The organism is Povalibacter sp. (assembly GCF_036520495.1).
Lineage (GTDB): Bacteria > Pseudomonadota > Gammaproteobacteria > Steroidobacterales > Steroidobacteraceae > Steroidobacter.
The window spans coordinates 1-103,161 of record NZ_DATDJO010000034.1 but is presented as its reverse complement, the minus strand read 5'-3'; the positions used below and the strand labels follow the sequence as shown (position 1 = coordinate 103,161).

The 103,161-nt window shown below is 62.1% G+C and carries 83 protein-coding genes, 2 tRNA genes and 1 pseudogene; 69 read left to right on the top strand and 17 right to left on the bottom strand.

Annotation, left to right across the window (positions count from 1 at the left end; all coding sequences use genetic code 11):
• Positions 1–94: 94 nt before the first annotated feature.
• The 7 genes from dnaK (at position 95) to VIZ63_RS12580 (ending at position 9,689) form a co-directional block, all read left to right on the top strand.
• Complete coding sequence (dnaK, locus tag VIZ63_RS12610; protein WP_331609992.1) at positions 95–2,026, top strand: molecular chaperone DnaK; 1,932 nt, start codon at positions 95–97, stop codon at positions 2,024–2,026.
• 174 nt (positions 2,027–2,200) lie between these two features.
• Positions 2,201–3,334 (top strand): molecular chaperone DnaJ, encoded by a 1,134-nt coding sequence (gene dnaJ, locus VIZ63_RS12605; protein WP_331609991.1) that lies wholly within the window; start codon positions 2,201–2,203, stop codon positions 3,332–3,334.
• 4 nt (positions 3,335–3,338) lie between these two features.
• A complete protein-coding gene (gene dapB, locus VIZ63_RS12600; RefSeq protein WP_331609989.1) occupies positions 3,339–4,154 on the top strand; it encodes a 4-hydroxy-tetrahydrodipicolinate reductase in 816 nt (271 codons plus the stop codon).
• 205 nt (positions 4,155–4,359) lie between these two features.
• Positions 4,360–5,550, top strand: coding sequence for a glutamine-hydrolyzing carbamoyl-phosphate synthase small subunit (carA, locus tag VIZ63_RS12595; protein WP_331609988.1), 1,191 nt, complete (start codon positions 4,360–4,362; stop codon positions 5,548–5,550).
• A 26-nt stretch (positions 5,551–5,576) separates the two neighbouring features.
• Positions 5,577–8,801 (top strand): carbamoyl-phosphate synthase large subunit, encoded by a 3,225-nt coding sequence (carB, locus tag VIZ63_RS12590; protein WP_331609987.1) that lies wholly within the window; start codon positions 5,577–5,579, stop codon positions 8,799–8,801.
• A complete protein-coding gene (greA, locus tag VIZ63_RS12585) occupies positions 8,798–9,274 on the top strand; it encodes a transcription elongation factor GreA (protein WP_331609986.1) in 477 nt (158 codons plus the stop codon). The genes carB and greA overlap by 4 nt, the downstream gene beginning before the upstream one ends.
• A gap of 4 nt (positions 9,275–9,278) precedes the next feature.
• The gene (locus VIZ63_RS12580; protein ID WP_331609985.1) at positions 9,279–9,689 is read left to right on the top strand and encodes a DUF4149 domain-containing protein; all 411 of its coding nucleotides are present in this window, start codon (positions 9,279–9,281) and stop codon (positions 9,687–9,689) included.
• Here VIZ63_RS12580 and VIZ63_RS12575 read toward each other — a convergent pair.
• Positions 9,670–9,978, bottom strand: coding sequence for a YhbY family RNA-binding protein (locus VIZ63_RS12575; protein ID WP_331609983.1), 309 nt, complete (start codon positions 9,976–9,978; stop codon positions 9,670–9,672). The two genes, VIZ63_RS12580 and VIZ63_RS12575, sit on opposite strands and share 20 nt — an antisense overlap.
• Before the next feature lie 525 nt (positions 9,979–10,503).
• Here VIZ63_RS12575 and ftsH point away from each other — a divergent pair.
• The 28 genes from ftsH to pnp all read left to right on the top strand — a co-directional run bounded on the left by ftsH (position 10,504) and on the right by pnp (position 39,969).
• Positions 10,504–12,420, top strand: a complete 1,917-nt coding sequence (gene ftsH / locus VIZ63_RS12570) for an ATP-dependent zinc metalloprotease FtsH (RefSeq protein ID WP_331609982.1) — start codon at positions 10,504–10,506, stop codon at positions 12,418–12,420.
• A gap of 147 nt (positions 12,421–12,567) precedes the next feature.
• Positions 12,568–13,383: a dihydropteroate synthase gene (gene folP / locus VIZ63_RS12565; RefSeq protein ID WP_331609981.1), complete on the top strand. Its 816-nt coding sequence runs from the start codon at positions 12,568–12,570 to the stop codon at positions 13,381–13,383.
• Positions 13,380–14,717, top strand: coding sequence for a phosphoglucosamine mutase (gene glmM, locus VIZ63_RS12560; protein ID WP_331609979.1), 1,338 nt, complete (start codon positions 13,380–13,382; stop codon positions 14,715–14,717). Before folP ends, glmM begins: the two co-directional genes overlap by 4 nt.
• A gap of 126 nt (positions 14,718–14,843) precedes the next feature.
• Positions 14,844–15,614 (top strand): triose-phosphate isomerase, encoded by a 771-nt coding sequence (tpiA, locus tag VIZ63_RS12555; protein ID WP_331609978.1) that lies wholly within the window; start codon positions 14,844–14,846, stop codon positions 15,612–15,614.
• A gap of 42 nt (positions 15,615–15,656) precedes the next feature.
• Positions 15,657–16,040 carry a preprotein translocase subunit SecG gene (gene secG / locus VIZ63_RS12550; protein ID WP_331609977.1) on the top strand — a complete coding sequence of 128 codons (384 nt, stop codon included), beginning with the start codon at positions 15,657–15,659 and terminating at the stop codon, positions 16,038–16,040.
• A gap of 46 nt (positions 16,041–16,086) precedes the next feature.
• Positions 16,087–16,171 (top strand) — tRNA-Leu (locus VIZ63_RS12545).
• A gap of 224 nt (positions 16,172–16,395) precedes the next feature.
• Positions 16,396–16,752: an NADH-quinone oxidoreductase subunit A gene (locus tag VIZ63_RS12540; protein ID WP_331609975.1), complete on the top strand. Its 357-nt coding sequence runs from the start codon at positions 16,396–16,398 to the stop codon at positions 16,750–16,752.
• Complete coding sequence (locus VIZ63_RS12535; RefSeq protein WP_349261181.1) at positions 16,743–17,246, top strand: NADH-quinone oxidoreductase subunit B family protein; 504 nt, start codon at positions 16,743–16,745, stop codon at positions 17,244–17,246. The genes VIZ63_RS12540 and VIZ63_RS12535 overlap by 10 nt, the downstream gene beginning before the upstream one ends.
• 5 nt (positions 17,247–17,251) lie before the next feature.
• Positions 17,252–17,971 (top strand): NADH-quinone oxidoreductase subunit C, encoded by a 720-nt coding sequence (locus VIZ63_RS12530; protein ID WP_331609974.1) that lies wholly within the window; start codon positions 17,252–17,254, stop codon positions 17,969–17,971.
• Positions 17,964–19,217: an NADH-quinone oxidoreductase subunit D gene (locus tag VIZ63_RS12525; protein ID WP_331609973.1), complete on the top strand. Its 1,254-nt coding sequence runs from the start codon at positions 17,964–17,966 to the stop codon at positions 19,215–19,217. Before VIZ63_RS12530 ends, VIZ63_RS12525 begins: the two co-directional genes overlap by 8 nt.
• Positions 19,214–19,726, top strand: a complete 513-nt coding sequence (nuoE, locus tag VIZ63_RS12520; RefSeq protein ID WP_331609972.1) for an NADH-quinone oxidoreductase subunit NuoE — start codon at positions 19,214–19,216, stop codon at positions 19,724–19,726. Before VIZ63_RS12525 ends, nuoE begins: the two co-directional genes overlap by 4 nt.
• Before the next feature lie 5 nt (positions 19,727–19,731).
• Positions 19,732–21,039, top strand: a complete 1,308-nt coding sequence (gene nuoF / locus VIZ63_RS12515; protein ID WP_331609971.1) for an NADH-quinone oxidoreductase subunit NuoF — start codon at positions 19,732–19,734, stop codon at positions 21,037–21,039.
• A 15-nt stretch (positions 21,040–21,054) separates the two neighbouring features.
• On the top strand, positions 21,055–23,253 hold the full coding sequence (gene nuoG, locus VIZ63_RS12510; protein WP_331609970.1) for an NADH-quinone oxidoreductase subunit NuoG: 2,199 nt from the start codon (positions 21,055–21,057) through the stop codon (positions 23,251–23,253).
• Entirely contained in the window at positions 23,250–24,323 is a 1,074-nt protein-coding gene (nuoH, locus tag VIZ63_RS12505; RefSeq protein WP_331609969.1) for an NADH-quinone oxidoreductase subunit NuoH, read from the top strand. The genes nuoG and nuoH overlap by 4 nt, the downstream gene beginning before the upstream one ends.
• 11 nt (positions 24,324–24,334) lie before the next feature.
• Entirely contained in the window at positions 24,335–24,826 is a 492-nt protein-coding gene (gene nuoI, locus VIZ63_RS12500; protein ID WP_331609968.1) for an NADH-quinone oxidoreductase subunit NuoI, read from the top strand.
• Between the two features lie 12 nt (positions 24,827–24,838).
• Positions 24,839–25,471 (top strand): NADH-quinone oxidoreductase subunit J, encoded by a 633-nt coding sequence (locus tag VIZ63_RS12495; RefSeq protein WP_331609967.1) that lies wholly within the window; start codon positions 24,839–24,841, stop codon positions 25,469–25,471.
• A complete protein-coding gene (gene nuoK, locus VIZ63_RS12490) occupies positions 25,468–25,773 on the top strand; it encodes an NADH-quinone oxidoreductase subunit NuoK (protein WP_331609966.1) in 306 nt (101 codons plus the stop codon). Before VIZ63_RS12495 ends, nuoK begins: the two co-directional genes overlap by 4 nt.
• A gap of 50 nt (positions 25,774–25,823) precedes the next feature.
• Positions 25,824–27,848 (top strand): NADH-quinone oxidoreductase subunit L, encoded by a 2,025-nt coding sequence (nuoL, locus tag VIZ63_RS12485; protein ID WP_331609965.1) that lies wholly within the window; start codon positions 25,824–25,826, stop codon positions 27,846–27,848.
• 23 nt (positions 27,849–27,871) lie between these two features.
• Positions 27,872–29,401: an NADH-quinone oxidoreductase subunit M gene (locus tag VIZ63_RS12480; protein ID WP_331609963.1), complete on the top strand. Its 1,530-nt coding sequence runs from the start codon at positions 27,872–27,874 to the stop codon at positions 29,399–29,401.
• Between the two features lie 17 nt (positions 29,402–29,418).
• Positions 29,419–30,864 (top strand): NADH-quinone oxidoreductase subunit NuoN, encoded by a 1,446-nt coding sequence (gene nuoN / locus VIZ63_RS12475; RefSeq protein ID WP_331609962.1) that lies wholly within the window; start codon positions 29,419–29,421, stop codon positions 30,862–30,864.
• A gap of 115 nt (positions 30,865–30,979) precedes the next feature.
• Positions 30,980–31,056: transfer RNA gene (locus VIZ63_RS12470), tRNA-Met, on the top strand.
• 178 nt (positions 31,057–31,234) lie between these two features.
• Positions 31,235–31,684, top strand: a complete 450-nt coding sequence (gene rimP, locus VIZ63_RS12465) for a ribosome maturation factor RimP (protein WP_331609961.1) — start codon at positions 31,235–31,237, stop codon at positions 31,682–31,684.
• Positions 31,685–31,709: 25 nt separating this feature from the next.
• On the top strand, positions 31,710–33,215 hold the full coding sequence (gene nusA, locus VIZ63_RS12460) for a transcription termination factor NusA (RefSeq protein WP_331609960.1): 1,506 nt from the start codon (positions 31,710–31,712) through the stop codon (positions 33,213–33,215).
• Positions 33,216–33,351: 136 nt separating this feature from the next.
• Positions 33,352–35,922: a translation initiation factor IF-2 gene (gene infB, locus VIZ63_RS12455; protein WP_331609959.1), complete on the top strand. Its 2,571-nt coding sequence runs from the start codon at positions 33,352–33,354 to the stop codon at positions 35,920–35,922.
• Between the two features lie 22 nt (positions 35,923–35,944).
• Positions 35,945–36,427: a 30S ribosome-binding factor RbfA gene (gene rbfA, locus VIZ63_RS12450; protein WP_331609957.1), complete on the top strand. Its 483-nt coding sequence runs from the start codon at positions 35,945–35,947 to the stop codon at positions 36,425–36,427.
• A 4-nt stretch (positions 36,428–36,431) separates the two neighbouring features.
• Positions 36,432–37,382, top strand: a complete 951-nt coding sequence (truB, locus tag VIZ63_RS12445) for a tRNA pseudouridine(55) synthase TruB (protein ID WP_331609956.1) — start codon at positions 36,432–36,434, stop codon at positions 37,380–37,382.
• Between the two features lie 143 nt (positions 37,383–37,525).
• Positions 37,526–37,795, top strand: coding sequence for a 30S ribosomal protein S15 (gene rpsO / locus VIZ63_RS12440; protein WP_331609955.1), 270 nt, complete (start codon positions 37,526–37,528; stop codon positions 37,793–37,795).
• Positions 37,796–37,944: 149 nt separating this feature from the next.
• Positions 37,945–39,969, top strand: coding sequence for a polyribonucleotide nucleotidyltransferase (gene pnp / locus VIZ63_RS12435; RefSeq protein WP_414703796.1), 2,025 nt, complete (start codon positions 37,945–37,947; stop codon positions 39,967–39,969).
• A 197-nt stretch (positions 39,970–40,166) separates the two neighbouring features.
• Here pnp and phaR read toward each other — a convergent pair whose 3' ends face one another.
• The 3 genes from phaR to dksA all read right to left on the bottom strand — a co-directional run bounded on the left by phaR (position 40,167) and on the right by dksA (position 42,577).
• Entirely contained in the window at positions 40,167–40,688 is a 522-nt protein-coding gene (gene phaR, locus VIZ63_RS12430; protein ID WP_331609954.1) for a polyhydroxyalkanoate synthesis repressor PhaR, read from the bottom strand.
• Between the two features lie 96 nt (positions 40,689–40,784).
• Entirely contained in the window at positions 40,785–41,693 is a 909-nt protein-coding gene (gluQRS, locus tag VIZ63_RS12425; RefSeq protein ID WP_331609952.1) for a tRNA glutamyl-Q(34) synthetase GluQRS, read from the bottom strand.
• Between the two features lie 68 nt (positions 41,694–41,761).
• Positions 41,762–42,577, bottom strand: coding sequence for an RNA polymerase-binding protein DksA (gene dksA / locus VIZ63_RS12420; RefSeq protein ID WP_331609951.1), 816 nt, complete (start codon positions 42,575–42,577; stop codon positions 41,762–41,764).
• Between the two features lie 445 nt (positions 42,578–43,022).
• Here dksA and smc point away from each other — a divergent pair, with 445 nt between their 5' ends.
• From smc to ligA, 3 genes are read left to right on the top strand one after another with little or no spacing between them, the layout of a single operon-like run.
• Positions 43,023–46,526: a chromosome segregation protein SMC gene (gene smc / locus VIZ63_RS12415; protein WP_331609950.1), complete on the top strand. Its 3,504-nt coding sequence runs from the start codon at positions 43,023–43,025 to the stop codon at positions 46,524–46,526.
• A 40-nt stretch (positions 46,527–46,566) separates the two neighbouring features.
• Positions 46,567–47,493, top strand: coding sequence for a cell division protein ZipA C-terminal FtsZ-binding domain-containing protein (locus VIZ63_RS12410; RefSeq protein WP_331609949.1), 927 nt, complete (start codon positions 46,567–46,569; stop codon positions 47,491–47,493).
• Between the two features lie 5 nt (positions 47,494–47,498).
• Positions 47,499–49,523 (top strand): NAD-dependent DNA ligase LigA, encoded by a 2,025-nt coding sequence (gene ligA / locus VIZ63_RS12405; RefSeq protein WP_331609948.1) that lies wholly within the window; start codon positions 47,499–47,501, stop codon positions 49,521–49,523.
• A 35-nt stretch (positions 49,524–49,558) separates the two neighbouring features.
• On the opposite strand, the gene VIZ63_RS12400 is transcribed toward ligA, so the two are convergent.
• From VIZ63_RS12400 to VIZ63_RS12390, 3 genes are read right to left on the bottom strand one after another with little or no spacing between them, the layout of a single operon-like run.
• Complete coding sequence (locus VIZ63_RS12400; protein ID WP_331609947.1) at positions 49,559–50,362, bottom strand: peptidylprolyl isomerase; 804 nt, start codon at positions 50,360–50,362, stop codon at positions 49,559–49,561.
• Positions 50,363–50,382: 20 nt separating this feature from the next.
• Entirely contained in the window at positions 50,383–50,661 is a 279-nt protein-coding gene (locus tag VIZ63_RS12395; RefSeq protein WP_331609946.1) for a BolA family protein, read from the bottom strand.
• Positions 50,662–50,677: 16 nt separating this feature from the next.
• Complete coding sequence (locus VIZ63_RS12390) at positions 50,678–51,223, bottom strand: septation protein A (protein WP_331609945.1); 546 nt, start codon at positions 51,221–51,223, stop codon at positions 50,678–50,680.
• Positions 51,224–51,367: 144 nt separating this feature from the next.
• Between VIZ63_RS12390 and VIZ63_RS12385 the strand changes: the two genes are divergently transcribed.
• The 5 genes and pseudogenes from VIZ63_RS12385 (at position 51,368) to VIZ63_RS12365 (ending at position 57,298) form a co-directional block, all read left to right on the top strand.
• A complete protein-coding gene (locus tag VIZ63_RS12385) occupies positions 51,368–51,991 on the top strand; it encodes an L-threonylcarbamoyladenylate synthase (RefSeq protein ID WP_331609944.1) in 624 nt (207 codons plus the stop codon).
• 161 nt (positions 51,992–52,152) lie between these two features.
• The gene (locus tag VIZ63_RS12380; RefSeq protein WP_331609942.1) at positions 52,153–53,370 is read left to right on the top strand and encodes a tryptophan--tRNA ligase; all 1,218 of its coding nucleotides are present in this window, start codon (positions 52,153–52,155) and stop codon (positions 53,368–53,370) included.
• A gap of 231 nt (positions 53,371–53,601) precedes the next feature.
• Positions 53,602–54,438 (top strand): annotated as a pseudogene (locus VIZ63_RS25405) (segregation and condensation protein A); the annotation flags it as partial.
• Positions 54,439–55,331: 893 nt separating this feature from the next.
• Complete coding sequence (scpB, locus tag VIZ63_RS12370) at positions 55,332–56,339, top strand: SMC-Scp complex subunit ScpB (protein WP_331609939.1); 1,008 nt, start codon at positions 55,332–55,334, stop codon at positions 56,337–56,339.
• Positions 56,336–57,298, top strand: a complete 963-nt coding sequence (locus VIZ63_RS12365) for a S4 domain-containing protein (RefSeq protein ID WP_331609938.1) — start codon at positions 56,336–56,338, stop codon at positions 57,296–57,298. The genes scpB and VIZ63_RS12365 overlap by 4 nt, the downstream gene beginning before the upstream one ends.
• Here the strand turns inward: VIZ63_RS12365 and VIZ63_RS12360 are convergent.
• From VIZ63_RS12360 to VIZ63_RS12340, 5 genes are all read right to left on the bottom strand, one after another.
• Entirely contained in the window at positions 57,270–58,016 is a 747-nt protein-coding gene (locus VIZ63_RS12360; RefSeq protein ID WP_331609937.1) for a YciK family oxidoreductase, read from the bottom strand. The genes VIZ63_RS12365 and VIZ63_RS12360 overlap by 29 nt on opposite strands.
• Before the next feature lie 31 nt (positions 58,017–58,047).
• Positions 58,048–58,896 carry a squalene/phytoene synthase family protein gene (locus tag VIZ63_RS12355; protein WP_331609936.1) on the bottom strand — a complete coding sequence of 283 codons (849 nt, stop codon included), beginning with the start codon at positions 58,894–58,896 and terminating at the stop codon, positions 58,048–58,050.
• 168 nt (positions 58,897–59,064) lie between these two features.
• Positions 59,065–60,381, bottom strand: coding sequence for a DNA recombination protein RmuC (locus tag VIZ63_RS12350; protein WP_331609935.1), 1,317 nt, complete (start codon positions 60,379–60,381; stop codon positions 59,065–59,067).
• A gap of 15 nt (positions 60,382–60,396) precedes the next feature.
• Entirely contained in the window at positions 60,397–61,104 is a 708-nt protein-coding gene (gene ubiG, locus VIZ63_RS12345; protein WP_331609934.1) for a bifunctional 2-polyprenyl-6-hydroxyphenol methylase/3-demethylubiquinol 3-O-methyltransferase UbiG, read from the bottom strand.
• Positions 61,105–61,113: 9 nt separating this feature from the next.
• Positions 61,114–62,457 (bottom strand): TRZ/ATZ family hydrolase, encoded by a 1,344-nt coding sequence (locus VIZ63_RS12340; protein ID WP_331609933.1) that lies wholly within the window; start codon positions 62,455–62,457, stop codon positions 61,114–61,116.
• A gap of 271 nt (positions 62,458–62,728) precedes the next feature.
• Here VIZ63_RS12340 and gyrA point away from each other — a divergent pair, with 271 nt between their 5' ends.
• The 12 genes from gyrA (at position 62,729) to galU (ending at position 76,222) form a co-directional block, all read left to right on the top strand.
• Positions 62,729–65,311, top strand: coding sequence for a DNA gyrase subunit A (gene gyrA / locus VIZ63_RS12335; protein WP_331609932.1), 2,583 nt, complete (start codon positions 62,729–62,731; stop codon positions 65,309–65,311).
• Between the two features lie 39 nt (positions 65,312–65,350).
• Entirely contained in the window at positions 65,351–66,430 is a 1,080-nt protein-coding gene (gene serC, locus VIZ63_RS12330) for a 3-phosphoserine/phosphohydroxythreonine transaminase (protein WP_349261184.1), read from the top strand.
• A complete protein-coding gene (locus VIZ63_RS12325; protein WP_331609930.1) occupies positions 66,427–67,596 on the top strand; it encodes a phosphoglycerate dehydrogenase in 1,170 nt (389 codons plus the stop codon). The genes serC and VIZ63_RS12325 overlap by 4 nt, the downstream gene beginning before the upstream one ends.
• Positions 67,597–67,599: 3 nt before the next feature.
• Positions 67,600–68,766 (top strand): prephenate dehydratase, encoded by a 1,167-nt coding sequence (pheA, locus tag VIZ63_RS12320; protein WP_349261179.1) that lies wholly within the window; start codon positions 67,600–67,602, stop codon positions 68,764–68,766.
• A gap of 192 nt (positions 68,767–68,958) precedes the next feature.
• Entirely contained in the window at positions 68,959–70,071 is a 1,113-nt protein-coding gene (gene hisC / locus VIZ63_RS12315; protein WP_331609929.1) for a histidinol-phosphate transaminase, read from the top strand.
• A gap of 19 nt (positions 70,072–70,090) precedes the next feature.
• A complete protein-coding gene (aroA, locus tag VIZ63_RS12310) occupies positions 70,091–71,404 on the top strand; it encodes a 3-phosphoshikimate 1-carboxyvinyltransferase (protein WP_331609928.1) in 1,314 nt (437 codons plus the stop codon).
• Positions 71,405–71,418: 14 nt separating this feature from the next.
• A complete protein-coding gene (gene cmk, locus VIZ63_RS12305; RefSeq protein WP_331609927.1) occupies positions 71,419–72,114 on the top strand; it encodes a (d)CMP kinase in 696 nt (231 codons plus the stop codon).
• A 178-nt stretch (positions 72,115–72,292) separates the two neighbouring features.
• Entirely contained in the window at positions 72,293–73,972 is a 1,680-nt protein-coding gene (gene rpsA, locus VIZ63_RS12300) for a 30S ribosomal protein S1 (RefSeq protein ID WP_331609926.1), read from the top strand.
• Positions 73,973–73,996: 24 nt separating this feature from the next.
• The gene (locus VIZ63_RS12295; protein WP_331609993.1) at positions 73,997–74,377 is read left to right on the top strand and encodes an integration host factor subunit beta; all 381 of its coding nucleotides are present in this window, start codon (positions 73,997–73,999) and stop codon (positions 74,375–74,377) included.
• A gap of 15 nt (positions 74,378–74,392) precedes the next feature.
• The gene (locus tag VIZ63_RS12290; RefSeq protein WP_331609925.1) at positions 74,393–74,683 is read left to right on the top strand and encodes a hypothetical protein; all 291 of its coding nucleotides are present in this window, start codon (positions 74,393–74,395) and stop codon (positions 74,681–74,683) included.
• A gap of 179 nt (positions 74,684–74,862) precedes the next feature.
• Positions 74,863–75,171: a helix-hairpin-helix domain-containing protein gene (locus tag VIZ63_RS12285; protein WP_331609924.1), complete on the top strand. Its 309-nt coding sequence runs from the start codon at positions 74,863–74,865 to the stop codon at positions 75,169–75,171.
• Positions 75,172–75,325: 154 nt separating this feature from the next.
• Positions 75,326–76,222: a UTP--glucose-1-phosphate uridylyltransferase GalU gene (galU, locus tag VIZ63_RS12280; protein WP_331609923.1), complete on the top strand. Its 897-nt coding sequence runs from the start codon at positions 75,326–75,328 to the stop codon at positions 76,220–76,222.
• Positions 76,223–76,340: 118 nt separating this feature from the next.
• Here galU and VIZ63_RS12275 read toward each other — a convergent pair whose 3' ends face one another.
• A complete protein-coding gene (locus VIZ63_RS12275) occupies positions 76,341–78,215 on the bottom strand; it encodes a S8 family peptidase (protein ID WP_331609922.1) in 1,875 nt (624 codons plus the stop codon).
• A gap of 169 nt (positions 78,216–78,384) precedes the next feature.
• Here VIZ63_RS12275 and VIZ63_RS12270 point away from each other — a divergent pair, with 169 nt between their 5' ends.
• The 14 genes from VIZ63_RS12270 to VIZ63_RS12205 all read left to right on the top strand — a co-directional run bounded on the left by VIZ63_RS12270 (position 78,385) and on the right by VIZ63_RS12205 (position 99,541).
• Positions 78,385–79,191: an enoyl-CoA hydratase gene (locus VIZ63_RS12270; protein ID WP_331609921.1), complete on the top strand. Its 807-nt coding sequence runs from the start codon at positions 78,385–78,387 to the stop codon at positions 79,189–79,191.
• Positions 79,192–79,393: 202 nt separating this feature from the next.
• Positions 79,394–81,937: a cyclic nucleotide-binding domain-containing protein gene (locus VIZ63_RS12265; protein ID WP_331609920.1), complete on the top strand. Its 2,544-nt coding sequence runs from the start codon at positions 79,394–79,396 to the stop codon at positions 81,935–81,937.
• Complete coding sequence (locus tag VIZ63_RS12260; RefSeq protein ID WP_331609919.1) at positions 81,934–82,818, top strand: hypothetical protein; 885 nt, start codon at positions 81,934–81,936, stop codon at positions 82,816–82,818. Before VIZ63_RS12265 ends, VIZ63_RS12260 begins: the two co-directional genes overlap by 4 nt.
• A 4-nt stretch (positions 82,819–82,822) precedes the next feature.
• On the top strand, positions 82,823–84,526 hold the full coding sequence (locus tag VIZ63_RS12255) for an FHA domain-containing protein (protein WP_331609918.1): 1,704 nt from the start codon (positions 82,823–82,825) through the stop codon (positions 84,524–84,526).
• On the top strand, positions 84,526–86,568 hold the full coding sequence (locus tag VIZ63_RS12250) for a heme-binding protein (RefSeq protein WP_331609917.1): 2,043 nt from the start codon (positions 84,526–84,528) through the stop codon (positions 86,566–86,568). The genes VIZ63_RS12255 and VIZ63_RS12250 overlap by 1 nt, the downstream gene beginning before the upstream one ends.
• A gap of 1 nt (position 86,569) precedes the next feature.
• A complete protein-coding gene (locus tag VIZ63_RS12245; protein WP_331609916.1) occupies positions 86,570–88,417 on the top strand; it encodes a hypothetical protein in 1,848 nt (615 codons plus the stop codon).
• A gap of 104 nt (positions 88,418–88,521) precedes the next feature.
• Positions 88,522–92,262: a hypothetical protein gene (locus VIZ63_RS12240; protein WP_349261183.1), complete on the top strand. Its 3,741-nt coding sequence runs from the start codon at positions 88,522–88,524 to the stop codon at positions 92,260–92,262.
• Positions 92,259–93,554: a multiheme c-type cytochrome gene (locus VIZ63_RS12235; protein WP_331609914.1), complete on the top strand. Its 1,296-nt coding sequence runs from the start codon at positions 92,259–92,261 to the stop codon at positions 93,552–93,554. Before VIZ63_RS12240 ends, VIZ63_RS12235 begins: the two co-directional genes overlap by 4 nt.
• 62 nt (positions 93,555–93,616) lie before the next feature.
• Complete coding sequence (locus tag VIZ63_RS12230; RefSeq protein ID WP_331609913.1) at positions 93,617–94,417, top strand: PP2C family protein-serine/threonine phosphatase; 801 nt, start codon at positions 93,617–93,619, stop codon at positions 94,415–94,417.
• Between the two features lie 117 nt (positions 94,418–94,534).
• A complete protein-coding gene (locus VIZ63_RS12225; protein WP_331609912.1) occupies positions 94,535–95,470 on the top strand; it encodes an FHA domain-containing protein in 936 nt (311 codons plus the stop codon).
• A gap of 12 nt (positions 95,471–95,482) precedes the next feature.
• Positions 95,483–95,776 carry a hypothetical protein gene (locus VIZ63_RS12220; RefSeq protein WP_331609911.1) on the top strand — a complete coding sequence of 98 codons (294 nt, stop codon included), beginning with the start codon at positions 95,483–95,485 and terminating at the stop codon, positions 95,774–95,776.
• A gap of 105 nt (positions 95,777–95,881) precedes the next feature.
• Positions 95,882–98,023, top strand: coding sequence for a type VI secretion system Vgr family protein (locus VIZ63_RS12215; RefSeq protein ID WP_331609910.1), 2,142 nt, complete (start codon positions 95,882–95,884; stop codon positions 98,021–98,023).
• Between the two features lie 7 nt (positions 98,024–98,030).
• On the top strand, positions 98,031–98,975 hold the full coding sequence (locus VIZ63_RS12210) for an AHH domain-containing protein (RefSeq protein WP_331609909.1): 945 nt from the start codon (positions 98,031–98,033) through the stop codon (positions 98,973–98,975).
• 92 nt (positions 98,976–99,067) lie between these two features.
• Positions 99,068–99,541 (top strand): imm11 family protein, encoded by a 474-nt coding sequence (locus tag VIZ63_RS12205; RefSeq protein WP_331609908.1) that lies wholly within the window; start codon positions 99,068–99,070, stop codon positions 99,539–99,541.
• Positions 99,542–99,548: 7 nt separating this feature from the next.
• Here the strand turns inward: VIZ63_RS12205 and VIZ63_RS12200 are convergent, their stop codons facing one another.
• From VIZ63_RS12200 to VIZ63_RS12185, 4 genes are all read right to left on the bottom strand, one after another.
• A complete protein-coding gene (locus VIZ63_RS12200) occupies positions 99,549–100,046 on the bottom strand; it encodes a hypothetical protein (RefSeq protein ID WP_331609907.1) in 498 nt (165 codons plus the stop codon).
• 140 nt (positions 100,047–100,186) lie between these two features.
• A complete protein-coding gene (locus VIZ63_RS12195; protein WP_331609906.1) occupies positions 100,187–101,614 on the bottom strand; it encodes a hypothetical protein in 1,428 nt (475 codons plus the stop codon).
• A gap of 7 nt (positions 101,615–101,621) precedes the next feature.
• Entirely contained in the window at positions 101,622–102,002 is a 381-nt protein-coding gene (locus VIZ63_RS12190; protein WP_331609904.1) for a DUF4150 domain-containing protein, read from the bottom strand.
• Positions 102,003–102,016: 14 nt separating this feature from the next.
• On the bottom strand, positions 102,017–103,048 hold the full coding sequence (locus VIZ63_RS12185) for a hypothetical protein (protein ID WP_331609903.1): 1,032 nt from the start codon (positions 103,046–103,048) through the stop codon (positions 102,017–102,019).
• Positions 103,049–103,161: the final 113 nt, after the last annotated feature.

Sequence of the window (103,161 nt, the reverse complement as noted above, 5' to 3'; positions counted from 1 at the left end):
ATCCGGCCCCCAGCGACTCGTACTGACTTGAATCCTGCCCGGCCGGCCCCCAACTAACCGGCCATCGAATTCCTGATTCCACGGAGCCTGTTCCATGGCAAAAGTCATCGGCATCGACCTCGGCACCACCAACTCCTGCGTCGCGATCATGGACGGCGGCAAGCCCCGCGTGATCGAGAACAGCGAAGGCGACCGCACCACGCCGTCCATCGTGGCCTTCACCAAGGACGGGGAGGCACTGGTCGGCCAGTCGGCCAAGCGCCAGGCCGTGACCAACCCCCAGAACACCCTCTACGCGATCAAGCGCCTGATCGGGCGCAAGTACGAAGACTCGGTCGTGCAGAAGGACGTGGGCATGGTCCCTTACCACATCGTCAAGGCCGACAACGGCGACGCGTGGGTCGAAGTCCACGGCAAGAAAATGGCGCCGCCGGAGATTTCCGCGCGCGTGCTCATGAAGATGAAGAAGACGGCCGAGGACTACCTGGGCGAGCCGGTCACGGAAGCCGTGATCACGGTGCCCGCGTATTTCAACGACCAGCAGCGCCAGGCGACCAAGGACGCTGGCCGCATCGCGGGCCTCACCGTCAAGCGCATCATCAACGAGCCGACGGCGGCCGCGCTGGCCTATGGCCTCGACAAGTCGGGCGGTGATCGCAAGGTGGCCGTGTACGACCTCGGCGGCGGCACCTTCGACGTCTCGATCATCGAGTTCGCCGACGTCGATGGCGAGCGCCAGTTCGAAGTGCTCGCGACCAACGGCGACACGTTCCTCGGCGGCGAGGACTTCGACAAGATCCTCATCGATTACCTCGGCGAGGAGTTCAAGAAGGAAAGCGGCGTCGATGTACGTCGTGACGCGCTCGCGCTGCAGCGCCTGAAGGAAGCTGCCGAGAAGGCGAAGATCGAGCTGTCGTCGAGCCAGCAGACCGAAATCAACCTGCCGTACATCACGGCCGATGCATCGGGTCCGAAGCACCTCAGCATCAAGCTCACGCGTTCCAAGCTGGAATCGCTGGTCGAGTCGCTGGTTCAGCGCACGATCGAGCCGTGCAAGGTCGCTGTGAAGGATGCGGGCCTGGCGTTGAAGGACATCTCCGAGGTCATCCTCGTCGGTGGCCAGACGCGCATGCCGCTCGTGCAGAAGGCCGTGAAGGACTACTTCGGCCAGGAGCCGCGCAAGGACGTCAACCCGGATGAAGCCGTGGCCGTCGGTGCCGCGATTCAGGGCGGCGTTCTCTCCGGCGAAGTGAAGGACGTGTTGCTCCTCGACGTGACCCCGCTGTCTCTGGGCATCGAAACCCTGGGCGGCGTCATGACCAAGCTCATCGAGAAGAACACCACGATTCCGACCAAGGCGAATCAGACGTTCTCGACGGCGGACGACAACCAGGGTGCCGTGACCATTCACGTGCTCCAGGGCGAGCGCCAGCGTTCGAGCGATAACAAGTCGCTCGGCCAGTTCAATCTGGAAGGTATTCCGCCGGCACCGCGCGGCATGCCGCAGATCGAAGTCACGTTCGATATCGATGCCAACGGCATCCTCAACGTGTCGGCGAAGGACAAGGCCACGAGCAAGGAACAGAAGATCGTCATCAAGGCCTCGAGCGGTCTGTCGGAAGATGACATCAAGCGCATGGTGTCGGATGCCGAATCGCACGCGGAAGAAGACAAGCGCTTCCGCGAACTGGTCGAGTCGCGCAACAAGGCTGATGCACTGATCCATCAGTCCGAGAAGGCGCTGAAGGATCTCGGCGACAAGGTCCAGGGTGCGGATCGCGCCAAGATCGAGTCGGCCGTGTCCGATCTGAAGAAGGCCATTACCGACGACGACAAGGACATCATCGACAAGAAGGCTGCGGCGCTGTCCGAGGCTGCGGCTGCGCTGGCTCAGCAGGCGTATGCCCAGACCGACGATAGTGCAGCGCCTGAAGGCGCGGCCGGGGCAGGCTCCAGCGGCGCCAAGCAGGATGATGTGCTCGACGCGGAGTTCGAAGAGGTCAAGGACAAGAAGACCGGCAACTGAGCCGCATTCGGGGCAAAGTGCACCCGAATCGATTTGCATGCCGCAGAGAGCGCGGCATGATAGATGGCACAGTGGCCGCCGCGGGACGTGATTCCGCGGCGGCCAGCTTGCATCTAGTGATGCCCATTTCACAGCGACCAATGACTACGAAACCTGGCAGCCGATAGCTACGACATGTCCAAGCGCGATTACTACACAGTGCTGGAGGTTTCCCGCACAGCCACCGAGGCCGAACTCAAGAAGTCGTATCGACGTCTGGCCATGAAATATCACCCGGATCGCAATCCGGACGATCACGAGGCCGAGGACAAGTTCAAGGAGGCCAAGGAAGCCTACGAGGTGCTGACGGACGAGCAGAAGCGCGCCATCTATGATCAGAGCGGTCATGAAGGCCTGGCGGCACGCGGCGGTAGCGGCAACGGGTTCGGCGCTGGCGATGCGTTCAGCGATATTTTCGGTGATGTCTTCGGTGACATCTTTGGCGCCAGCAGACGCGGTGGACGTCAGCAGGTGTTTCGTGGCGCCGACCTGCGCTACGACCTGGAGCTGGATCTGGAGCAGGCCGTGTTCGGCCACGAGGCCAGCGTCGAGTTCACGACACTCGGCGAATGCGAGCCCTGCAAGGGCAGCGGCGCAGCGCCCGGCTCGAAAGTTACGAGTTGCGAAACCTGTCATGGCTCAGGCCAGGTCCGCATGCAGCAGGGGTTCTTTGCAGTTCAGCAGGCGTGCCCGCGCTGCAAAGGCCGCGGCCAGGTGATTACTCAGCCCTGCGACAGCTGTCTCGGTCAGGGGCGCATCCGTCGCAAGAAGACGCTCTCGGTCAAAGTGCCGCAAGGCGTCGACAATGGCGATCGGATCCGGCTCTCGGGCGAGGGCGAAGCGGGCCGCAACGGCGGACCGGCTGGCGATCTGTACGTTGAGATCCGGGTACGTGAGCACCCGATTTTCGAGCGCGATGGCAGTCATCTCTCGTGCGAAGTCCCGGTGAGCTTCGCGACAGCGGCGCTGGGCGGTACGGTCGAAGTACCCACCCTGGGCGGCAACGTCGAATTGAAGGTCCCGAGCGAGACACAGTCAGGACGCGTGTTCCGGTTGCGCGAGAAGGGCGTCAAGCCCGTTCGCGGTGGCGCCACGGGCGATCTGTTCTGTCGCATCGTCGTCGAGACTCCCGTCAATCTCACGGACGAGCAGCGCGATCTGCTGCGACAGTTCGACGCGACCATGCGTACCAGCGCGCACAATCACAGTCCGCGCGAGCGCACCTGGCTCGACGGCGTGAAGCGTTTCTTCGAAACCATCAGAAGCTGACGCCATGACGAATCCGATGCTGCGCGTGGCGATCTTTGGTGTATCGGGCCGAATGGGCCGCGCATTGCTGAGCGCGCTGGATGAAGTGCCGGATGCGCGACTGACCGGTGCCAGTGCCTCGGTGCAAAGCCGCTGGAACGGCAAGGATGCCGGCGAACCCTCTGGCTCGGCGTTACGCAACGTGCTCATCAGCGCCGATGCGGGTCACGCCATCCGCGATGCGAATGTGGCCATCGATTTCGCACTGCCCGAAGGCACGCCGGCAAACCTGCGCGCATGCGTCGCTGCTGGTTGTCCGCTGGTCATCGGTACGACCGGCCACGACGCCGCTGCGCGCGCTGAGATCGAAGCGGCCGCGCAGAAAATTGCGATCGTGAGCGCACCCAACATGAGTCTCGGTGTCACTTTGCTGCTCAAGGTGGTCGAGCTGACCGCGGCAACGCTCGACGCTGGTTACGACATCGAAGTCTTCGAGGCCCATCACCGCAACAAGAAGGATGCACCATCGGGAACGGCGCTGGCGCTCGGGCGAGCAGCGGCTGAGGGCCGCAAGGTCACGCTGGATGCGATAGCTGAGTACGCGCGGCACGGCAACACCGGGGCTCGCGAACGCGGTGCAATAGGATTCTCGGTATTTCGCGGTGGCGACGTCGTCGGTGATCACACCGTGACGTTCGCGGGAATTGGCGAGCGCATTGAATTGACGCATCGCGCCAGCGATCGCATGGCGTTTGCACGCGGTGCCGTTGCTGCAGCTCGCTGGATCCATGGCCGCAAGCCGGGCCTCTACTCGATGCAGGATGTACTGGGACTTTCGTAAGCCGCAGGTCCTCACGTCGTGTGAGGATTTCACCGCGCTCATCGTGGTTTTCCTCAGTGTCATTCCAGAAGTTTCCGCTTCCCTCACTTGGGTCACTCGCGTAGACTGCCGCCTTCAGCACGTGGCGATATTTCTAGTGCGCGGGACCGGCAAAAGCCTCTCCCGCTATTCGTGCGCGCGCCGGAAATGATAGACAGGAGCTGAAGTGACTCAAGGCGACAGAACGACCGCTGTACTTGCGCTTGAAGACGGTACGGTTTTTTCTGGCCGCTCGATCGGTGCCAAGGGCAATACGACGGGTGAGGTGGTGTTCAACACCGCAATGACGGGTTATCAGGAAATCCTGACCGACCCGTCCTACTGCCGTCAGATCGTGACCCTCACGTATCCGCACATCGGCAACACGGGAGCCAATCCGGAAGATCTGGAGTCTGCGTCCGTCTGCGCCGCTGGCCTGATCATCCGCGACCTGCCCGCGACCTACGCGAGCTGGCGTGCGTCGGAATCCCTGGAAAGCTTTCTCGAACGCGGCAAGGTCGTGGCCATTGCCGACATCGATACCCGCAAACTGACGCGCATTCTGCGCGAGAAGGGCGCGCTCGCCGGTTGCATCATGACGGGCGAGAAGGCGACCGCGACGGCTGCGGTTCACGCCGCACGCAAGTTTCCCGGCCTGAAGGGCATGGATCTCGCGAAAGTCGTGTCGACCAAGCGTACGTACCAGTGGAACGAAGGCACGAACTGGGCGCTGGAGCAGGGGCCCAAGCAACGTCCCGGTCAGCGTCTGCACGTCGTTGCCTACGATTTCGGCATCAAGCGCAACATCCTGCGCCTGCTGGCGGATTACGGCTGTCGCGTCACGGTGGTGCCGGCGCAGACACCGGCCGACAAGGTGCTGGCAATGAACCCCGACGGTATCTTCCTGTCGAACGGCCCCGGCGATCCGGAGCCTTGCACGTACGCGATCGATGCGATCCGCAAATTCCTTGAAACCGATATCCCGGTGTTCGGCATCTGTCTCGGCCACCAGTTGTTGGGTCTCGCGAGCGATGCGAAGACGATCAAGATGAAGTTCGGCCATCACGGCGCGAACCATCCGGTGCAGGAGCTGGCGAGCGGCCGCGTGCTGATCACGAGCCAGAATCACGGTTTCGCCGTCGACGAGACCACGCTTGGCGCGAACGTGAAAGTGACACACAAGTCGCTCTTCGATGGCTCGTTGCAGGGCATCGAGCGTACGGATCGGCCGGCTTTCAGTTTCCAGGGCCATCCGGAAGCGAGTCCCGGTCCGCACGAGGTGCGCGACCTTTTCGGCCGCTTCGTGGCCATGATCAATGAGCGTCTCAATGCACAGACCGCGGCCAAAGACGGCGCGCGTCGTGTGGCAGAGCGCTAGGCCGAAAGTTACAGACAAGAGTTGAGATGCCAAAACGTACTGACCTGCAGAGCATCCTGATCATTGGCGCCGGCCCGATCGTCATCGGGCAGGCGTGCGAGTTCGACTACTCAGGCGCACAGGCCTGCAAGGCTCTCAAGGAGGAGGGCTATCGCGTCATTCTCGTGAACTCCAATCCCGCCACCATCATGACGGACCCGGAGACCGCCGATGCCATCTACATCGAGCCGGTCAACTGGCGGGCGGTCGAACGCATCATCGAGAAGGAAAAGCCCAGCGCGCTGCTGCCCACCATGGGTGGTCAGACGGCGCTGAACTGCGCCCTCGATCTGGTTCGCGAAGGCGTGCTGGAGAAGCATGGCGTCGAGCTGATTGCCGCCTCGCGCGAGGCCATCGACATGGCCGAGGATCGCGAACGCTTCCGCAATGCCATGCGCGAGATCGGTCTGGAGTCGCCGCGTTCGCGCATTGCGCACAGCATGGAAGAGGCGCTGGCGGTGCAGTCGGAGATCGGCTATCCGACGGTCATTCGTCCGTCCTTCACGATGGGCGGTTCGGGCGGCGGCATCGCTTACAACCGCGAAGAATTCGAACAGATTGTCGAGGGCGGCCTCGAGGCTTCGCCCACCAGCGAAGTGCTGCTCGAAGAATCCGTGATCGGCTGGAAAGAGTTCGAGATGGAAGTCGTCCGCGATCGCAAGGACAACTGCATCATCATCTGCTCGATCGAGAATTTCGATCCGATGGGCGTGCACACGGGCGACTCCATCACCGTGGCGCCGGCGCAGACGCTCACGGACAAGGAATACCAGCTCATGCGCAATGCGTCGATCGCGGTGCTGCGCAAGATCGGCGTCGAGTGCGGTGGTTCGAACGTTCAGTTCGCCCTGAATCCCGACGACGGCCGGCTGCTGGTCATCGAAATGAATCCGCGCGTGTCGCGTTCGTCAGCGCTCGCGTCCAAGGCGACGGGTTTTCCGATCGCCAAGGTCGCGGCCAAACTGGCAGTGGGCTACACACTCGACGAACTCAAGAACGACATCACGGGCGGCGCGACCCCGGCGTCGTTCGAGCCGACGATCGACTACGTCGTCACGAAAGTGCCGCGATTCACGTTCGAAAAATTTCCCGGCGCCAACGATCGACTGACGACGCAGATGAAGTCCGTCGGCGAAGCGATGGCCATGGGCCGCACGTTCCAGGAATCGCTGCAGAAAGCGCTGCGCAGTATGGAGACTGGTGCCGATGGCATCGATCCGATCCTGAAGCTGCCGCTCAGTGCCGAAGATGCACAGCGCGTGCGTGAAGAATTGCGCATGCCAGGACCGAATCGAATCCGTTACGCCGCCGATGCGCTGCGTGCGGGCTGGACCGTGGAAGAGGTCTACTCGCTGTCGAAGATCGACCGCTGGTTCCTCGCCCAGATCGCCGACCTCATGGTTGAGGAGCAGGCTGTGCAGGCACAGGGACTGGAAGCGTTCGACCGCGATCGCGTGCGGGCGCTGAAGCGCAAGGGCTTCTCCGATCGCCGTCTTGCCACGCTGCTCGGTCTCGACGAGGCGAGCGTTCGCCGTCGCCGCACGACCATGGGTATCCGTCCGGTCTACAAGCGCGTCGACACCTGTGCTGCGGAGTTCGCGACGTCCACGGCGTACATGTATTCGACGTACGACGAGGAGTGCGAGTCGCAGCCAACCGACCGCAAGAAGATCATGATCCTCGGCGGTGGCCCGAACCGGATCGGGCAGGGTATCGAGTTCGATTACTGCTGCGTACACGCGGCGCTCGCTCTGCGTGAGGCCGGCTTCGAGACCATCATGGTCAACTGCAATCCGGAGACGGTGTCGACCGACTACGACACGTCCGATCGCCTGTATTTCGAACCGCTGACGTTCGAAGACGTCATGGAAATCATCGACAAGGAAAAGCCGGCGGGTGTGATCGTGCAGTACGGCGGTCAGACGCCGCTGAAGCTGTGCCGGGCGCTCGAAGCCGCGGGTGCGCCGATCATCGGCACGACGCCGGATGCCATCGACGTTGCGGAAGACCGCGAACGCTTCCAGCAGCTCGTGCAGAAGCTGAACCTGAAACAGCCTCCGAACTGCACTGCGCGCACCGAAGACCAGGCGATCGCGATGTCCAAGACGATCGGCTTTCCGCTGGTGGTGCGTCCGTCGTACGTGCTGGGCGGTCGGGCGATGGAAGTCGTCTTCAACGAAGAAGATCTGCGCATCTACATGACCGATGCGGTCAAGGTGTCCAACGACAGCCCGGTGCTGCTCGATCGGTTCCTCGATCTGGCGATCGAGGTGGATGTCGATGCCATCTGCGACGGTGAAGACGTCTATATCGGCGGCATCATGGAGCACGTCGAACAGGCGGGTGTGCATTCAGGCGACTCCGCCTGCTCATTGCCGCCGAACAGTCTGAGCGCTGAATTGCAGGCCGAGCTGCGCGAGCAGACGCGCAAACTGGCGCGTGGCCTGAACGTGGTCGGGCTGATGAATATCCAGTTCGCGATTCAGAACGGCATCATCTACATCCTGGAAGTGAATCCGCGCGCGTCGCGAACGGTTCCGTTCGTCTCCAAGGCGACCGGTGTGCAGATCGCCAAGATGGCTGCGCGTGTGATGACGGGCAGCAAGCTCAAGGATCTGGGTCTCACGACCGAACGCATTCCGAAGTTCTTCTCGGTGAAGGAAGCGGTCTTCCCGTTCGCGAAATTCCCGGAATCGGATCCGATTCTCGGTCCGGAAATGAAGTCGACGGGCGAGGTGATGGGCACCGGACGTTCGTTTGGCGAAGCGTATGCCAAGGCTCAGCTGGCATCCGGAGTCACGCTGCCGACGCGCGGTGTCTGCCTGATCAGCGTGCGCGAACGCGACAAGCCATCGGCCGTCACACTCGCTCGCCGTCTGGTGGCGGAGGGCTTCGAGATCGTGGCGACCGAAGGGACTGCCAAGGCGATCACTGATGCCGGCATTCCGTGCCGACGCGCCAACAAGGTACGTGACGGGCGCCCGCACATTGTCGACATGATCAAGAACGATGAGATCTCACTCATCGTCAACACGACGGAAGGCAAGCAGGCGATTTTCGAATCGCGCTCCATCCGTCGCGAGGCCGTGCACAAGCGTGTGACTTACTACACGACAGTGACCGCCGGTCTCGCTACCTGCGATGCCATCGCGCATATCAATGAGACTGACGTGAACCGTTTACAGGATCTGCATGAGGAGGCCGCATCGTGAAGCGCCTGCCATTGACGCTTAGGGGCGCGGAGCGTTTGCGCGTCGAACTCAAGAAGTTGAAGACAGAAGATCGTCCGCGCGTGATCCAGGCCATTGCCGAGGCCCGCAGTCACGGCGATTTGAGTGAGAACGCCGAGTATCACGCCGCGCGCGAGCAGCAGAGCTTCATCGAAGGCCGCATCAAGGACCTGGAAAGCCATCTGTCGAACTCGGAGATCATCGACATTACCCGCGTCTCGGTGGGCAGCAAGGTCGTGTTCGGCGCCACCGTCAATCTCGAAGATCAGGATGACGGCAACAAAGTCGTCTATCAGATCGTGGGTGACGCCGAAGCGGACATACGCAATGGCTGGATTTCCGTGTCATCGCCAATCGCGCGCGCGTTGGTAGGCAAGCAGGAAGGGGACGTCGTGGACGTGGTGGCCCCCAACGGCACGCGGTCGTACGAAATCGTCTCGGTGAAGTACGTCTGAACGGATGTCGCGCGTCGCGTCTGTCCTGATCGCGTTCTGGGCCGGCAGTCTCTGGACGATCTGCGGCGTCGTCGCGCCGTCACTGTTCGGGGTGCTCGACGACCGCCGGGTGGCGGGTCAGCTCGCCGCGCGATTCTTTTTCATCGAGACCTGGATCGGCGTCGTCATCGGCGCTGTCCTGCTGGGGCTCGGCTTCAGCGGCAGGCTGGTGCTGCCCGGCCGCTCATGGATCTTCATCGCGGCTCTCTTGCCGCTGGCCAGTCACGTACTGCTCGGGCCGTTGATGGAGCGGGCCCGTGCCGCTGGCGACATGGCCCGCTTCGGTGTGCTGCACGGAATCGCGGGGGTCTGCTTCCTGTTCGCGTGCATTGCGATGCTGGTCGTCGTCTGGAAGTTCAATCGGCCGGCAAGATGATCTTCGGCTTTTCCTTGTGGCGGCGATAAAGCAGAGCCACGTTGCCAATCCGCTGCACCATCGAGCTGCCGGTCTGAGCGGTGAGCTGCGCGAAAATCGCATCGCGTTGCTCGCGGTCGCCGACCCGGGCCCGAACTTTCACCAGCTCATGCGTGTCCAGTGCGAGATCCAGTTCCCTGGTCACGCCGGCCGACAGGCCCGACTGTCCGATCATTACGATGGGATCGCGCCCATGACCCAGCCCGCGCAGGTATTTACGTTGCTTCTCGGAGAGTGTCGCCGTTGTCATTCGGGTATCGCTGCTGATTCAGAGGCCGCAACCGTATCAAATCGACGGCGTGTCCGGCTCGATCAGGTGATGCGCAGGCACTAGTTCGCTTCCGGTCCGTGATGGTCTTGCCCGGTCTTCTTTGCTTGTAATGTGGGCGCCAGCCCCCACCTTGAACGGAACGTCCCGCGGTCTTCCAGAACGGAAGACGCATCTGATTGAACTATCACGGTATTTTCCGTGCGGGTTGGGCGGAATGCACGCAATCGACGTGGGTGTTGGGACGAGCCGGGTCGGGCGCTGCAGTTTCCGCCACGTTCGACCCCATTCAGCTCATCTGCAGCGTCGACGGGTTCTGGCAATGGCCGAGGCGGATGGTGTAGTGTCAAATGCATACACCATTCTTGCGGATGCTTTCTGCGTTCGGCCCGGCCCTCCCAGGTCAGGCAGCGCCGGCGAGAAGTCGCCCGCTGCCATCATGCCCCGGCAGTGTTATTGAGCAAACATGTGGACAGGCACCGGTAAGGGCTTTTTGAGGATTCGACCTTGAACGATCTCGCAAAGAATATCGTCCTGTGGATTGTCATCGCTGTGGTCGTGGCCACCGTGGTGAGCAACTTCAGCACGAGGGCCGGCGCGGAGCCCGAAATCCCCTACTCGACATTCCTGGACGAAGTCCGTTCAGGCACTGTCGATGAGGTCGTCTTCAAGGGCGACCAACTGCGAGGGCAGCGCCGCAACGGCGAGCGCTTCGTGGTCAACAATCCCGAGACCGACTATTCCGATCTGATCGGCGCGCTGGTCAAGGCCAACATCAAGTTCAGCAAAGCACCGGCCGAACGTCAGTCGTTGCTGACGCAGCTCCTCATTTCGTCCTTCCCGATCCTGCTGCTGATAGCGGTCTGGGTTTACTTCATGCGCCAGATGCAGGGCGGTGCGGGCGGTCGTGGGGCCATGTCATTCGGCAAGAGTCGAGCGCGACTCCTCAATGAGGATCAGGTTCAGGTCACGTTCGCGGATGTGGCCGGTGTCGATGAGGCCAAGGAAGAAGTCGTCGAGATCGTCGAGTTCCTCAAGGACCCGGCGAAGTTCCAGCGCCTCGGCGGCAAGATTCCGCGCGGCGTACTGATGGTCGGTTCGCCCGGCACGGGCAAGACGCTGCTGGCACGCGCCATTGCCGGCGAAGCCAAGGTGCCGTTCTTCACGATTTCCGGTTCCGACTTCGTCGAAATGTTCGTCGGCGTGGGTGCTTCCCGCGTGCGTGACATGTTCGAGCAGGCAAAGAAGCATGCGCCCTGCATCATCTTCATCGACGAGATCGACGCAGTCGGCCGCCATCGCGGCGCTGGCCTGGGCGGCGGTCATGACGAGCGCGAACAGACCCTGAACCAGCTGCTGGTGGAGATGGACGGCTTCGAAGGCACGGAAGGCGTGATCGTCATCGCGGCGACCAACCGCCCTGACGTGCTGGATCCGGCGCTGCTGCGTCCGGGCCGTTTCGACCGCCAGGTCGTCGTGCCGCTGCCGGACGTGCGCGGTCGCGAACAGATCCTCAAGGTCCACATGCGCAAGCTGCCGCTGGCCGAAGATGTTCGTCCGCAGATCATCGCGCGCGGTACGCCTGGATTCTCCGGTGCCGATCTCGCGAACCTGGTGAACGAGGCGGCGCTGTTCGCAGCGCGCGCGAACCGTCGCACCGTGTCCATGGACGAATTCGAGCGCGCCAAGGACAAGATCATGATGGGCGCCGAGCGGCGTTCCATGGTGATGGACGATCAGGAGAAGAAGCTCACGGCCTATCACGAAGCGGGACACGCGATCGTTGGTCTGTCCGTGCCGGAACACGATCCGGTCTACAAGGTGACGATCATCCCGCGCGGCCGCGCACTGGGCGTCACGATGTTCCTGCCTGAGCAGGATCGTTACAGCATCAGCAAGCGCCGCCTGGAGAGCAAGATCGCCACGCTGTTCGGCGGGCGCCTTGCCGAGGAAATCATTTTCGGACCCGAGTCGGTGACGACCGGCGCCTCGAATGACATCGAGCGTGCGACCGATATCGCCCGCAACATGGTCACGCGTTGGGGTCTTTCGGATCGGCTCGGACCGCTGACGTACAGCGAAGAATCCGGCGAGGTGTTCCTCGGCCGCTCAGTGACCCAGCACAAGCAGGTGTCGGATGTCACGGCGCATGCGATCGACGAAGAAGTCCGCAGCCTGATCGATTCGAACTACCAGCGCGCCAAAAACGTCCTGGACACGCACCTGGACAAGCTGCACAAGATGGCCGAAGCGCTGATCAAGTACGAGACCATCGACGAGACGCAGATCAGGGACATCATGCAGGGCCGCGAACCGCAGCCCCCCGCGGGATGGGACGACAATGCGCCCCCGATGGGCGGCAAGAATCCCGATCGCGACGAGACGCCCGAGTCGCCGATCGGTAAACCGGCCAGCCAGCACTGAACGGCCGGACAGGCTACAGAAAGACGCGATGCCGGCCTCTGTGCCGGCATCGTTTTTTCTGGCTGAAGCCGGTCGTATGCGCCAGTAATCATCCTCATGTTTCTCAAGTGCGGTAAACAACAGCTCGATCTGTCGACGCCCGTGGTCATGGGCATCCTCAACGTCACGCCCGATTCCTTTTTCGACGCCGGCCGCTTCTCGAGCTTTGACGATGCGCTGGCTCGCGGGCTGGCGATGGTGGAGGAGGGGGCTGGCATCATCGATATCGGTGGTGAATCGACCCGACCCGGTGCGCGCGCCGTCACGGAAGAGGAAGAGGTCCGGCGTGTTGTCCCGCTCGTGGAGGCGTTGGCCGCAAGAACCGGGGTGCCGATCTCGGTCGATACGAGCAAGGCCGCAGTCATGCGTGCCGCATTGCGCGCTGGTGCGACGTTCATCAACGATGTCCGTGCTCTGCGGGAGGCCGGTGCGCTCGACGCGGCCGCCGCCAGCGATGCGGGGATCTGCCTGATGCACATGCAGGGCGAGCCCCGCACGATGCAGGTTGAGCCGGTCTACGACGATGTAGTGGTTGATGTGCAGCGTTTTTTACTGGAGCGGATCACTGCCTGTGAGTCGGCGGGCATTGCCAGCGACCGGATCGTGGTGGATCCAGGGATAGGCTTCGGCAAGCGGATCGAACACAACATGCAGTTGCTTGCCGCGCTGCCACAGTTGCTCGAACTGCGACGTCCGCTCTTGATTGGCGTCTCCAGGAAGTCGATGTTCGCTACTCTGCTGGGCAGGCCAGTGGGTGAAAGGCTGGCGGGTGGTCTCGCGGTAGCGGTGACATCCGTCCTGGCAGGTGCGCATATCGTGCGAACGCACGATGTGGCAGCGACGATCGATGCCGTGAAAATTGTCACGGCACTCAGAACGTCGGGTTATCGAATTGCAGAAACAGACGAGGGAGAACGATTGTGAGCCGCAAGTACTTCGGCACGGATGGGGTCCGTGGTCACGTGGGTCATCATCCAATGACCGTCGATTTCGCCCTGCACCTTGCCAGTGCTGCGGCCCGAGTGCTGGCGCCCAATGGGGGAACGGTGCTCGTCGGCAAGGACACGCGATTGTCGGGCTACATGTTCGAAGCGGCCCTGGAAGCCGGCTTCGTCGCGGCGGGTGTCAACGTCATCCTGATGGGTCCATTGCCCACTCCGGGCGTCGCTTACCTGACGAAGCGGTTCGAGTGCGATTTCGGCGTCGTGATCAGCGCGTCGCACAATCTTTTCGAAGACAACGGCATCAAGTTCTTCGATGGCACGGGCGGCAAGCTGTCGGATGACATCGAAGCGGAAATCGAGAGGCATCTCGCAGAGCCGCCGGTCACGCGCGAATCGAGCCAGCTCGGCCGAGCGACGCGCATGGACAAGTCCCGCGTCCGTTACCAGGAGTTCTGCGCCTCGACGGTGCCCGGTCTGGATCTCGGCGATTTCAAGATCGTCATCGATTGCGCGAATGGCGCGGGTTACAAAGTTGGCCCACGCATCCTGACCGACCTCGGCGCCGAGATCGTGCCCGTGGGATGCTCCCCCAACGGCCGCAACATCAATCTGAATTGCGGGTCGACTTCGCCGGAGCTGCTGCAGCTGACCGTGCCGGGCGTGCGCGCGCAAGTCGGTATTGCACTCGATGGCGATGGCGATCGGCTCGTCATGGTCGATCATCTGGGGCGCATCGTCGACGGCGATCAGTTGCTGTACATCATTGCCCGGGCGCGCCACGAGCAGAATCAGCTCAACGGCCCTGTGGTGGGTACGGTCATGAGCAATCTGGGCCTCGAACACGCGCTGGCCAAGGTCGGTATCCCGTTCAAGCGCGCCAGGGTGGGCGACCGCTACGTAATGGAAATGCTCAAGGCCACCGGCGGCACGCTGGGTGGGGAAACCTCGGGGCACTTGCTGTGTCTCGACCGCACCACGACTGGCGATGCCATCATCAGCGCGCTGCAGGTGCTGGCGATCATGAAGCAGACCGGTTGCAGCCTGGCCGAACTGGCAGCGCCGATGCCCAAGTACCCGCAGGTCCTGGAGAACGTGCGGATGGTGCGCAAGTTCGACGTCACCGCATCGCCCCTGGTCCAGGAAGCCGTTTCCCACGCCGAGCGGCGTCTCGGAGACACCGGAAGGATCGTGCTGCGGCCATCCGGTACCGAGCCGGTCATTCGCGTGATGGTCGAAGGCAGCGATGAGAAACTGGTCCGCGAACTTGCGGGCAGCATCGCGGCATCGGTGGTCGCTGCCGCGCAGGTGGCTTGAGTAAAGTGCTGACGCCGGTTTGATTTCCCGGCGAACGACCGTTAAGCTGCCGCGCCTTTTTTGGGCAAGCCCGCTCAGCGTATTCCTCGCTGGACGATTTTCTACCTCGGACTCAAAGGACTAACGATGCGTCGGCCCTTCGTCGCCGGGAACTGGAAAATGCACGGGTCGCGCGCCGAAAACGCCGATCTGATCGAGGCGTTGCTGCTCGGTCTGCCGGCGCAGCCGGTGTGTGACATCGCTGTGTGCCCGCCCGCGGTTTATCTGTGGGAGACAGGGCGGCTGCTCAAAGAATCGAGTGTCGTGCTCGGAGCGCAGTCGGTCTGTGCCGAATCGATCGGAGCATTCACGGGCGAAGTGTCGGCCGCGATGCTCAAGGACGTCGGTTGCAAGTACGTGATCGTCGGTCATTCGGAACGCCGTCATCACTACAAGGAAGACGACTCGCTGGTGGCGCGGAAATTTCTCGCGGCCCAGGCGCAGAGCCTGATTCCGATTCTGTGCGTCGGCGAGCTGCTGGAGGAGCGCGAGCGCGGACAGACGATGGCGGTCATCTCGCGACAGCTCGCGACGGTGCTCGACCTCGCTGGCGTCGATGCGATGCGCAACGCGGTGCTTGCCTACGAACCGGTGTGGGCTATCGGCACCGGCAAGAATGCAACGGCTGCGCAGGCACAGGAAGTTCATGCGCATATCCGGGCCACCGTGGCCGCACGGGAAAGTGCCAGTGGTGGTAAGATCGCCGCCGCTTTACGGATCCTGTACGGCGGCAGCGTCAAGGCAGGCAATGCGGCCGAGATTTTTTCGATGCCCGATGTCGATGGTGGATTGATCGGCGGCGCATCGTTGAAGGCGGATGAGTTTCTGAAAATCTGCGCCGCGGCGCAGGCTCATTGAGAGCAACCTGATCGGACACCGAGAATTGAGCGCGGAAGCGACATGAACTGGTTACATACAGCATCTATCGTAGTACACGTCCTGATCGCATCGGCGATCGTCGGACTGGTGCTGCTCCAGCGCGGCAAGGGTGCCGACGCCGGTGCTGGATTCGGCGCGGGCGCATCGGGCACAGTGTTCGGTTCGAGAGGATCGGCATCGTTCCTGTCACGTACGACAGCTACGCTGGCCGCATTGTTTTTTGCGACGAGCCTGGCACTGGCTTACATGGGCGGTCGCAAACCCGACGACGCGAAGAGCGTGGTCGATCGCGCGCAGACGACGCAGTCGAGCGAAGCACCGGCATTGCCGGACTTGCCGTCCGATGCGACACAGCAGGTTGAACCTCCGGCAACGAAACCGGCGCAGGAACAGAACAGGCAATAATCAAGACCGTCGGCAGGCGGTAGCACCGAATTGATTTGACCTCGGTGCGGATGTGGTGGAACTGGTAGACACGCTACTTTGAGGTGGTAGTGGAGCAATCCGTGGAGGTTCGAGTCCTCTCATCCGCACCAATTTCCTTCTCTTTTGCTGCTTTTCTCTTGGGATCCAAAGAGACAAAGCAGATTTTCCTGCAGCAATTCCATTCGCGCATTCCGTCGCCGGTATCAGCACGGCAGTCATGCGTGCATGTTTATCACTGTGTAATGACTCGTGTATGCAATGCGGGGTTACTGCGCCGCAACGTCCCTGATACAATTCGCGCCCGGTGCCGGGCCCGGCACCGAGAGTCCGTGTGATGCTGCAAAACTACGTACCCATTCTGATCTTTCTGGGCGTCGCCGCCGCGCTTGGCTCGGTGCTTATCGCACTGGGCTTTCTGTTCGGACCGCGACGTCCCGACAGCGAGAAGCTCTCCGCCTATGAATGCGGATTCGAGCCGTTCTCCGACGCGCGCATGAAGTTCGACGTGCGTTACTACCTGGTTGCGATTCTCTTCATCGTCTTCGATCTGGAAATCGCATTCCTGTTTCCATGGGCGGTGTCGCTCGATGCCGTTGGTACGGTCGGGCTGGTCGCGATGGGATTCTTCCTGCTGATCCTGGTCGTGGGTTTCGTGTACGAGTGGAAGAAGGGCGCGCTCGAATGGGACTGATTGCTCCAACCGCTGAGACGCCGGATGCGGTGTCGCCGCAACGCGGCTTCGCCACCACCTCGGTCGACAAGCTCGTCAACTGGGCACGCACCGGTTCGATGTGGCCGATGACGTTCGGTCTCGCGTGCTGTGCGGTCGAGATGATGCACGCCGGTGCGGCGCGCTACGATCTGGATCGTTTCGGCGTCGTGTTCCGCCCCAGCCCGCGTCAGTCGGATGTGATGATCGTGGCCGGTACGCTCGTCAACAAGATGGCGCCCGCCTTGCGCAAGGTCTACGACCAGATGCCCGAACCGCGTTGGGTCATCTCGATGGGTTCGTGCGCCAACGGCGGCGGCTACTATCACTATTCATATGCAGTCGTACGCGGCTGTGATCGCATCGTTCCCGTCGATGTCTATGTGCCTGGATGTCCGCCAACGGCGGAAGCACTGCTGTACGGTATTCTGCAGCTCCAGAACAAGATTCGTCGCACCAGCACCATCGCCCGCTAATCATCATGCCTTCACGCAGCGAGACACTGGCCTCGATACTGACTGCGCGACTCGGCGAGCGCCTGCGCCCGCTGCCTGCGATCGCAGGGGATGTCGCCGTTGAAGTAGCCGCCGATCAGCTACTGAACGTCTGCCGCGAACTGCGCGACGATCCGGAGCTGCGCTTCGAGCAGCTCATCGACCTGAGCGGCGTCGACTATCTGGAGTTCGGCAAGGAAGAGTGGAGCACCTACGGCTCGACCTCCACCGGCTTCAGCCGCGGCGTCAATCGTGAGCGTTCCGTGGTCGATGAGCCGCGCAGCGGCCGCTTCGCCGTCAGCTACCAGCTGCTCTCGGTGACACACAACTGGCGCCTGCGCCTGCGAGCGTTCGCGATCGATGGCGAGCCGCCCCTGATCGATTCCGTCGTCGATATCTGGGCGTGCGCCAACTGGTACGAGCGCGAGGCGTTCGATCTTTACGGCCTGATGTTCCAGGGTCACCCGGACTTGCGCCGCATCCTCACGGATTACGGTTTCATCGGTCACCCGTTCCGCAAGGATTTCCCGCTGATCGGCAATGTCGAAGTGAAGTACGACACGGCGAAGGGCCGCGTTGTCTATCAGCCCGTAAGTATCGAACCGCGCACACTGGTTCCGCGCGTGATTCGCGAAGACAACCGCTACGATCAGGCGCTGCACGATGTGCCGGTCGGTGCGCAGGTGGAGTCCGGTTCCCGTGGCTGAGATTCGCAATTTCACTTTGAACTTTGGTCCGCAGCATCCTGCGGCGCACGGTGTGCTGCGCCTGGTGCTCGAGATGGACGGCGAGGTCATCCAGAAAGCTGACCCGCATGTGGGTCTGCTGCATCGGGGTACCGAAAAGCTCGCAGAGTCCAAGCCGTTCAACCAGTCGATCGGTTACATGGATCGTCTCGACTACGTGTCGATGATGTGCAACGAGCACGCCTATGTGATGGCGATCGAGAAGCTGCTGGGTCTCGAGCCGCCGCTGCGCGCGCAGTACATCCGCGTGATGTTCGACGAGATCACGCGCATCCTGAATCACCTCATGTGGCTCGGCGCGCACGGGCTCGACATCGGCGCGATGACGGTGTTCCTGTATGCGTTCCGTGAGCGCGAAGACCTGATGGATTGCTACGAGGCAGTCTCGGGCACGCGCATGCACGCGACGTACTATCGTCCCGGCGGCGTCTATCGCGATCTGCCGGATTCGATGCCGAAGTATCAGGCGTCGAAGTGGCGTAACCAGAAGGACGTCGACCGTCTGAACCAGAATCGCTCGGGCAGCATGCTGGACTTCATCCAGGATTTTACTGAGCGCTTTCCGGCGTGCGTCGATGAGTATGAAACGCTGCTGACGGACAATCGCATCTGGAAACAGCGCACCGTCAACATCGGTGTAGTGACGCCTGAGCGCGCACTGCAGCTCGGTTTCACCGGGCCGATGATTCGCGGCTCCGGTATCGCCTGGGATCTGCGCAAGAAGCAGCCCTACGAAGTTTATGACCGCATGGACTTCGACATTCCTGTCGGAGTGAATGGCGATTGCTATGATCGCTACCTGGTGCGTATCGAAGAAATGCGCCAGTCGAACCGCATCGTTCGCCAGTGTGTCGACTGGCTGCGACAGAATCCCGGTCCGGTCATGACGTCCGATCACAAGATCGCGCCGCCGAAACGCGAAGAGATGAAGGACGACATGGAATCGCTGATTCACCACTTCAAGCTCTTCACTGAGGGCTATTGCGTCCCGGCAGGCGAGACGTATGCAGCCGTCGAGGCGCCGAAAGGTGAATTCGGCATCTACCTGGTCTCGGACGGAGCCAACAAGCCTTATCGATTGAAGTGCCGCGCGCCCGGATTCCCGCACCTCGCCTCGCTGGAGGAAATGGTGAAGGGACATCTGCTGGCGGACGTGGTGGCTGTCATCGGTACGCAGGACATCGTATTCGGGGAAATCGACCGTTGAGCGACTCGACCCACAATCCACCAGCTGGCGGCGGTCTTTCCGAACACGCCAGGCACGAAATCGATCACTGGCTGAGCAAGTTTCCGCCGGATCGCAAACGTTCCGCTGTCATCGCGGCCTTGCGCACCGTGCAGCACGAGAACAACGGTTACCTGACGAAGGAATCGATGGATGCCGTGGCCGAGTATCTCGGCCTGCCGCCGATCCAGGTGTACGAGGTCGCGACCTTCTACTCGATGTTCGAGACCAAGCCTGTCGGCCGCCACAATATTTCCGTCTGCACCAACATCTCCTGCATGTTGTGTGGCGGCGATGAAATCCTGGCGCATGTCGAAAAGCGCCTCGGCATCAAGGTCGGCGAGAGCACGGTCGATGGGCGCTTCTATCTCAAGAAAGAAGAAGAGTGCCTGGCTGCGTGCAACAACGCGCCGATGATGATGGTGGATCACGTTTACTACGAGAATCTGACGACCGAAAAAGTCGACGAGATTCTGGATCGGCACAAGTAAGCAACATGACGTCGAAGTACGCATCCAATCAGGTGTGCTTTGAGCCGCTGAGTCTGCCGCGGTCGTGGGAACTCCCGACCTATCGCAGCATCGGCGGCTATGAAGTATGGGAACGCATTCTTCGCGAGAAGACACCGCGCGAGCAGATCATCGAGGAAGTGAAAGCGTCAGGGCTGCGTGGCCGCGGCGGCGCCGGCTTCCCGACCGGTCTGAAGTGGAGCTTCATGCCGCGTACCGCACCCGGCCAGAAGTACGCTGTCTGCAATTCGGACGAGAGCGAACCTGGCACCTGCCACGATCGCGACATCCTGCGTTACAACCCGCATTCGCTGATCGAAGGCATGGCCATCGGTGGCTACGCGATGGGTGCGACGGTTGGCTACAACTACATTCGCGGCGAGTTCCTGGAAGAACCCGTGCCTCGTTTCGAGGAGGCATTGAAAGAAGCCTATGCCGCGGGCCTGCTGGGCAAGAACCTGCTGGGCTCTGGCATCGATTTCGATCTGCACACGTTTGTGGGTGCAGGCGCCTACATCTGCGGTGAAGAGACGGCTCTGCTCGAATCGCTGGAAGGCAAGCAGGGCAGGCCGCGCTTCAAGCCGCCGTTCCCGGCGAACTTCGGCCTGTACGGCAAGCCGACGACGATCAACAACACGCAGAGCTACGCATCGGTCCCGACCATTCTGCGCAAGGGCGCCAAGTGGTTCGTCGACCTGGGCGTGGCGAATTCCGCCGGCACGATGATCTTTTCCGTCTCGGGACACGTGAACAAACCGCAGAACATCGAGCTGCCGCTCGGCGTCCCATTCAAGGATCTGCTCGAGATCTGTGGCGGCGTACGCGATGGCCGCAAGCTCAAAGCGGTGATTCCCGGCGGTGTATCGGTGCCAGTCGTGCCCGGCGACGTCATGATGGAAGCGACCCTCGACTACGACTCGGTCAAGAAGGCGGGGTCGGCGCTCGGTACCGGTTCGCTGATCGTGATGGATGAAACGACCTGCATGGTCAAGACGCTCGAGCGCATCACGCGTTTCTACTACGCAGAGTCCTGCGGCCAGTGCACGCCGTGCCGCGAGGGCACCGGCTGGATGAACCGCGTCGTCAAGCGGATCCTGGCAGGGCAGGGCAAGAAGGCCGATCTCGACATGCTGGTCGACGTCGCCAACAAGATCGAAGGTCATACGATCTGCGCATTCGGCGACGCATCCGCGTGGCCCGTGCAGAGCTTCATGAAGCACTACCGGCACGAATTCGAGTACATGATCGAGCACGGCCATAGCATCGTCGAGCGCGACAAGCGCCGCGCCGCCTGACGAATACAGATGAGCATGAGTACTCCCGCACCAATCGACGAAGTCAACATCGAGGTCAATGGCGTGCCGATGAAGGCGCGCAAAGGCCAGATGCTGATTCAGGTCACCGACGCGAACGAAGTCTACGTTCCGCGGTTCTGCTATCACGAAAAACTGCCGATCGCGGCCAACTGCCGCATGTGTCTGGTGGAAGTCGAGAAGGCACCGAAGCCGATGCCTGCATGTGCGACGCCAGTCGCCGAAGGCATGAAGGTGTTCACCAAATCGCCGAAAGCCATCGCTGCACAGAAGGCCGTGATGGAATTCCTGCTGATCAATCATCCGCTCGATTGCCCGATCTGCGATCAGGGCGGCGAGTGCGAACTGCAGGATCTGGCGATGGGATTCGGTCGCGATATCTCGCGCTACAACGAGCGCAAGCGTGTCGTGAAGGACAAGAACCTCGGTCCGCTGGTGTCGACGGACATGACGCGTTGCATTCACTGCACGCGCTGCGTGCGTTTCACGCAGGACATCCAGGGCTTCCAGGAACTCGGCACCATCGGCCGCGGCGAGAGCACGGAGATCGGTACGTTCATCGAGAAGAGCGTCGATCACGAACTGTCGGCCAATATCATCGATCTGTGCCCGGTCGGCGCATTGAACAACAAGCCGTATCGCTATCGCGCGCGTGCCTGGGAAATGACCGAGCACCCGCTGATCTCGCCGCACGACAGCGTCGGCGCGAACATGTACGCGCACGTGCTGCGTGGCAAGGTCATGCGCATCGTGCCGCGTGCGAACGAAGAGGTGAATGAAACCTGGATCGCGGATCGCGATCGTTTCAGTTTCCAGGGCGTGTACAGCGACGATCGTCTGCAGAAGCCGCTGATCCGCGAGAACGGCCTGTGGCAGGAGACGGATTGGGAAACGGCATTGGCCATCACGGCCGATCGCCTGGGCCGGATTGCGAAGCAGCATGGCGGCGCGCAACTCGGCGCGCTGGCGTCGCCGAACTCGACGCTCGAGGAACTGTATCTGCTTGCCAAGGTGGCACGCGGTCTCGGCACGTCCAACCTCGATCACCGTCTGCGTCGCACGGATTTCCGCGACGAAGCCAGCGATCCGCTGTTCCCGGCGCTCGGCTGTTCGATCAGTGAACTGGAGCAGGCCAATGCCGTGCTCATCGTCGGAGCGAATCTGCGCAAGGATGTGCCGCTGATTGCACATCGCATCCGCAAGGCCGCCATCAGCAAGGGCGCGAAGATTTCGTTCGTGAACCCGCAGCGCTATGAATATCTGTTTCCGGTCGCGAACCATTTCGCGTCGAATGGCCTGCACATGTTCGAGCATCTGGTGGCGATTGCCGCTGCTGCTGGCAGCAACGCAGGCAAGAGCGTTCCGGAATCGATTGCAGCGCTGGCTGCAACGGCGCAGCCGACTGATGCCCACAAGGCTGTCGCCCAGCAGCTAGCCGACGGTCCGCGCCGGCTGATTCTGTTGGGTGCAATCGCCCAGCGTGATCCTGTCTTCGCAGACCTCAAGCTGGTCGCAGCCGCAATTGCAGAACTTACAGGCGCCACGCTCGGGTTCCTGCCCGACGGCGGCAATGCCGTTGGCGCGCACCTCGCGGGCGTTCTGCCGGGTCGGTCCGTCGGCGGCCGTGCTGTCCAATCGGCTGGCCTGAACATTGCGGAGATGTTCGCTGCGCGACTCAAGAGCTACGTCGTTCTGGGCGCCATCGAACCGCAGTTCGACATTGCTTCGCCGGCTGCAGTGGAGGCACTGAAGGCCGCGGAGTTCGTCGTCGCGCTGTCGCCGTATGCGACCGCGAAGGAATACGCACACGTGGTGCTGCCGATCGGGACGTTCCTCGAGACGTCCGGCACGTACGTGAATCTCGAAGGCCGCTGGCAGAGCGCGCCGGGCGCTGCGAAGCCGGTGGGCGAGTCGCGACCGGGATGGAAGGTATTGCGTGTGCTGGGCAATCTGTTGAACCTGCCTGGCTTCGATTACATCAGCAGCGACCAGGTGGCCGACGAAGTTCGCACTCAGGTTGCCGAGGCCGGTGCAGCGTCACCGACGGCTGCGTCGCGTACTTTGCAGGGCAGGCCCGCGTTGGCTGCGCCATCGGCCAGTAGCGATGTGCCGCTGTATCAGGTCGATGCCATCGTGCGGCGTGCGCCCGCACTCCAGGACACCCGCGAAGCGCAGCGCGCACAGGGTGAAGCATGATTCCTGAAATCGCTGCCGATCTGCTGTCGTTCCTGCCGCAATGGATCCAGGCCGTCGTCTGGTATGGCGTGGTCGCGGTCATCCTGTTCATCAGCGTCATCCTGATCATGGCGTTCCTGACGCTCGCCGAACGCCGCGTCATCGGTTCCATCCAGGCGCGTATCGGTCCGAATCGCGTCGGTCCGTTCGGCATTCTGCAGCCGTTCGCCGACGTGCTGAAGCTGATGCTGAAGGAAATCGTCATCCCGGAGAAGTCGAACAAGTTCCTGTTCCTCGTCGCACCGTTGCTGGCGCTGGTGCCGGCGTTGTGCGCGTGGGCTGTCGTGCCGCTGTGGCCGGGCTTCACCGTTTCGAACATCGATGCGGCTTTGCTCTATATCCTGGCGCTCACATCGGCTGGCGTTTACGGCGTGATTCTTGCGGGTTGGGCGTCCAACTCGAAGTATGCGTTCCTGGGTGCCATGCGCGCGGCTGCGCAGATGGTTGCCTACGAAATCGCCATGGGATTCGCTCTGGTCGGCGTCGTGATGGCCGCGGGCTCGTTGAATCTCACCGACATCATCGAAGCTCAGCGTGGCTTCGGCGGATTCTTCTTCTGGTGGATGATTCCTCTTTTCGTCGTCTACTTCATTTCGGGATTGGCAGAGACGAACCGTGCGCCGTTCGACGTCGTCGAAGGCGAATCCGAGATCGTTGCGGGCTTCCACGTCGAGTATTCGGGCATGGCGTTCGCCGTGTTCTTCGTCGCCGAATACGTGAACATGATCCTGATCTCGGCGCTGACCTCCATCTTCTTCTTCGGCGGCTGGTTGTCGCCGTTCGAAGGCTGGAACCTGCCGGGATGGCTGGCCTGGATCAACACACCGCATCCGCTCATCGGCTTCCTGTGGCTGTTCAGCAAGATTGCGTTCTTTCTGTTCTGCTTCCTGTGGTTCCGCGCGACGTTCCCACGTTACCGCTATGACCAGATCATGCGTCTCGGCTGGAAGGTATTCATTCCCGTCACGCTGGTGTGGATCGCGGTCCTGATGGTATTGGCGTACCTCAAGATCGGACCGTGGGCCGGGTAGGAGTCACAGCAATGAAATCACCCGCCAGTTTTCTCAAGACGTTCTTCCTGACCGAGCTGTTCATCGGCCTCGGTGTGACGATGCGGCAGCTCGTCTTCCGGCCGCACGTCACGGTGCAGTACCCGGAAGAAAAGACGCCGCAGTCGCCGCGCTTCCGCGGCCTGCATGCGCAGCGCCGCTATCCGAACGGACAGGAACGCTGCATTGCCTGCAAGCTTTGCGAGGCGGTCTGTCCGGCGCTCGCGATCACGATCGAATCGGATGTTGCTGCGGACGGCACACGCCGTACCACGCGCTACGATATCGATCTGTTCAAGTGCATTTATTGCGGCTTCTGTGAAGAGGCCTGCCCGGTCGATGCCATCGTCGAAACACGCATCCATGAGTACCACATGGAGAATCGCGGCGAGAACATCATGACCAAGGACAAACTGCTCGCGATCGGCGAGCGCTACGAAGCCATGATTGCCGCAGACAAAGCGGCCGATGCGCGCTATCGCTGAACGTTTCGCAACATGACAATCACCGAGATTCTCTTCTACGCATTCTCCGCCGTGCTGACCGTCGCGGCGCTGGGTGTGATCACCGCACGCAACCCCGTGCATGCGGCGCTGTTCCTGGTGCTCGCCTTCGTCAACAGCGCAGTCATCTGGATGCTGCTGGAAGCGGAGTTCCTGGCGATCGTGCTGGTGCTCGTCTATGTCGGCGCTGTGATGGTGCTGTTCCTGTTCGTCGTGATGATGCTCGACGTCGATCTGCAGCAGGTGAAGGAAGGCTTCACCCGGTATGCGCCGCTCGGCATCATCATCGCCGTGCTGGTGGTCGTCGAGATCGGCAGCGTCGTCTGGGTGAAGCACCTCGGCACCGGTCCGCACAATGCGGCAGCGACGGCCGTGGAGGGCTACAGCAATACGCGGGCTCTGGGTGAGTTGCTCTATACGAAGTATCTGTATCCGTTCGAGCTCGCGGCGATGGTGCTGTTGCTCGCGATCGTCGCGGCCATCGTCCTGACGATGCGCCAGCGTGCCGGACTCAAGCACCAGGACATTGCTGCGCAGGTGGCCGTCCGCGCCAGGGACCGCATCCGCATCGTCAAGATGGATGCCGTGAAGGATTCAGACTCATCATCGTCGGAGAAGCAGTCGTGATTCCGCTCGAGAGCGTACTGATGCTGGCCGGCCTGCTGTTCGCACTCAGCGTGGCTGGTATCTTCATCAACCGGAAGAACGTCATCCTGCTGCTGATGTGCATCGAGCTGATGTTGCTTTCCGTGAATTTCAATTTCGTGGCATTCGCGCGGCACCTGGGCGATCTGAATGGTCAGGTGTTCGTGTTCTTCATCATGACGGTGGCCGCCGCAGAGGCTGCCATTGGTCTGGCTATCCTCGTTGTGCTGTTCCGTGAACGCCGGAACATCAACATCGAACAGCTCGACACGATGAAAGGTTAGAACTCACCGGTTCTCCTGCCCAACACCACACTGACGCAAACCGCTGCCGCATGATTTCTGAATCCACATTACTGACGATCGTCCTGGCGCCCCTGTTCGCGGCGATCGCGGCTGGCCTTGCGGGACGCGTCATTGGTCGCGTCGGCGCGCATTGCGTCACCATCGCCGGTGTTGCGCTTTCATGCGCGCTGTCCGTCCACGTGCTGAAGCTGCTGCTGGACGGCGCGCCCGCGTACAACGACAGCGTCTACACCTGGCTCGTTAGTGACAGCATGCGTATGGAAGTCGGCTTCCTGGTCGACAAGCTGTCAGCGTTGATGATGGTGGTGGTGTCGTTCGTGTCGCTGTGCGTGCACGTGTACACCATCGGCTACATGCACGACGATCCCGGCTACCAGCGCTTCTTCTCGTACATCTCGTTGTTCACGTTCTCGATGCTGATGCTGGTGATGTCGAACAACTTCCTGCAGCTGTTCTTCGGCTGGGAGGCGGTGGGCCTCGTGTCGTACCTGCTGATCGGCTTCTGGTATACGCGACCATCGGCCATTTTCGCCAATATGAAGGCGTTCCTGGTCAACCGTGTCGGCGATTTTGGCTTCGTACTCGGCATCGCCGGCGTCGCGTACTACACCGGCTCGCTGGACTACGCGACTGCCTTCGACATGAGCGACGCCATTACCGCGAACACGATGGAGATCATTCCGGGCCTGGAATGGCAGGCGATCACGGTGGTCTGCATCTGTCTGTTCATCGGTGCGATGGGCAAGTCGGCCCAGGTACCGCTGCATGTCTGGCTGCCCGATTCGATGGAAGGTCCGACGCCGATCTCGGCGCTGATCCATGCCGCGACGATGGTCACTGCCGGCATCTTCATGGTGGCGCGTATGTCGCCGCTGTTCGAGCTGTCCGAGACCGCGCTGTCCACCGTGCTGATCATTGGCGCGACGACTGCATTCTTCATGGGCCTGCTGGGTCTCGTGAACAACGACATCAAGCGGGTCGTCGCTTATTCGACGCTGTCACAGCTGGGCTACATGACGGTAGCGCTGGGCGTGTCGGCGTATGCAGGCGCGATCTTCCACTTGATGACGCATGCGTTCTTCAAGGCGCTGCTGTTCCTGGCAGCGGGCTCCGTGATCATCGCGATGCATCACGAGCAGGACATGCGCAAGATGGGCGGACTGAAGAAATACCTGCCCATCACCTACTGGACGAGCCTGATCGGCTCACTGGCATTGATCGGCTTTCCGGGGACGTCGGGCTTCTTCTCGAAGGATGCGCTGATCGAAGCCGTGCACGCATCGCAGATTCCGGGCGCGACCTATGCCTACTGGTGTGTCTTCATCGGCGTGTTCATCACTGCGTTCTACAGCTTCCGTCTCATATTCATGACCTTCCATGGACCGGAGCGCTTTGGTCATCACGATCAGCACGCGGATCATGGGCATGAATCACATGGACACGATGCGCACGGTCATGACGGCCATGGTCACGGCGATCACAAACCTCACGAAAGCCCGTGGGTCGTGACGGTGCCGTTGATCCTTCTCGCCATTCCGTCGCTTATCATCGGCTGGTTCACTATTGGTCCGGTGCTGTTCGGCGGCTATTTCGGCGATGCGATTTTCGTGTCCGAACAGCGCGACGTTCTGGCGCAGCTTGGCGAAGAGTTCCATGGCCCGTGGGCGTTCATGTTGCATGGACTGATGCAACCGCCGGTGTATCTGGCATTTGCCGGCGTGGCAGCGGCCTGGTTCCTCTACATCAAGCGTCCGGACCTGCCGGGCAGAATCGCCGACAAGTTCTCGGCGCTCTATACGCTGCTCGCCAACAAGTTCTATTTCGACGAGATCTACCAGGCGGTATTCGCGACAGGCAGCCGTAATCTTGGCGCGGCCCTATGGCGTGTCGGTGACATTGCCATCATCGATGGCGCCTTCGTAAACGGTTCGGCACGGATGGTCGGCTGGGTGTCGGGTATTCTCCGCCGCCTGCAGACCGGCTACCTGTACCACTACGCATTCGCGATGATCATCGGCCTGTCGGCACTGCTCGCCTGGTATGTGCTGCGCTGACCTGCAAGTAACAAGAATCTGACATGCAACTGACCTGGCCCATTCTTAGCGTATTGATCTGGCTGCCCATCGCTGCCGGCGTGGCGCTGCTGCTTCTCGGTGATCGCGGTATTGCGCTCGGCCGCTGGGTGGCGCTTGGCGCCACCGTCGCGACCTTCGCGATCTCGACGCTGCTGTACACGCACTTCGACCTGACGACCGCGGAGATGCAGTTCGTCGAGAAACTCGCCTGGATCCCCGCGCTCAGTTCCTGGTACGCGCTCGGCGTCGACGGCATCGCGATGCCGCTGATCATTCTCACGACGTTCATCACCCCGCTGGTGATCATCGCGGCCTGGAGCGTGATCGAGAAGCGGCCGGCACAGTACTTCTCGGCCTTCCTGATTCTGGAAGGGCTGATGGTCGGTGTGTTCGCGGCGACCGATGCCTTGCTGTTCTACGTGCTGTGGGAAGCAATGCTGATTCCGATGTTCATCATCATCGGCGTCTGGGGTGGCGCACGGCGCGTGTATGCGACGCTGAAGTTCTTCCTGTACACGTTCCTCGGTTCGGTGCTGATGCTCGTGTCGCTGATCTACATGTACATGCAGACCTGCGACGCAGGGCAGTGCAGCTACTCGATCGCGGACTTCCAGGAACTGCCGTTGGCCCTGAATGCGCAGCTGCTGATTTTCATGTCGTTCATGCTGGCGTTCGCCGTGAAGGTGCCGATGTGGCCGGTGCATACCTGGCTGCCGGACGCGCACGTCGAGGCACCGACCGGCGGATCGGTCATCCTGGCAGCGATCATGCTGAAGATGGGTGGTTACGGCTTCCTGCGCTTCGCGCTGCCGATCACGCCCGACGCCAGCGCGCAGCTCGACTGGCTGGTCATTTCACTGTCGCTGATTGCCGTGGTGTACATCGGCTTCGTGGCGCTGGTGCAGCAGGACATGAAGAAGCTGATCGCGTATTCGTCCATCGCACACATGGGCTTCGTCACGCTCGGGTCATTCCTCGCGTTCGATCTGCTGCAGGTCAACGGCGACGTGCGTGGCGCGGCAATGGGCATCGACGGTGCGATGGTGCAGATGATTTCGCACGGTCTGATCTCCGGTGCGATGTTCTTCTGCGTCGGCGTCCTCTACGACCGGGTTCACAGCCGTGAAATCAGCGCGTACGGCGGTGTGGCCAACACGATGCCGGTGTTCGCAGCGTTTGCAGTGCTGTTCTCGATGGCCAATGCCGGCTTGCCGGGAACGTCGGGATTCGTAGGCGAATTCCTGGTCATCCTCGCCAGCTTCCGCGCCGACTTCTGGTATGCGTTCCTGGCGGGCATGACGCTCATCCTGGGTGCGGCGTACACGTTGTGGCTGGTGAAGCGCGTGATTTTCGGCGCCGTGGCCAACGAAAATGTGGCAGCGTTGAAGGATCTGAATGGACGTGAATTCATTGTCCTCGGAATCCTGGCGGCGGCCGTGCTGCTGCTCGGGCTCTGGCCGGCGCCGCTGCTGGATGTGATGCGTCCGACGGTCGAGCACCTGGTCCAGCAGATCACCGAATCGAAACTTTAAAGCGCGATCAGCCAGTCATGCCGGAATCCTTGCTTGCCAGCCTCAATCTGTCGGTCGCGTCGGCCGAGATCTTCATGGTCAGTGCCATTTGCGTGGTGCTGCTGGTGGATGTCTTTCTCAGCGACCGCTCCCGCTGGATCACCTATGCGCTGACGTTGCTGTCGCTCGTCGGCGTTGCAATAGTGACGGTGAAGACCGGCGTCTCCGCCCGGGTGTCTGCGCTCGAGGGTGCTTATGTCGCCGACCCGATGGGAGACGTACTCAAGTTGTTCGCCTACGGCACCGTTGCCGTCGCGTTCATGTACTCGCACGACTACCTGCGACGTCGCGGCCTCTTCAAGGGTGAGTACTTCATTCTCGGTCTGAGCGCGTTGCTCGGCATGATGGTCATGATCTCGGCGGGCAGCCTCGTGACCGTCTATCTCGGCGTCGAACTGCTGTCGCTCTCGCTGTACGCGATGGTGGCCTTCGATCGCGATTCGGGCGTGGCCGCGGAATCGGCCATGAAGTACTTCGTCCTGGGTGCCATTGCGTCCGGAACGTTGCTCTACGGCTTCTCCATCCTTTACGGACTGACTGGCACGCTGCAGCTCGACGAACTGGCTCTGGCCGTGCGCGAAGTAGGCCCCGACAAGCTGGGACTGATCTTCGGGCTCGTCTTCATCATTGCGGGCATCGCCTTCAAGTTCGGCGCCGTGCCGTTCCATATGTGGATACCGGACGTCTACCACGGTGCGCCTACGCCGGTGACGATGTTCATCGGGTCGGCGCCGAAGATCGCCTCCTTCGTGCTGGCCATCCGGGTGCTGGCCGAAGGCCTCGATTCGATGGTGGCGAGCTGGCAGGGCATGCTCATCGTGCTTTCCGTGCTGTCGATGATCATCGGCAACGTGGTGGCGATCGCGCAGACCAACCTGAAGCGCATGCTGGCCTATTCGACCATCTCGCACGTCGGCTTCATCCTGCTGGGAATTCTTGCGGGGACGGGCATCGGGTACCGGGCGGCGATGTTCTACACGCTCACGTACGTGATCATGGCGATCGGCTCGTTCGGCATGATTCTGCTGCTGTCGCGTGAAGGCTTCGAGGCCGATCGGATCGAAGACTTCCGTGGCCTCAATCGCAAGAGCCCATGGTTTGCGGCAGTCATGATGATGCTGATGTTCAGTACGGCCGGCGTGCCGCCGTTCGTCGGCTTCTGGGCCAAGATTGCGGTACTTGGCGCCGTCGTCGACGCTGGTCTGGTCTGGCTGGCCGCAGTCGCGGTCCTGCTGTCGGTGGTGGCGGCGTTCTACTACCTGCGCGTGGTGAAGGTCATGTACTTCGACGAGCCGAGCGATTCGGTGGCCGTCGAGGGCGGAGGGGTGGTCCGTGCACTGCTGACGGTCAACGGACTTGCAGTGCTGATACTTGGAATTTTTCCAGGTGCCCTCATTGATCTGTGTGCGCGGGTCCTTCCCTGACGTATTCGGATCGTTTTCCGGGCGCGGTTAGTACCTGAATTGCGAAAGAATCCGAACCTCTTCGGATTTCGTCTTGTAATACTCAATTCAGGCCCTTACAATCCGCGCCCTCTGTTGCGGGGTGGAGCAGTCTGGCAGCTCGTCGGGCTCATAACCCGAAGGTCGCAGGTTCAAATCCTGCCCCCGCTACCAATCCTCCGAGTGGATCACCGGTCGATTGCTACAGAGGCCCTCTGCAGGGCTTAAGGACGCCGGGACGGGCCCGATGAGGGCACGCCGGCACTGAAGGGATGATCACGAGAATGGGCCTTGGGCCCATTTTTCGTTTCTGGGGCTGAATAAACGGGCCATTGAGACCGGAGGTGACCGAATGCTGCGAGATCAGCTTGTCGAGCTGTTGCAGCCCGTCGTTGTCGACCTCGGATACGAGTTGTGGGAACTCGAGTACGCGGCCCGTTCGGGCGGCGGTCTGTTGCGTCTGTATATCGATTCGCCGCAGGGGATCACGGTAGAGGACTGCGAGCGCGTCAGCCGCGCCGTGAGTGAGGCGATGGATGCCAACGATCCCATTTCCGCGCATTACACGCTGGAGGTCTCGTCGCCAGGTCTGGACCGCGTGCTGCGGACGGCCGACCATTTCGCCCGTTTCAGCGGCGAGAGGGTGAAAGTCGAAATGTCAGCGCTGGTGAACGGCCGCAAGCGATTTGCGGGGCTGTTGACCGGTGTGAGCGGGGGCGAGATCGTACTGGAAGTGGATGGCGGCATCGTCAAGCTGCCGATCGATGGAATACACAAGGCGCGGGTAGCGCCAGAAACCTGACCGGACCAATGCCGGAGTTCGCACGATGAACAAAGAAATCCTGATGGTGGTGGACGCAGTCTCCAACGAGAAAGGCGTCGACAAGGAGATCATCTTCGAGGCGCTTGAAGCTGCGCTTGCGTCCGCAACGCGTCGCCGTCATGGCGAAGGCATTGACGTGCGCGTGTCCATCAATCGTAAATCCGGTGATTACGACACATGGCGTCGCTGGAAAGTATTCGCGGACGATTCCACCGAGCTTGAAGTTCCGGACAGCGAGCTGCGTCTCGAGGACGCACTCGATATCTCCAAGGACGCCGAAGTCGGCGGCTACGTCGAAGTGCCGATGGAGTCGGTCGCATTCGGCCGCATCGCGGCGCAGACGGCGAAGCAGGTCATCGTGCAGAAAGTGCGTGAGGCCGAGCGCGCGCAGGTCGTCGAGGAATACCAGAGCCGTGCCGGCACGCTAGTGTCCGGCCTCGTCAAGCGCGTCGATCGCAATGGCGTGTTCGTGGATCTGGGCGCCAATGCCGAAGGCTTCATTCCGCGCGACCAGATGATTCCGCGCGAACCCATCCGCGCCCAGGATCGCGTCAAGGCGTTCCTCAAGGAAGTCCGTTCCGAGCCGCGCGGCCCGCAGCTGTTCCTGTCGCGCACCGCTCCGGAGTTCCTCATCGAGCTCTTCAAGCTCGAGGTGCCGGAAGTGGGCCAGGGCATGATCAATATTCTCGGTGCTGCCCGCGATGCGGGTGTGCGCGCCAAGATCGCGGTCAAGAGCAATGACAGCCGCATCGATCCGGTCGGCGCCTGCGTCGGCATGCGCGGTTCGCGTGTGCAGGCAGTCTCCAACGAGATCGCCGGCGAGCGCGTCGACATCATCCCGTTCGACGAGAACCCCGCGCAGTTCGTCATCAACGCGATGGCGCCTGCAGAGGTCGTGTCGATCGTGGTCGACGAAGATTCGCATTCGATGGACATCGCGGTGACGGAAGAAAAGCTGTCGCAGGCCATCGGCCGCGGCGGTCAGAACATCCGTCTCGCCAGCGAACTGACGGGTTGGGAACTGAACGTCATGACGGAGCAGGCCGCCGTCGAGAAGAGCGAGGGCGAGTCGCGCAAGCTGGTGGAAATGTTCCAGAAGCAGCTCGCGGTCGACGAGGAAGTCGCGCAGATTCTCGTCAGCGAAGGATTCTCGACGGTCGAAGAGATCGCCTACGTGCCGGCGTCCGAACTGGTCGGCATCGAAGAATTCGACGAGGAGATCATCAAGGAACTGCGCAATCGTGCGCGCGATGTGCTGCTCACGCAGGCGATTGCCAGCGAAGAGGAGATCGACAGCGCGGAGCCGTCACAGGACCTGCTGGAGGTCGACGGCATGGACAAGGAGCTGGCATTGGTGCTGGCAAGCAAGGGCATCGTGACCCGAGAAGATCTCGCCGAGCAGGCGATCGACGATCTGACCGAGATCGATGGTATTGATTCCGATCGCGCGGGTGCCCTGATCATGGCGGCGCGCAAGCATTGGTTCGACTCCACAGGGCAGCAGGCCTGAGGCAGCAGCCGGATATGTCGACTGTCCTGACGTCAGCAAAGCACACGCAACCGCACGCGGTCAGTAATGACCGCGCAGCGACGATGGTGTGCGGACGCGGGCATGTGACCTGGAGTTTGGAGCGGGAGGGTGGTTCATGGCGGATGTAACGGTTACCCAGTTTGCCGAGGTACTGAAGGTACCGGTCGAGCGGCTGCTTGCGCAGTTGGGCGAGGCGGGCATTCCCGTGTCCGGCGCCGAGTCGACCATCAGCGACGAGGCGAAGATGGAACTGCTGACGTTCCTGCGCCGCTCGCATGGCCGCACTTTGCCTGGCGCCTCGCCGCCCAAGATCACGCTGCAGCGCAAGTCGCAGGGCGAGATCAAGGTTGCGTCCGCCCAGGGTCGCGCCCGCACGGTTAACGTGGAAGTCCGCACCAAGAAGACCTATCTGAATCGCAATGCCCTGCAGCAGCAGGTGCGCACGCAGAACGAAGAAGTCGATCGCCAGAAGCAGCAGCCCGAGCCGGAACCGATTCCGGTGGTCGAGGAAGTGCCGCTGACTCCGGAGGAAATGGAAGCCCGTGAAGCGCAGCGTCGCGAAGAGCAGCAGCGCGAGGCGGAGCAGCGCGAAGCGGCTATGCGCCAGATGGTTGAGAACGAAGCGCGTAACATGGCTGAGGCGGAAGCACGCGAGGCCGCCGAGACCGAGGCGCGACGCCAGATCGATGCGCGTCTTGCCGAAGAGCGCAAGCTGGCTCAGGCGGCGCGCCCGGAGGCCCCCAAGGCCGTGCGCACCGACGCCCCGCGTACGGACCGCGATGCGAAGAGCTTCCAGCGTACGGAGCTGCACGTTTCGAGCGATGCCAGCGCGCGCTTCAAGAAGAAGAAGCAGTACCAGCAGCAGTCGCGATCGCGACGACCCGTGCACGTCAATGTCGGCGGTCAGCACGGATTCGAGCGGCCTGCTGCGCCAGTCAAGCGCGATGTCCAGGTTGGCGAGACCGTCACGGTCGCCGAACTGGCACAGCGCATGGCCGTCAAGGCCAACGAAGTCATCAAGGTCATGATGAACATGGGTGTGATGGCCACCATCAACCAGCCCATCGATCAGGACACGGCAATCCTGGTGATCGAGGAACTCGGTCACACCGCGGTCGTGCTGAAGGAAAACGCGCTCGAAGACGAACTGCTGGTTACCGATTCGTCCCACGAGTTGATGTCGCGTCCACCAGTCGTGACCGTCATGGGCCACGTCGATCACGGCAAGACCTCGCTGCTGGACTACATCCGGCGTACCAAAGTCGCCTCCGGCGAAGCTGGCGGTATCACGCAGCACGTTGGCGCGTACCACGTCGAGACGCCGAAGGGTGTCATCACATTCCTCGATACGCCGGGACACGCAGCCTTTACGGCCATGCGTGCACGCGGCGCACAGGTTACGGACATCGTCATTCTGGTGGTTGCAGCCGATGACGGCGTGATGCCGCAGACCATTGAAGCCATCGAACATGCGCGCGCCGCCGAAGTGCCGGTGGTCGTAGCGGTCAACAAGATCGACAAGCACGACAAGGATCTCGATCGCATCAAGAACGATCTGGCGAAATACAACATCATTCCCGAAGAGTGGGGCGGCGATACGCAGTTCGCGTACGTGTCCGCCAAGACCGGCGAAGGCATCGACAAGCTGCTCGAATCCATACTGCTGCAGGCAGACGTGCTCGAACTCAAGGCGACGCGCGATGGCCTCGCTGCCGGCGTCGTCATCGAGTCCACCATGGAGAAGGGTCGCGGTGCCGTGGCTACGGTGCTGGTGAAGCGTGGCGTGCTGAGGCCGGGCGATCCGATCATTGCGGGCCAGGAATTCGGCCGCGTCCGTGCCATGTTCGATGAGACAGGCAAGTCCGTTGACGAAGCCGGTCCGTCGCTTCCCGTCGTGGTGCTCGGCCTGTCGGGCGCACCGAACGCCGGCGACGACCTGCTGGTCGTGGAAAGCGAACGCAAGGCTCGCGAAGTCGCGCTGTATCGTCAGGGCAAGTACCGCGACACCAAGCTCGCGAAGCAGGGTCCGGCGAAGTTCGAGGACATGATGTCCCAGATGGGCGATGGCAAGACCGCCACCATCCAGGTCGTACTGAAGGCGGACGTGCAGGGCAGCGCGGAAGCATTACGCGATGCGTTGTCGAAGCTGAGCACCGACGAAGTTGCCGTGAAGGTCATTTCGAGCGGCATCGGCGGCATTACCGAGTCGGACGTCACGATGGCTCAGGCGGCGAACGCGCGCATCATCGGTTTCAATGTTCGCGCCGACAGTTCGGCCCGCAACATGATCAAGGAATCCGGTATCGACGTGCGCTACTACAGCGTCATCTACGAGGCGATCGACGACATACGTGCAGCGCTCTCGGGCATGCTAGCGCCGGAGGTCAAGGAGCAGATCGTCGGTCTCGCGGAAGTGCGCGACGTATTCCGTTCCAGCAAGTTCGGCACTGTGGCGGGCAGCATCGTGGTCGACGGCTATTTGCGTCGCAACAATCCGATCCGCGTGCTGCGGGATAACGTGGTGATCTTCGAGGGTGAGCTCGAATCGCTGCGCCGCTTCAAGGACGACGTCAATGAAGTGCGTGCGGGCACCGAGTGCGGTATCGCAGTTCAGAACTACAACGACGTTCGGGTCGGCGATCAGATCGAATGCTTCTCCCGTTTCGAGGTGGCGCGCTCGGTTTGAGCGCGTCGTCAGGCCGATCAGCATGACCACCCGCTCCAGAAGCAACCGGGCTTTTCCCAGGCACCGCCGCGTCGGACAGCAGATTCAGCGCGCGCTGAGCGATCTCATTCGTCGCGAGATTCGCGATCCGCGGCTGGGCATGGTGACGCTCACGGAAGTGCGTGTGACCAGCGACCTCAGCTACGCGACGATCTACTACTCGGTGCTGAATGCGAAACCCGAGGAAGCGCATGAAGTGCTGCAGTCGGTTGCCGAGATTTTGCGCGGGCCGCTGGGCCGTGCATTGCAGCTGCGGCACGCGCCGGAGTTGCGTTTCGTTCCGGATGAACTGATCGAAGGCGGCGCCCGGCTGTCGGCGCTGATCAACAAGGCCGTGAGCCAGGATGTCTCGCGCCACATCGACGAACCCCCGGAAGATTCCCCGGAAGATTCTCGAGACGATTCCCCGGACGATCCTCAAGACGATTCCGTCGACCAATCCGACAACGACGACCCGAAGCGCTGACGCCATGTCGAAGCCGCGACGCTTCTATCGCGATGTCGACGGCATTCTGCTGCTCGACAAACCTCTCGGACTGTCATCGAACGCTGCTTTGCAGCAGGCCCGGGCAATCTTCGCGGCCAATAAAGCGGGACATGCCGGAAGCCTCGACCCGCTGGCCTCGGGATTGCTCCCCATCTGCTTCGGGCAGGCCACCAAGGTGTGCGGACGCCTGCTCGATGCGGGCAAGACCTACCTGGTCGACGTCCAGCTGGGGGCGCGTACGGAGTCGCTGGATCTCGAGACGGAGATCATCGAGCGCGCACCGGTTCCGCCGCTGACGGAGGAAGGGGTCGATACGGTACTGGCCGGATTCATGGGTGAGCAGGAACAGATTCCCCCGATGCACTCGGCACTCAAGCACCAAGGGCAACGCCTGTACGAACTCGCGCGTCGCGGAGAGTCAGTGGAGAGGCCTCCGCGCCGGATCCATATCTACCGGATACAGCGTCGGCATTTTTCCGGCGACCGTCTGGAGTTCGAGGTCAGCTGCTCGAAGGGCACCTACATTCGCTCGCTTGCCGCCGATATCGCCGCCCGACTCGGGACGCTGGGCTATCTCGCCGGTCTCAGGCGCCTGTTCGTCGAGCCCTTCGAGCGGTTCCCGATGCAGGACCTGCAGAGCCTTGAATCGGTATGCAAAGAGGGTGGGGCGGCGGCGCTTGACCAGCTCCTGTTGCCCTGCGACGTCGCCTTCGACGATCTCGATCGCGTATCGCTGGGAGACGCGGCGATGAACGTTCTGCTGCTCGGGCAGCTCGCCCAGGGCGAGTCCCAGGCCCGCAATGGTGCGTCCCTGCGGGCGTACGACGACACCGGGCGATTCCTCGGCCTGGTTGAGGGACAGCCTGATGGCCGGGTCAGGCCTGTACGCCTTTTTGTATCCACGGGCGCCTCCGGCAGTATGGTCGCGCGCTAGGCCACGGCCAGATCGGCCTGGATGGTTGCCCGCGTAGGCCCCGGATTTCAGGCTGGTTTTGCTTGTGATCGCCGCTAGGGCGCGAGTAGAATGCGCGGCTCTCAAAACGGCCCCAAATTTAAGTAATTTCAGGATTGAGCAAGATGTCACTGTCGACCGAGCAGAAAGACGGAATCGTCCAGCAGTACCGCCGCAACGCGAACGACACGGGTTCGCCGGAAGTGCAGATCGCACTGCTGTCGGCTCGCATCAACGAACTCGGCGAACACTTCGGCTCGCACAAGCGCGACCATGCGTCGCGTCGTGGCCTGCTGAAGATGGTGAATCAGCGCCGCAAGCTCCTCGACTATCTCAAGAACAACGCTCCTGATCGCTACCAGACGATCGTCGCCAGCCTCGGCCTGCGTCGCTGATCGTTGACTGCGGATGACGCCATGAAGCGTACGTCCGATCCATTGCATCAAACGTCCATTCATTCCGCCATCTGGTAGGAAGTATCGTGAGCGCCATCAAGAAAACTTTTGCCTACGGTCAGCATCAAGTCACCATCGAAACAGGCGAGATGGCTCGCCAGGCCGACGGTGCTGTCCTCGTTTCCATGGGCGATTCCGTCGTGCTCGTCACGGCAGTCGCACGCAAGAAAGCCGATCCCAACAAGGATTTCTTTCCCCTTACCGTCAACTACATCGAGAAGACCTATGCCGCGGGTCGCATTCCCGGCGGCTTCTTCAAGCGCGAAGGCCGTCCTACCGAAAAGGAAACGCTGACCTCGCGCCTGATCGATCGCCCCATTCGCCCGCTGTTCCCTGAGGGCTTCATCAACGAAGTGCAGGTGGTTGCGACCGTGGTGTCGGTCAACCCTGACATCGATACTGACATTCCGGCGTTGCTGGGCGCCTCGGCTGCGCTCGCGCTGTCGGGTTTGCCTTTCCAGGGCCCGATCGGTGCCGCGCGCGTCGGCTATATCGATGGCCAGTACGTGTTGAATCCGACCAGCACCCAGCTGAAGACCTCGAAGCTGGACCTTGTGGTCGCCGGCACGTCCGAGGCAGTGTTGATGGTCGAATCCGAAGCGCACCAGCTCTCTGAAGAAGTCATGCTCGGCGCCGTTGTTTTCGGTCACGAGCAGCAGCAGGTCGCGATCAATGTCATCAACGAACTGAAGGCCGAAGCAGGCAAGCAGGCGTGGAACTGGCAGGCAGCTGCCGCCAACTCGGCGCTCGAGGCTGCTGTGGCTGCACAGGCTGAAAAGAGCCTGTCCGATGCCTACCAGGTGATTGAGAAGCAGGCCCGTCAGGCTCGCGTTACCGAAGCCAAGCTGGCTGCAGTGACCGCGCTTTCGGGTGGCGAGGCTCCGGCGTACACCGCCGATGCCGTCAGCAAGGAACTCGGCAATCTCGAGTATCGCATCGTGCGCAATCGCATCATTGCCGGTGAGCCGCGCATCGACGGCCGCGACATGAAGACGGTTCGTCCGATCGCAGTACGCACTGGCGTTCTGCCTCGCACACACGGCTCGTCGCTGTTCACCCGCGGCGAGACGCAGGCTTTGGTCGTGACGACACTCGGCACCGGCCGTGATGCGCAGATCATCGATGCGCTCGCGGGCGAGCGTAAAGAGCCGTTCATGCTCCACTACAATTTCCCTCCGTTCAGCGTCGGTGAGACCGGCATGATGGGATCGCCGAAGCGCCGCGAAATCGGCCACGGCAACCTCGCGCGCCGCGGCATCTGGGCAGTGATGCCTGACATGACGACGTTCCCGTACGTCATCCGCGTGGTGTCCGAAGTTCTCGAATCGAACGGCTCAAGCTCGATGGCCAGCGTCTGCGGCACCAGCCTGGCGCTGATGGATGCGGGCGTACCGATCAAGGCCGCTGTCGCCGGTGTGGCGATGGGCCTGGTGAAGGAAGGCGACAAGTTCCAGGTGCTCACCGACATCCTCGGTGACGAAGATCACCTCGGCGACATGGATTTCAAGGTTGCCGGCAGCCGCGCGGGCGTCACTGCCCTGCAGATGGACATCAAGATCAACGGCATCACCAAGGAAATCATGCAGGTTGCACTCGAGCAGGCGAAGGCCGGCCGACTGCACATCCTCGACGAGATGGACAAGGTGATCTCTGCGCCGCGCGCCAAGATGTCGGAATGGGCGCCGTCGATCATCACCATCAAGATCGATCCCGAGAAGATCCGCGAAGTCATCGGCAAGGGTGGTGCGGTCATCCGTGCCATCACCGAAGAAACCGGTACGTCGATCGACATCGAGAACGACGGCACGGTCAAGATTGCGTCCGTTGACGGTACATCGGGTCGCGAAGCCCAGCGTCGCATCGAGCTGATCACGGCGGAAGTCGAAGTCGGCCGGATCTACGAAGGTCGCGTGGCACGCCTGATGGATTTCGGCGCGTTCGTCACGATCCTTCCCGGCAAGGATGGCCTCGTGCACATCTCGCAGATCTCCAATGAGCGCGTCGAGCGCGTCAGCGACAAGCTCAAGGAAGGCGATGTCGTACGCGTGAAGGTGCTGGAAGTCGATCGCCAGGGCCGCGTGCGCCTGAGCATGCGCGACGTCGACGCCGCCTAAGCCGCGTTTTCAGTCGCAGAAACAAAAGGCGCCGTCAGCAATGACGGCGCCTTTTTTATTTCAGAGCGAAGTTTCACACGGAGTTCACGGAGATCACGGAGAAAGGCGAAGGGGAGAAGGCATCTCAACAATGACCTTCTTCGACTCCGTGGTCTCCGTGACCTCCGTGTGAACTTCCGACTCCGGATTCTTTGCGATCAGACCCGCTTCTCGTGCGGCTCTTCCGGCTGATCGTCGTCGCGCTCCTTCGGGCGAGCGCCGGGTGAAACCGCGCCGCCGCTCATTGCCCGGAAGATGTCTTCCTGGATGGCCCGCCAGCGTTCGAGATTCTTCTGGGTCAGGGCGGAGATGGAATCGAACGCGTCGCTACCCGTGGTGCTGCGAAAACTGTCGCGAAACTGTTGCTGCTGGCTTGCCAGCAGCTTGAGGCTTTGCTCGAGATAGCTGCCCACGAAGGTCTGCATCGCGCCCCCATAGGAGCGAATGACCTGCGACAGGAAGTCCTGACTCATCAGGGGCTCGCCGGTGTGTTCCTGCTCGGCGATGACCTGCAGCAGAATCGAGCGGGTGATGTCGTCCTGGGATTTCTTGTCGATGACGACGAAGTCGACCTTGTCCATCACGAGCCGCCGGATGTCGGCGAGCGTGATATAGCGGCTCTCCACCGTGTCGTAGAGACGGCGGTTCGGATATTTCTTGATGACTCTCGGCTCGGACATGGGTGCTCCCAAAGTCAATGCAGGAGCCAGGAACCGGTCTATATCAAGGGCCTGGGCATACTAACCGGATCCGCGGCACCTGCCCAATAAGCGGGTTCACATCGACGGCGCCGGTGCGGATAAGCCAGAGTGCAAAGGATCCAGTCGCCAGTGTTCGGTCGCCCAGTTCCATAGCGTGGCCGGTTCCGCCCGACGCAGATCCTGCGGTGGGCTCTGTCGTAGAAACAGCAGTGCACGCCACAGTTCCTCCCCCGGTCGGGTCAGATCCACAGCCGCTGCGCCTGCCGACTTCGACAGTTTGATCCCGTTGAGGTCGGTTGCTACCGGCACATGTGCGTACTCGGGTGTCGGCAGTCCGAGGCATTGTTGCAGCAGTATCTGACGTGGCGTGCTGTGAAGCAGGTCGGCGCCACGGACGACATGAGTGATGCCTTGAGCGTGGTCGTCGACCACGACGGCAAGTTGGTAGGCAAACAGACCATCCCGCCTGCGGATGACGAAATCGCCGACTTCCGCGGCTACGTCGACCCGTATGCGACCCTGAATGCGGTCGTCGAAGGCGATTTCAGTCGGCGGTACGCGCAAGCGGATAGCGAGAGGACGGTCCGGAAAGCGTGGCTCGACGCGACACCATCCGGGGTAGCGCAACTCCTCGCCGTCGGCGGGACTCGTCGATTGAGCCTGCTGAATGTCGGCGCGGCTGCAGGAGCAGGGATAGGCCAGGTCGGTGGCGAGGAGGCGATCGAGCGCCGCCTGGTACAGCTCGGTGCGTTCACTCTGCCGCACGATGGACTCAGTCCAGTCGAATCCCAGGGATTCGAGCGACTGAACGATGGCGTCGGCACTCCCCGCAACCTCGCGTGGTCGATCCAGATCCTCCATGCGGATGAGCCACTCGCCGCCGGCCCGCCGGGCATCAAGGTAGCTGGCGACTGCGGCTACCAGCGATCCGAAGTGAAGCAGGCCGGTCGGGGAGGGGGCGAAACGACCGCGGTAGGAAGGCACTAGGGTCGAGGCTCCGGGTGCCGGGTGGCCAGTCAGGGACCGGGCCGTGCAGCCCGGTCCCTGGTGCTTTAGCGGTAGCGGTCGTCCCGGTCGCCGTACTGTTTTTCGCGGCGCTCGCGACGCTCCTGTGCTTCGATCGACAAGGTGGCGACGGGGCGGGCCTCGAGACGCTTCACGCCGATCTCTTCGCCGGTTTCGTTGCAGTAACCGTAGCTGCCGTCGTCGATGCGCTTCAGAGCCTCGTCGATCTTGCGGATCAGCTTGCGTTCGCGGTCGCGCGTACGCAGCTCCAGGCTGAATTCCGATTCCTGGGTGGCGCGGTCGTTCGGATCCGGGAAGTTGGCGGCTTCATCCTTCATGTGCAGCACGGTCCGATCGACTTCCTGCATCAGGTCCCGTTTCCAGGTTTCCAGAATGTTGCGGAAGTGAGCGAGCTGCTCCTTGTTCATGTACTGCTCGCCGCGGCGAGCAATGTACGGCTTCACATTGCGCGGGCCGGCCAGCAGGCTGCGGGCACGGGGATCCTGGGCGTCACCTTCGTCGTCGCCTGCGGCGAGATCGGTTTGGTCCAGCGAACGATTTGAAACGGGTCGTAGGGGCATCGGGTCTTTAGGTCTCGGCTCGGTGGTAGGCTTCGCGGCGGGCTTGATCGCCTCGACCGTAGGCGGCGGCGCGGCCTTCACAGGCTTGGCGGCAGGTTGGACTTTCGCGGCAGCGGCCTTGGCGGCCGGCTTTACCGCCGGCACAGGGTTGGCCGGAGCTGTTTTGCTGCGAGCAGCGACAGCGGGCTTTTTCGCCGGGGCGGATTTCTTTACCGGGGCAGCTTTCCTGACGACAGGCTTCTTTGCCTTCGTCGTCTTGGTGGCTGGTTTCTTCGCGGCCATTCAGAGCCTCCCCTTGCCGTGCCGCAATTACGCGGAGCGGTCAGTTGCGAAAGTCGATTCTCAACAAGGGCCGCGATTATACAGACGCGGCCCTCGGCGTACAGGGGCACGAAAACACTGAATTTTCCAGCTCCCGACCGCCTCCCTGGTGGCGCCGGGCCGGATCGCGTGCCGATCCGGTAAACCGCTGCACACTGTCGATCGAGAGCGACAGGCTTGCTGGTTCACCGGACGATTTTTTTTGGGGCTGCGGGGGGCGGAGTGATTCCGTACACTACGGCGCCAAATCGTTCTCGACCGAATTCATTCCAACCGATCAGGGTTCCGTCATCGATGCGCGTAATTCGTCGCCAGTCTGTCCGGACGCAGGACGACGGCGCCGTGCTTGCCGGCGCGCTCGCCTGCCGATGTCAGTCCCTGACGCCCATGCCGACTCAGGAGCGCGATGCGCCTTAGCAAGATCAAACTGGCCGGGTTCAAATCCTTCGTCGACCCGACCTCCGTCAGTCTGCCGGGCAACCTGATCGGAGTCGTCGGTCCGAATGGTTGCGGCAAGTCCAACATCATCGATGCCGTCCGCTGGGTCATGGGTGAGATCTCCGCCAAGCACCTGCGCGGCGGTTCGATGGCGGACGTGGTGTTCAACGGATCGAGCTCGCGCAAGCCGGTCGGCACGGCCTCGGTCGAACTCGTCTTCGACAATTCCGATGGCACGCTCGGCGGGCAGTACGCGGGCTACAACGAAGTGTCCCTGAAGCGAGTCGTCTCGCGCGACGGCACCTCGGCGTATTTCCTGAACGGCATTCGTTGCCGGCGCAAGGACATCACCCAGCTGTTCCTCGGTACCGGCCTCGGTGCCCGCAGCTACGCCATCATCGAGCAGGGCATGATTTCGCGCGTCATCGAAGCGCGCCCGGAAGAGCTGCGTGGTTTCATCGAAGAAGCCGCCGGCATCTCCAAGTACAAGGAGCGTCGCCGCGAGACCGAGAATCGCATTTCGCACACCAGGGAGAACCTGGAGCGACTCAACGACGTCCGCGAGGAAGTGGACAAGCAGTTGCGACACCTGCAGCGCCAGGCCGCCACGGCCCGCCGCTATCAGACCCTGAAGCAGGACGAGCGCAAAGTGAGCGCCGAACTCCTGGCACTGCGCTTGCGCGTCATCGATCACGACTCGCAATCCAAGGACGGCGTTCTGCGCGAGCGCGACACGGAAATGCAGGCCGCCATCGCCGAACTGCGTTCCATCGAATCGTCGATCGAAACCACCCGCGAGGAGTTCACGGAGAAGTCCGAATCGCTCAATGCGGTGCAGGGGCGCTATTACCAGATCGGCGCCGAGATCTCCCGCGCCGAACAGTCGATCCAGCACGGTCGCGAACTGCGCCAGCGCCAGAAGACCGAGCTCGAGCAGGCAGAACGGGGTGCCGCCGAGGCTGCTTCGCACCTGACGCGCGATCAGTCCCAGATCGACGAATTGCGCAGCGAGCTGGAGCACCTGGAGCCCGGCCTGACGGCAGCGCGTGAGCGCGAACGTGCCTCCGCCGAAGCGCTCTCGCTGGTCGAAGAGTCGATGCAGGACTGGCAGGAACGCTGGGAAGATTTCAATCGCGAATCGCGCAGCGCCAGCGAAAAAACGCAGGTGGAGAAGGCCCGCATCGAGCAGCTCGAGCATCAGCTCGAGCGGCTGAGCGCACAGCGCGAGCGGCTCGGCAAGGAGCTTGAAACGCTCGGCACCGCCGATATCGAAATCCGCATCGAAGCGCTGCTCGAGCAGGAAGCGCAGGCACTCAATGCCGGCGAGTCTGCCGCAACCCAGTTGCAGTCCGTCAGCGAGGAACTGCAGCAGGCACGTGATCGCCAGCGCCAGCTGGCCTCGACGACGGAAAGCGGCCGCAAGGAATTGCAGGAAGCCCAGGGCCGGCTCATGTCGTTGCAGGCATTGCAGCAGGCGGCGCTCGGGCTCGCGCAGGGCAAAGTCACCGAATGGCTCTCGGCGAATTCGCTGACGACGCGGCCGCGCCTCGCGCAGCAGCTCTCTGTCGAACAGGGTTGGGAACGCGCCGTCGAGACCGTGCTGGGCTCGTACCTGGAGTCCGTGTCGGTGGATGCGATCGATTCGATCGCCACCCAGCTCGATTCCCTGCAGGTGGGCTCGGTGAGCTTCTTCGCCGACAGCGGCGTGAGTTCAGTCATTGCCGATGGCAGCCGGTTGCTGGCGAAGGTGCAGGGCCCTTCGGCCATTGCAGCGCTGCTCACTGGCATCGTCGCCGTCGATACGCTTGCCGAAGCACTGTCGTTGCGCCAGACGCTGCAGGTTGGCGAATCCGTCATCACACGCGACGGTATCTGGATCGGTCGCGACTGGCTGCGGGTCAGCCGCGACAAGGATGTGCACGCCGGTGTCATCGGTCGCGAGAAGGAAATGCGCGAACTGCGTGAGACGGTCAGCGCCGCGGAAGAGAAGCAGGAAAGCCTGCAGGCAGAAGCGGATGCGATTCGCGAACGGCTCGTGGCGCTTGAAGAGCGTCGTGACAACCTGCAAGGCGAGGCGAACCGTCTGTATCGCTCGCATAGCGAGCTGAGTTCGCAGGCAGCGTCGTTGCGCAGCAAGGCGGAACAGACGGCCGAGCGGGCTCGCAAGATCGATGCCGAGATCATCGAGCTGCAGAGCGACTATGAACGCGCCGATGCGGCGGTGGCGACTGCCCGCGCTCGCCTGGAGGAAGGCATCGACCAGATGGCGCAGTTCGAATCCGCGCGCGTCGAGCTGGAACAGGAGCGTGACTCGCTGCGCCAGAACCTGAACCTGAAGCGTTCGCAGGCGCAGACCGATCGCGATGGTGCCCAGGAAGTCGCGATCAAGCTCGAATCGAAGCGCTCGACATTGGCCTCTGTCTCAGGTGGGCTCGAGCGCCTGCAGCATCAGCTCGAGCAGATGCAGCAACGCCGGGACGAACTGACGCAGCAGATGGCCGTGGGCGAAGAGCCTCTCGAACTGCTGGCCGCCAGGCTCGAAGAGTTTCTGCAGCAGCGCATCGGCGTCGAACAGGAACTCACTGCAGCGCGCAATACGCTGGAAGGCGCCGAGGGTCGCATGCGCACGCTCGATCAGCGTCGTATGGATATCGAAAGCAGCGTCGAGGAGGCGCGTGATCGTCTCGAAGGTATCCGCATGGCCGCGCAGGAACTGAAGGTCCGGCGCGAGACGCTGATGGAACAGTTCCAGGCGACGCATTTCGAACTGGAAACGGTGTACCAGGAAATGCCTCCCGAAGCCGAAGTGGTTGCCTGGGAGCGCACGCTGGTCGACCTGACGCAGAAGATCGAGCGGCTGGGCCAGGTGAACCTCGCGGCCATCGACGAGTTCAAGGAACAGTCGGAGCGCAAGGAATACCTCGACCGTCAGTTCAAGGACCTCACGGATGCGCTCGAAACACTCGATACCGCCATCCGCAAGATCGATCGCGAAACCCGTTCGCGCTTCCAGGACACGTTCGATCGCGTCAATGCCGGTCTGAAGGAACGCTTCCCGCGGCTGTTCGGCGGCGGTCACGCGTATCTGGAGCTGGCGGGCGAAGACATCCTGAGCGCCGGCGTGTCGATCATGGCGCGGCCTCCGGGCAAGCGGAACGTCACGATCAATCAGCTGTCCGGCGGCGAGAAAGCGCTGACGGCCGTGGCGCTGGTGTTCTCGATCTTCGAACTCAACCCGGCGCCGTTCTGTCTGCTGGACGAAGTGGACGCGCCGCTCGACGACAACAACGTCGGGCGCTTCTGCGAGACCGTCAAGGAAATGTCGAGCCGCGTGCAGTTCATCTTCATCACCCACAACAAATCGACGATGGAACTTGCCTCGCAGCTGATCGGCGTCACCATGCACGAGCCCGGCGTATCGCGTCTGGTCGCGGTAGACGTCGACGAGGCGGTGCGCATGGCGGCGATGTAATGAGCGTGTGTTCGGGAGTGTCTTTCTGAGTGAGCCGGCCATGAACGATCTGCGCTGGATCCTGATTGTCTGCGGAGCATTGCTGCTCATCGGCATTTATTTCTGGGGACGGCGCGGCAGTCGTCGCGCCGATACCGACGACGGCGTGCTGCATCCGCGTTCTGATCCGCAGCTGGAACCGTCCTTCGACGCGCCGTCCTATCGCGTCCACGACGAGGATTCCTTGCCTGAGGAAGAGCTGGATGCGTACGAGCCTCCGGTGGAACAACCGTTCGTCATTCGTGCGCCCTCGCGCCACGAACCGGCGGCATGGCAGCCGCGGAACGAGAGCGCGGCTCGCGTAGAGCCATCCGGCCGAGGCGTTCGTGGCGCACGAGTGGAGCCCACGTTCGGTGATGACGATTCGACGTCGTTGCCGGAATCGACCGCGTACGCGGAGGAAGTCGATCCCGCGAAGACCGTTGAGCTGTCGGCGAAGGAGCCGCTGGACGCGCCGACATTGGGCATGAGCAGCACACCGGCGCCGCGTCGTATCGAGCGACGCAAGATCATCGCGCTGCGGCTCGCGGCTCCCGGGCAACGCTTTCCCGGCGAAGCGCTGCGTGACGCCATGGAAGCCGAGTCGCTGCAGTTCGGTCGCTACGATGTATTCCACCGGCTGCACGACGATGGCGTCAGCATCTTCAGTGTGGCGAGCATGATGGAGCCCGGTACATTCGAACTCGATCGCATGGCCGGCCAGCAATACTCCGGCGTCACGATGTTTGCGCAACTGCCGGGCCCGATTCCCGGCGTGCATGCGCTGAGCGATCTGGTGGAGTGCGGCAAGCGTATGCAGAGCAAGCTCGGCGGTACGCTGCAGGACGACCGCGGAGTGCCGCTGACAGTGCATCGCATCGAACGACTCCGCCAGGAAGTCATCGATTTCGAGCGCGCCCAGGCGCGCGATCAGCGCTCGCTCTCCTGAGACCGATGGCAGCCCCGCGTAACCCAGCCGCGCGCGCTCGTGAGCTGCGCGAGCTGCTCGACCGCTATAACTATCGCTATCACGCGCTCGACGATCCGGAAGTCTCCGATGCCGAGTACGACCGGCTGCTGCGCGAGTTGCAGCAGATCGAGACCGTACATCCCGATCTCATCACTGCGGATTCCCCGACGCAGCGCGTGGGTTCGGCGCCGGTCGGGGAGTTGCGCGAAGTCGTGCACACGACACCGATGCTCTCGCTCGAGAATGCGTTCACCGAGGAGGACCTGATCGGCTTCGATCGTCGCGTGCGCGAGCGGCTCGACGATGTGGAATCGGTGGAGTACGCAGCGGAGCCCAAGCTGGACGGCCTGGCAGTGAGTTTTCGCTATGAGTCCGGTCAGCTGGTGCAGGCCGCAACGCGCGGCGACGGCACTCGCGGCGAAGACGTCACGCACAACGTTCGGACGATCAAGGCCGTGCCGGTCCGCCTGCAAGGCAAGGTGCCGGAACTGCTGGAAGTCCGCGGCGAAGTGTTCATGCGGATCGCCGGCTTCAAGGCGATGAACGAGAAGGCGCTCGCGGCGGGCGAGAAAGTATTCGTCAATCCGCGCAATGCAGCCGCTGGCAGTCTCAGGCAACTCGACCCGCGGCTCACGGCGAGCCGGCCGATGGATGTTTTTTTCTATGGCGTGGGTGAAACGCGCGGCTGGAAATTGCCGGCGACCCATAGCGGCTCGCTCGAGCAATTGCGCGAGTGGGGATTCAAGATCTCGCCCTTGTTGAAAGTGGTGCAGGGCGCCGCGGGGTGTCTCGAGTATTACCGGGACATGGGTGCGCGCCGCGCCACGCTGCCATACGAGATCGATGGCGTCGTCTACAAGGTCAATCGTCTGCAGCAACAGCGCGATCTCGGTTTTGTCGCCCGCGCGCCGCGCTGGGCCATCGCTCACAAGTTTCCGGCACACGAAGAGAACACGGTCATCCGCGGTGTCGAATTCCAGGTGGGCCGTACCGGCGCGTTGACGCCTGTCGCGCGACTGGAACCGGTGTTCGTGGGTGGCGTGACGGTCAGCAATGCGACCCTGCACAACATGGACGAAGTGCAGCGCAAGGATATTCGCATCGGCGATACGGTCGTCATCCGTCGAGCCGGCGATGTGATTCCAGAGATCGTCAAAGTGGTACTGGAGAAGCGGCCTGCGTCCGCAGTCGTCGTACAGCTCCCGACGAAATGCCCGATCTGCAACTCGGATGTCGAGCGCGTGGAAGGAGAGGCGGTCGCGCGCTGTACGGGCGGTCTGGTCTGTCCGGCGCAACGCAAGGAAGCGCTGCGACATTTCGCGTCACGCCGGGCGCTCGATATCGAAGGCCTGGGCAGCAAACTCATCGACCAGCTGGTCGACGGCGGGCAGGTGGAAACGCCAGCAGATCTGTATGGGCTGACGCTCGAACGTCTTTCTGAACTCGAGCGCATGGGCGAGAAGTCGGCGGCGAATCTGGTTGCGGCGCTGGAGCACAGCAAGACCACCACGTTCAGCCGCTTTCTCTATGCGCTGGGGATTCGCGATGTGGGCGAAGCTACTGCAGCCGCGCTGGCCGCGCATTTCGGCGATATCGATGCACTGCAGGACGCGAGCGAGGAACAGATCCAGGAGGTGCCCGACGTCGGCCCGGTCGTGGCGGCGCACGTTCGCCACTTTCTGCAGCAGCCGCAGAACCGGCGGGTCATCGCGGAATTGCGCGAGAGGGGCGTGCAGTGGCCCGCGCAGGAACGTCGATCAGGTCCAGCGGAAGGTCCGTTGAACGGCAAGACATTCGTGCTCACCGGCACACTGGACAGCATGAGTCGCGATCAGGCGGGTGACCGCATCACCGTTCTGGGCGGCAAGGTCTCGGGCAGCGTTTCGAAGAAGACCAGCTATGTGATCGCCGGGGCAGAGGCGGGCTCCAAACTGAAGAAGGCGCAGGAGCTGGGAGTGGCGGTGCTCGATGAGAAGGGATTTCTGGCGCTACTGACGAGCAGCAGCTAGCCAGGTTCTGGCTAGCTGCTGGCGGTTGCCTCGTCTCAGATTTTCTTCTCGATCTTTGCGCTCTTGCGCAGCTCGTCCAGGTACGCCTGCAGGCGCTTACGCTGCAGGATCGTCCTGACCTGTTCCTTCACTTCCTCGAAGGCAGGCGGCGCCGGTGCACGCGATTCTTCCAGCTTGATGATGTGCCAGCCGAACTGGCTTTGCACCGGCTGGTCGGTCATCTGGCCGGGCTGCAGGGCGATGACGGCTTCGGCAAACGGCTTCACCATCGTTTCGGGTGTGAACCAGCCGAGATCGCCGCCGTTTTCCTTCGACGTGTCCTTCGATTTTTCCTTGGCGAGTTTGACGAAGTCGCCGCCGCCCTTGAGCTGCGCCGTGAGGGCATCGGCCGATGCCTTGTCGTCCACGAGGATGTGACGAGCGTGATATTCGCGCGGCATCGCAGCGACCTGGGCGTCGTACTCCGGCTTGAGCTCGGCATCGGTGATCGGATGCTCGTCGAGGTATTTCTTGAGACCCGCATCGACGATGACATTCAATTTCGCCAGTGCGACCTGGTCCTCGACCTTCGGGTCCTTGGTGACGCCGGCCTTCTCGGCGGCGGTCGCCGCCAGTTCCATGCCGATGAATTGATCCAGCAGTTCCGGACGCTGCTCCGCCGGGATCGTTCGACCGGCCTGGCGTTCGATGTTGGCGACGTACAGCTCGAACTGCGACTTGCTGAGGGCTTTGCCATTCACCGTGGCGATGGACTCGACGGGCGGCGCAGCAGCCCTGCCGCATGCAGCCAGCAGCAGCAGCGGAGCGACGAAGGCGAAAGGGGAAAGACGACGGTTCATGACGATCCTTTGAGTTGGCTTCAGTCGGTGGTGCGGTCTTCGGCGGGCGTGACCGCGGCGATTCCCAATGCGTGAATGTCGGTGTGCATCAGGTCACCGAGCGATCGGTAGACGAGTTGATGGCGCTGCACGGTGCGCAATCCTTCGAAATCAGTCGAGACGACCCGGACGCGGAAATGTCCCCGGCCGTCACGGGCGCCGGCGTGACCGGCGTGCAGATGGCTGTCGTCGATGAGTTCGACCGCATCCGTATGCAGTGCGCTGCGCAGTTGGGCGCAAATTCGTTCGGCGCGGTTCACTTTGGTTTCTTGCGGCTCAGCCGGTCTTCGGTTCGTTCGGCGGCAACTTGTTGGCCAGCCAGATTCCCTGCAGCACCGTGAATACCAGTGTCAGGCCGATGACGCCGAAGACCTTGAACTTGGCCCAGGTATCGGTGCTGAAGTTGAACATGACATAGATGTTGAGCGCGCCGAGGGCCAGGAAGAACAGCGCCCAGATCAGATTGAGCTTGAGCCACATCGGCCGCTCCAGCGTGACGTTGGCATCGAGCATGCGCTGAATGATCGGACGCTCGCCGATGAACTGGCTGACGAGGAAACCCGCAGCGAAAAGCCAGTACACCACCGTGACCTTCCATTTGATGAAGGCTTCGTCATGAATCCACAGCGTCAGGCCGCCGAATACCAGCACCAGACCGGCCGAAATGAGCGACATCGTGCTGATTTTGCGATGGCGGAACCATTGCACCGCCGTCTGCAGGAGCACGGCAACGATGATGACGCCCGTTGCGACGAAGATGTCTGCAAACTTGTAAGCGACAAAGAAAGCGAGCAGGGGGAAAAAATCGAACAGCAGCTGCATGTCGTAGGAACAGGCCCGACGAAGGGGCGGGTATGATACCCGGATGGTTGCCGGTTGACAGTTGGTCGTCGACAGCCTGAATCGGCCGGCGGGATTTCCCGGTGTGCTGTCAACTGTCGCCGACCGGAATCGGTTCAACGCTCGATGACCAGCCTCTATTACGAAATACACCCCAGGGATCCGCAGCCACGCCTCATTCGACAGGCGGCAGGGATCATGCGCGAAGGCGGGATCGTCGTTTACCCGACAGACTCCTGCTATGCACTCGGCTGTCATATCGGCGACAAGACCGCGATGGAGCGTATTTCGCGTATCCGTCAAACCGACAAACATCATCATTTCACGCTGGTGTGTCGCGATCTGTCGGAGATCGCCAAGTACGCGCGTGTGAGCAATCAGCAGTATCGCACGCTCAAGGCGTTCACTCCCGGGCCCTATACCTTCATTCTGGATGCGACCCGGGAAACCCCTAAGCGCCTGCAGAACCCCAAGCGCAGCACCATCGGTATCCGTGTTCCCGATCATCCGGTGCCGTTGCTGCTGCTGGCCGAGTTGGGCGAGCCCATCATGAGTTCCACCCTGCTGATGCCGGGTGAGGACCTGCCCCTGACCGACGGCCGCGAGATCCAGGAACGGCTGTATCACAGCGTCGATGCCGTCATCGATGGCGGCAACTGCGGCCTCGAGCCGACCAGCGTGATCGATCTCGCCGGGCCGGTGCCGGTCGTGATCCGTCGCGGCAAGGGCGATGTCAGCGCCTTCGAGTAGCACGTTCGAACGAATGGGCCTGTCAAGCTGCGTATAATGCGGCGGCCGTCAAAACTGCCTTTTGTTCTCGTTCAAGAAGGCGGCGTAAGACTCTGAAATTCAACCTGAATGTCACTCATCCTTGGAGCGCAAGCGCGCCCGGATATCCGCAGGGATCTGTTTTGAGCGCGACCAACATCAGCAACCGACGCGTCCTTTCGGGCATGCGCCCCACGGGCGCTTTGCACCTCGGCAACTACCACGGTGCCCTCAAGAACTGGACGCAGCTGCAGTACCAGTACGAGTGCTATTTCTTCGTCGCCGATATCCATGCGTTGACGACGGGTTACGACGACACCTCGCAGATCGAGTCGAACACCTGGGAGATGGTGATCGACTGGCTGGCCGCCGGATTGAACCCCTCGAGCGCGACCATGTTCATCCAGTCGCGGGTGCCGGAGCACTCCGAGCTGCATCTGCTGCTGTCGATGATCACGCCGCTCGGCTGGCTGGAGCGCGTTCCCACCTACAAGGATCAGCAGGAACAGCTGCGCGACCGCGACCTTGCCACGTATGGATTTCTCGGCTACCCGCTGCTGCAGAGCGCCGACATCCTGCTGTACAAGGCTGCCTACGTGCCGGTGGGCGAAGACCAGATCGCCCACGTCGAGATCACTCGCGAAATCGCACGCCGCTTCAATCATGTCTATGGTCGCGAGCGTGATTTCGAAGCGAAGGTGGAGAAGGCGATCAAGAGTCTCGGCAGTCGCAATGGGACTCAGTACAAGGAGTTGCGCCGGCTCTATCAGGAACAAGGTGATCAGAAGTCGCTGGAAAAGGCTCAGGCGATGCTCGCCGGCAATGCGCGGCTGACGGTGGCCGATCGCGAACGCCTGCAGGGATACCTGGAAGGCATGGGTCGCAGCATCCTGGTCGAGCCCGACACATTGCTGACGGCTACGCCGAAAGTACCCGGCCTCGACGGCCGCAAGATGTCCAAGTCCTACGGCAACACGATCGGGTTGCGCGAGGACCCGGATGCGGTGTCGAAAAAGCTCAAGGCGATGCAGACCGACCCGGCGCGGGTGCGTCGCACCGATCCGGGGGAGCCGGAAAAATGCCCGGTCTGGGATCTGCACAAGATCTACTCCGACGCGGAAACTCAGAGCTGGGTGCAGGAGGGCTGTCGCAGCGCCGGCATCGGCTGTCTGGATTGCAAGAAGCGCGTGGCCGATGTGCTGATCGCCGAGATCACCGCCATCCGTGGACGTGCGCAGGAATTCGAGGAGAATCGCGACCTGGTCAAGGCCATCATCGCCGAGGGTTGCGAAAAGGCGCGCGACGTGGCCCGCCAGACGCTGGAAGAGGTCCATCAGGCGATGGGCATGGTGTACCGATGAGAGATGGACGACGGTTCACGGGCTACGGCTGGAGGTTCGAGCTTTGCTCGAACGAAGCGTCGCGTGCTTTTCGCTCTTCTCATTGCTGTGCTGGCCGTGCTGCCCCGTCACCCATGACCCGTGGCCAGCGTGCGGAGCGCGCACATGAAGCCTGAACTCAAACTGGTCGAAGACACCGGCTCGCAGCTCGACGTCGATACGTTCGAATTCGAACTGCCGCAGCAGCAGGAAATGCCGTTCGCCATGGTCGATGGCGAGCCGATGACGCAGCTGCCGCGGGATCTGTATATCCCGCCGGACGCCCTGCAGGTCTTCCTTGAAGCCTTCGAAGGTCCGCTGGATCTGCTGCTGTACCTGATCCGCCGCCAGAATCTGGACGTGCTGGATATTCCCATCGCCGAGATCACGCGCCAGTACATGGCCTACATCGACGTGATGTCGGAAATGCAGCTGGAGCTCGCGGGCGAATATCTGCTGATGGCCGCCATGCTGGCCGAGATCAAGTCGCGCATGCTGCTGCCTCGGCCTCCGGCGGCCGAGGGCGCCGACGAAGAAGATCCGCGCGCCGAACTCGTACGCCGCCTGCAGGAATACGAACGCTTCAAGAAAGCGGCCGAAGACATGGACCGGCTGCCGCGCATGGAACGCGACACGATGCCGGCGTCTGCGGAACTCATCGAGCGCAAGGTCGTGAAGATCGTGCCGCAGGTGACGTTGCAGGAAATGCTCCTGGCGCTCAAGGATGTGATGAGCCGCGCCGACATGTTCGCGCACCATCACGTGCAGCGCGAACGCCTCTCGGTCCGCCAGCGCATGTCGGACATTCTGGGCAGCCTGAGCGAGTCGGCGTTCATCGAATTCACGCGCCTGTTCCGGCCGGAAGAAGGTCGCATGGGCGTCTCCGTGACCTTCAGCGCCATCCTCGAACTGATGAAGGAAGGGCTGATCGAAATCGTGCAGGCAGAGCCCTACGCACCGTTGCACATTCGCCCGGCATCGGGCGGTCGCCACTACGCGGTAGTGAGCGATGACGGTGTGGCGGAATCGGCTGTCGATGCTGAGAACGAAGCAGCGCTCGCCCAGCCGGCGTACCCCGACGAGAACGACGTCGATGACGACGACGAAGTCGAGGAACTGCTGACCGCCGAGGAAACGACCGAGGCTGTCGAGTCCGAAGCAGTTGGGGCTGAAGTCGCCGAACTCGAGGTTGCTGAGCTCGAGACCGCCGGAACTGAGGTCGTCGAGTCCGAAGTTGCCGAGCTGGTAGGCCTCGAGTCTGAAACTGTCGAGCTTGAGTCTGCCGAGACTGAAGGTGCCGAACTCGAGGTTGCTGAGCTCGAAGCTGTGGAACTCGAGGTCGTCGAGTCTGAAGTGACAGAGTTCGTAGCCATTGAGGCTGCAGCAGCGGTCGAGCTGGAGACCACCGGATCCGAAGTCGCCGAGCTTGAGTCTGCCGAAACTGAAGTTGCCGAACTCGAGGCTGCTGAGATCGAGGCTGTCGAACTTGAGGTCATGGAGTCTGAAGTTGCAGAGCGTGTAGCCATTGAGGCTGAAGCAGCCGTCGAGTTGGAGACCACCGAACCCGAAGTCGCCGAGCTTGTGACAGTCGAGTCTGAGGCTGCTGCTATCGAGGTTGTCGAACCCGAGGCTTTCGATTCCGAAGCTGCGGAGCTGAAGGCTCTTGAGCTTGAGCTTGCCGAGCTGGAAGCCGCCGAGCTGGAAGCCGCCAAAACTGAAGTTGCCCAACCGGAGGTTGTGGACGCGCACGCACAGGTCGTCATCGATTCGACGTCGGACCCGGTCGACGAGTCGCCCGAGAGTGACAGCGTGACGCCTGCTGCAGGCGACATCGACAATGCGACGGATGTCGCGGACGGGACTGGCTCCGAACCGGCTCCACGCAATTCACACGAAGAGTGAATCGGCGCCGCCGGCAGGCGCGCTGACAGAGTGAGAAATCAATGAACGAACAGGATCTCAAACACGCCATCGAAGCCACGTTGCTGGCGGCAGGTCGTCCGGTGACCACGCAGCAGTTGCTGGATCTTTTCGAGGAACGTGAGCGTCCGACGCCGGAACAGTTGCAGGCAGCGATGGTTCTGCTGGTCGCGGACTACGAGACGCGCGGCATCGAACTGATTGAAGTTGCCAGCGGCTGGCGCATTCAGGTCCGCCCGCGCTATGCCGAGATCGTGTCCCGCCTGTGGCAGGAACGTCCGTCGCGCTACTCGCGCGCATTGCTCGAGACGCTGGCGCTGGTCGCCTATCGGCAGCCGATCACCCGCAGCGAAATCGAAGAGATCCGTGGTGTGTCGATCAGTTCGACGATCATGCGCACCATGCAGGAGCGCAACTGGATTCGCACCGTCGGTCATCGCGAAGTGCCCGGCCGTCCCGAACTGCTCGGTACGACTCGTGACTTCCTCGACTACTTCGGCCTGAAGAGTCTCGATCAGTTGCCCACGCTTGCGGATCTGCAGGACGTCGAGAACATCGGCGTGCAGCTCGAGTTGCCGGGTGGCCAGGGTGCACAGTCCGCCGTGGCAGAAGGTGAAGCAGCTGGAGAAGGCGAAGGTGAACCAGTTGCTGAAGGTGAAGCAGCTGCAGAAGACGAATCAATCGCAGAAGGTGAGGCAGCTGTGGAAGGTGAACCAGTCGCGGAAGGCGAAGCTGTCGCAGGCAGCGAGGTAGCCGCCGAAAGCGAAGCGATCGTCGAAGAAGAGGTGGCCGCAGACGGCGAGACAATCGCCGAAGATGAGGCAGTCGAGGTGGCCGACGACACAACCGAAGTCGATGCAGGAATCGACGTCGAATCCGAAGGCGAGCTGTCCGCTGACGGCGATGAAGGCGACGAAGTCACGGAGGACGAAAGCGAAGGCGACGAGGTCGACCGTTCGACGCTGGTCGCGTCCGCGGAATCCGATCCGGACGCAGAGGATCGCGCAGTGCGCGAGCCGGTATCCGAGTGAAGCTATCCCCCTCGATGCGTGAAGAATCCGAGCGTCTGCACAAGCTCCTGGCGCACCATGGTCTTGGCTCGCGTCGCGAAGTCGAGAAGTGGATGCTCGCCGGACGTGTACTACTGAATGGGCGACCGGCCCAGCCCGGTGACCGCTTCAAGGAGGGTGATCGGGTCAGCGTGGATGGCCAGGATGTGACTGCGCGTCTGCGCGCCGCTGGCAAGGCTGCGGTTCTGCTGTATCACAAACCGCAGGGTCAGCCGGTCCAGGCGCAGGCAGATGCGGCAGCTGAGACTGCGATCGAACAGACCGTCATGGAACGGCTTCCGGTGGTTCGCGGCTCACGTTGGCTGGTGATCAATACCATGCAGCCCGGCGATAGCGGCTTGCTCGTGCTCACCAGCGACGGTCGACTCGCCGATGCGTTGCGTCGGCGGTCGGAACGGATCCCATCGACCTACGTGGCCCGTGTTCTGGTGCCGACACCCGAATTCGATCCTGCAAGCCTGCCCCGCACGGTGCAGTTCAACGATCAGACCGTCGCCTTCGAAAGCATCGAGTCGGCCGGTGGCGAGGGGACGAATCGCTGGTTCCGCGTTGAAGCGTCACATTCGCATCTTCGGGCGGCGGTGCGCGCGCTCTTCGAAATTCAGGGTCTCAAGGTCAGTCGTGTGATCCAGTTGAAGTATGCCGGTATGGAGCTGCCCCGCGGTCTGCCGCGAGGCAAGCACCAGCCGCTTCCCGAGCATCTGGTGGATCGGCTCTATGAATTGGCCGGGCTGACCAAGCCGGTGCCCGAGATGCGTCGCACCCGTGCTCCCCGGGTTGCAGCCGATCGTCAGCGCAAGCCCGCCAAGCGCTCGGTGCGTTCGGCGGAGCCCGCGGAAAAGTACGAACGAGGGGAGACGCGCAGCGCAGGCGCGTCCCGTCCGCGTAAATCTACTGGCAAGAAACGGTCTGGCCGCTGACGCCCTTGCTGTCGGGGCCGAACAGGTAGAGATAAGGCGCCACGATCGCTGCCGGATCGGCCAGCAGCGACCGGTCCTCGGCCGGATAGGCCTGCAGCCGCATGTTCGTGCGCACCTTGCCCGGGTTGATGCTGTTGACGCGAATGCCGGGTTGCTCCAGTTCGTCTGCGAGCAGGTGCATCAGTCCATCGCTGGCCCATTTCGACACGAGATAGGCTCCCCAGAACGCCCGCGGATTCGGCACCACGCCGCTCGATGTAAAGACGATCGAGGCATCCGGCGAGCGACGTAACAGGGGCAGGCACCGCTGCGTGAGAACGAAGGGCACGTTGGCGTTGACGTGCATCGTACGCATCCATTTCGCCACATCGTAGTGCTCGACGGGCGCTCGCTCGCCGAGCATGCCGGCGTTGTGCAGCAGCACGTCGAGTCGGCCGAACTCCTTTTCCAGCGCCGTAATGAGCGCGTCGTACTCCGCGGATCCGGCCTTCTCCAGGTCGAGCGGCAGGATCGACGGACGCGGCTGGTTGGCCGCGACGATCTGGTCGTAGACGGCCTCGAGTCGTTTCACATTGCGACCGTGCAGGATGACGCTGGCACCGTGTGCGGCAGCGGCCAGTGCGACCGCGCGGCCGATGCCGTCGCTGGCGCCGGTAATGAGAATGACGCGATCGCGCAGCAGATCAGGCGAGGGGGTGTAGGTGCGGGGGTCGAGCATGTTGGGGAATGTGCCGTTCAGAAAGGAAATTTCAGCCAGCGCTTCTGGCTGCGCGCCATGCGGTCCACGGTTTCTCGATGGGGCCGAGTTCGATCCGCTGGGTGGCAACGTCGTAGTTGCTGCCGGCGATCCGATCCAGCAGACGTCGATGCAATGTCGCCAGGATGATGACGGGACGCAAGTATGCCTTGGCCGTCGGCGTCAGGTCAGCCGCAGGAACCGCAAGATCTGGCAGGGTCAGCGAGCGGAAGTTCGTCAGGGTGGCGCGGACATTCTGACTGATCGTCCTGGCGCGCAGATCGTCGATGCTCACACCCGTTCGCTGCAGGTCTTCGAGTGGCAGGTAAAGCCTGCCTTCATAGGCGTCCTGGCGAACATCACGCAGCATCTCCGCCTGCCGGATGCCGATGCCCATGCGGTTCGCCGCCACGATCATCGGATCGGCAACCGGGCCGGCAGACATCACGATCGCGATGAGCTCCTGCACGGTGCCGCCGCTGCGTGCGCTGTAGGCGCGCAGTTCCCTGGCGTTCAGATAGGTCATGCGCGCCAAGTCCATGTCCGCGGCGACGATGAGCTCATGGAGTCGCGCGAATTGCTTGCGATCCACGTCAGCGAGCGCGCCGAGAATCCGTGTCGCCGGATGCTGTGCATTGTTGTTCACCAGCCGGTCGATCTCCTGGCGCCACCATTGCAGGCGCGTATGCGCGACATCGTGATTCGCGCTCTGCGCCGATTCGCGGATCTCGGCATCGATGACGTAGAGCGCCGTCACGGCATCGCGTTTCTCCGGCGGTGTGTAGAGCAACGCGAAGTAGCGCATCGAGCCCGTCGGCGCGGCGCGATTGATTTGTGAGTCGTCGAGAAGGGAGGAGGGCACAGGATTGACCGCAAAAAACGCTTTGTCCGAAAAGAAAAAGAAAAGAGTAACCGCAAAGAACGCATAGAGCGCAAAGACGGATGATCGATTGTTTCGAGAGAGGCTATGCCACCTCCTTGAAGGTGTACTTTCCCCTATCCAGCTTTGCGTTCTATGCGTTCTTTGCGGTTACTTTGGATCCGGGGAATTATCCGGGATGCCATTGAGTTCGAGCTGGCTCTCGGGCTCGCGCAGCTGTGGGTCGCGCGCGAGTTTGTCGATGGGCTCGACCGACTCGAGTTCCTTCTCGGGACGGACGCCCAGTTCGGTGAATTTGCGTGCGCCCGGCAGCACCTGCCGTTCGAGTGAGCCGACCGCGCTGTTGAAAGCATCCACGCCCAGGCCCAGGTTGCGGCCGAGGCGGCTCAGGTGGCCGGTGAAGACGGTGAGTCGTTTGTACAGATCTTCGGCCAGCGTACGGATGGTTTCCGCGTTCTGGGCGAGTGCGGTCTGACGCCAGCCATAGGCAACGGTCTTCAGCAGGGCGACGAAACTGGACGGCGTCGCAATGATGACGTTCTGCCGGATGGCGTCTTCGAGCAGGTTCGGCTGCTCGGCGAGCGCGGCGGACAGGAACTGATCGCCCGGCACGAACAGGATGACGAAATCGGGACTGTTCTCGAACTGGCTCCAGTAATTCTTGGAGCCCAGCTGGCGCACACGTTCGCCGACCGCCTGCGCATGACGGCGCAATGCGATGCCGCGCTGCTCGTCGGTGACTGCATCGACCGCTTCGAGATAGGCATCGAGCGGCGTCTTGACGTCGACGACCAGGTCGCGGCCATCAGGCATGTGCACGATCATGTCGGGGCGCAGCGCGCCGTCGACGGTACGGACATGCACCTGCTCGCTGAAGTCGCAGTGCTCGACCATTCCGGACAGCTCGGCCAGGCGCCGCAGCGTCATTTCGCCCCACTGGCCGCGCACTTCCGGCCGACGCAATGCATTCACCAGCGTGCGCGTTTCTCGCTGCAGGGCCTGCTGGCCGAGCGTGACGGCTTCCAGCGAGGTGCGCAGGCTGCCGAAGCTCTCGGCGCGTTCCTTTTCGATCCGCTGCATCTGCTGCTCGGTCTTGCCGAGTGCCTCGCGGATGGGCGTCAGCATGGCCTCGATGGCCTTTTCGCGCTGTGCGAGTGCGCTGACGGCGGTTTGCTGGTGCTGGCCCAGATGCTCGCGCGCCAGTTTCAGGAACACTTCGCTGTTCGAGCGCAGTGACTGACCCGCCACCGAATCGAATGACGATTGCAGGCGCTCCATCGCGCGATCGAGCGACGTCTGGCGCTCGCGCTCGATCTGTTCTTCCGACTTGAGCTGCGCGCGCAGTACTGCCAGCTCGAGGTGCACGGCTTCGGCTCGCTTGCGCAAACGCAGCGAAACGACAAGGGAGCCCAGCAGCACGCCGACGATCAGGCAGAGCGCGGGAATCAGGAACGGATAGCTGGTCAACAGTTCTTCCTGCTCTCAGGCGGGCCTCAGGTGCATCATGTAGTTCACATCGACGTTGCTGCTGCGTGCAGCCTTTTCGCGGAGCGGATCGTAGTCGAGGCCCGCGATGTCGCACATGACGAGATCGGCGCCGCGCGACCAGCGGGCGAGTTCGGACGGACGGATGAAGCATGAGTAGGTATGAGTGCCGCGCTCCAGCAATCCCATGACGTACTCGGCGCCGACGATGGCGAGCAACCAGGATTTCAGGTTGCGGTTGAGCGTCGAGACGACGACGTCACCGCCGGGCTTCACCAGTGTGTGCAGGGCACGCAGTACGCTGGCCGGTTCGGGGACGTGTTCCAGCATCTCCAGGCAGGTCACGACGTCGTAAACACCCGGTGAATGCGCGGCGTGATCTTCGGCCGATTCCCGCAGATAGCCAACGGGCACGCCGGCTTCGAGCGCGTGCAGTTCTGCCACTTCGATCGTCGCCGTGCCGAGATCGATGCCGGTGACGTTGGCGCCGCGGCGAGCCATGGCTTCACTCAGCAAGCCGCCGCCGCAGCCGACATCGAGAACGCGTTTGTCTGCCAGTCCGCCGACGCGCTCGTCGATGTAATCGAGGCGCACCGGGTTGAGTACATGCAATGGTCTGAATTCGCCGTGCGGATCCCACCAGCGTTGTGCCGTGGCATCGAAGCGGGCGATTTCCGCAGGATCGTGATTGCTCGCTGGAATCATGGCGTCACTCTAATCATCAGTACGGGTCGCTGCGATGCGTTGCTGCCAGCCGCGGGCGCGCTGCATCAGGTCGACGGGATCCATTTGCGTCAAACGGCCGTCAGCCAGCAAGCGCCGGCCGGCGACCCACACATCGGTGACCTGGTCGCGGGAAATCGAATGAACGATGTTGACGACGGGATCGTAGACCGGCTGTGAGTGCGGCCGGGCGAGATCGATGCTGCACAGGTCTGCCCATTTGCCCGGAACCAGCGAGCCGATCGAATCGCTCAGGCCCAGCGCCTGCGCGCCGCCCAGGGTTGCTGCGCGGAGCCAGTCGTGCGCGGTCATGGGCAGCGAACCGTCCATCTGCCACGTGATCACGCCGGTTTCGAGCAGCGCGCCAGTGCGCATTTCATCGAGCAGACTCAGGTCATTGTTGCTTGCCGCACCGTCGGTGCCGAGCGCGATATTGACCCCGCGGGCGCGCAGGGCCCGTATCGGGCAGACGCCGTTGCCCAGCTTGAGATTCGATTGCGGACAATGCACGACGGTGAGACCGGAACGTGACGCCAGGTCCAGATCGTCCTGGTTCAGATGCACCATGTGCACCGCCGACAGCAGCGGCGAGAGCAGGCCGAGGCGGTCGAGGCGAGCCAGCGTCCGTTCGCCATTGCGCACGACCTGCGTGTGGCTCTCATTCACATGCATCGTCATCGGCAGGTCGATTTCGTCGGCTGCGCGTCGCACGCGTGTCAGCGTCGCATCGCTGACCGCATGTGCTGCGTAGGGCGCAAGGGACGTCGTGATGAGGGGGTCGTCGCGATAGTCGTCGTGCAGCTGCAGGCCTTTACTCAGGTATTCGTCGACGGAATCGGCCCAGACCGTCGGCTGATCGATGACCGGCAGTCCGATACAGGCGCGTATGCGTGCGGACGACGCGGTCTGTGCCACCACCTCCGGAAACAGGTGCATGTCGGCAAAACAGGTCGTGCCGCTGGTCAGCATGTCGGCGATCGCCAGTTCCGTTCCGTCACGCACGTATTCGGCATCGACCCAGCGCTTTTCGAGCGGCCAGACCTGCGCCTTCAGCCAGTGATCGAGCGCAGGGCTTTCGGCTGCGCCGCGCAGCAGCGTCATGGCAGCGTGGGTATGAGCGTTGATCAATCCGGGCAGCAGCACGTGCGACGGTCGTTCGATCAATTGGTCGGCGCTGAAGCGTGTGCGGGCCACTGCTTCAGGCTCGATGGCCACGATCCGCCCCTGGCGGATCGCGATGGCGTGATGATCGAGCACGCGGCTCCGGGTCCCGACTGGAACGAGCTCGACTGGAACGATCCAGCGCGCCGTGATCAGCGTGTCGACGTGTTCCATGCGGGTTCCGGAAGTCTCAAAACGGGTGATGCGGGAGGCAGCCGAAAGTATAGCTTGCGAGACCCCCCGACAGTTCGGTGAAGCGCGCTGCTGTGTTACTATTTGTCACTTCATTACCCTAAGGTTTGTCCTTCGGATTGCCCTCGATATCGACAGGGCCACCGATCGCTGCGCGGGGTAGAAACTGACCGTGTCGTGGTTCGCAGACTCATCCATTGGCGGAGGAGCTGCAGCGCCGCGCCGCGGTTTCAAACGAGTCGAATCTCACAGCATGGCTGAAATCGCGCGCGAAATTCTGCACGTCAACCTCGAAGACGAGATGCGCAAGTCGTATCTCGACTATGCGATGAGCGTCATTGTCGGGCGTGCGCTGCCGGACGTCCGCGACGGTCTGAAGCCGGTCCACCGGCGCATCCTGTTTGCCATGCACGAGAGCAATAACGTGCATTCGCGCCCGTACGTAAAGTGCGCGCGCGTGGTCGGAGACGTGCTCGGCAAGTACCACCCGCACGGCGATACCTCGGCCTATGACGCGCTGGTGCGCATGGCCCAGGGCTTCTCCATGCGCTACATGCTCGTGGATGGCCAGGGCAACTTCGGCTCCATCGATGGCGACGCGCCGGCGGCCTATCGTTATACCGAGTGCCGCATGACGTCGCTGGCGTCCGAACTGCTGGCTGACATCGATCGCGAGACGGTGGATTTCGTCGACAACTACGACGGCAAGGAGCAGGAGCCCACCGTCATGCCGACGCGGGTTCCCAACCTGCTGATCAACGGCTCGTCGGGAATTGCCGTCGGCATGGCGACGAACATTCCGCCGCACAATCTCAATGAAGTCGTCAGCGCCTGCATTGCGCTGATCGACGATCCGGATCTGCCGATTGCTGCGCTGATGCAGCATATTCCGGGCCCCGATTTTCCGACCGGCGGCATCATCAATGGCTCGCGGGAAATCGTGAATGCCTATCTCACGGGCCGTGGCCGCATCTATGTGCGCGGCCGCACCAACATCGAGGAAGATGAAAAAGGCCGGCAGGCCATCATCGTCACCGAGTTGCCGTACCAGGTGAACAAGGCGCGCCTGATCGAGCGCATTGCCGAGCTGGTCCGTGAAAAGGTCATTGACGGCATCGCCGGCGACGGTCTGCGCGACGAGTCCGACAAGGACGGCATGCGCATCGTCATCGAGCTCAAGCGCGGCGAAGTGGCGGACGTGCTGCTCAATAATCTCTACAAGCACACGCCGCTGGAGAGTGTCTTCGGCATCAATATGGTCGCCTTGCAGGAAGGCCAGCCGAAACTGCTCAGTCTCAAGGAAATGCTGGATGCATTCCTGCGCCATCGCCGCGAAGTGGTCACTCGGCGCACGATTTACGACCTGCGCAAGGCCCGGGACCGGGCGCACATCCTGGAAGGGCAGGCGGTCGCGCTCGCCAGCATCGATGAGGTGATCGCAGTCATCAAGGCGTCGCCGACGCCGGCGGAGGCGAAGGTCGCCTTGATGGAGCGCCGCTGGTCATCCGGCTCCGTGCCGCAGATGCTCGAGCGGGCAGGACAGGTCGTTACGCGGCCGCAAGGGCTGGCGGCGGAATTCGGCCTGGTCGAGGACGGCTACCGTCTGTCGGACGTGCAGGCCCAGGCGATCCTGGAACTGCGGCTGCACCGGCTCACCGGACTCGAGCAGGACAAGATCTGGACCGAGTTCCAGGAACTGCTGGAGCAGATCCGCGACCTCGAAGACATCCTCGCGCGTCCGGAGCGATTGCTCATCGTGATCCGCGCCGAGCTCGAGGATATTCTCGCCAAGTACGGCGACAAGCGCCGCACCGAGATCAATCAGGACTACTCCGATCTCACCATGGAGGACCTGATCGAGCAGCAGGACGTGGTCGTTACGTTGTCGCACGGCGGTTATGCCAAAGCACAGCCCGTAACCGCTTATCAGGCGCAGCGGCGCGGTGGCCGCGGCAAGGCGGCAACGGCGGTCAAGGACGAAGATTTCATCGACAAGCTCTTCGTCGCCAACACGCACGACACGCTGCTGTGCTTCTCCAGCACCGGCAAGCTGTACTGGCTGAAGGTGTATCAGCTGCCGCAGGCAAGCCGCGGATCGCGCGGCAAGCCGATCGTGAATCTGCTGCCGCTGCAGGAAGGCGAGCGCATCAATGCAGTGCTGCCGATACACGAGTTCGAAGAGAACAAGTTCGTCTTCATGGTGACCGCCAACGGCACCGTGAAGAAGACTTCCCTCGACGCGTTCTCGCGTCCGCGACAGGCCGGCATCATCGCGATCGAACTCGATCAGAACGACCGGCTGGTGGGCGTCGACATCACGGACGGCAGCAAGCACATCATCCTGTGTTCGAGCAGCGGCAAGGCTATCCGCTTCGATGAAAACGATGTTCGCCCGATGGGGCGCAATGCTGCGGGCGTACGCGGCATCCGCTTGCCCGATGGCGAGAACGAGGAAGTGATCTCGCTGATCATCGTCGACGAGGCAGGCACTGTGCTGGTGGCATCCGAAAACGGCTACGGCAAGCGCACGCCCATCGTCGACTTCCCGGTGCATGGCCGCGGCGGACAGGGCGTCATCGCGCTGCAGGTTACCGAGCGCAATGGCCGGGTGGTCGGCGCGCTGCTGGTTCGCCCGGACGATGAAATCATGCTCATCAGCTCCGGCGGCACGCTGGTACGTACGCCATCCAGCGAAGTCTCGGAGCAGGGTCGCAATACCCAGGGTGTGCGCCTGATCCGTCTCGACGAAGGCGATCGTCTCGTCGGCCTGGAACGCATCATTGCCGAAGGCGGCGAGGGCGAAGAAGGCGGCGACTCCGGCGACTCCGTCGAATAGTCAGTTCCTGCTCATTCCGATTACTCAGATGAACCGTTAATCATGCGCGTCTACAACTTCAGTCCCGGTCCCGCCGTTCTGCCCCAGGAAGTGCTCGAGCAAGCCCGCGAGGAAATGCTCGACTGGCGTGGTACGGGCATGTCCGTGATGGAAATGAGCCATCGCGGCAAGGCCTTCGTCTCGATCGCCGAAACGGCCGAAGCCGATGTGCGCGAGCTGTTGAACGTGCCGGCGAACTACAAGGTGCTGTTCCTGCAGGGCGGCGCGACGGCGCAGTTCGCCGGAATTCCTCTGAATCTCGCTACGCCTGACAGCACCGTCGATTACGTCAATACGGGTGCCTGGTCCAAGAAGGCAATTGGCGAAGCGAAGCACTACGCCAAGGTCAACGTCGCAGCCGACGCGGGCGAGCCGTATGCGTCCATTCCCGCCGAATCGGGCTGGAAGCGCACGCCCAACGCCGCCTATCTGCACTACACGCCGAACGAGACCATCGGCGGCGTCGAGTTCCACTTCGTTCCCGATGCCGGCAATGTGCCGCTGGTGGCCGACATGTCGTCGACGATCCTGTCGCGACCGATCGATGTCAGCAAGTTCGGCCTCATTTACGCCGGTGCGCAGAAGAACATCGGGCCTGCTGGCCTGACGCTCGTCATCGTGCGCGACGATCTGATCGGCAGAGCGCGATCTGGTACGCCCGCGTTCATGGATTTCGCGGCGATGGCGAAGGAAGGTTCGATGCTGAACACGCCGCCGACATTCGCGTGGTATCTGGCGGGGCTCGTGTTCCAGTGGCTGAAGCGCAATGGCGGACTCGCGGCCATGGGTGAGCGCAATCGCGCGAAAGCCGAGCTGCTCTACAACGCGATCGATTCCTCCGGCTTCTACAGGAACCCGGTGGCGAAGGACGCGCGCTCCTGGATGAACGTGCCGTTCATACTGGCCAATGCCGAGCTGGACAAGACGTTCCTATCCGAAGCAAAGAGCGCCGGACTCGTCACCCTCGAAGGCCATCGCTCGGTCGGCGGCATGCGCGCCAGCATCTACAACGCGATGCCGATCGAAGGCGTGCGCGCACTGGTCGACTTCATGGGCGAGTTCGCCAGGAAGCACGGATGAGCTTCCGGGTTCTCACGCTCAACAACATCTCCGTCCGTGGGCTGGAGCGGCTGCCCCGCGATCGTTACGAGGTGGCCTCCGAGATCGGTCACCCCGATGCAGTGTTGCTGCGTTCCGCCGACATGCACGAGATGACGATTCCAGCGAGCGTGATAGCCGTTGCCCGCGCGGGTGCGGGAACGAACAACGTTCCGGTCAGCAAGCTTTCCAGGCGCGGCATTCCGGTGTTCAACGCGCCCGGAGCGAATGCCAATGCGGTGAAGGAGCTGGTGATTGCCGGCATGTTCCTCGCGGCCCGCAACATCTGCCAGGCCTGGGAATACGTTCGCAGCCTGAAAAGCAGCGATGACGAACTCGACGCGATCGTCGAGAAGGGCAAGAAGAAGTTCGTTGGCTACGAATTGCCGGGCCGTACACTGGGTGTCATCGGACTCGGCGCGATCGGCGTCGAGGTTGCCAATGCCGCGCATGGGCTGGGCATGCGAGTGCTGGGCTTCGACCCGCAGATCACCGTGCAGCGTGCATGGCAGCTGTCTTCCGGAGTCGAACAGGCGCTGTCGCTGGACGATCTTTTTTCACGCTGCGACATGATCACGGTGCACGTGCCGCTGATCGAGGCGACCCGCCAGCTGGTCAATGCAAACCGGCTGCGCCTGCTCAAGGAGCAGGGCGTGATTCTCAACTTCGCGCGCGCTGGCATCGTCGATGAGGCCGCGGTGCTCGAATCGCTCAACGCCGGCAAGCTCGGCGCGTACATCTGCGACTTCCCGTCGAATCTGCTGAAGGATCATGCGAAGGTCGTCGCGCTGCCGCATCTGGGCGCATCGACCGGCGAAGCGGAAGAGAACTGTGCAGTGATGGTGGCGGATACGCTGCGCGACTTCCTCGAGAACGGCAATGTGCGCAACAGCGTCAATTTCCCGGAGGCAGTGCTGCCGCGTACGCCGGGTGCGACGCGCGTGGCCGTCTCCAACGAGAACGTTCCCAACATGGTCGGCCAGATCTCGACAGCGCTCGCCAGCGCGAATCTGAACATCGCGGATCTGCTGAACAAGTCGCGGGGTGATCTGGCGTACACGCTGATCGATATCGACGGCGCAGTTCCCGACGACGTCGTCGCAAAGTTGCGGGGCATCGAAGGCGTGCTCAACGTCAGAAAAGTGTAGGTCATGAAAGCGGGATCGAAGAAAAAGGCGACGAAATCGAAGCCGAAGCCGAAGGCCAGGCCGGCGCCGGACAAGGCAGTGCATTCCGCCGATATCCAGTCTTTCCGCACTCGTATCGACAGCATCGATGAGCAGATTCATCAGCTGCTGAACGAACGCGCGAGCGTCGCGCAGCAGGTCGGCGCCAGCAAGACGGCGCAGGGCATGCATACCGCCGACTTCTATCGCCCCGAGCGCGAAGCGCAGGTGCTGCGCAAGGTGATCGAGCGCAATCAGGGTCCGCTGCGCAACGAAGAGATCGTCCGTCTGTTCCGGGAAATCATGTCCGCCTGCCTCGCGCAGGAGGAGCCGCTCAAAGTGGCGTTCCTTGGTCCCGAGGGCACATTCTCGCAGCAGGCCGTGCTGAAGCACTTCGGTCATTCGGTGCGCGCGTTGCCGATGGGTGAGATTCGCGAAGTATTCGAGGAAGTGCAGGCCGGTCATGCCGATTTCGGCGTGGTGCCCATCGAGAATTCCACCGAGGGCACGGTCAATCACACGCTCGACATGTTCCTGGTCTCGCCGCTCAAGATCTGTGGCGAGGTCGAACTGCGCATTCACCAGCACCTGATGGGCAGGATGCAGGGGCTGCCGCAGATTTCGCGCGTGGTTTCGCATCAGCAATCGCTGGCGCAATGCCGTCAATGGCTGGATGAGCATCTGCCCGGTATCGAGCGCATCACGGCCAGCAGCAACGCCGAGGCGGCCCGTCGGGCGCGGGACGAGGAGGGCACTGCCGCCATCGCCGGCCAGACCGCAGCCGAAGTCTATGGTCTGAACCTCATCGCGCACGACATCGAGGATCGCCCGGACAACACCACGCGCTTTCTGGTGATCGGCCGCAAACTCTTCAACGCGAGCGGTTCCGACAAGACCACCTTGCTGTTCTCCGCAGGCGATACGCAATCGCCCGGTACGCTGCACCGGCTGCTCGCACCGCTGGCCCGCAACAACATCAGCATGACCCGTATCGAGTCGCGACCATCGCGCAAACACAAATGGGACTACGTGTTCTTCATCGACGTGCTGGGTCACTCCAGCGAATCGCCGCTGAAGGAGGCGCTCGAGGCGCTGAAGAAAGAGGCCTCGCTGTTTCGGGTGCTGGGGTCGTATCCGAGTGCGGTACTGTGATGAGGCCAACTGGCCTACGGGCTAACTGGCTACCTGGCCAGAACAAGAGGTGCACTGTGGTCTGGCCAGAGACCAGTGAGCCAGTGAGCCAGTAAGCCAGTGAGCCAGTGAGCCAGTAAGCCAGTAAGCCAGTGAGCCAGTAAGCCAGTAAGCCAGTAAGCCAGTAAGCCCGTTAGCCCGTTAGCCTTCCCCATGCCCGATTCCTCCCAACTCGCCGCCCCCTCGGTCCGCACGCTGGCTCCCTACGTGCCGGGCAAGCCCATCGAGGAACTCGAGCGCGAATACGGCATCAGCGACATCATCAAGCTGGCGTCGAACGAGAATCCGCTCGGCCCGGGAGCACGGGCGCGTGCGGCGATTGCCGCTGCGTCGAGCGAGATCGGCCTGTATCCGGATGGCGGCGGCTTCGTGCTCAAGCAGGCTTTGGCGCGCAAGTATGGCTGGGCCATCGAAGGGATCACGCTCGGCAACGGTTCCAACGACGTGCTGGTGATGATTGCGGAAGCATTCCTCACGCCGGAGACGGAAGCGGTCTATTCGCAATATGCCTTTGCGGTCTATCCAATAGCGGTTCAGGCGACGGGCGCGACCGCGCGCGTTGCGGCGGCCTTTCCCGAACAGCATCCGATGGCTCTGGGGCATGACCTCGATGCCATGGCGCAGCTCGTCAATGAACGAACCCGCGTGGTCTTCGTTGCGAACCCGAACAATCCGACCGGCACCTGGGTGGAGAGCGCGCCGCTCAAGCGCTTCATTGCAGGATTGCCGGCGACGACGCTCGTCGTGATGGACGAAGCGTATATCGAATACGTCGATGACCCGACGTTCCCGGACAGCAGCCAGTGGTTGAACGAGTTTCCGAATCTCATCGTCACTCGCACATTTTCCAAAGCCTACGGGCTCGCCGGCCTGCGGGTGGGTTATGCGCTGGCCAGTCCCGCCATCGCCGGCATGCTCAATCGCGTGCGCCAGGCGTTCAACGTCAACTCGATCGCACTAGCCGCTGCGAGCGCTGCACTCGACGACAGCGATCATCTGCAGAAATCCGTTGCGCTCAACCTCAGCGGTCTCAAGCAGCTGGAGGAAGGCGTGGATCAGCTTGGCCTGCGTCGCTACCCATCCCGCGGAAATTTCCTGCTCATCGACTGCGCGCGCCCGGCCGCTTCTGTGTATGAGTCAATGCTGCGGCAGGGAGTGATCGTGCGTCCGGTCGGCAACTACCAGCTGCCGTCCCACCTGCGCATTACCGTCGGAACGCCCGAGCAGAATCGGCGTATGCTCGACGCGCTGCGCCAAGCTCTTTAGTCCTGTCACTACCGTTCAGATGTCCCACTACATAGTTCAGCCCGTGCAGGGCGCTGCCGGTGCCGTCCGCGTGCCCGGCGACAAATCGATTTCTCATCGTACGTTGATGCTGGGCGGAATCGCCGAAGGCACGACGGAAGTACGCGGCTTTCTCGAAAGCGAGGACTGCCTCGCCACCATGAAGGCAATGCACGCGCTCGGCGTGACGATCGAACGGCCGGGTCCGTACGAAGTCCGGGTGCATGGCGTGGGGCTGCATGGTCTGAAGGCTGCCGCACATCCTCTGGACATGGGTAATTCCGGTACGGCCATGCGCCTGATGACGGGATTGCTGAGCGGCCAGAATTTCGACAGCGAATTGATCGGCGACTCCTCGCTCATGCAACGGCCGATGGAGCGTGCCGCGGCGCCTCTGCGGTTGATGGGCGCGCGTATCGCGACGCTCAACGGCAAGCCGCCGGTGAAGATCGGCGGCGGCGCACCGCTGTCCGGTATTCACTACGATCTGCCGGTCGCGAGCGCCCAGGTCAAATCGGCGATTCTGCTGGCGGGCTTGTACGCGAAAGGACCGACGACCGTCGTCGAGCCCGCGGTAACGCGCGATCACACCGAGCGCATGCTGATCGCCTTCGGCTGTTCCGTTGATGCACAGGAAGGGCGGGTCCGGCTGGAACCGCCGCAGCGTCTCAAGGCCTGCTCGCTCGAAGTTCCTGGCGACTTTTCTTCCAGCGCGTTTTTCCTGGTAGCAGGATCGATCGGTAAGGGACCGGGGCTCACCATCAAAGGGGTGGGTATCAATCCGACGCGCACTGGCCTGCTGGATATCCTGGCGCTGATGGGCGCGGACCTGCGTCTGGTCAATCACCGTTCCGCGGGCGCCGAGCCAGTGGCGGATATCGAAATCCGTCCCGCGACACTCAAGGGCATCCACGTTCCCGAGCACCTGGTGCCGCTGGCCATCGATGAGTTTCCAGCCCTGTTCGTGGCCGCCGCCTGTGCCGAGGGCGAAACCCTCGTGACTGGCGCGGAGGAACTGCGGGTCAAGGAGAGCGACCGGATTGCGGTCATGGCCGAAGGCCTGCGGGCTCTGGGCGTGCAATGCGAGGTGCTGCCCGACGGCATGCGTATCCATGGCCGTCCGACCGGACACGCGTTCAGCGGCGGCAGAATCGAAAGCCACGGCGACCATCGCATCGCCATGTCGTTCAGCGTCGCGAGCCTGCGCGCCGCCGGGTCGATCGAGATCGGCGATGTCGCCAATGTCGCGACCTCGTTCCCCGGTTTCCTGCAGACCGCCCGGTCCGTGGGTCTGGATCTGGTCCAGCACTCCTGAGACGCCGCAAATCGATGTCTGACGCCGTACCTGTTCTGACGATCGACGGCCCCAGCGGGTCTGGCAAGGGCACGGTGGCGCGCCTGGTGGCCGAACGCCTGGGCTGGCATCTGCTGGACAGCGGTGCGCTGTACCGGCTGGTCGCTTATGCCGCCCGGGAGCGATCGATTGCCTGGGATGACGAACCCGCCAATGCCGCGATTGCGGCGCATCTGGACGTGCGGTTCAGCGCCGACTCCCTGGGGAACGAGCAAATCTGGCTCGAAGGGCGCGAGGTAAGCGTCCATATCCGCTCCGAAGCGATCGGCGCGGGGGCGTCCCAAGTGGCGGCGATTCCGCCCGTCAGGGCGGCTCTGCTTGCCCGGCAGCGTGCCTTCGCCGAGCCGCCGGGACTGGTGGCAGATGGCCGGGACATGGGAACGGTCATTTTTCCCGGCGCAGCCCTGAAGATCTACCTCACGGCGAGTGCGGAGGAACGGGCCCAACGCCGCTATAAGCAGTTGAAAGACAAGGGTCTCGGTGCTAACCTCGCCGCCCTTTCGCAGGAGATCGCCGAGCGCGATCGGCGCGACGCAAGCCGCCCGATAGCTCCGTTGCGACCCGCCGACGACGCCCAGGTCATAGATTCCACTTCTATGAGCATCGATGCGGTGGTCGCGCGCGTGCTCGAACTGGCGGCGCAACGGTTCCCGGCGAAACAAAGGCTCTAGGCTGTGAGCTGTGGGTTCGGAAATAAGAGCGCGATGCGCTTTTCCGAACCTAGAGTCTACAGCCTAGAGCCTACGGCCTTTTTTCAGCGCCGCGCCGGACGCGCGGTTCAATGCAACAACCCCTCGCTGTTGATGGATCACGGCAAGGATTACGGGTCACCTGACCCTGGACATACTCATGACCGAAAGTTTTGCGCAACTGTTCGAAGAAAGCCTCGCCTCGCAGAAGATCAAGCCCGGCGCCATTCTCAATGCTACGGTGATGGAAGTCGGTTCCGACTACGTCATCGTGAACGCAGGCCTCAAGAGCGAGGCTGTCATCTCCGTTGACCAGTTCAAGAACGAGCGCGGCGAAATCGAAGTCGTCGCCGGCGACATCGTTGAAGTTGCACTGGACAGCGTCGAGGACGGTTCGGGCGAAACCCGTCTGTCGCGTGAGAAGGCCAAGCGCGCGCGCACCTGGACGCGGCTCGAACAGGCATTCGAAAAACAGGAAATCATCAAGGGCATCATCAATGGCCGCGTCAAGGGCGGCTTCACGGTCGAGATCGATTTCGTCCGCGCGTTCCTTCCCGGTTCGCTCGTCGACGTTCGTCCTGTCCGTGATCCTTCGTACCTCGAAGGCAAGGTGCTCGAATTCAAGGTCATCAAGCTCGATCAGAAGCGCAACAACGTTGTCGTTTCGCGTCGTGCCGTGGTCGAACAGGAATACAGCGCAGAACGTTCGGAACTGCTCGAGAAGCTGCAGGAAGGCGCAGTGGTGCGCGGCTCGGTCAAGAACCTCACCGACTACGGTGCGTTCGTCGACCTGGGCGGCATCGACGGCCTGCTGCACATCACGGACATGGCGTGGAAGCGCGTCAAGCATCCGTCGGAAGTCGTCAACGTGGGCGACGAGATCGATGTCCGCATCCTGAAGTTCGATCGCGAACGTCAGCGCGTCAGCCTCGGCATCAAGCAGCTCGGCAACGATCCGTGGCAGCAGATCGGCCGTCGCTACCCGACCGGCACCCGCCTGTTCGGCAAGGTCACGAACATCGCTGACTACGGCTGCTTCGTCGAAATCGAAGAAGGCGTGGAAGGTCTGGTGCACGTGTCCGAGATGGACTGGACGAACAAGAACGTCAGCCCGTCGAAGGTCGTGCATATCGGCCAGGAAGTGGAAGTCATGGTGCTCGACATCGACGAAGAGCGCCGTCGTATTTCTCTCGGCATCAAGCAGTGCCAGTCGAATCCCTGGAAGGACTTCTCGGATAACTTCAACCGCGGCGATCGCGTCAGCGGTCAGATCAAGTCGATCACCGACTTCGGCATCTTCGTCGGCCTCGCAGGCGGCATCGATGGCCTGGTGCACCTCACCGACATCTCCTGGGATATCCCTGGCGAAGAAGCGGTGCGCAATTACCAGAAGGGTCAGCAGGTCGAAGCCATGGTGCTGTCGATCGATCCGGAACGTGAACGTATTTCGCTCGGCATCAAGCAGCTGGCGAAGGATCCGTTCTCGACCTGGATCGCCGAGCATCCGAAGGGCACGATGGTCACCGGCAAGGTACGTGAAGTCGACGCCAAGGGCGCGATCATCGACCTGGGCGGCGGCGTGGAAGGCCACCTGCGTGCGTCCGAGCTGTCACGGGACCGCGTGGAAGATGCACGCACCGTGCTGAAGGTCGACCAGGAAGTGGAAGCCCGCTTCACCAACGTCGATCGCAAGACCCGCACCATTGCGCTGTCGATCAAGGCGAAGGAGATCCACGAAGAGAACGAAGCCGTGCAGGGCTATCGCGCCGGCGAATCTTCGACTGGAACGAGCCTGGGCGATCTGCTCAAGGAGCAGATCGGCGGCCAGGATTCGAACTGACCGATTAGCGGGGCGGGCGCATGACTGTGCACCCGCCCCGCATCTTCCGGTCAAGACGATGCTGCATCGGATGATGTTGGAAGAACAACAACGGGCCCGAGCATGACCAAATCGGAACTCATCGAGCTCATCTCAGCCAAGCAAAAGCACCTGCCTGCGAAAGACGTCGAGCTGGCTGTCAAGCAGGTGCTGGAAATCATGAGCGATGCGCTGGCACAAGGGCAGCGGATCGAGATCCGTGGTTTTGGCAGTTTTTCGCTGCATTTCCGCCCGCCGCGTCAGGGGCGCAATCCCAAGACCGGTGAAACCGTCGCGCTCTCGGGCAAGAACGTCCCTCATTTCAAGCCCGGCAAGGATCTGCGTGAACGCGTCAACGACGGAGCCGACAACGCGATCCGTGATTGATTCTGCAGTTGACCCATGCGGCGCTTCCTCGCAATCGGATCGATAGTTCTCGCCGCCGTGCTGGCGCTTCTCGTCAGCGCCATGAATCCAAGTCGTGTCGAAATCGAGCTGGCCTTCGGCCGTCTGGTCTCCCCACTGGGCCTGGCCCTCGTCGTTGCATTTACCGTCGGCATGGTTTTCGGCCTGGCTAGCCGTGTCTACTGGGTTGCCGAACTGCTGAACGAACGAGGCCGGTTGCGACGCGCACTGCGCCTGGCCGAGGCGAATGCACGCTCCAGCGCCCTGGCTGGCAAGAAAGCCAGTTGAAGGAGGCAGTGCCGCAGATCCCCGCAGAGCGGAAGCCGCTCCCGCCTTCCGCGCATTTCTGCGCAGTACTCCGAATTATTCGCACTCACGCCAGGATGGCGATCGATCAGGATGAGTCGCGATCACGCAGGTGATCGGATGATTTTCCTCAGGTGATTTTCAACGGCAGGGAGAAGCCAATGTCGAACTCGAAACTTTCTGTTGCGACCCGTCGGTCGATCCAGGTTCTGATCGCGAGCCTGGCGCCCATGCTCGCCTGGGCCGGTCCGGTGGACATCAACAAGGCTGACGCAGCGACCATTGCCAAGGAGTTGCAGGGAATCGGCCTCAGCAAGGCACAGGCCATCGTCGCGTATCGCGACAAGAATGGTTCATTCAAGAGCGCCGACGAACTGCGCAAGGTCAAGGGCATTGGCGCCAAGACCCTGGAGCGCAACCGTCCCAACATCCGGGTCGAAGCGGGGGCGCCGGAAAAGAAAGTCGGCTGAAGAAGGCGGCCGAGCCCATCCCGCTGGAACCTTCCACGGCAGGGGGCGTTGCAACTCCTTCAACAAGAAATGACGCCTGTCGACGTGACAGGCGTCATCTTGCCTGGACGGGGCCTGCGCTATGATGCCGCCGTCCACCCAAGGAGACGCGGCAGTGATTCAGTCGACAGAGATTCGGACGGCAGTTTTTCCCGTTGCAGGACGCGGCACGAGATTCCTTCCGGCCACCAAGGCCAGCCCGAAGGAGATGTTGCCGATCGTCGACAAACCACTGATCCAGTACGCCGCAGAGGAAGCGCTTGCTGCAGGTGCTCGCAAGCTCGTCTTTATCACCGGCAGTTCCAAGCGTGCCATTGAAGATCATTTCGATACCGATCATGAGCTGGAAGAAGCGCTCGAGGCGCAGGGCAAGGCGGAACTGCTCAAGGCGCTGAAAGACATCGTCCCGAGCTGGGCCAGCTGCATCTACATCCGCCAGCCGTCGCCACTGGGTCTCGGTCACGCCGTGTGGTGTGCCAAGCCTGTCGTCGGTAACGAACCGTTCTTCGTTCATCTCGCCGACGATCTGATCGACGCGCCGACCCCTTGTCTGCGGCAGATGGCCAATGTGTACGCGGAGCGTGGCGGCAGCGTGCTCGGTGTCGAGACCGTGCCCCGCGCCGACACCGATAAATACGGCATCGTGTCCACGGAAGAGGCGGATGGCCGCGTCTCCAAGGTCAAGCAGATCGTCGAAAAGCCCCGCCCGCAGAATGCGCCGTCAACCCTCGCTGTCGTCGGACGATATTTGTTGTCGCCGACCATTTTCGAAAAGATCGAGCGCACTGGACGCGGTGCCGGCGGTGAGATTCAACTCACCGATGCGATTGCGGATCTGCTGGGGGAAGAAAGCGTGTATGCCTATGAATTCGAGGGCAAGCGCTATGACTGCGGCAGCAAGATCGGTTACCTCCAGGCCACCGTCGAATTTGGCCTGAAGCACGACAGTCTCGGCACGAAATTCAGCGAGTACCTGGTAGATCTGGTGAAGCGGTTGCCGGGCGCAAAATAAGTGCGCGCTCGCGACAGCGAGCACGCGCCTCCCGCTCGCACGCGGAGTGCCGCGGCGATCGGCTGATCTGACGTCGAGCTGCAGAAAACGTCAGTGCACAAAGAGCCGAAGCTCGCCATCACGCTGCTTGCGTTTTGCTGAGTCGCCGTGAGCTGAGCAGCAGGACAAGTCCCAGCAATTCCCAGCGGGTGCCGCCACCACCTCCACCGGAGTTGCCTGGCGGCGAAACTGGTGTCGCGAAAGCGAGTACCTCGCTGTCCCGGCCGCCCTGATCGTCGTTGACCGTCAATCGCAACGTGAACTCACCCGAGCCTGCAATCTGCAGGGTTGTGGTTGCCTGAGAAGGCGCGACGATGATGGGCGCAGTGCCGCTGATATTTTCTGCTGTCCATTGATACGAAGAGAGCGTGCGGTCGTCAGCGGCTACGCTCTCGCTACCGTCGAGAGTCAGTGTCGATCCGATGGCCACCCTGCCGCTCGTCTGCAGAACAGCGAATGGACGTTGTGCCGCGGCGACCGCCGCACTGGTGTTCAACATTCCTGCGCCGCATGTCTGTGTCGTGCAGTTGCATTCGGCGGCCTGCAGGTCGCTGGTTCCGACGGGTACATGACAGGCAGGAATGGTCGAGTCCGTGCTGACCGGGAAGGGCGTTGCGGACCGTCTGATCAGCGTCACGATTTGCGCCGGTGACAGACGGCTGTTCACGGAACGCATCAAGGCAACAGCGGCGGCTGCCTGCGGAGCCGAGAAGCTCGTGCCGACGTTGTAGCGGATCTGATCGGTGTAGGTCGATGCGGCGGGAACGGTCGTCCCCGTGTTGCTGGCAACGACGATAGGGAAGAGGCAGGGTTGTCCGGGTCCGATGTTGATGCAATTGCCCCCGGGGGCGCCGATTGAAAGCTCCGGACCGAGATTGCTGAAGCCCACCTTCGTACCGACGTGGCGGATACCCGCGACACCGAGAACTCCAGCGCAATTTGCGGGCGCGCTGACCGGACCGCCGTCATTCCCGGCAGAGGCGACGACCAGAACGCCGCGCGCCGTGATTTCATTCACAGCGGTCTGGTATGCAGCCGTGCAGACACCATCGCCGCCGAGACTGAGGTTGATCACAGTCGCCGGCGCAGGATTCGCGGGTACGCCGGTGACGCTCAGCCCTGCGGCCCAGCGCATTCCTGCAATGATGTCCGAGTCGAACCCGCCGCACTTGCCCAGCACTCGAACCGGCAGAACGCGTGTGTTGAAAGCCGCGCCTGCAACTCCCTCTGCGTTGTTGCTGAGCGCGCCGATGAGTCCCGCTACACGAGTGCCGTGCCAGGAACTCGACGTGATATCGCAGTCTCCGAGATCGGGCTGGGTGCGATCAGTGGCGTCCACCCAGTCGCCGGGATCGGAGGGATCCGCATCGCGGGCATCACCGTCATTGGCCACCGAGACTCGTGAAACGAAATCGTAGCCAGGAAGCAACGTGCCGGCAGTCGCGGCGAGTCCAAGGTCGGGATGGTCGAATCTCACGCCCGTGTCGAGCACAGCCACGACGAGGCCTGCGTTGCCGGTCGTGATGTCCCACGCCGCTTCCGTACGCGTGGCAGCGGGCTGTTCGCTCAACAGGTACCACTGACTGGAAAGCAACGGATCATTGGTCAGCGCGTGAGCCTGCCGACGGAAATCCGGGGATGCATAAGTCACATCCGGATCAGCGCGGAGTCGTTCCAGAACAGCGGACAGTTCGCTTCCGGACAGCGTTGCCGGAAGGCTGAGCACATCCGTCGCAGTGTCGAGCGATTGCTTGCCGCGAATGCTCAGACCGCTCGCACGGGATGCTTTCTCCACTCGGGATTCGCCAGGTGCGGCCTCGCGACTCCATTTGACGATGATCCGGTCCGTGGCGTTTGCGCGCGCTTTGGGGAAGACCCCGTTGTATTCGGTTGCCCCTGGTGCAGTGCTCAGGCCTGCAAGCAGGATCATCGCTGTGACTGGGAGCGGTCGCATGGGGAAGACCTGCCGGGTTCGATGATGGCCAGTCTGTGGTGCGTGCGCGCCACCAGGTTCTCGAACCCGAGTGTAGTCAGGACACCGGTCCAGAAACGTCGAGCGGTCCACGCCCGCATTCGGTCGGTGTCTATACTCCGCCAACTAAAGTGTCGTCAGGGCGGCAACGATGAATGATTCCTCATTGGTCCAGGCGCGGCGGGAGGGTGCGGTTGCCATTCTCGTCCTGAATCGCCCGGACTCGCTGAATGCGCTGAACGCACCGTTGGTGGCGGCGCTGCGTCGGGCACTCGATGAGGTGGCGAACGACGCGTCCGTCGGTGCCGTGGTGCTCACCGGAGCGGGAAGAGGATTCTGTTCCGGCGGCGATCTGCGCGAAGGCATAGCCGCGCGGCCGACCGAAACCCAGGGTCGCGAGTTCGAGCAGTGGACGGATAACCTGCGCAGCGCGATGGAATGTTCGCGGATTCTCCACCAGATGCCCAAACCCACCATCGCCATGATGCGCGGCCCGGCGGCAGGAGCGGGACTCGCACTGGCGACGGCGTGCGATCTGCGCATCGTTGCCGAGGACGCGACATTCACGACTGCATTCGTCAAAGTCGGATTTCCGGGCGACTTCGGCATTACCTGGTTTCTGACGCGACTCGTGGGGACGGCGAAGGCGCGCGAGCTGATGTATCTGAGCGAGAAGATCGATGCACCGGAAGCGTTGCGGCTCGGTCTCGTCAACCGGATCCTGCCGGCGGATCAGCTCGAAGCTGTGACGATGCAGATCGCAACCCGCATCGGCAGTGGCCCGAGAATCGCGAATCGCTACATCAAGCGCAATCTGGATGCCGCAGAAACGTGCAGCCTGGCCGACGCGCTCGACATGGAAGCTCTCCATCTCACGCTGACTCGTGCGACGGATGACCACAAAGAGGCCGTGCGTGCATTCCACGAGAAGCGGCCACCAGTGTTCAAGGGCACGTGAGGATTCGAATCAGAGACAAAGAATTTCCACGGGGTACACGGCGCGCGCCGGACTTGAACGGTCGAGCATCACCAGGGTGCCGGGGAGCAAGCTGTTACTGTCCCTTTCGTGACGTAGGCCTCTGTTGCAACGCACAGTCGTCGCTACGATTCCCGTTGACTATTTGACAAAAAAAGGAAGGGGCCGGCTGGCTACCCCGCAGATGCCGAGCTTCAAGATCGCCATTATCGGAGCAGGTCCTGCCGGGATCAGCGCTGCCGCACGCGCCGCCGAGCGCGATCGAGCTGCAGGTCTGCAGCATCCGAGCTATGTCCTGCTGGAAGGATTCAGCGCGCACGCCAAGACCATCCAGCGCTACCAGAAGGGCAAGCACGTGATGGCCGAGCCCGGCTTTCTGGATCTGCGCAGCGACGTGGATTTCCAGGCGGGTCCGCGTGAACGCGTACTTTCGATGTGGGGCGACGGTCTGGAAGATCTGAGTGTGAACGTCCGCTTCACGTCGGAGGTTCGTCAGATCCGCGGCAACCGCGGTGCATTCACGCTGCAGCTTGGCAATGGTGAGGACGTAGTTGCCGAACACGTGGTCCTTGCGATCGGACTGGAGGGCAATCCGCGCAAGCTCGGTGTGGCCGGAGAAGATCTCGAACGGGTCCAGTATCAGCTGGATGACCCGCGGGAATTTCGCGATGAGACCATCCTGATCGTGGGAGCCGGCGATTCGGCGATCGAAAACGCGCTGGCACTCGCCGAACAGAACGACGTCTGGATCCTGAACCGCGGCAAGGAATTCAGCCGGGCCAAGGATGCCAACCTGAATGCCATCGTGGCTGCCATCACCGATCCGCGCTCGCGTCTCAACTGTCACTACGAGACGAGCATCCGCGGCGTCACGTTGAATTCGACACCTGGTTCGCCGGCATTGTCGGTCGTGCTGCAGACGGCGATGGGTGAGCAGAGCGTCCAGTGCGACCGGATCATCGCGCGACTTGGCGCAATTCCTCCGCGAAAATTCGTGGAATCCATTGGCATCAAGTTTCCGAATGAGCGCAGCGATGCCATTCCGGAGCTGACGCGCCACTACGAAAGCAACGTGCCGGGCGTGTACGTGATCGGCTCGCTCGCCGGCTATCCGCTCATCAAGCAAGCCATGAATCAGGGCCACGACGTGGTCGAGTTCATTCACGGCAACGACATCAAACCGGCCGATCACCCGCTGCTCGAATACCAGTTTCACGGCCTGCCGTTCGAGCGCAGTGCCGACGAAATGCTCGAACGGTTCCAGACGCTGATCCCGATGTTCCGGGAACTCAATGCGCTGGCGTTCCGCGAGATCATCATCGAAAGCGACATCATCGCTGCCTACCAACCCGGGGCGGAGTACGACGACGCACAGCGGAAGATGGTGTTGCTGGAGAAGTGCCTGCAGCAGCGCAAGCCGTCGCCACGTATCACGCGCATCGTTCGCGAAGGTGAAGTGATCTACGAACCGGGCGAGTTCGGCACCTCGTTCTTCACGATCGTCGATGGCGAGGTGACGCTCGAATCCGCAGCACCGCAGAACATCCGCACCCAGCTGGGTCGTGGCGAGTTCTTCGGCGAGATGAGTCTGCTCTCCGGTCGACCGCGTATCGATCGGGCGATTGCGGGTCCGGGATGCATTCTGGTCGAAACCCCGCGTCGCACGATGCTCAAACTCATGAACTCCAACGAGGAGGTTCGCGGCGGCATCGACTGGATCTTCATCGTGCGCGAGCTGCAACGGCATTTCGCGCCATTCGCGCCGCTGAAAGAGCTGCGCACTGTCGCCTCCCGCGTGAAGTTGCACCAGTTCAAGGCTGGCGATGTGATCTTCCGGGAAGGCGAAACCGGCGAAAGCCTCTACGTACTGCGCTCCGGCGGCGTCACGCTGTCGAGGAAGCAGGGCGGCGCCAATCTCGTGGTGTCGCAACTGCGGGCTGGTCAGCTCATCGGCGAGATGTCGCTGATGGGTGATCCGGTGCGTCGTGAAACCGCAGCTGCCACGGTGGCGGCCGAGGTGATCGAGATCAAGCGCAGAGAGTTCGTCGAGCTGACTCGTCGTACCGATGCGCGTCTGGAGCCGCTGCAGCAGGATGTCAGCCGGCGTGCCGTCGACAACGCGCGCATGCAGGTGCGTCCGGAAACCGGTTCGATGATGAACTTCCTCATGAATGAGGGCCTCGGTGAGGCGACCAACGTGCTGGTGATCGATGAGTCGCTGTGCGTGGGCTGCGACAACTGTGAGAAGGCGTGTGCCGAAACCCATGGAGGCGTCTCGAGCCTCGATCGTGAAGCGGGTGCGACTTACGCCAACGTGCACATCCCTGTGGCCTGCCGTCACTGTGAGCAGCCGCATTGCATGAAGGACTGCCCGCCGAATGCCATTCGTCGTTCGGAGAACGGCGAGGTCTACATCAACGATTCCTGTATCGGCTGCGGCAACTGCCAGGCGAACTGTCCGTACGACGTGATCCGGATGGTGTACGAAGCGCCGAAGAAGCCAGGCCTCTGGTCGTGGCTGTTGTTTGCAACCGGCGGCGGACCGGGAGAACAGGTGGGGTATGCCCCTGAGCCGGCCGCGAAGGCGAAGGGCAAGAAGGCCGTGAAGTGCGATGCCTGTGCAGGCGTCGATGGCGGCCCAGCCTGTGTGCGCACGTGTCCGACAGGCGCAGCAATCCGCATCGGGCCTGACCAATTCGTGGATCTGGTCGAGGAGCGCAAGCGGTGATCCATCGCGGGCTGCTGCGTTATCAGGGCGCACGCTACCTGTGGTGGGCGCTGGGGGTGATCGCTGCCTCGGTCGCGGTATACCTGAGCCAGGACAGCGCGACCCAGCCGCCGAACGGCGGCACGTGGCAGGGCTACGTGCTCGGTACGCTGGGCGCGCTGCTCGTCGCCTGGCTTGGGCTGCTGGCCATTCGCAAACGCAGTTATCGCTCTACGGCCGGCACGGTGCAGGGCTGGACGTCCGCGCACGTCTATCTGGGGTCCGCGTTGCTCATCGTGGCGACCCTGCATTGCGGTGTTCAGTTCGGATGGAACATCCACACCTTCGCGTATGCGCTGATGTGCATCGTGATCTTCAGCGGCTTCTTCGGGCTCTACAGTTATGTTCGTCACCCGCAGCTGATCGCCAGCAACCGCGAGGGCGGGGCGCGTTCCGAGTTGTTTGCGGAACTGTTCGAGCTCGACCAGCAGACCCGTGTGCTGGCGCAGCGATGCGCTGCGGGCGTTGCGATTGCTGTCGGCAGCAGCATCGAGCGCACGACGATCGGCGGCGGCGTGTCTTCCCAGCTGTTCGGCAACGACCGATCGTTCTTCATCCGCGGCGACGGTGCAACGTCGGCGGTGGCACGCAATACCGACCAGCAGCCGGTCATCGACTTCGTCGCCGCGCGATTGCCGCGAGCGGAGAAGGGTGCGGAGGCTGCCAATCTGCAGCAGCTCATCGTGTTCCTGTGCCGGCGTCAGACGGTGCTGCGGCGGATTCGTCGCGACATCCGCCTGCGCGCCTGGCTGAAAATCTGGCTGTACTTCCACATCCCCATGACGGCAGCACTGGTGATTGCGCTGGTCCTGCATATCGTCGTCACGTTCATGTACTGGTAGCGAGATGGAAGTACTTTTACGCGAGCTGCGGGAAGGTCCCGACGGCATCCCCGAGTATCACGACACGCAGATCAGTGCCGCGGTGGTCACGATCGGCAGTGCGGCCGACCAGCGGCTTCAGCTGCTCGGCAAGTCGATTGCGGCTCACCACGCGTCGATTCGCCAGTCGGGCTCACAACTGGAACTGACCTGTCGGGCCGGCAAGGTACGCGTCAACGGCGAGTTGCAGGGATCAGCGAAGCTCGTCATCGGCGATGTGATCGAGATCGGCAGTCATCAGCTACAGCTGGTGCAGCCGCCGGTCGGATTCGACGCCGCGCTCGAACTGCGTCCGGACAAGAACATCGACGCGAGTGCATTCGAAGGCGCATTCCGCACCGACCTGCTGCAGACCTGGATGGGCAAGCGGCCGACTGCCTGGATGGCGATTGGGTTGATACTCATCGTCGGTCTGGCATTGCCGCTGGCCGCTGTGATGATGCATCGGGCGGATCGCGCCGTTCCGGCGATGATGCCAGGCGATGCGCTGTGGTCCAGCGGTCCCCTGAGCGCTGCCCATCGTCAGGCCATCGGCGATCGATGCAATGTCTGTCATCAGACCCTGTTTCAGCGCGTGACGAACGAATCGTGCGGCAGCTGTCATCAGAGCATTCACGATCATGTCAGACCGGAACACCTGGCATTGACGCAGCTCGACAGAACTCAACGTTGCGCTACGTGTCATCGCGAGCACAATGAACCCGAGACCTACCTGGTCAATAGCGGCGATGGCGAATGCCTTGCCTGTCACCAGAACTCGAACCACACGTTCGGTTCGCTCGACGTAGCGCCTGTCGAAGGGTTCGGCGGCGCAGGGCATCCCGAGTTCAAGGCACGCTTGCTCAAGCCTCATGCACCGGATGCGAATGCATCGACGATGCTGCAATGGCTGGCGGAGAGGGCCTCGATCGACGCAGCAGTCGAGCAGTCCAATCTGAAGTTCTCGCACGCCCAGCATCTCGATACCGACCGCGTGCGTCGCGGCGGCGACGGAGAACAACTCGACTGCGCCGACTGTCATCGGCTGCAATCGAACGGCGAACACTTCGAGCCGATCACGATGGAGGCCAATTGCTCCTCCTGTCACGAGCTGACGTTCGATCCGTCGGCGCCGGACCGGCAACTGCCTCACGGCAAACCACGCGACGTCGTACTCACGTTGCAGGATTACTTCACGCGGAAAATCATCGACCCCGACGCGGCTCGGGCGACGTGGGATCAGCGACGCTTGCCGGCCAGCGCTGATTCCCTACAGCCGTGCAATGCATCGGCCTTCGCCTGTGCGATGCGCAGCGCGCTTGCCGAAACGGAGAATCAATTCACCCGTCACGGCTGTATCGGATGTCACACGGTGGTGGATACGCAGAGCAAGGTGCTTGCGGATCGCTTTCAGGTGGTCCCGATCCGCCTGGCACGCGACTACTTCCCGGCGGCACGCTTCGATCACCGCAGTCATGAAAGCCAGGGCAAGCTGACCGGCGGCGCGGCCTGTCTGTCCTGTCACAAGGCGGCGGATTCGCGCGAGAGTTCGGACTTGCTGCTGCCGCCCGTGGCGACGTGCGAGTCATGTCATAGCGATCGGCCTTTAGCAGAGCGCGTCACCACGAGTTGCGTCACCTGCCATGCGTTTCATCCGCAGGGGTCGAAGCCGAACCAGGACGCCAACTGATGCAGCGTTGGCGATCGCACTGGGCTATTCGCAGCGCTGCAGTGATGCTGTCGTGGCTGCTGGCTGGCTGTTCCGGTGGCGACTCCGTGGCGCCAACCCAGGGTACCGACACGAGTGGCGGAAGTTGCAGTGGCAGCTGTGCATCGGCAGCGGCGAGCCTGAACATCGCTGACGTACAGCGCGTGCTGGCGCAGGCCATTGCGGAAGCGCAGGCACGCGATGCCAATGCCACGATCGCCGTGGTGGATCGCGTCGGCAATGTACTGGCGATTTATCGCATGGGCACGCCGGCCAGTCGGACGGTGACCATCACGTCGCTGTCGAGTCCTGAAGTGACCGGTGGTCTGGAAGGCATTCGCCTGCCGGTGGCAGCGGCCCCGGTGAATCTCGATCCGCAGGCAGCAATCGCAAAAGCCCTGACCGGCGCTTATCTCTCATCGGAAGGCAATGCGTTTTCGACACGCACTGCCAGCCAGATCGTGCAGGAGCATTTCAATCCAGGCGAGACATTTCAGCCTGCGGGTCCGCTCTTTGGCGTGCAGTTCAGTCAGCTTGCGTGTTCGGACTTCATGCAGTCGTTCGATGGCGTCGGCCCCGGTCCGGGCCCGCACCGCTCGCCGCTGGGCCTTGCCGCAGACCCCGGCGGCTTTCCGTTGTATCGCGCTGGCACCGTGATCGGCGGCGTAGGAGTGATGGCCGACGGTGTGTACGGTCTCGACCGCAACATCGCCGATCGCGATGAAGATCTCGATGAGGCCATTGCGTATGCAGCGAGCTTCGGTTTCGCCGCGCCCGTCGATCGGCGCGGCGATCGGATCACGGTGGACGGCAAGACACTGCGCTTCAGCGATGTCGACTTCGATCGACTGAGCAGCACACCGGCATCGGCTGCGTCGTTCGGCGCCATTGCCCCATCCGTTGGCACCCTGATCAGTGTGAACGGTTACTTCGACGGGGTGTTGCGGGCAGGCACTGCCTTTGGCCAGCCGGCATCCGGCATCCGTGCCGATGGCGACATCAATTTTCCGGGGCAGGATGCATTTGTATTTGTCGACGCGGTCAATGCCCCGCGCTATGCACCACGTGCGGGGACGGAAGGCGCGACGGCACTGACGCAAGTCGAGGTCACTCAGATCCTGCGCTCGGCGCTGGACGTCGCGAATCGATCCCGCGCGCAGATTCGCAGACCGCTCGGCTCGCAGGCGCGCGTGACCATCTCGGTCGTCGACTCTGCGGGAACCGTTCTGGGTGTCGTCCGGACTCGCGATGCACCTGTATTTGGCGCCGATGTTTCGTTGCAGAAAGCGCGTACGGCAGCCTTCCTGTCGTCGAGCACGGCTGCCGCCTTTCTGCAGGCGCTGCCCGATGCAAAGTACCTGGCGATCAGTGACAGCGCCGTTGCAATCGCGCAATCGGTTCCGATCGGCGACTACGTGACTGCGGCTCGCGCATTCGTCGCCAATGCCAATTTTCTCGGTGATGGTCAGATCGCCTTCACTGATCGGGCCGGCGGCAATCTGGCGCGGCCGTTCTATCCGGACGGCATCGACAACGAGGGCGCAGGTCCCTTCAGCAAGCCTGTCGGCGAGTGGAGTCCCTTCTCGACGGGCTTGCAGCTCGACACATCGATCAACGCGATTCTGCAGCACGTACTGTTCGTTGCGGGTGCGCTGCCTGTCGACGTTGCTCCCGGCTGTGCCGGTGTCGACCTGGCGAACGATCTTAGTTCGGCAGTGCAAACCGTGACGGACGTGCGAATCGCCAATGGCCTGCAGATTTTCCCCGGTAGCGTGCCTGTCTATCGCAACGGCGTGCTGGTGGGCGGCGTCGGCGTTTCAGGCGACGGCATCGATCAGGACGACATGATTGCTTTCCTGGGTTTGCACAACGCATCGCAGGCGCTTGCTGGCGCCATTGGCAACGCACCCATGGATCGTCGCGCTGACAACCTGACGCCACAGGGCGTACGACTGCGCTACGTGCAATGTCCGCAGGCGCCCTTCCTCAACAGCAGCGACGACAATGTCTGCGAGGGGAAATGACGTGAGGAGGGCAACGTGCAACGCTCTGCTGTCTGCTGCCATCATCATGGTGTTGCCCGTGCTCGCGATCGCAGCGGAGAGCTGCTACCAGGATGACACGGGCCGCATCGTGACGCGGCGACGGCCGGGCTACATCGAAGTGCCTTGCCCATCCATAGCAACGCCTGGTACGCAGGCAACCGAACCCTCAGCGACTGTCGACACTGGCCGTGCGCCGCGGCGGCAGGTGATGCCGCGCGACTTGCCTGCGTCCGTTTCACCGATTCCCCATCCCGGGCTGGTGGATTACGTGGACGCCGTGCCGGTGCCGGATCGCTGGCGCATCGTCGACACACTGGGGTACGGCGAACGTTGGTGGGATCCCTACAACCGCAATGTGTTGAAGGGGGACCGGCCGGTCCATGACGACTGGTTCTTCAATCTCGGCGTCATCTCCGACACCGTGTTCGAGCTGCGCGACGTGCCGACGCCCGTTGGCGGGATCTCGACACAACACCCAGGCAGCGTCGATGTGTTCGCCGGTGCGGATCAATGGGCCGCGATTCAGAACGTCGCGGCGGAGTTCGTCTATTACAAAGGCGATACGACGTTCAAGCCGCCGGACTACGAGTTCCGCTTCACCCCGGTATTGAACTACAACCGCACCGAGATCGACGGATTGCAGGCTGTCAATGTCGATCCACGCGAAGGCGTGACGCGCACCGACTATCACATCGGTGTGCAGGCGGCTTTCATCGACAAACATCTGCGCAATGTCTCGGACAACTACGACTTCGACAGTCTGCGTGTCGGCATTCAACCGTTCTCCACGGACTTCCGTGGCTTTCTGTTTCAGGACAACCAGCTTGGCGCACGCCTGTTCGGGACGCGCGACAACAATCGCTGGCAATACAACCTGGGCTGGTTCCGGCGGCTGGAGAAAGACACCAACAGTGGCCTGAACGATCTGTCGCAGTCGTTGCGCGACGACGATGTGATCGTCGCCAACCTGTACCGGCAGGATTTTCCGGTGCCAGGATTCACTTCGCAGGCCACGGTGATCTACAACCGCAACCGCGAAGACGGCGAGTTCTACTACAACCAGAATGATTTCATCGAGCGACCCGCGTCACTGGGACGCGAAGTGCCGCGACAGTACGACGTGGTCTACCTGGGCTACAGCGGCGACGGTCATATCGGCCGGCTGAACCTGTCGGCTTCGTTCTATTACGCGATGGGCGAGGAAAGTCCGGGCGTATTCGTCGCGGCCGACACCGACATCCAGGCCTTCTTTGCAGCCGGCGAGCTGTCGATGGATTTCGACTGGATCCGGCCGCGCCTGTCGTTGTTGTTCGCGAGCGGTGACGACGATCCATTCGATGACAAGGCGACCGGCTTCGACGCCATCATGGAGAATCCGCAGTTCGCTGGTGCCGATACCAGCTACTGGATCCGCCAGGCAGTGCCGCTGATCGGCGGCGGTCGCGTGGCTTTGTCGGGACGCAATGGCGTGTTGAACAGCCTGCGTTCCTCGAAGGATGAAGGGCAGTCGAACTTCACCAATCCCGGCACGATCCTCGCGGGACTGGGTGTCGACATGGACGTGCTGCCGACGCTGCGCGTCTCTGCCAACGCCAATACGATCTATTTCGTCGAGACCGACGTGATCGAAGTCGCCCGCAGTCAGGCCGGCATCGATCGCCATGTCGGTTACGACCTGTCGGCGTCCGTGATCTGGCGGCCGCTCATGTCGCAGAACATCGTGGTACGCGCGTCGTACGCCATGCTCCTCGCGGGGAAGGGGTTCGAGGCCCTCTATCCGGACGAAGATCCCAGGTACTTTCTGTTGAACGCTGTGTTCGCCTACTGAAGAAAGACAGTCTAGAGATGGAAAAGATTACAGCAGCAGACAGCGGTGCCGGATGGTGGCGGAGGGCAGCGTCGCATCGACCGTTGCAGCTGATTGCTCTGTGCATGCTGCTGTGGCTGTGCGGAATCACATTTCTCACGCCGACGGTTGCTGCCAACACTGCAGAAGCGGTCGAACGCCGCTACGTCACGGCGCCACCTGCACCTGGGAGTCAGTCGGATGAGGCGGTGCAGGCAAAGACGGTGGGTTGCCTGTCATGCCATACGCAAACCGATTCCAGCACGATGCACTCCAACCCGGCGGTGAAGCTCGGTTGCACCGACTGTCATGGTGGCAACAGCGCTGTCAGCGTCCAGGCGGGTTTATCGCGCGACTCTGCTGGCTACCAGCAGTCGATGGAGTCCGCGCATGTGCTACCGCGGTTCCCGGCGGAGTGGAACTATCCCTCCAGCGCCACTCCGCAACGGAGCTACACATTGCTGAACCGCGAAAGCCCGGAGTTCGTGCGTTTCATCAATCCGTCCGACTACCGCGTGGCGCGCGAGTCGTGTGGCGCTTGCCATATGGATGTCATCGAAGCATCCGTCCGCAGCATGCATTCCACCGGTGCCATGCTCTGGGGCGGCGCTGCGTACAACAACGGCATCCTCGATTTCAAACAGTACATTCTGGGTGAGTCCTACGATCGCAATGGCGTCGGCACGATGCTCAAGGGACCGGCGATTCCTGCGGGACTGGCGAATGAGGCGGCGATTGCCGGCATCCTGCCGCAGCTGTATCCGCTGCCGATGTGGGAGACGGTCAGCCCCGGCGACATCTTCCGTGTGTTCGAACGCGGCGGACGGAATATCAGCAACCTGTTTCCCGAGACGGGATTGCCGAATGCGGCTGGCCAGCTGCAGCGGATCGAAGAACCGGGCCGCCCGGATACCCGGCAATCGAATCGCGGCCCTGGTACCGGTGCACGCATCTCGGTGCCTTTGATCAACATCACCAAGACACGACTCAACGATCCACTGACCTGGTTCGCGGGAACCAACGATCAACCGGGCGACTATCGGCATTCCGGCTGCGCCTCGTGTCATGTCGTCTACGCCAATGATCGCGATCCGCGTCACTCCGGTGGCTATGCGAAGTTCGGTCATGACGGCAGGACCCAGACGGTGGATCCCACCATCAGCAAGACCGAATCGGGACATCCGATCTCGCATTCGCTGACGCGGTCGGTGCCGACCAGCCAGTGCATGATCTGTCACATGCATCAGCCGAACATGTTCATGAACAGTTTCCTCGGCTACACGATGTGGGACTACGAATCGGACGCGCCACGGATGTGGCCGGAGCAACAGCAGTTTCCGACCGCGGAACAGGCTCGCGCAGTGCTCGATCGCAATCCGGAAGGCGCTGCCCCCCGCGGCAAGTGGGCCGATGTGGACTTCCTGCGCCAGGTGTCGGAAATGAATCCGCAGATGAAGGATACGCAGTTCGCTGACTATCACGGGCATGGCTGGAACTTCCGCGCCGTGCACAAGCGCGATCGCAAGGGCAATCTGCTCGATGCGGTTGGCAACAAGATCGACGACGACGATCCGCAGAAATTCAAGAAAGCGGTGCACATGTCGTCAGCGCACGTCGATGCGGGAATGCATTGCGTCGACTGCCATTTCTCGCAGGACGGTCACGGCAATGGTTATCTCTACGGCGAGGTGGCAGCCGCGGTCGAGATCGACTGCAAGGATTGTCACGGCACTGCGCTCAAACTGCCGAACCTGTTCACTTCGGGGCCGGCCGCGCTCGGTGGCGGTAACGATCTGACGGCGATGCGCACACCCGATGGGCGACGGCGTTTCGAATGGATCGGTGCCGATCTGTATCAGCGCTCGATGATGGATCCCGCGCTGGAGTGGAAGGTCAGCCTGGTCAAGAACGTGGTCGATCCGGCGAGTGCGGACTACAACGAGAAGGCGGCACGCGCGAAGCTCATGAGCCGCGATACCTCGACATTGCAGTGGGGCAAGAGCGTCGCGTCGAAGGATCTCGCGCACGGCGATGACACGATGGAGTGCTACGCCTGCCACACCTCGTGGACGACAAGCTGTGCCGGTTGTCATCTGCCGATCGAAGCGAATGCAAAAACGGAACGCCACCACTACGAAGGTGGCGAGACGCGCAACTACGCGACCTACAATCCGCAGGTGGCGCGGGAAGACATGTTCCTGCTCGGCAAGCGCGAGCTGGCGGCGGGCGGGAAGATCGCACCGGTGCGTTCGACCTCGGCGCTGGTGCTGTCATCGACCAATGCGAATCGCGAGAAAATCTACATACAGCAACCGCCGGTTGCAGCCAGCGGCTACAGCTCGCAGGCCTTCAACCCTCACTACCCGCACACGGAAAGGAAGACTGAAACCAAGACGTGCACGGACTGCCATCTGTCGAAGGACAACGACAACAACGCCATCATGGCGCAGTTGCTGATGTTCGGAACGAACTTCGTCAACTTCGTCGGCTACAACGCCTACGTGGGCGGGCAGGGCGAGATCAGCGCCGTCACTGTGACTGAGTGGGACGAGCCGCAGGCGGTCATTGGCAGCTACCTGCACCGCTATGCCTATCCGGACTGGTACAAGCAGCATCAGGAGCGGAATCGCCAGTTGCAGCACGGATTCAGTCACACATCAGGAACGGCCGGCTGCCTGCAGTTGCGCGGCGAGTATCTCTTCGTGGCCGAAGGCAGCAAGGGCATGCACGTGTACGACGTCGCGGGCAACGCGAACAAGGGCGTGTCGCAGAAACTGATCCGCGCGCCGTTCAGTCCGCTGGGCCATGACACGCGCATTGCATCGGCGAATGCGACCTGCATGGCGTTGCCGACCAATCAGCCGATCCATCCGCCACGCAACACCGGCGAGAAGATGCGGGTCGACAATCTCGAGCAGCCGTTCCATCCGCTGTACAACTATGTCTACATCACCGATGCGCGCGAAGGACTGATCGTTGCCGATGTGAACACGCTCGGCGATGGCGAACCGCGCAACAACTTCCTGAAACGCGCGGCGACCTGGAATCAGAACGGTATTCTGAATGACGCCCGCCACATCACGATCGGCGGTTACTACCTCTACATCGCGACGCCGCGTGGCATCGCAATCGTCAGCGTCGATGATCCGCTGCGACCGGCATTGGTTGCGCAGGTACCGCTCGTGGATGCGCGCGCCTCGGCACTGCAGTTCCGCTATCTCTTTGTCACAGATGCGCAGGGTCTGCAGACGATTGACGTAACCAATCCGCAGCAGCCGCAGCTCGTGCCGGACAACATCGTGCGACTGCGCGATGCGCAGCGCATTCATCTCGCACGAACGTATGCCTACGTTGCCGCGGGTGCGGACGGACTCTCCATCATCGATATCGAGCGTCCGGAGTCGATCCGTGAATATCAGCGGCTCGGTGCGAATGAAGGTTTGACCGATGCGCGTGACGTGATCGTCGCCAGTACGAATGCCTCGCTGTTCGCCTACGTTGCCGATGGCAAGGGCGGGCTCAAGGTGCTGCAACTGACCTCGCCTGAATCGCAGCCGAAGTTCTATGGCTTCAGTCCGGAGCCGAAGCCCCAACTGATCGCCAGCTACGCCACAGGCAAGCCGGCGTTGAGCCTGTCCCGCGGGCTCGAACGCGATCGCGGCGTCGACGAGACGGGCAATCAGATAGCGGTCTTCGGTCGCCGCGGAGCGCGTCCTTTCAATCTCGGTGAGATGCGCCAGCTTTTCCTCGATGACTCGGGCAAGCCGTGGTACGTCACGGATGTGCCACGCCAGACCGAACCAGGCAGCCGCGGAAGCACGCCATGAACGGTCGATCACGGATCATTCACTCTCTGCTGTGCGCGCTGGCGGCTGGCCTTGCGATGTCGCTCGCGACTGCGGCAGAGCCGCGTGTGCTGGATGCCAGACACATGGGTGTTGCGACCTGTGCAGCCAGCATGTGTCACGGCAAGGCCGCGCCACAGTCGGGCAGGAATGTGGCGCTGAATGAGTACCGGACATGGCTGCAGCACGACCGGCATGCACAGGCCTACCGTACGCTGGAGTTGCCGGAGTCGCAGCGGATCGCGGCGAACCTCGGCCTTGCGAATGCGGCGACGGCCAAGATCTGCCTCGATTGCCATGCGGACAATGTGCCGGCGTCGCAGCGCGGTCCCAAGTTTCAGCTCAGCGATGGCGTCGGCTGCGAGGCGTGTCATGGTGGCGCAGAGAAGTGGCTGGAAAGTCACGCTGCCGCATCGGCTACCCACAAAGGCAATGTTGCACGCGGCCTGTTGCCGACCGAGCATCCCCAAGTGCGTGCTCAGGTCTGCCTGTCCTGTCATCTGGGTACCAAGGATCGTCTTGCCACGCACGCCATCATGGGCGCAGGTCATCCGCGCCTGAGCTTCGAACTGGAAGCCTTTACGGCCAATCAACCGTCTCACTACACCGTCGACGAGGACTACGTCGAGCGCAAAGGCAGTATCGAGGGGGTGAACCTCTGGGTCACCGGTCAGGTTGAAAGCGCGCGTCGCACGCTCGAACTCCTGCAGACCGATCTGTTCCATCCGGGCGGCCTGTTTCCGGAGCTGGCGTTCTATGACTGTCACAGCTGCCATCATCCGATGGACGAGATTCGCTGGAACGCGCAACGCGCGGAGTTGGAAATCCAGCCCGGCACGGTTCGATTACAGGCGCAGCACTATGTGGTGTTGCAGGCCCTGACAGAGGCGCTCGAACCGGCGGCACTTCCTGAGCTGACCGGCCTGGTGAATGCATTGATCCGTAGCAGCGAGAAAGACCAGGTACGCGCGGCAGCCAGATCGCTGCAGGAATGGATAGCGCGCCGGGATGTGTTGAGTCGCCGGCAGTATTCGCGCAATGAAGTGCTCGCAGTGCGCCGCATGTTGATCAACTACGCCACGTCGGATCGGGCGGGCGACTACGCGAGTGCCGAGCAGGTGGTGCTCGGTGTCGAAAGCCTCAGCTATTCGCTGGGCGACCGCGACAGCAAGAATGCGGCGCTCGATGCACTTTACAATGCAGTGAAGAACGACACCGAATTCAGTCCGCAGCAGTTCGCGACCGCTGCCAGGAATGTTCAGCGTCAGTTCTGAACCACAAAAGAAGAGAACAACATGAGAGCCGAGCAGGGCGAACGACGGGAAGGCGAGTCGTGATGCGTCACGCGGGTCGCACGCATCCAGGCCGACGGGGTGGCCAGAATGAAGATGCCATCGGCTGGGATGAGTCGCGGCGGCTGTGGTTCGTCGCCGATGGGATGGGCGGCCATGAGCGCGGCGCCGTCGCCAGCGCGATCGTGAAGCAGACATTGCTGGATGCTGCGATGACGCCATTGGCGCAGGCGGTCAGCAAGGCGCACCAGAACATCAACACTGTGTCAGCGCCGAGCGGCGGCAACATGGGTGCGACGGTCGTTGCGTTACGCATCGCGGCTGGGACCGGCGAGATCGTCTGGGTGGGCGATAGCCGCGCTTATCTGTGGCGCGACGACCAGCTCAGCGCGGTGACACGGGACCACTCGTTTCTGGAGTCGCTGCGCGATCAGCAGCAACTGACTGAGGCGCAACTGCGGGGTCATCCCAACCGGAACCTCGTCACCCAGACGCTCGGATTGGGCACTCCCGTGCCGTCGGTCAAGCGTTTACCACTGCGTCGCGGTGACTGGCTTCTGCTCTGCAGCGACGGTCTCAATGACGAGTTGGAAGACGCCGAGATTGCTGCCACATTGCGCAATCATTCATCGCCCGAGAATGCGACGGACGCGCTGATTGCGGCGGCGCTGGCGAAGGGCGGGCGCGACAACGTCAGCACCATCGTGGTGGAGTACGCCGGTCGGCAGGGCGCAAGCTCCCTGCTCCGGTTCGGGCAGCACCTGAAACAATGGCTGCCCGCACTTGTCGGCGTAATGGCCGCAATGATCGTCGCGGGTATCTGGTTATGGCTGTATGGGACCTAGGTTCGCGCCGCACGTAAATCGTCGGCAATTGCTCGCCGGGAGCGGAAATAGATCTTGATCACACCTGTTCGGACACTTTTGAACGAGAATCTTGCGCTGCAGCGCTAAGCAATCGATATGTCTGACACTCAACCATTTTTCATCAAGATCGCGGACGGCCGTGAGATCCCGCTCAAGCCCGAGATGTCCATCGGCAGGCAGGCGGAATGCGACCTGCAGCTGATCGACGGCCATCCATCGCGGCGCCACGCCAGGGTGACGGTCGCCGAGGACGGCGTGTGGCTGGAGGATCTCGGCTCGGCCAATGGCTCGTTCGTAAACGGTGCGCGGGTGAATGGTCGCGTGCGGCTCGCTTCCGGCGATCGCCTGCGGTTCGACGTCGAGGAGTTCGATCTGCGCATTCCGGTTGCCGCGGTCGTCGACGATGGCAAAACCATCTTCCGCGCCGATGAAGCACCTGCGCTGGTTGCGCAGAGCAATCTCGCCGAGCGCCGGCCCGGCGCATGGGCGGATCCGGACTCACTCGCCGATGCCGCCAACAAGACGAAGTTCATCGATCCGGCGCAGCTCAAGCAGATGATCGATACCGCGCCGAAGACGGCGGGTTCTTCCGCAGCATTCGATGGCCCACACCTGCAGGTCGTGTCGGGCAGCCGTGCCGGCCTCACGATCAGGATGACGGTCGGTGAGTCGGGTGTTCGCGAATGGAATATCGGCAGTCAGTCCGATCGCGAAGTGCAATTTCATGACAGCGGCGTCTCGGCCCTGCATGCGCGAATCGTCAATGAAGGGGTGCGCTGGAAAGTCCTGGACCAGATGTCAGCCAACGGGACCTTCGTCAATGGCAAGCGCAGCAACGTCAGCTATCTGACCTCCGGCGACCGGTTGCGATTCGGACCCGTGGAATGCATCTTTCATACGGCGGATGCGGCGGCTCCTGCGGGAAGCGCATCGGTGAGTGACGATGGCGCGCGGAGCAAACGGATCATCGGTGTCGCTGCGTTCGTGGTCACGCTGGTCGTCATAATAATCCTGGTCAGGTTCGTTCTTTAGGGGAGGCCAAGCATGTCCCGTCCGACTGTCGTCGAGTTGAATTTCCCGGAATTCAAGCGCGCACTGGAGAACGCCGTGGCGCAGGGCACCCGTATCCTGCCGCGCGAGAAAGATCGCTGGGAGGCGTACGTTGCCGCCAACCAGATTCGCGAACTCAACTTTCAGGCGTACGCGCGCGGCAAGTTCGACAATCTCGAACCTGTGATCATCGACGCGGGTCCGCCCTGGGGCGGGTACTACCTCTGGTCGACCGCGGAAGAAGTCGTGATGCGCTGGCAGCGACCGTCAACAGATCCGACGCCGTAGAAGTGTGACTCCGGCACGGGGTCCCGGTCTCTGGTCCATTGGCTACCCGCGCGGGCTTTGTGTTAGAAATCAGCTCCGTCGGGTGGGAATCCGCAGGCATCGCCAGTGATCAGAAAGATAACCTTAAAAAGTCCATTGGCCGCCGACCAGCTGCTGGTCCGTGCTGCGAGTGTTACCGAACAGCTCGGTCAACCCTTCGACATCGATCTGGACCTGCTGAGTCCGGACGAAAGCCTCGACTTCGACGATCTGCTCGGCCGCGAGATCACGCTGTCTGTGCTGCTCGATTCCGGAGAGCCACGACACTTCCATGCCTATATCGCGGAGTTTGCGCAGGTGGGTCGCCTTGGCGATTACGCGACGTACCGCGCGCGCGCCGTGCCGTGGCTGTGGTTCCTGACCCGCACCGCCGACTGCAGGATTTTTCAGAACCTGAGTGTTCCGGAGATCGTGAAGCAGGTCTTCAAGGAACACGGCTACACGAACGTCAAGGACACGCTCACCAAGAGTTACCGCAAGCGCGACTACTGCGTGCAATACCGCGAGACGGATTTCAACTTCGTGCAGCGCCTCATGGAAGAGGAGGGCATCTACTACTACTTCAAGCACACGGACAGCACCCATACGCTGGTGCTGACGGATTCGTACAGCGGGCACGAGAGCTTCCCGTCCTACGAAACGATCGAGTACTTCCCGCCGTCCGAGAATGCCCAGCGCGAGAAGGACCACATCCACGACTGGCAGCGGCAGCGCAACGTCCAGCCCGGCAAGTACGTGGTGATGGACTATGACTTCATCAAGCCGCGCGCGCAGCTGAAGACACAGTACGTGCAGAAGCGGGACTTTCCGAAGTCCGACGCGGAGATGTTCGATTATCCGGGCGGCTTCAACATTTCCGCCGATGGCGATCACTACGCACGCTCGCGACTCGAATCGCTGCAGGCGCAGTACGAGCGCCAGACCGGCACCGGCAACGCCCGTGGGTTGGCCACCGGTTCGCTTTTCAAATTGACGGGCTATCCGCGCAAGGATCAGAACAAGGAATACCTGATCGTCGGTGCGGTTCATCGCCTGCACGCAGGCGACTACGAGTCCGGTACCAGCGGCACGCCGGACGACTACACCTGTTCCTTCGATGCCATCGATGCGAAGGAGCCGTTTCGCACCCCGATCACGACCCGTAAACCGGTCGTGGGCGGTCCGCAGACGGCCACGGTCACGGGCCCGAGCGGCGAAGAGATTCACACCGACAAGTACGGGCGCGTGAAAGTGCAGTTCCACTGGGATCGCGAAGGCAAGCGCGACGAGCAGAGTTCCTGCTGGGTCCGCGTCTCGCAGATCTGGGCCGGCAAGAACTGGGGCTGGATGAGCATCCCGCGCATGGGCCAGGAAGTCGTCGTCGACTTCCTCGAAGGTGATCCGGACCAGCCGCTCATCACCGGCCGCGTCTACAACGCCGACAACATGCCGCCGTTCGACCTGCCTGGCAACAAGACGCAGTCGGGCCTGCGCACGCGCAGCACGCTGAACGGCACTGCCGACAACTGCAACGAGATCCGCTTCGAGGACAAGAAAGGCTCGGAGCAGCTGTTCATCCACGCGGAAAAGAATCAGGACATCGAGGTCGAGAGCGACGAGACGCACTGGGTCGGGCACGATCGCAGCAAGACCGTCGACCATGACGAGACCACGCACGTCAAACACGACCGGACGGAGACGGTCGACAACAACGAGTCGATCACGATCGGCAAGGATCGCACCGAGAACGTCGGTTCGAATGAATCGATCACCATTGGCAGCAACCGCACGGAAAGCGTCGGCTCCGATGAATCGATCTCGATCGGCAAGAACCGCACCAAATCGGTCGGCTCCAGCGAGTCGGTCAGTATCGGCAAGGATCAATCCTTCAGTGTCGGCGCCAACCGCACGGCGAGTGTCGGCAAGGACGATTCGGTGTCGGTCAGTGCGAACCGCACGAGCCAGATCGGCAAGAACGACGACCTGACAGTCGGCGGCGACCGCGCGGCATCCATCGGCAAGAACGATGCACTGTCGGTAGCCAAGAATCTGACGATCAACGCGGGCGACCAGATCACGATCAAGACCGGCTCCGCGAGCATCACGATGAAAAAGGACGGCACCATCGTCATCAAGGGCAAGGACATCACGCTCGAGGGCAGCGGCAAGATCAACGTGAAGGCATCCAGCGACGTCGTCCTCAAGGGCAGCAAGGTGACGCAGAACTGAGGCAGTCATGGAGATCGGTGAAAGCATTGCATCGCCGTTGTTCGATCCGCTGACGGCGACCTGCCCGTTCAAGGTCGAAGGTCCGGATACGTCTGACGAAGAGACAGAACAACCTGCCGACGACGATCTCGAGGCTGCCGACGCAATCCAGGAGAACAACGGTGGCGTTCTCGGCGAAAACCTGGCGAAGGGCTCGCCAGCCGGCTGGGGAAAGGGCGGCACGATCAACAAGCTGTTTCAGCCCTCGGACATGGAGAAAGCTCCGCGTGTGGACTCCACGACGGACCCGGTTCACAGGGTCAACGTTGGCAGCAGGGACTACGGTTACGTCGTCGCTGCGCATCATCTGATTCCCGGGGAAGCCGCGCTTGCGCCCAGCAAGCTGTACAAGGGATACATGAAGAAGGGAGGCAAGGTGACGACGCCAGCCGGGCGGTCGTACACGCTGAAGACCAACATCGGTTACAACGTCAACGGCAATCACAACGGCGTCTGGCTGCCCGGCAATTACGCCATCCGCAGGAACAAGCCGCAGTTGAATTCGACCGGAAGGACCTGGAAGGAATTGATCGTCAGTGATCGAACCTGGTGCTACGCCTACATGACCGCTTGTGTCGAACAGGCTGGCGGTCAGTTTCACGATTCGCACACCCACTACAGCGACGCCGTCCTCGATATCCTGGACAAGGTGTATATGAAACTGGCGGCTCATCAGGATTCCTGCAAGGAATGCGAGGGAAAGACTGAGATCGACCCGCCGTACGTGCTGAAGGCACGCCTCTACCTGCTGTCGAAATATCTGCGAATGCAGGTGCGGCTGAAACCGGGCGTGTGGAAAAACCCATGGATCACTTCTGATCGGTTCAAGAACGATCTGATGGTGCATGGGCGCGTGGCGCCACAGCAGGTCGAGTTGGGGGTGATTCCCCTGGGACCGGGCGGTGGATCGTGAGCCGGGGAGTCCAATACTTCGTGCTTGGCTGCGAAGGAATCTTCCCACCCAGCACGTTGCGCGTTCGCCCTGACTTGCCCCGCGGACCGTGGATGACTGGGCAGCGGATCACCTATGAAGTCAGCACTCCGCTGGAATACGGACTCCATCCCTCCTATCCAGGTGAACTGCTGCCGTTCTACAAATCGGCGGCGCCATTGATGCATGAAAGGCTGCTCGATGTGATCACGCGGGCGGGCGCCGACAATCTGCAATTGTTCGATGCAGTGCTCGACGATCCACAACGCTCGATCCGGCATACCGACTACAAGGCGGTCAATGTGATCGGCCTGGTGGCGATTGCCGATCTGGCGAAATCGCAGACGATGGGTACGTCCGATTCGGAACGGATCGATGTGGATTTTCACCGGCTGGTGATGCGGGAACAGATTCCCGGCGAGCACCTCATCTTTCGCATGGCGGAGTCGGTGAATGCCATCGTGGTCCATGAACGGATCAAGCAGCGTATCGACGCGGCCGCCGTTCCGGGGATGACGTTCTATGCATCCGGCGAGTGGAGCGGTTGAGGTCCGGTCAACGTTCGATCAGTTCGATATCGACCGGGTTCGATCGATAGTCCCGCAACTCGACGTGGACCGTGTACATCGCGCTGCGCGCAGGCAGCGCCACGAAGTCGATCAGGTTGGGATTGAAGTAACCGCCCGAGGCCAGGCCCTGCAACGACTGCGGCTCGTAGGGTTCGTCTTCGACCGGCGGCGGTTCGTCCGGGCTCGAATCGAGTTCGACGATCGGACCTGAGTAGGATTTGCCGCTGCTGCGATCCACCGCGACCAGCTTCATGGGCTCGCTGACACCCTGTACGCTGGCTTGCGCCATGAAGAAACCGCAGATCGGTACGGCCGCGAAGGCGCCATGGTCGCCCACGGTCTCGCCGGCCTTGAAGTACACGCGGTTCGGCGCCCGGATCACGATGCCACGCCAATCCGGTGCTGCAGGTTCCGGCGGCGAACAGGCAATCCGTTCGTTGGCGTTCAGAGGTACATCGGCGAACACGGCAGGTTCGATCTGCATTGCTGTCTCCGGTTGACCTCGCGTGGGCGAGGCGGATTTTTCGTTGGCGGGATTTTCCAGGGCACCACAGGCCGACATTCCCCAGATCGCCAGCGCGCAGAGATAACTCCGGCGCAGCGCGGATGTACGCACACCCATTCCTAGAATGCGGTCCATCCGGCGCTCAGGTCCTGCTTCAGCACCGCCGGGGCGCAGTTGGAACAGAAGGCGGAGATGCCGTTGGTCGCGCCGAACATGACGCACGAGCCGCTCGCGGACCCGTAGTCTGCCTGTACCGGCAGGCTGTGGTGGCAGTGGCTGCCGACATGGCCCTTGCCGCTGTATTGCGTGCTCACACGATCCGGTCCCTTGCCAGTGCCGTCCGCCACCATGTTCAGTTGATGGCCGATCTCGTGGATCATGGTCTGATTCTGGTCGCCGGTGGATTTATTCTTCCACCACGCGCGCGTGCAGACGCACACGATATTGCCGCTCAGGGAAATACCGCCGCGCATGCGGTTGACCCAGTTGACCTTGAGCGTGATCGTGCCCTTGGCTTCGGGCAGACCGCTGACCTTGATCTTCACCTTGCTCCACATGTCGGGGCTCGACGGGCTGCGGGGCAGGGGTGTGCAATCGGCTTTTGCGATCGTCACATCGTCCGTGCCGGCTGTTGCACCGTCGGCCAGGAAGCTGGCTGAGATGAACCAGTCTTCTCCGGGCACCAGGTCGTGCCACAGATATTTCGTGGCCGGGGGTGTCTTCGAGGCATCGACGATGGGGATCTGGACGTCGGCCTTGCCCGGTCCCGTCTCCACGTCCGCCAGCGTGAGCTTGCGGTCTGCATCCTTCACCGCGAGGTGATCGGTGTAGGCGACCGCAATCACGTACGGCGCTTTACCCGGCCCTTCGGAGCCGTTGTACGCTGCACGCGCCTTGGTCTTGAAGTCGTTGTTGTCGGCGGTGGCGTTCGAGATGTTCGGCATGTGATCCATCTCGACCGCCGGCAGCCCGACGAACTCGATCCTGTGCTTGGTGAACTCGCCCACGAGTCCCGCGAGGTTGCGTGCGACGGCGCTCAGGCCCTTCATTTTCAGTTCGACGTAGTAGGCCAGTCGCTGTGTGCTGATCGCGCCGCCGCGCGCTTCGTTGCCGTCTGCGTCGGTGCCTACAGGATGGTAGCTGTCGTTGCCCGCGATCGCGACGAAGAAATCCTCTTCGACGATCTTCGAGCCGTCGCTCTCGGTGGTGTAGGACTTTTCGGTGTCCTGATATTTGAAATTCTCGTTACGGCCCTTTTCGCCGCCCGTGTACTGGGCATTGCTGCTGCCGGGTTCGAGTTTGAGCTTGAAGCTGTGCGCGCCGGGTTTGTTGAAGGTCACCTTGATGCGCAGCTTGCGGCCCAGGCGCTCTTCATCGTGCACGCGTGTGTTGTCCACCCATTTGGCGTCCCTGGGCAGGTTGACGAACTGTTTGCCGCCGCCAACCGTCTTGCCTTCGCCATGGACGATGATGGCGGACACGATACGGGGCTTCTCCTCCGTGTCCGATGTGGGCACGGGGATCGCGATGCTTTCACCGATCTCCATGGTGTCGTCAGCCCATTGCGTTCTTGTCGTTGTGGAACAGCGGGTCGGCGAGGCGGCAGACGTTCTTGCCTTCGAACTTCACATCGAAGGAATACATCATGAATTCGCAGGTACCCTTGATCTTGCTGCTCATGACACCCGTCGCCGAACCGGCTTCATCGCCGCTCGACATCATGTACTTGGCATCCTTGGTCATTGGCATCTGACCGTCGGTCTTGACGGACGTCGGACCCGACGAAGTGTTCGACGATTGTCCGATGTTGGGATAGGGAATCGGCACCGGTCCAGCGGGTGTCGGCGTCTTGCAGACATCCGGGAATACCGGGCTCTGACCGCTGCTGCCCTTGTGGGACACACCGCGTAGATTGGCGAAGACGGTTCCCGGCATACGAATGATTCCTGTCAGTGACCTGTCGACGAAAGTAGAGCACAGCCGCGGGACTCATGATCGGACGCGGCCCACACGAATGCGGAGCCGGATCGGCTGCCGTCGCCCAGCGCCGTCGCGGCCAATGCCGTGAGGATCGCACCGGTCGCAGCGCCAGCGTCCCCGTACTTGTCGGCCGGGTGCTCCACGGCCATCGCCGGAGCGAAAAAATCCCGATGCCGCAACTGCGCCACGCCCCAGAGCTTGGCGTCGAAGCTCTCGCCGTTGAATCCGGCGAAAGTCACGCCCACGGGCGGCGGCGAACCCTGCAACTGGCCACGCAGGAGGTGCATCGCCTCTGCCAGTCCTTCACCGCGAGCAGGTGCTGAGCCATAGCGATGTCCCGGATCGTCGACGTGCGCGACACCATTGACGGCGACACCGGTTCCTTCAGCACTGAGCGCGAGAAACGCGGCGCCTTCGCCGGGAATGAAACCATCCATGACGCGCGGGCCCAGGACGCGGCCTTCGTCGCCGAGGACGCCGAGCAGGTGCAGATCCAGGAACGAATCGATGCCACCGACGATCACCGGTGAGGAAGGATCACTGCGCAAGGCGTCGCGCGCTGCTTCCAGTGCCAGCAGTGCGGCGGCCCGGCCTTTGGCAATCACGACGCTGTTTGTCGCATCGATCGGCACGCCCGTGAGCATCTGCAGATAGTTGGGAAAGTGTCGCAGCCACGGCGCTTCGGCAGCCGCAAGCTGCGGTAAGCCGACGAACAGCCGCAGCGGCGCTGTCGTATCGATTGCGAGGTCCTGCAGCACAGGGGTCGCGATCCTGAGCATTCGTCTGGCACGCGCCGGAAGTGGCAGCCGGTCGATATCGGGCGTGAGCATGCCCAACGCGTCTTCGGGGACGAGCCCCATCTGGATCGGATCGAAGTTTCGATCCAGCAATTGCGAGTCGCCGATTCGTGCGATGCCCGCTCGCGCAGACGCCCAGACCTGCGGGCTGCCACGGCCAATGGCGCACAGGATATTGCTCGCTGTGATGATGGCAGTCGTCATTGACGTGATCGCCCAGCGAGGCCAAGTGTCACCTTCTCGACCTTCAGCACCTGCCGATCGCAGGGCAGGGCAGCGCGCCAGGTCATGCAGAGTCGATTGGCATCGGGTTCGAT

Excerpts from the sequence above, each read along its gene's own strand:
- dnaK (WP_331609992.1), top strand. The coding sequence starts at position 95 with ATGGCAAAAGTCATCGGCATCGACCTCGGCACCACCAACTCCTGCGTC.
- dnaJ (WP_331609991.1), top strand. The coding sequence starts at position 2,201 with ATGTCCAAGCGCGATTACTACACAGTGCTGGAGGTTTCCCGCACAGCC.
- dapB (WP_331609989.1), top strand. The coding sequence starts at position 3,339 with ATGACGAATCCGATGCTGCGCGTGGCGATCTTTGGTGTATCGGGCCGA.
- carB (WP_331609987.1), top strand. The coding sequence starts at position 5,577 with ATGCCAAAACGTACTGACCTGCAGAGCATCCTGATCATTGGCGCCGGC.
- VIZ63_RS12580 (WP_331609985.1), top strand. The coding sequence starts at position 9,279 with ATGTCGCGCGTCGCGTCTGTCCTGATCGCGTTCTGGGCCGGCAGTCTC.
- VIZ63_RS12575 (WP_331609983.1), bottom strand. The coding sequence starts at position 9,978 with ATGACAACGGCGACACTCTCCGAGAAGCAACGTAAATACCTGCGCGGG.
- folP (WP_331609981.1), top strand. The coding sequence starts at position 12,568 with ATGGGCATCCTCAACGTCACGCCCGATTCCTTTTTCGACGCCGGCCGC.
- tpiA (WP_331609978.1), top strand. The coding sequence starts at position 14,844 with ATGCGTCGGCCCTTCGTCGCCGGGAACTGGAAAATGCACGGGTCGCGC.
- secG (WP_331609977.1), top strand. The coding sequence starts at position 15,657 with ATGAACTGGTTACATACAGCATCTATCGTAGTACACGTCCTGATCGCA.
- VIZ63_RS12540 (WP_331609975.1), top strand. The coding sequence starts at position 16,396 with ATGCTGCAAAACTACGTACCCATTCTGATCTTTCTGGGCGTCGCCGCC.
- VIZ63_RS12535 (WP_349261181.1), top strand. The coding sequence starts at position 16,743 with ATGGGACTGATTGCTCCAACCGCTGAGACGCCGGATGCGGTGTCGCCG.
- VIZ63_RS12530 (WP_331609974.1), top strand. The coding sequence starts at position 17,252 with ATGCCTTCACGCAGCGAGACACTGGCCTCGATACTGACTGCGCGACTC.
- nuoF (WP_331609971.1), top strand. The coding sequence starts at position 19,732 with ATGACGTCGAAGTACGCATCCAATCAGGTGTGCTTTGAGCCGCTGAGT.
- nuoG (WP_331609970.1), top strand. The coding sequence starts at position 21,055 with ATGAGTACTCCCGCACCAATCGACGAAGTCAACATCGAGGTCAATGGC.
- nuoH (WP_331609969.1), top strand. The coding sequence starts at position 23,250 with ATGATTCCTGAAATCGCTGCCGATCTGCTGTCGTTCCTGCCGCAATGG.
- nuoI (WP_331609968.1), top strand. The coding sequence starts at position 24,335 with ATGAAATCACCCGCCAGTTTTCTCAAGACGTTCTTCCTGACCGAGCTG.
- VIZ63_RS12495 (WP_331609967.1), top strand. The coding sequence starts at position 24,839 with ATGACAATCACCGAGATTCTCTTCTACGCATTCTCCGCCGTGCTGACC.
- nuoL (WP_331609965.1), top strand. The coding sequence starts at position 25,824 with ATGATTTCTGAATCCACATTACTGACGATCGTCCTGGCGCCCCTGTTC.
- VIZ63_RS12480 (WP_331609963.1), top strand. The coding sequence starts at position 27,872 with ATGCAACTGACCTGGCCCATTCTTAGCGTATTGATCTGGCTGCCCATC.
- nuoN (WP_331609962.1), top strand. The coding sequence starts at position 29,419 with ATGCCGGAATCCTTGCTTGCCAGCCTCAATCTGTCGGTCGCGTCGGCC.
- rimP (WP_331609961.1), top strand. The coding sequence starts at position 31,235 with ATGCTGCGAGATCAGCTTGTCGAGCTGTTGCAGCCCGTCGTTGTCGAC.
- nusA (WP_331609960.1), top strand. The coding sequence starts at position 31,710 with ATGAACAAAGAAATCCTGATGGTGGTGGACGCAGTCTCCAACGAGAAA.
- infB (WP_331609959.1), top strand. The coding sequence starts at position 33,352 with ATGGCGGATGTAACGGTTACCCAGTTTGCCGAGGTACTGAAGGTACCG.
- rbfA (WP_331609957.1), top strand. The coding sequence starts at position 35,945 with ATGACCACCCGCTCCAGAAGCAACCGGGCTTTTCCCAGGCACCGCCGC.
- truB (WP_331609956.1), top strand. The coding sequence starts at position 36,432 with ATGTCGAAGCCGCGACGCTTCTATCGCGATGTCGACGGCATTCTGCTG.
- rpsO (WP_331609955.1), top strand. The coding sequence starts at position 37,526 with ATGTCACTGTCGACCGAGCAGAAAGACGGAATCGTCCAGCAGTACCGC.
- pnp (WP_414703796.1), top strand. The coding sequence starts at position 37,945 with ATGGCTCGCCAGGCCGACGGTGCTGTCCTCGTTTCCATGGGCGATTCC.
- phaR (WP_331609954.1), bottom strand. The coding sequence starts at position 40,688 with ATGTCCGAGCCGAGAGTCATCAAGAAATATCCGAACCGCCGTCTCTAC.
- dksA (WP_331609951.1), bottom strand. The coding sequence starts at position 42,577 with ATGGCCGCGAAGAAACCAGCCACCAAGACGACGAAGGCAAAGAAGCCT.
- smc (WP_331609950.1), top strand. The coding sequence starts at position 43,023 with ATGCGCCTTAGCAAGATCAAACTGGCCGGGTTCAAATCCTTCGTCGAC.
- VIZ63_RS12410 (WP_331609949.1), top strand. The coding sequence starts at position 46,567 with ATGAACGATCTGCGCTGGATCCTGATTGTCTGCGGAGCATTGCTGCTC.
- ligA (WP_331609948.1), top strand. The coding sequence starts at position 47,499 with ATGGCAGCCCCGCGTAACCCAGCCGCGCGCGCTCGTGAGCTGCGCGAG.
- VIZ63_RS12400 (WP_331609947.1), bottom strand. The coding sequence starts at position 50,362 with ATGAACCGTCGTCTTTCCCCTTTCGCCTTCGTCGCTCCGCTGCTGCTG.
- VIZ63_RS12390 (WP_331609945.1), bottom strand. The coding sequence starts at position 51,223 with ATGCAGCTGCTGTTCGATTTTTTCCCCCTGCTCGCTTTCTTTGTCGCT.
- VIZ63_RS12385 (WP_331609944.1), top strand. The coding sequence starts at position 51,368 with ATGACCAGCCTCTATTACGAAATACACCCCAGGGATCCGCAGCCACGC.
- scpB (WP_331609939.1), top strand. The coding sequence starts at position 55,332 with ATGAACGAACAGGATCTCAAACACGCCATCGAAGCCACGTTGCTGGCG.
- VIZ63_RS12360 (WP_331609937.1), bottom strand. The coding sequence starts at position 58,016 with ATGCTCGACCCCCGCACCTACACCCCCTCGCCTGATCTGCTGCGCGAT.
- ubiG (WP_331609934.1), bottom strand. The coding sequence starts at position 61,104 with ATGATTCCAGCGAGCAATCACGATCCTGCGGAAATCGCCCGCTTCGAT.
- VIZ63_RS12340 (WP_331609933.1), bottom strand. The coding sequence starts at position 62,457 with ATGGAACACGTCGACACGCTGATCACGGCGCGCTGGATCGTTCCAGTC.
- gyrA (WP_331609932.1), top strand. The coding sequence starts at position 62,729 with ATGGCTGAAATCGCGCGCGAAATTCTGCACGTCAACCTCGAAGACGAG.
- VIZ63_RS12325 (WP_331609930.1), top strand. The coding sequence starts at position 66,427 with ATGAGCTTCCGGGTTCTCACGCTCAACAACATCTCCGTCCGTGGGCTG.
- pheA (WP_349261179.1), top strand. The coding sequence starts at position 67,600 with ATGAAAGCGGGATCGAAGAAAAAGGCGACGAAATCGAAGCCGAAGCCG.
- hisC (WP_331609929.1), top strand. The coding sequence starts at position 68,959 with ATGCCCGATTCCTCCCAACTCGCCGCCCCCTCGGTCCGCACGCTGGCT.
- aroA (WP_331609928.1), top strand. The coding sequence starts at position 70,091 with ATGTCCCACTACATAGTTCAGCCCGTGCAGGGCGCTGCCGGTGCCGTC.
- cmk (WP_331609927.1), top strand. The coding sequence starts at position 71,419 with ATGTCTGACGCCGTACCTGTTCTGACGATCGACGGCCCCAGCGGGTCT.
- rpsA (WP_331609926.1), top strand. The coding sequence starts at position 72,293 with ATGACCGAAAGTTTTGCGCAACTGTTCGAAGAAAGCCTCGCCTCGCAG.
- VIZ63_RS12290 (WP_331609925.1), top strand. The coding sequence starts at position 74,393 with ATGCGGCGCTTCCTCGCAATCGGATCGATAGTTCTCGCCGCCGTGCTG.
- VIZ63_RS12285 (WP_331609924.1), top strand. The coding sequence starts at position 74,863 with ATGTCGAACTCGAAACTTTCTGTTGCGACCCGTCGGTCGATCCAGGTT.
- VIZ63_RS12275 (WP_331609922.1), bottom strand. The coding sequence starts at position 78,215 with ATGCGACCGCTCCCAGTCACAGCGATGATCCTGCTTGCAGGCCTGAGC.
- VIZ63_RS12270 (WP_331609921.1), top strand. The coding sequence starts at position 78,385 with ATGAATGATTCCTCATTGGTCCAGGCGCGGCGGGAGGGTGCGGTTGCC.
- VIZ63_RS12265 (WP_331609920.1), top strand. The coding sequence starts at position 79,394 with ATGCCGAGCTTCAAGATCGCCATTATCGGAGCAGGTCCTGCCGGGATC.
- VIZ63_RS12255 (WP_331609918.1), top strand. The coding sequence starts at position 82,823 with ATGGAAGTACTTTTACGCGAGCTGCGGGAAGGTCCCGACGGCATCCCC.
- VIZ63_RS12250 (WP_331609917.1), top strand. The coding sequence starts at position 84,526 with ATGCAGCGTTGGCGATCGCACTGGGCTATTCGCAGCGCTGCAGTGATG.
- VIZ63_RS12240 (WP_349261183.1), top strand. The coding sequence starts at position 88,522 with ATGCTGCTGTGGCTGTGCGGAATCACATTTCTCACGCCGACGGTTGCT.
- VIZ63_RS12235 (WP_331609914.1), top strand. The coding sequence starts at position 92,259 with ATGAACGGTCGATCACGGATCATTCACTCTCTGCTGTGCGCGCTGGCG.
- VIZ63_RS12230 (WP_331609913.1), top strand. The coding sequence starts at position 93,617 with ATGCGTCACGCGGGTCGCACGCATCCAGGCCGACGGGGTGGCCAGAAT.
- VIZ63_RS12225 (WP_331609912.1), top strand. The coding sequence starts at position 94,535 with ATGTCTGACACTCAACCATTTTTCATCAAGATCGCGGACGGCCGTGAG.
- VIZ63_RS12220 (WP_331609911.1), top strand. The coding sequence starts at position 95,483 with ATGTCCCGTCCGACTGTCGTCGAGTTGAATTTCCCGGAATTCAAGCGC.
- VIZ63_RS12210 (WP_331609909.1), top strand. The coding sequence starts at position 98,031 with ATGGAGATCGGTGAAAGCATTGCATCGCCGTTGTTCGATCCGCTGACG.
- VIZ63_RS12205 (WP_331609908.1), top strand. The coding sequence starts at position 99,068 with ATGACTGGGCAGCGGATCACCTATGAAGTCAGCACTCCGCTGGAATAC.
- VIZ63_RS12200 (WP_331609907.1), bottom strand. The coding sequence starts at position 100,046 with ATGCAGATCGAACCTGCCGTGTTCGCCGATGTACCTCTGAACGCCAAC.
- VIZ63_RS12195 (WP_331609906.1), bottom strand. The coding sequence starts at position 101,614 with ATGGAGATCGGTGAAAGCATCGCGATCCCCGTGCCCACATCGGACACG.
- VIZ63_RS12190 (WP_331609904.1), bottom strand. The coding sequence starts at position 102,002 with ATGCCGGGAACCGTCTTCGCCAATCTACGCGGTGTGTCCCACAAGGGC.
- VIZ63_RS12185 (WP_331609903.1), bottom strand. The coding sequence starts at position 103,048 with ATGACGACTGCCATCATCACAGCGAGCAATATCCTGTGCGCCATTGGC.